The 113,216-nt window shown below is 63.7% G+C and carries 105 protein-coding genes, 2 tRNA genes and 1 pseudogene (1 of these 108 cut by a window edge); 58 read left to right on the top strand and 50 right to left on the bottom strand.

Features of this window, described 5'->3' with window-relative positions; translation table 11 throughout:
• From WOC76_RS14715 to carB, 3 genes are all read right to left on the bottom strand, one after another.
• Positions 1 to 465, bottom strand: partial view of a mitochondrial fission ELM1 family protein gene (locus WOC76_RS14715; RefSeq protein ID WP_341431470.1) — the start only. Its footprint begins 558 nt before the window's first position; the window shows 465 of its 1,023 coding nt (coding positions 1-465); its start codon is at positions 463 to 465; its stop codon lies off the left edge, out of view.
• Positions 462 to 938 carry a transcription elongation factor GreA gene (greA, locus tag WOC76_RS14710; protein WP_341105843.1) on the bottom strand — a complete coding sequence of 159 codons (477 nt, stop codon included), beginning with the start codon at positions 936 to 938 and terminating at the stop codon, positions 462 to 464. Before greA ends, WOC76_RS14715 begins: the two co-directional genes overlap by 4 nt.
• Before the next feature lie 193 nt (positions 939 to 1,131).
• Positions 1,132 to 4,467, bottom strand: coding sequence for a carbamoyl-phosphate synthase large subunit (gene carB, locus WOC76_RS14705; protein WP_341105845.1), 3,336 nt, complete (start codon positions 4,465 to 4,467; stop codon positions 1,132 to 1,134).
• A 506-nt stretch (positions 4,468 to 4,973) separates the two neighbouring features.
• Here carB and WOC76_RS14700 point away from each other — a divergent pair.
• On the top strand, positions 4,974 to 5,249 hold the full coding sequence (locus WOC76_RS14700; RefSeq protein ID WP_341105847.1) for a hypothetical protein: 276 nt from the start codon (positions 4,974 to 4,976) through the stop codon (positions 5,247 to 5,249).
• 59 nt (positions 5,250 to 5,308) lie between these two features.
• Here the strand turns inward: WOC76_RS14700 and WOC76_RS14695 are convergent, their stop codons facing one another.
• Positions 5,309 to 6,034: a response regulator transcription factor gene (locus WOC76_RS14695; protein WP_341105849.1), complete on the bottom strand. Its 726-nt coding sequence runs from the start codon at positions 6,032 to 6,034 to the stop codon at positions 5,309 to 5,311.
• 235 nt (positions 6,035 to 6,269) lie between these two features.
• On the opposite strand from WOC76_RS14695, the gene WOC76_RS14690 reads away from it, so the two are divergent.
• Both WOC76_RS14690 and WOC76_RS14685 read left to right on the top strand, forming a co-directional pair.
• Positions 6,270 to 6,557: a c-type cytochrome gene (locus WOC76_RS14690; protein ID WP_341105851.1), complete on the top strand. Its 288-nt coding sequence runs from the start codon at positions 6,270 to 6,272 to the stop codon at positions 6,555 to 6,557.
• A gap of 1 nt (position 6,558) precedes the next feature.
• The gene (locus WOC76_RS14685; RefSeq protein ID WP_341105853.1) at positions 6,559 to 6,933 is read left to right on the top strand and encodes a GtrA family protein; all 375 of its coding nucleotides are present in this window, start codon (positions 6,559 to 6,561) and stop codon (positions 6,931 to 6,933) included.
• A gap of 3 nt (positions 6,934 to 6,936) precedes the next feature.
• Here WOC76_RS14685 and hemF read toward each other — a convergent pair whose 3' ends face one another.
• The 3 genes from hemF to WOC76_RS14670 form a co-directional block, all read right to left on the bottom strand.
• The gene (hemF, locus tag WOC76_RS14680; RefSeq protein WP_341105855.1) at positions 6,937 to 7,848 is read right to left on the bottom strand and encodes an oxygen-dependent coproporphyrinogen oxidase; all 912 of its coding nucleotides are present in this window, start codon (positions 7,846 to 7,848) and stop codon (positions 6,937 to 6,939) included.
• A 67-nt stretch (positions 7,849 to 7,915) separates the two neighbouring features.
• A complete protein-coding gene (locus WOC76_RS14675) occupies positions 7,916 to 8,593 on the bottom strand; it encodes a hypothetical protein (RefSeq protein ID WP_341105856.1) in 678 nt (225 codons plus the stop codon).
• Positions 8,594 to 8,699: 106 nt separating this feature from the next.
• Positions 8,700 to 9,191, bottom strand: a complete 492-nt coding sequence (locus tag WOC76_RS14670) for a tRNA (cytidine(34)-2'-O)-methyltransferase (protein WP_341388833.1) — start codon at positions 9,189 to 9,191, stop codon at positions 8,700 to 8,702.
• 266 nt (positions 9,192 to 9,457) lie between these two features.
• Here WOC76_RS14670 and petA point away from each other — a divergent pair, with 266 nt between their 5' ends.
• From petA to WOC76_RS14655, 3 genes are all read left to right on the top strand, one after another.
• Positions 9,458 to 9,988 (top strand): ubiquinol-cytochrome c reductase iron-sulfur subunit, encoded by a 531-nt coding sequence (petA, locus tag WOC76_RS14665; protein WP_341105858.1) that lies wholly within the window; start codon positions 9,458 to 9,460, stop codon positions 9,986 to 9,988.
• Between the two features lie 63 nt (positions 9,989 to 10,051).
• Positions 10,052 to 11,290, top strand: a complete 1,239-nt coding sequence (locus tag WOC76_RS14660) for a cytochrome b (RefSeq protein ID WP_341105861.1) — start codon at positions 10,052 to 10,054, stop codon at positions 11,288 to 11,290.
• Between the two features lie 34 nt (positions 11,291 to 11,324).
• A complete protein-coding gene (locus tag WOC76_RS14655) occupies positions 11,325 to 12,173 on the top strand; it encodes a cytochrome c1 (protein ID WP_341105863.1) in 849 nt (282 codons plus the stop codon).
• 131 nt (positions 12,174 to 12,304) lie between these two features.
• Here the strand turns inward: WOC76_RS14655 and WOC76_RS14650 are convergent, their stop codons facing one another.
• The 6 genes from WOC76_RS14650 to cysQ all read right to left on the bottom strand — a co-directional run bounded on the left by WOC76_RS14650 (position 12,305) and on the right by cysQ (position 16,623).
• Positions 12,305 to 12,724 carry an EVE domain-containing protein gene (locus WOC76_RS14650; RefSeq protein ID WP_341105864.1) on the bottom strand — a complete coding sequence of 140 codons (420 nt, stop codon included), beginning with the start codon at positions 12,722 to 12,724 and terminating at the stop codon, positions 12,305 to 12,307.
• A complete protein-coding gene (locus tag WOC76_RS14645) occupies positions 12,725 to 13,006 on the bottom strand; it encodes a YciI family protein (RefSeq protein ID WP_341105866.1) in 282 nt (93 codons plus the stop codon).
• A gap of 73 nt (positions 13,007 to 13,079) precedes the next feature.
• Positions 13,080 to 14,099 (bottom strand): hypothetical protein, encoded by a 1,020-nt coding sequence (locus tag WOC76_RS14640; RefSeq protein WP_341105867.1) that lies wholly within the window; start codon positions 14,097 to 14,099, stop codon positions 13,080 to 13,082.
• A complete protein-coding gene (locus WOC76_RS24360) occupies positions 14,092 to 14,979 on the bottom strand; it encodes an ion channel (RefSeq protein ID WP_445730618.1) in 888 nt (295 codons plus the stop codon). The genes WOC76_RS14640 and WOC76_RS24360 overlap by 8 nt, the downstream gene beginning before the upstream one ends.
• 75 nt (positions 14,980 to 15,054) lie before the next feature.
• Positions 15,055 to 15,645, bottom strand: coding sequence for a DUF1134 domain-containing protein (locus tag WOC76_RS14625; RefSeq protein ID WP_341105869.1), 591 nt, complete (start codon positions 15,643 to 15,645; stop codon positions 15,055 to 15,057).
• A gap of 147 nt (positions 15,646 to 15,792) precedes the next feature.
• On the bottom strand, positions 15,793 to 16,623 hold the full coding sequence (cysQ, locus tag WOC76_RS14620) for a 3'(2'),5'-bisphosphate nucleotidase CysQ (protein ID WP_341105870.1): 831 nt from the start codon (positions 16,621 to 16,623) through the stop codon (positions 15,793 to 15,795).
• A gap of 187 nt (positions 16,624 to 16,810) precedes the next feature.
• Here cysQ and chpT point away from each other — a divergent pair, with 187 nt between their 5' ends.
• Positions 16,811 to 17,500 carry a histidine phosphotransferase ChpT gene (chpT, locus tag WOC76_RS14615; protein WP_341105871.1) on the top strand — a complete coding sequence of 230 codons (690 nt, stop codon included), beginning with the start codon at positions 16,811 to 16,813 and terminating at the stop codon, positions 17,498 to 17,500.
• A 179-nt stretch (positions 17,501 to 17,679) separates the two neighbouring features.
• Positions 17,680 to 18,045, top strand: coding sequence for a response regulator (locus WOC76_RS14610; protein WP_341105873.1), 366 nt, complete (start codon positions 17,680 to 17,682; stop codon positions 18,043 to 18,045).
• A 93-nt stretch (positions 18,046 to 18,138) separates the two neighbouring features.
• Here the strand turns inward: WOC76_RS14610 and ctrA are convergent, their stop codons facing one another.
• The 3 genes from ctrA to WOC76_RS14595 form a co-directional block, all read right to left on the bottom strand.
• Entirely contained in the window at positions 18,139 to 18,840 is a 702-nt protein-coding gene (ctrA, locus tag WOC76_RS14605; RefSeq protein WP_341105874.1) for a response regulator transcription factor CtrA, read from the bottom strand.
• Between the two features lie 355 nt (positions 18,841 to 19,195).
• Entirely contained in the window at positions 19,196 to 20,374 is a 1,179-nt protein-coding gene (locus tag WOC76_RS14600) for a hypothetical protein (RefSeq protein ID WP_341431469.1), read from the bottom strand.
• 91 nt (positions 20,375 to 20,465) lie between these two features.
• Positions 20,466 to 21,110, bottom strand: coding sequence for a TetR/AcrR family transcriptional regulator (locus WOC76_RS14595; RefSeq protein ID WP_341431468.1), 645 nt, complete (start codon positions 21,108 to 21,110; stop codon positions 20,466 to 20,468).
• Positions 21,111 to 21,425: 315 nt separating this feature from the next.
• Here WOC76_RS14595 and rpmH point away from each other — a divergent pair, with 315 nt between their 5' ends.
• The 9 genes from rpmH to dapE all read left to right on the top strand — a co-directional run bounded on the left by rpmH (position 21,426) and on the right by dapE (position 28,885).
• Positions 21,426 to 21,560, top strand: a complete 135-nt coding sequence (rpmH, locus tag WOC76_RS14590; RefSeq protein WP_165052887.1) for a 50S ribosomal protein L34 — start codon at positions 21,426 to 21,428, stop codon at positions 21,558 to 21,560.
• Between the two features lie 14 nt (positions 21,561 to 21,574).
• Entirely contained in the window at positions 21,575 to 22,042 is a 468-nt protein-coding gene (rnpA, locus tag WOC76_RS14585; protein ID WP_341105881.1) for a ribonuclease P protein component, read from the top strand.
• Positions 22,039 to 23,817, top strand: a complete 1,779-nt coding sequence (gene yidC, locus WOC76_RS14580) for a membrane protein insertase YidC (RefSeq protein WP_341431467.1) — start codon at positions 22,039 to 22,041, stop codon at positions 23,815 to 23,817. Before rnpA ends, yidC begins: the two co-directional genes overlap by 4 nt.
• Before the next feature lie 49 nt (positions 23,818 to 23,866).
• A complete protein-coding gene (gene yihA / locus WOC76_RS14575) occupies positions 23,867 to 24,523 on the top strand; it encodes a ribosome biogenesis GTP-binding protein YihA/YsxC (protein ID WP_341388821.1) in 657 nt (218 codons plus the stop codon).
• A gap of 69 nt (positions 24,524 to 24,592) precedes the next feature.
• Positions 24,593 to 25,462 (top strand): acetylglutamate kinase, encoded by an 870-nt coding sequence (gene argB, locus WOC76_RS14570; RefSeq protein WP_341431466.1) that lies wholly within the window; start codon positions 24,593 to 24,595, stop codon positions 25,460 to 25,462.
• 83 nt (positions 25,463 to 25,545) lie between these two features.
• The gene (locus WOC76_RS14565) at positions 25,546 to 26,277 is read left to right on the top strand and encodes a pyrimidine 5'-nucleotidase (protein WP_341108760.1); all 732 of its coding nucleotides are present in this window, start codon (positions 25,546 to 25,548) and stop codon (positions 26,275 to 26,277) included.
• An 86-nt stretch (positions 26,278 to 26,363) separates the two neighbouring features.
• Positions 26,364 to 27,221, top strand: a complete 858-nt coding sequence (dapD, locus tag WOC76_RS14560) for a 2,3,4,5-tetrahydropyridine-2,6-dicarboxylate N-succinyltransferase (protein WP_341108761.1) — start codon at positions 26,364 to 26,366, stop codon at positions 27,219 to 27,221.
• On the top strand, positions 27,221 to 27,700 hold the full coding sequence (locus WOC76_RS14555; protein WP_341105885.1) for a hypothetical protein: 480 nt from the start codon (positions 27,221 to 27,223) through the stop codon (positions 27,698 to 27,700). Before dapD ends, WOC76_RS14555 begins: the two co-directional genes overlap by 1 nt.
• Positions 27,701 to 27,718: 18 nt before the next feature.
• The gene (gene dapE, locus WOC76_RS14550) at positions 27,719 to 28,885 is read left to right on the top strand and encodes a succinyl-diaminopimelate desuccinylase (protein ID WP_341105887.1); all 1,167 of its coding nucleotides are present in this window, start codon (positions 27,719 to 27,721) and stop codon (positions 28,883 to 28,885) included.
• 12 nt (positions 28,886 to 28,897) lie between these two features.
• Here the strand turns inward: dapE and WOC76_RS14545 are convergent, their stop codons facing one another.
• The 4 genes from WOC76_RS14545 to WOC76_RS14530 all read right to left on the bottom strand — a co-directional run bounded on the left by WOC76_RS14545 (position 28,898) and on the right by WOC76_RS14530 (position 42,934).
• Complete coding sequence (locus tag WOC76_RS14545) at positions 28,898 to 29,299, bottom strand: hypothetical protein (RefSeq protein WP_341105888.1); 402 nt, start codon at positions 29,297 to 29,299, stop codon at positions 28,898 to 28,900.
• 256 nt (positions 29,300 to 29,555) lie between these two features.
• Entirely contained in the window at positions 29,556 to 31,772 is a 2,217-nt protein-coding gene (locus WOC76_RS14540; RefSeq protein WP_341105889.1) for a transglycosylase domain-containing protein, read from the bottom strand.
• A 10-nt stretch (positions 31,773 to 31,782) separates the two neighbouring features.
• Entirely contained in the window at positions 31,783 to 37,605 is a 5,823-nt protein-coding gene (locus WOC76_RS14535; RefSeq protein ID WP_341105890.1) for an alpha-2-macroglobulin family protein, read from the bottom strand.
• 40 nt (positions 37,606 to 37,645) lie between these two features.
• A complete protein-coding gene (locus WOC76_RS14530; RefSeq protein ID WP_341431465.1) occupies positions 37,646 to 42,934 on the bottom strand; it encodes a hypothetical protein in 5,289 nt (1,762 codons plus the stop codon).
• A gap of 104 nt (positions 42,935 to 43,038) precedes the next feature.
• Between WOC76_RS14530 and WOC76_RS14525 the strand changes: the two genes are divergently transcribed.
• From WOC76_RS14525 to WOC76_RS14465, 13 genes are all read left to right on the top strand, one after another.
• Positions 43,039 to 43,437: an SH3 domain-containing protein gene (locus WOC76_RS14525; RefSeq protein ID WP_341105893.1), complete on the top strand. Its 399-nt coding sequence runs from the start codon at positions 43,039 to 43,041 to the stop codon at positions 43,435 to 43,437.
• 331 nt (positions 43,438 to 43,768) lie between these two features.
• Positions 43,769 to 45,418, top strand: a complete 1,650-nt coding sequence (gene ccoN / locus WOC76_RS14520; protein WP_341388811.1) for a cytochrome-c oxidase, cbb3-type subunit I — start codon at positions 43,769 to 43,771, stop codon at positions 45,416 to 45,418.
• Between the two features lie 13 nt (positions 45,419 to 45,431).
• On the top strand, positions 45,432 to 46,187 hold the full coding sequence (ccoO, locus tag WOC76_RS14515; protein ID WP_341108762.1) for a cytochrome-c oxidase, cbb3-type subunit II: 756 nt from the start codon (positions 45,432 to 45,434) through the stop codon (positions 46,185 to 46,187).
• A 4-nt stretch (positions 46,188 to 46,191) separates the two neighbouring features.
• On the top strand, positions 46,192 to 46,377 hold the full coding sequence (locus WOC76_RS14510; protein ID WP_341105894.1) for a cbb3-type cytochrome c oxidase subunit 3: 186 nt from the start codon (positions 46,192 to 46,194) through the stop codon (positions 46,375 to 46,377).
• On the top strand, positions 46,370 to 47,260 hold the full coding sequence (gene ccoP / locus WOC76_RS14505; RefSeq protein WP_341105895.1) for a cytochrome-c oxidase, cbb3-type subunit III: 891 nt from the start codon (positions 46,370 to 46,372) through the stop codon (positions 47,258 to 47,260). Before WOC76_RS14510 ends, ccoP begins: the two co-directional genes overlap by 8 nt.
• 67 nt (positions 47,261 to 47,327) lie before the next feature.
• Positions 47,328 to 48,779 carry a cytochrome c oxidase accessory protein CcoG gene (gene ccoG / locus WOC76_RS14500; RefSeq protein ID WP_341105897.1) on the top strand — a complete coding sequence of 484 codons (1,452 nt, stop codon included), beginning with the start codon at positions 47,328 to 47,330 and terminating at the stop codon, positions 48,777 to 48,779.
• A 23-nt stretch (positions 48,780 to 48,802) separates the two neighbouring features.
• The gene (locus tag WOC76_RS14495) at positions 48,803 to 49,330 is read left to right on the top strand and encodes a FixH family protein (RefSeq protein ID WP_341105898.1); all 528 of its coding nucleotides are present in this window, start codon (positions 48,803 to 48,805) and stop codon (positions 49,328 to 49,330) included.
• A 21-nt stretch (positions 49,331 to 49,351) separates the two neighbouring features.
• Positions 49,352 to 51,619 (top strand): heavy metal translocating P-type ATPase, encoded by a 2,268-nt coding sequence (locus WOC76_RS14490; RefSeq protein ID WP_341105900.1) that lies wholly within the window; start codon positions 49,352 to 49,354, stop codon positions 51,617 to 51,619.
• Positions 51,616 to 51,774: a cbb3-type cytochrome oxidase assembly protein CcoS gene (gene ccoS / locus WOC76_RS14485; RefSeq protein WP_341105902.1), complete on the top strand. Its 159-nt coding sequence runs from the start codon at positions 51,616 to 51,618 to the stop codon at positions 51,772 to 51,774. The genes WOC76_RS14490 and ccoS overlap by 4 nt, the downstream gene beginning before the upstream one ends.
• Positions 51,771 to 52,856, top strand: a complete 1,086-nt coding sequence (locus WOC76_RS14480; RefSeq protein ID WP_341105903.1) for an MFS transporter — start codon at positions 51,771 to 51,773, stop codon at positions 52,854 to 52,856. Before ccoS ends, WOC76_RS14480 begins: the two co-directional genes overlap by 4 nt.
• Positions 52,857 to 52,892: 36 nt before the next feature.
• Positions 52,893 to 54,254, top strand: coding sequence for an MBL fold metallo-hydrolase (locus tag WOC76_RS14475; RefSeq protein WP_341105905.1), 1,362 nt, complete (start codon positions 52,893 to 52,895; stop codon positions 54,252 to 54,254).
• A gap of 260 nt (positions 54,255 to 54,514) precedes the next feature.
• Complete coding sequence (locus tag WOC76_RS14470) at positions 54,515 to 55,981, top strand: lipopolysaccharide biosynthesis protein (RefSeq protein ID WP_341105906.1); 1,467 nt, start codon at positions 54,515 to 54,517, stop codon at positions 55,979 to 55,981.
• Between the two features lie 153 nt (positions 55,982 to 56,134).
• Complete coding sequence (locus WOC76_RS14465; protein WP_341388804.1) at positions 56,135 to 57,142, top strand: FkbM family methyltransferase; 1,008 nt, start codon at positions 56,135 to 56,137, stop codon at positions 57,140 to 57,142.
• A 135-nt stretch (positions 57,143 to 57,277) separates the two neighbouring features.
• Here WOC76_RS14465 and WOC76_RS14460 read toward each other — a convergent pair whose 3' ends face one another.
• The gene (locus tag WOC76_RS14460) at positions 57,278 to 59,542 is read right to left on the bottom strand and encodes a lytic transglycosylase domain-containing protein (protein WP_341388802.1); all 2,265 of its coding nucleotides are present in this window, start codon (positions 59,540 to 59,542) and stop codon (positions 57,278 to 57,280) included.
• A 204-nt stretch (positions 59,543 to 59,746) separates the two neighbouring features.
• Here WOC76_RS14460 and dapA point away from each other — a divergent pair, with 204 nt between their 5' ends.
• Positions 59,747 to 60,640, top strand: coding sequence for a 4-hydroxy-tetrahydrodipicolinate synthase (gene dapA / locus WOC76_RS14455; protein WP_341105913.1), 894 nt, complete (start codon positions 59,747 to 59,749; stop codon positions 60,638 to 60,640).
• Positions 60,641 to 60,649: 9 nt separating this feature from the next.
• Positions 60,650 to 61,126, top strand: a complete 477-nt coding sequence (gene smpB, locus WOC76_RS14450; protein ID WP_341105915.1) for an SsrA-binding protein SmpB — start codon at positions 60,650 to 60,652, stop codon at positions 61,124 to 61,126.
• Between the two features lie 143 nt (positions 61,127 to 61,269).
• Here smpB and WOC76_RS14445 read toward each other — a convergent pair whose 3' ends face one another.
• Positions 61,270 to 61,881 (bottom strand): LabA-like NYN domain-containing protein, encoded by a 612-nt coding sequence (locus tag WOC76_RS14445; protein ID WP_341105917.1) that lies wholly within the window; start codon positions 61,879 to 61,881, stop codon positions 61,270 to 61,272.
• Between the two features lie 379 nt (positions 61,882 to 62,260).
• Here WOC76_RS14445 and rpoZ point away from each other — a divergent pair, with 379 nt between their 5' ends.
• The 8 genes from rpoZ (at position 62,261) to recO (ending at position 69,435) form a co-directional block, all read left to right on the top strand.
• Positions 62,261 to 62,647, top strand: coding sequence for a DNA-directed RNA polymerase subunit omega (gene rpoZ, locus WOC76_RS14440; protein ID WP_341105919.1), 387 nt, complete (start codon positions 62,261 to 62,263; stop codon positions 62,645 to 62,647).
• Between the two features lie 152 nt (positions 62,648 to 62,799).
• Positions 62,800 to 65,013, top strand: coding sequence for a RelA/SpoT family protein (locus WOC76_RS14435; protein WP_341105921.1), 2,214 nt, complete (start codon positions 62,800 to 62,802; stop codon positions 65,011 to 65,013).
• A gap of 44 nt (positions 65,014 to 65,057) precedes the next feature.
• Complete coding sequence (locus WOC76_RS14430; RefSeq protein ID WP_341431464.1) at positions 65,058 to 65,819, top strand: pyridoxine 5'-phosphate synthase; 762 nt, start codon at positions 65,058 to 65,060, stop codon at positions 65,817 to 65,819.
• A gap of 109 nt (positions 65,820 to 65,928) precedes the next feature.
• Positions 65,929 to 66,699 (top strand): signal peptidase I, encoded by a 771-nt coding sequence (gene lepB, locus WOC76_RS14425; protein ID WP_341108763.1) that lies wholly within the window; start codon positions 65,929 to 65,931, stop codon positions 66,697 to 66,699.
• 10 nt (positions 66,700 to 66,709) lie between these two features.
• Complete coding sequence (gene rnc, locus WOC76_RS14420; RefSeq protein WP_341105923.1) at positions 66,710 to 67,399, top strand: ribonuclease III; 690 nt, start codon at positions 66,710 to 66,712, stop codon at positions 67,397 to 67,399.
• Between the two features lie 84 nt (positions 67,400 to 67,483).
• Positions 67,484 to 68,389, top strand: coding sequence for a GTPase Era (era, locus tag WOC76_RS14415; RefSeq protein WP_341108764.1), 906 nt, complete (start codon positions 67,484 to 67,486; stop codon positions 68,387 to 68,389).
• Between the two features lie 29 nt (positions 68,390 to 68,418).
• Positions 68,419 to 68,625 (top strand): DUF1737 domain-containing protein, encoded by a 207-nt coding sequence (locus WOC76_RS14410; protein WP_341108765.1) that lies wholly within the window; start codon positions 68,419 to 68,421, stop codon positions 68,623 to 68,625.
• 96 nt (positions 68,626 to 68,721) lie between these two features.
• Positions 68,722 to 69,435 (top strand): DNA repair protein RecO, encoded by a 714-nt coding sequence (gene recO, locus WOC76_RS14405; protein WP_341105926.1) that lies wholly within the window; start codon positions 68,722 to 68,724, stop codon positions 69,433 to 69,435.
• 4 nt (positions 69,436 to 69,439) lie between these two features.
• Here the strand turns inward: recO and WOC76_RS14400 are convergent, their stop codons facing one another.
• On the bottom strand, positions 69,440 to 69,769 hold the full coding sequence (locus tag WOC76_RS14400) for a hypothetical protein (protein ID WP_341105928.1): 330 nt from the start codon (positions 69,767 to 69,769) through the stop codon (positions 69,440 to 69,442).
• A gap of 136 nt (positions 69,770 to 69,905) precedes the next feature.
• On the opposite strand from WOC76_RS14400, the gene parC reads away from it, so the two are divergent.
• A complete protein-coding gene (gene parC, locus WOC76_RS14395; RefSeq protein WP_341105929.1) occupies positions 69,906 to 72,167 on the top strand; it encodes a DNA topoisomerase IV subunit A in 2,262 nt (753 codons plus the stop codon).
• Positions 72,168 to 72,226: 59 nt separating this feature from the next.
• Here parC and WOC76_RS14390 read toward each other — a convergent pair whose 3' ends face one another.
• Genes WOC76_RS14390 through WOC76_RS14380 form a run of 3 tightly spaced genes read right to left on the bottom strand, consistent with a single transcriptional unit; the run spans position 72,227 to position 74,490 of the window.
• Complete coding sequence (locus WOC76_RS14390; protein ID WP_341108766.1) at positions 72,227 to 72,823, bottom strand: hypothetical protein; 597 nt, start codon at positions 72,821 to 72,823, stop codon at positions 72,227 to 72,229.
• A gap of 2 nt (positions 72,824 to 72,825) precedes the next feature.
• Positions 72,826 to 73,674, bottom strand: coding sequence for a serine O-acetyltransferase (cysE, locus tag WOC76_RS14385; protein WP_341388793.1), 849 nt, complete (start codon positions 73,672 to 73,674; stop codon positions 72,826 to 72,828).
• A 48-nt stretch (positions 73,675 to 73,722) separates the two neighbouring features.
• Positions 73,723 to 74,490 carry an alpha/beta fold hydrolase gene (locus WOC76_RS14380; RefSeq protein ID WP_341388791.1) on the bottom strand — a complete coding sequence of 256 codons (768 nt, stop codon included), beginning with the start codon at positions 74,488 to 74,490 and terminating at the stop codon, positions 73,723 to 73,725.
• A gap of 160 nt (positions 74,491 to 74,650) precedes the next feature.
• Here WOC76_RS14380 and WOC76_RS14375 point away from each other — a divergent pair.
• Positions 74,651 to 74,727, top strand: a tRNA-Arg gene (locus WOC76_RS14375).
• Positions 74,728 to 74,850: 123 nt separating this feature from the next.
• Positions 74,851 to 75,615 (top strand): polysaccharide biosynthesis/export family protein, encoded by a 765-nt coding sequence (locus WOC76_RS14370; protein ID WP_341105931.1) that lies wholly within the window; start codon positions 74,851 to 74,853, stop codon positions 75,613 to 75,615.
• A gap of 53 nt (positions 75,616 to 75,668) precedes the next feature.
• Here WOC76_RS14370 and WOC76_RS14365 read toward each other — a convergent pair whose 3' ends face one another.
• Positions 75,669 to 75,962: a DUF3011 domain-containing protein gene (locus WOC76_RS14365; RefSeq protein ID WP_341105933.1), complete on the bottom strand. Its 294-nt coding sequence runs from the start codon at positions 75,960 to 75,962 to the stop codon at positions 75,669 to 75,671.
• A 223-nt stretch (positions 75,963 to 76,185) separates the two neighbouring features.
• Here WOC76_RS14365 and WOC76_RS14360 point away from each other — a divergent pair, with 223 nt between their 5' ends.
• The 3 genes from WOC76_RS14360 to WOC76_RS14350 all read left to right on the top strand — a co-directional run bounded on the left by WOC76_RS14360 (position 76,186) and on the right by WOC76_RS14350 (position 80,688).
• Positions 76,186 to 78,597, top strand: a complete 2,412-nt coding sequence (locus WOC76_RS14360) for a DUF4838 domain-containing protein (protein ID WP_341431463.1) — start codon at positions 76,186 to 76,188, stop codon at positions 78,595 to 78,597.
• 402 nt (positions 78,598 to 78,999) lie between these two features.
• Entirely contained in the window at positions 79,000 to 79,398 is a 399-nt protein-coding gene (locus tag WOC76_RS14355; protein ID WP_341105938.1) for a hypothetical protein, read from the top strand.
• Positions 79,399 to 79,998: 600 nt separating this feature from the next.
• Positions 79,999 to 80,688, top strand: a complete 690-nt coding sequence (locus WOC76_RS14350) for a response regulator transcription factor (protein ID WP_341105940.1) — start codon at positions 79,999 to 80,001, stop codon at positions 80,686 to 80,688.
• A gap of 137 nt (positions 80,689 to 80,825) precedes the next feature.
• Here the strand turns inward: WOC76_RS14350 and WOC76_RS14345 are convergent, their stop codons facing one another.
• Together WOC76_RS14345 and WOC76_RS14340 are read right to left on the bottom strand one after the other, a co-directional pair.
• Positions 80,826 to 81,539 carry a LuxR C-terminal-related transcriptional regulator gene (locus WOC76_RS14345; RefSeq protein WP_341105941.1) on the bottom strand — a complete coding sequence of 238 codons (714 nt, stop codon included), beginning with the start codon at positions 81,537 to 81,539 and terminating at the stop codon, positions 80,826 to 80,828.
• Between the two features lie 510 nt (positions 81,540 to 82,049).
• Complete coding sequence (locus tag WOC76_RS14340; protein ID WP_341105943.1) at positions 82,050 to 82,370, bottom strand: NepR family anti-sigma factor; 321 nt, start codon at positions 82,368 to 82,370, stop codon at positions 82,050 to 82,052.
• Positions 82,371 to 82,542: 172 nt separating this feature from the next.
• Between WOC76_RS14340 and WOC76_RS24355 the strand changes: the two genes are divergently transcribed.
• Together WOC76_RS24355 and WOC76_RS24350 are read left to right on the top strand one after the other, a co-directional pair.
• Positions 82,543 to 82,905 (top strand): bestrophin-like domain, encoded by a 363-nt coding sequence (locus tag WOC76_RS24355; RefSeq protein WP_445928468.1) that lies wholly within the window; start codon positions 82,543 to 82,545, stop codon positions 82,903 to 82,905.
• Positions 82,844 to 83,299: pseudogene (locus WOC76_RS24350) on the top strand (bestrophin-like domain); the annotation flags it as partial. The gene WOC76_RS24355 and the pseudogene WOC76_RS24350, both read left to right, overlap by 62 nt.
• A 34-nt stretch (positions 83,300 to 83,333) precedes the next feature.
• Here the strand turns inward: WOC76_RS24350 and WOC76_RS14335 are convergent.
• The 4 genes from WOC76_RS14335 to WOC76_RS14320 form a co-directional block, all read right to left on the bottom strand.
• Positions 83,334 to 84,137 carry a cyclase family protein gene (locus WOC76_RS14335; protein WP_341431462.1) on the bottom strand — a complete coding sequence of 268 codons (804 nt, stop codon included), beginning with the start codon at positions 84,135 to 84,137 and terminating at the stop codon, positions 83,334 to 83,336.
• A 256-nt stretch (positions 84,138 to 84,393) separates the two neighbouring features.
• On the bottom strand, positions 84,394 to 84,717 hold the full coding sequence (locus WOC76_RS14330; protein WP_341105947.1) for a hypothetical protein: 324 nt from the start codon (positions 84,715 to 84,717) through the stop codon (positions 84,394 to 84,396).
• 116 nt (positions 84,718 to 84,833) lie between these two features.
• Entirely contained in the window at positions 84,834 to 85,808 is a 975-nt protein-coding gene (locus WOC76_RS14325; RefSeq protein WP_341105949.1) for an outer membrane protein, read from the bottom strand.
• Between the two features lie 333 nt (positions 85,809 to 86,141).
• On the bottom strand, positions 86,142 to 86,855 hold the full coding sequence (locus WOC76_RS14320; RefSeq protein WP_341105950.1) for a LuxR C-terminal-related transcriptional regulator: 714 nt from the start codon (positions 86,853 to 86,855) through the stop codon (positions 86,142 to 86,144).
• Positions 86,856 to 87,093: 238 nt separating this feature from the next.
• Here WOC76_RS14320 and WOC76_RS14315 point away from each other — a divergent pair, with 238 nt between their 5' ends.
• Entirely contained in the window at positions 87,094 to 87,468 is a 375-nt protein-coding gene (locus WOC76_RS14315; protein WP_341388779.1) for a hypothetical protein, read from the top strand.
• A 213-nt stretch (positions 87,469 to 87,681) separates the two neighbouring features.
• On the opposite strand, the gene WOC76_RS14310 is transcribed toward WOC76_RS14315, so the two are convergent.
• The 3 genes from WOC76_RS14310 to WOC76_RS14300 form a co-directional block, all read right to left on the bottom strand.
• Positions 87,682 to 87,936 (bottom strand): hypothetical protein, encoded by a 255-nt coding sequence (locus WOC76_RS14310; RefSeq protein ID WP_341105954.1) that lies wholly within the window; start codon positions 87,934 to 87,936, stop codon positions 87,682 to 87,684.
• A gap of 28 nt (positions 87,937 to 87,964) precedes the next feature.
• The gene (locus WOC76_RS14305) at positions 87,965 to 88,306 is read right to left on the bottom strand and encodes a hypothetical protein (RefSeq protein WP_341105956.1); all 342 of its coding nucleotides are present in this window, start codon (positions 88,304 to 88,306) and stop codon (positions 87,965 to 87,967) included.
• A gap of 127 nt (positions 88,307 to 88,433) precedes the next feature.
• Positions 88,434 to 88,736 (bottom strand): hypothetical protein, encoded by a 303-nt coding sequence (locus WOC76_RS14300; RefSeq protein WP_341105958.1) that lies wholly within the window; start codon positions 88,734 to 88,736, stop codon positions 88,434 to 88,436.
• Between the two features lie 394 nt (positions 88,737 to 89,130).
• Between WOC76_RS14300 and WOC76_RS14295 the strand changes: the two genes are divergently transcribed.
• Positions 89,131 to 92,610 (top strand): outer membrane beta-barrel protein, encoded by a 3,480-nt coding sequence (locus WOC76_RS14295; RefSeq protein WP_341105960.1) that lies wholly within the window; start codon positions 89,131 to 89,133, stop codon positions 92,608 to 92,610.
• A 135-nt stretch (positions 92,611 to 92,745) separates the two neighbouring features.
• Here the strand turns inward: WOC76_RS14295 and WOC76_RS14290 are convergent, their stop codons facing one another.
• A complete protein-coding gene (locus WOC76_RS14290; protein ID WP_341388774.1) occupies positions 92,746 to 93,498 on the bottom strand; it encodes a response regulator transcription factor in 753 nt (250 codons plus the stop codon).
• A 203-nt stretch (positions 93,499 to 93,701) separates the two neighbouring features.
• Between WOC76_RS14290 and lldD the strand changes: the two genes are divergently transcribed.
• Complete coding sequence (lldD, locus tag WOC76_RS14285; protein ID WP_341105964.1) at positions 93,702 to 94,847, top strand: FMN-dependent L-lactate dehydrogenase LldD; 1,146 nt, start codon at positions 93,702 to 93,704, stop codon at positions 94,845 to 94,847.
• Between the two features lie 26 nt (positions 94,848 to 94,873).
• Entirely contained in the window at positions 94,874 to 96,517 is a 1,644-nt protein-coding gene (locus WOC76_RS14280; RefSeq protein ID WP_341431461.1) for an adenylate/guanylate cyclase domain-containing protein, read from the top strand.
• Positions 96,518 to 96,532: 15 nt separating this feature from the next.
• On the opposite strand, the gene WOC76_RS14275 is transcribed toward WOC76_RS14280, so the two are convergent.
• The 3 genes from WOC76_RS14275 to WOC76_RS14265 form a co-directional block, all read right to left on the bottom strand.
• Positions 96,533 to 97,543: a ribonuclease Z gene (locus WOC76_RS14275; protein ID WP_341105966.1), complete on the bottom strand. Its 1,011-nt coding sequence runs from the start codon at positions 97,541 to 97,543 to the stop codon at positions 96,533 to 96,535.
• Between the two features lie 12 nt (positions 97,544 to 97,555).
• Positions 97,556 to 100,402, bottom strand: a complete 2,847-nt coding sequence (locus WOC76_RS14270) for an AMP-binding protein (RefSeq protein ID WP_341388767.1) — start codon at positions 100,400 to 100,402, stop codon at positions 97,556 to 97,558.
• 164 nt (positions 100,403 to 100,566) lie between these two features.
• Complete coding sequence (locus WOC76_RS14265; RefSeq protein WP_341105971.1) at positions 100,567 to 100,884, bottom strand: c-type cytochrome; 318 nt, start codon at positions 100,882 to 100,884, stop codon at positions 100,567 to 100,569.
• 171 nt (positions 100,885 to 101,055) lie between these two features.
• Here WOC76_RS14265 and WOC76_RS14260 point away from each other — a divergent pair, with 171 nt between their 5' ends.
• Together WOC76_RS14260 and WOC76_RS14255 are read left to right on the top strand one after the other, a co-directional pair.
• Positions 101,056 to 101,703 carry a cytochrome b/b6 domain-containing protein gene (locus WOC76_RS14260; RefSeq protein ID WP_341105973.1) on the top strand — a complete coding sequence of 216 codons (648 nt, stop codon included), beginning with the start codon at positions 101,056 to 101,058 and terminating at the stop codon, positions 101,701 to 101,703.
• On the top strand, positions 101,700 to 102,449 hold the full coding sequence (locus WOC76_RS14255; protein WP_341105975.1) for a molybdopterin-dependent oxidoreductase: 750 nt from the start codon (positions 101,700 to 101,702) through the stop codon (positions 102,447 to 102,449). Before WOC76_RS14260 ends, WOC76_RS14255 begins: the two co-directional genes overlap by 4 nt.
• Before the next feature lie 114 nt (positions 102,450 to 102,563).
• On the opposite strand, the gene WOC76_RS14250 is transcribed toward WOC76_RS14255, so the two are convergent.
• Positions 102,564 to 103,058 (bottom strand): PAS domain-containing protein, encoded by a 495-nt coding sequence (locus WOC76_RS14250; RefSeq protein ID WP_341388759.1) that lies wholly within the window; start codon positions 103,056 to 103,058, stop codon positions 102,564 to 102,566.
• Complete coding sequence (locus WOC76_RS14245; RefSeq protein ID WP_341105978.1) at positions 103,055 to 103,528, bottom strand: SRPBCC family protein; 474 nt, start codon at positions 103,526 to 103,528, stop codon at positions 103,055 to 103,057. The genes WOC76_RS14250 and WOC76_RS14245 overlap by 4 nt, the downstream gene beginning before the upstream one ends.
• Before the next feature lie 240 nt (positions 103,529 to 103,768).
• Between WOC76_RS14245 and WOC76_RS14240 the strand changes: the two genes are divergently transcribed.
• Complete coding sequence (locus WOC76_RS14240; RefSeq protein WP_341105980.1) at positions 103,769 to 104,572, top strand: sterol desaturase family protein; 804 nt, start codon at positions 103,769 to 103,771, stop codon at positions 104,570 to 104,572.
• Between the two features lie 310 nt (positions 104,573 to 104,882).
• Positions 104,883 to 105,398 carry an ABC transporter permease gene (locus WOC76_RS14235; RefSeq protein WP_341105984.1) on the top strand — a complete coding sequence of 172 codons (516 nt, stop codon included), beginning with the start codon at positions 104,883 to 104,885 and terminating at the stop codon, positions 105,396 to 105,398.
• 315 nt (positions 105,399 to 105,713) lie between these two features.
• Here WOC76_RS14235 and WOC76_RS14230 read toward each other — a convergent pair whose 3' ends face one another.
• Complete coding sequence (locus WOC76_RS14230) at positions 105,714 to 106,973, bottom strand: glycoside hydrolase (RefSeq protein ID WP_341388754.1); 1,260 nt, start codon at positions 106,971 to 106,973, stop codon at positions 105,714 to 105,716.
• A 53-nt stretch (positions 106,974 to 107,026) separates the two neighbouring features.
• Positions 107,027 to 108,304: a family 1 glycosylhydrolase gene (locus WOC76_RS14225; RefSeq protein WP_341105989.1), complete on the bottom strand. Its 1,278-nt coding sequence runs from the start codon at positions 108,302 to 108,304 to the stop codon at positions 107,027 to 107,029.
• Between the two features lie 305 nt (positions 108,305 to 108,609).
• On the opposite strand from WOC76_RS14225, the gene WOC76_RS14220 reads away from it, so the two are divergent.
• Positions 108,610 to 109,128, top strand: a complete 519-nt coding sequence (locus tag WOC76_RS14220) for a nucleoside deaminase (protein WP_341431460.1) — start codon at positions 108,610 to 108,612, stop codon at positions 109,126 to 109,128.
• 60 nt (positions 109,129 to 109,188) lie between these two features.
• On the opposite strand, the gene WOC76_RS14215 is transcribed toward WOC76_RS14220, so the two are convergent.
• The 5 genes from WOC76_RS14215 to WOC76_RS14195 form a co-directional block, all read right to left on the bottom strand.
• Positions 109,189 to 109,443, bottom strand: a complete 255-nt coding sequence (locus tag WOC76_RS14215; RefSeq protein ID WP_341105991.1) for a hypothetical protein — start codon at positions 109,441 to 109,443, stop codon at positions 109,189 to 109,191.
• Between the two features lie 97 nt (positions 109,444 to 109,540).
• On the bottom strand, positions 109,541 to 110,059 hold the full coding sequence (locus WOC76_RS14210; RefSeq protein WP_341105993.1) for a cupin domain-containing protein: 519 nt from the start codon (positions 110,057 to 110,059) through the stop codon (positions 109,541 to 109,543).
• Between the two features lie 404 nt (positions 110,060 to 110,463).
• Positions 110,464 to 110,539, bottom strand: a tRNA-Ala gene (locus WOC76_RS14205).
• Positions 110,540 to 110,665: 126 nt separating this feature from the next.
• Complete coding sequence (locus WOC76_RS14200) at positions 110,666 to 112,027, bottom strand: PleD family two-component system response regulator (protein ID WP_341388746.1); 1,362 nt, start codon at positions 112,025 to 112,027, stop codon at positions 110,666 to 110,668.
• 12 nt (positions 112,028 to 112,039) lie between these two features.
• Positions 112,040 to 112,414 (bottom strand): response regulator, encoded by a 375-nt coding sequence (locus WOC76_RS14195; RefSeq protein ID WP_341105994.1) that lies wholly within the window; start codon positions 112,412 to 112,414, stop codon positions 112,040 to 112,042.
• Positions 112,415 to 112,491: 77 nt separating this feature from the next.
• Between WOC76_RS14195 and WOC76_RS14190 the strand changes: the two genes are divergently transcribed.
• Complete coding sequence (locus WOC76_RS14190; protein WP_341105996.1) at positions 112,492 to 112,800, top strand: DUF3572 family protein; 309 nt, start codon at positions 112,492 to 112,494, stop codon at positions 112,798 to 112,800.
• Here WOC76_RS14190 and WOC76_RS14185 read toward each other — a convergent pair.
• Positions 112,797 to 113,216 carry a GlcG/HbpS family heme-binding protein gene (locus WOC76_RS14185; protein ID WP_341105998.1) on the bottom strand — a complete coding sequence of 140 codons (420 nt, stop codon included), beginning with the start codon at positions 113,214 to 113,216 and terminating at the stop codon, positions 112,797 to 112,799. The genes WOC76_RS14190 and WOC76_RS14185 overlap by 4 nt on opposite strands.

Raw genomic sequence — 113,216 nt, 5'->3', positions numbered from 1 at the left:
CGGCGGCGTGAGGGGAGAGATGACATTGTCGCCGGCCAGGCGATCATGACGCGGCGCGACGATGAGGTCGGCGGCCGCTTTCCCGAGCGCCGGGGCGTTGACATAGACCGTGAAGACGCGCCCGCCCGAGTCGCGCTTCAGACGGCGCAGCGCCGGCAGCGTGCGCCGTCCGGCGGCGAGCGCGATATCCGGGTAGGGCGGCGCAAAGGCGAAGGCGTCGCGCGGGTCGGGCGGGCCGAAAGGCGCGAGCCAGGAATAGGGGGCGCGCGGCGCGACGGCGCGAATGTCGGGGACGAGGCCCAGAGCCTCCGCGAGCCCGAGCGTCTGCGCCTCGTGCCCGGCGCGGCCGTCGGCGAGGACGCGGAGGGCGGCCCCGCTCTCTCCGAGCGCGGGGAGGGTCTCGATGAAGGCCTGCGCCGGCTCCCTCTCCCACGTCTGCGGAAGAGGGCTGGGCAGGGGGGTCACACGAAAGCGACCTTCAAGATCTCGTAGCTCTTGCCGCCGCCGGGGGTCTTCACCTCCACCGTATCGCCGACCTTCTTGCCGATGAGCGCGCGGGCGATGGGGCTCGTGATGGAGACACGGCCGCTTTTCACGTCGGCCTCGGTCTCGCCGACGATCTGATAGGCTTTTTCTTCCTCGGTATCCTCGTCGACGACGGTGACGGTTGCGCCGAATTTGATCGTGGAGCCCGTGAGCTTGGAGACGTCGATGACTTCGGCGCGGGAAAGCTTGTCCTCGAGGTCGGCGATGCGGCCCTCGTTGAGCGACTGGGACTCCTTGGCGGCGTGATATTCAGCGTTCTCCGAGAGATCGCCATGCGCGCGCGCTTCGGCGATCTGCTGGATGATGCGCGGCCGGTCTTCCTGCTGACGGCGGCGCAGTTCCTCTTCGAGCGCCGCATATCCCGCGGCTGTCATGGGCACCTTGTCCACCATTTCTCGCACTTCGCTCCGATCATTGGCGGGAAAGCGGCTCCCCGCGCGGGCATCGCGCCCGGCGCGGGACGCGCGCGCCCCCGAATCACACGACTGACATCTGTGCCGCAAAATCGGCGCCGGCAGCGAGCCGGCGACGCTTCAGGGCGCCCGAAAGCGCGCCTGGGGCTCCGTCTTCGTTTTCCTTGTTTTCTCAGTCTTTCGCCGGCTGGAAATAGTCCTGTAGCGCCCGCGCCTCGAGGTCTCCCGACACATAGGCCCTGACCCCCTGCGCCGCCGCGATCGCGCCGGCGAGAGTCGTATAATAGGGAACCTTATGCAGAAGGGCGGCGCGGCGCAAGGAACGCGAGTCGGCCAGCGCCTGTGCGCCTTCGGTCGTGTTGAACACGAGCTGAATCGCGCCGTTCTTGATGGCGTCGACGATATGCGGCCGGCCTTCCGAGACCTTGTTGATCTTCTGCGCGGCGATGCCCTCCTCCTGAAGGAAGCGGGCGGTGCCGCCGGTCGCGACCACGCTGAAGCCGATTTCCTTCAGCTCGCGGATGGCCGGGACGATGCGCGGCTTGTCCGCGTCCCGAACCGAGACGAAGACGACGCCCTCGCGCGGCGCCTTGGTGCCGCCGCCGAGCTGGCTCTTCACGAAGGCCGCGTCGAAGGCGACGTCGAGGCCGATGACTTCGCCGGTCGAGCGCATCTCCGGGCCGAGCACCGTGTCGACGCCGGGGAAACGCGCGAAGGGGAAGACGGCCTCCTTCACGCCGATATGGTTCAGCGGCCCCGAGGGCAGGGTGAAGCCGGAGAGCTTCTCGCCCGCCATGACGCGCGCGGCGATCTTGGCGAAGGGCGCGCCGACGACCTTGGCGACGAAGGGCACGGTGCGCGAGGCGCGGGGATTGACCTCGAGCACGTAGATCTCGCCGTCCTTCAGCGCGAACTGCACATTCATCAGGCCGATGACGCCGAGCGCCATGGCGAGGCTCTTGGTCTGCGCCTCGAGTTCGGCGACAACCTCCGGCGTGAGCGAGCGGGGTGGCAGCGAGCAGGCCGAGTCGCCCGAGTGAATGCCCGCCTCCTCGATATGCTCCATCACCCCCGCGATCGCCGCCTGTTCGCCGTCGGCGATGCAGTCCACGTCCACTTCGATGGCGTCGGTGAGATAACGGTCGAAGAGCAGCGGGTTCTTGCCGAGCACCATATTGATCTGCCCGGTCTTGTCATTGGGGTAGCGCGTCTTGATCTCGGACGGCACGAGGCTCGGCAATGTGCCGAGGAGATAATCATCGAGCGCGTTGGTGTCGCGAATGATGGCCATGGCGCGGCCGCCGAGCACATAGGACGGCCGCACGACGAGCGGCAGGCCCAGTTCGCCCGCGACGATGCGCGCCTGTTCGACCGAATAGGCGATGCCGTTCTTGGGCTGCTTGAGGCCGAGCTTGTCGAGGAGCCGCTTGAACCGGTCGCGATCTTCGGCGAGGTCGATCGAATCGACGGGCGTCCCGAGGATGGGGGCGCCCATGGCGGCGAGGCCGTGCGCCAGCTTCAGGGGCGTCTGGCCGCCATATTGGACGATCACGCCGGTAAGCGTTCCTCGAGACTTCTCGATGTCGAGGATTTCGCCCACGTCCTCATTGGTGAGCGGCTCGAAATAGAGGCGGTCCGAGGTGTCGTAGTCGGTCGAGACGGTCTCCGGATTGCAGTTGATCATGATCGTTTCGAAGCCGGCGTCGTCCAGCGCGAAACAGGCGTGACAGCAGCAATAGTCGAACTCGATGCCCTGTCCGATGCGGTTCGGCCCGCCGCCGAGAATGACGACTTTCCTGCGATCCGAGGGCTCCGCCTCATTCGCCGGCGCGCCTGCGAAAGGCGTCTCATAGGTCGAATACATATAAGCGGTGGGGGAGGCGAATTCCGCCGCGCAGGTGTCGATGCGCTTGTAGACCGGGCGCACGCCGAGCGCGTGGCGCGCGGCGCGCACGGCCGCTTCCTCCATGCCGGCGAGCGTCGCGAGGCGCGCGTCCGAGAAGCCGGCGAATTTCAGCCGGCGCAGATTTTCGGCGTCCGTGGGCAAGCCGAATTTCTTCACTTTCTCTTCAAGCGAAACGATCTCGGCGATGCGCGCGATGAACCATGGGTCGATCTTGCTCGCCTCGTGGATTTCGTGCTGGCTCATGCCGAGGCGCAGCGCCTGGCCGACGACGAGCAGGCGGTCCGGCGTCGGCGTACCGAGCGCGCCGCGCAGCACATTCATGTCGTCGCCCTTGCCGAGCCCCTCGATCTCGATGTCGTCGAGGCCGCAGAGGCCCGTCTCCAGCGAACGCAGCGCCTTTTGCAGAGATTCCGCGAAGTTGCGGCCGATGGCCATGGCTTCGCCGACCGACTTCATGGCGGTCGTCAGCACGGGCTCTGAGCCGGGGAACTTCTCGAAGGCGAAGCGCGGAATCTTGGTGACGACGTAGTCGATCGTCGGCTCGAAAGAGGCCGGCGTCGCGCCGCCGGTGATGTCATTGGCGATCTCGTCCAGCGTGTAGCCGACGGCGAGACGCGCGGCGACCTTGGCGATGGGAAAGCCCGTCGCCTTGGAGGCGAGCGCGGAGGAGCGCGACACGCGCGGATTCATCTCGATGACGATCATGCGGCCCGTGCGCGGATCGACCGCGAATTGCACGTTGGAGCCGCCGGTCTCGACGCCGATCTCACGCAGCACGGCGAGCGAGGCGTCGCGCATGATCTGATATTCTTTATCGGTCAACGTCAGAGCCGGCGCCACGGTGATGGAGTCGCCGGTGTGCACGCCCATCGGATCGATGTTCTCGATCGAGCAGACGATGATGCAATTGTCCGCCTTGTCGCGGACGACCTCCATCTCGTACTCTTTCCAGCCGAGCACGCTCTCTTCGATCAGCACTTCGCTCGTGGGCGAGGCGTCGATGCCGCGCTCGACGATCTCGATGAATTCCGCCTTGTTGTAGGCGATGCCGCCACCCGTGCCGCCGAGCGTGAACGACGGACGAATGATCGCCGGAAGGCCGATGTCGTCCAGGGCGTCGAGCGCTGCGGTGAGCGTCTTCACATGATGCGAGCGCGGCGTGTCGAGGCCGATCTTGGTCATCGCCTCGCGAAAGCGTTCGCGGTCTTCAGCCTTGTCGATCGCCTGGGCGGTGGCGCCGATCATCTCGACGTCGAATGTCTTCAAGACACCCATCTTTTCGAGCGAGAGCGCGCAATTGAGCGCCGTCTGGCCGCCCATGGTCGGGAGCAGGGCGAAGCCGCCGGGGACGGCGTAGCGTTCCTTCTCGATGATCTTGGCGACGAATTCGGGCGTGATCGGCTCGACGTAGGTGCGATGCGCCAGATCGGGGTCGGTCATGATCGTCGCCGGATTGGAGTTGACGAGCACGATCCGGTAGCCTTCCGCCTTCAGCGCCTTGCAGGCCTGTGTGCCGGAATAATCGAATTCGCAGGCCTGGCCGATGACGATGGGGCCCGCGCCGATGATCAGGATGGTCGATATGTCGGTTCTTTTCGGCATGTCGCTTCTGTGGTTCGGCGCGGCTTGCGCACGTTGCTTTCGCCCTCACGTCCAGGGACCCGCCCGGCAGGTCGCCTCGACGCATGGGGCGATCAAGGGAATTCGTCCTCTCGGCGTCCTCGCCTGCTGGCGCCGCCCCGGAAGGGGTCGCCGCGTGGCGAGAAAGCCGTCGCCCGTCTCCGCGCCCTTCCGGGGGAAGCGCGCGCATAAAAAAAGGCCGCGTCTCCGGCCCTCTGGACCGGTACGCGTCCCGTATATGCCCGTCTCGCGGGCGGCGAGCGGGCGCGCCCGGCTCGGAAGTCGACGTGTTGTTAGACGATTATCGGCCGGATGAGAAGGGGGCAAAGCCCGGACCGCGCTTCGCCTTTGGAAGGCGCTGCGCGCACATTGGGCGCGTTGCTCAATTCGGCCACATAAAAACGCTCATTTTGTGCAGTTTACGGATTTCCGTACTTCCCCATTTTGGGCGGAACAGCCAAGATTGATTCGTCAGATTTGATAAGGTCTTGTGGCTGCTGCTGGTGGAGAAGATGTCGATCTCTGGAGATTCATCGGTTGCCGAGGCCGTGGGCCGTCGGATTCTCGAGCGAAACGGTTCGGACCTCATCGAGTTCTTTTATCTCCTCGACGAGAAGAATACGCTCGCCTTGCTACGTGAATTCGTCGTCCTTCGCGATGACGACCAGGCAAAAATCATCGAGTTTTTCAGAAAGATGAACCAGCGCGGCGATCTGAAGCTTGCCGTCGGCCGCGATGGCTTGTCTATCCGGCCCGGGGGTTGAGGGGGGCTGGAGCGAGGCGGCTCCGGACCGGATTCCTGCCACCGGGACGGAGCCGCCCGTTACCCAATCAGGCCGTGGCGGATGGCCAAGACAATCGCTGAGGTGCGGTTCACGGCGTTGAGCTCCTGCTTGAGCTGCCGCATGTATTTGTCGACCGTGTGTCCTGACACATTGAGGATCAACGCGATTTCCTGATCGGTCTTACCCTCGGCCGCCCATTTCAGGGTCAGGATCAGGCGCTCGGAGAGGCGCGGCGCTGCAATCAGGCGGTCAATTTTCACGAACCTCACAAAAGCGTAATGCGCAAAGAAGGCGAGTGTTCTCGCGACTTCCGGGCTCGATGACAGCTCGGGTCCGAAGAACCCGAGACCAAAGACGCCCGCGTCAGTCTCCACCACGGGGAAGAGCAGCCCTTTCCCTCCCGAAATCCAGCCATCCCGGCAGCGCGCGCATTCGACGACCCAATGCGTCATTATGCCAGTCTCGGGCGCGCGCCCGAAGAGATGCGTGCGGTTCTCAGCGAGGATGGCGGACGGCGCCTTCGGCTCCGCCTCCGCGTCGGGCGGCGGGTGGGAGCGCCAGCAGCCGGTCTCCGCGCAGGGCCCGGATGGATGCGCGGACAATTCCCCGGGGATCGCGCCCGCGATGATCGAGACCGCCCCGAATTGCAGAGCCATCTCGAGCAGGCGGAGCCCCAGGGCGCGCACCGATGTCGCCTCGTCCAGCGACTTGACCGCCTTGTCGGCGGTGGCGATTCTGGTGAGGAGCCAATCTTCGGACGCCAAGCTCGACCCACCTAACTTTTTGGTGACGATCCGTGAAGAAACATCATGTTCTGATGAGCTTGAGTTATTCGACCAATATCCTCGTGCATCAAGTGAAATCGTCTTCGTGGAGTGTTTTTCGATGATTTTTGCGCTGGTTTCGCTTGCCACACGCGTTATTTTGCAACTAAATGTAACGATTCGAGGGTCGGCAAAGATTCAAAGCTCGTCCCCGGCGCGGAAAGCGCCGCCGACGGTGATTCGCGCCTGTGCTCTCTCTCTGGCCGCGCTCGCCGCGCCGGCGCTGGCGGAGGAGCTTCCGGGCGCCCTCGCGGAATGCGCCGCCTGTCACGGGATGGACGGGATCGGGCGGGATGTCGAAATCCCCAATCTCGCGGGCCAGCACGAGCGGTATCTCTACACACAGCTTCAGGCGTTCAAATCCGGCCGGCGCCCGCACAAGGAGATGCGCTACGAGAGCCGCCATCTCTCCGACGAAGAGATGCAGGGGCTGGCGCGCTATTACGCCCAGCTTCCGCGCTGACATGGCTGTCTTTCGCCAGCTTACGGCCTATGCGTCGGTCGGCGCGGCGGCGACGGCGCTGCACTACGCCCTTCTGATCGGCCTGGTGGAGGCGGGCGGCTGGCCCCCGGTGCCCGCGACGCTGTGCGGCTATGTCGCCGGGGGCGTGGTGGCTTACGTTCTCAACCGCCGCCACACTTTCGCAAGCGACCGCTCCCACGCCGAGGCGGGCTGGCGCTTCGCGCTGACGGCGTTCCTCGGCTTCTGCATCACTTTTGCGCTCATGAGCCTGTTCGTGGCGCGGCTCGGGGCGCCCTATCTGCCGGCGCAGGCCGTCACGACGCTCATCGCCATGTTCGTCACCTTCGCGATCAACAGGGCCTGGACCTTCGGATGAGGCTCAGGGCCATTTCACCGTCGGCGGCATGGAGGAGAGGATCGAGTCGACGTTGCCGCCAGTCTTGAGGCCGAAGATCGTGCCCCTGTCATAGAGCAGATTATACTCGACATAGCGTCCCCGCCGGACGAGCTGCTCCTCGCGTTGCGCCGCGCTCCAGGGGGTCGAGACATTGCGGCGCACGAGCTCGGGATAGATCGCGAGAAAGCTCTCGCCGACGTCGCGGGTGAAAGCGAAATCCTTGTCCCACGCGCTGTTTTGCGGATCGCCCGCGCTGTTGAAATAATCATAGAAAATGCCGCCGATCCCGCGCGGCTCCTTGCGGTGCGGCAGATAGAAATACTCGTCGCACCACGTCCTGAACCGCGCATAGTCGGCGACCGGATGGCGCGCGCAGGCGCCGCGCATGGCGGCGTGGAAGGCGACCGTGTCAGGGTCCTCCTGCGTGCGGCGGGCGTCGAGGACGGGGGTGAGATCGGCCCCGCCGCCGAACCAGGCTTTCGTCGTCACGACGAAGCGCGTGTTCATGTGCACCGCCGGCACATTCGGATTCCAGGGATGAGCGATGAGCGAGATGCCGGTGGCGAAGAAGCGGGGGTCTTCGGCGGCTCCGGGAATCTGTTTGGCGAATTCCGGCTGGAACGTGCCGAAGACGGTCGAGCAGTGGACGCCGGCCTTCTCGAAGACCCTGCCATGGATCATGCCCATGCGACCGCCGCCGCCCGGCGCGCCGTCGTGGTTGTTCCGCTCCCAGGGCGAGAGAACGAAGCGCCCCGGCGCCGTCGCCTCGGCGAAGGGGCCGGTCGCCTCCTCCTCCAGCTTCTCGAAGGCCGCGCAAATCCGGAGCTGCAACGCTTCGAACCATTCGCGCGCTGCGATCTTGCGGGCTTCGAGCTGGTTCTGCGCGGCGGTCATCGGCGTCTCCTTTTTTATCCCGCTTCTTCGCCGCCCTGAGCCGCGCTTGTCAATTGCTGCGCCGCGCTCAGCGCGAGGCGTAATGCGCCACCCTGGCGGGCTTGGGTTGCGCCTGGCCTTCCGGATGCAGGGCCGCAGCGCCGGAAAGGCCGGACGAGAGATATTGCAGGACGGCGGTCTTCACGTTCCAGCCGCGCGCTTCGAGCTTCGCGACATAGCAGCTCAGCGGCTTGCCGATGTCCCACCGGTCGCCCGCCAGTTTCCGGGCGCGCATCTCCTGAATGACGGACGCCTGCACCTCGGGGGCGGTTTCGAGCTTCACCAGGCCCATGTCCCGCAATTTGTGGTCGAGAGACAGATCTTCCAGCATCTGGGCGTCCGGATGTTCGAATTCGCAGAGATTGGGAAGCGCGCCGGCGTTCAGCAGCCGCTCGAAGAGTTCGGGCTTCATGCTGCGGATGTCCTTGAAAAGAGCGTCCTTCGCCGGTTCGTCGAGCGAGACGAGCAGGGGGATCGCGGGCGCGTCCTCCGGCGACCGGAAGACGACCTTGATGTTCAGCCCTTCGACCGACGACATGCGCCGGAAGCTCGAGACGGCGTCGACCACCGCTTCGCGGACCGAGGAAAATTCCGTGATGAAAGCCAGGACGAAAAGCCCGACGAGAGAAGTCACGAAAAGGCTTTTCAGCGAGGCCATCAGTCGGTTGAAGCAATAGAACGAGACGCGGACTGCCTGGAGAGTCATTTTCGCCTCCCGATGAAAGGTTAAGATCGCCTTAAAATCTCGGCGGTCGATCGCACCCTAGGAGGCCGAATGCGCGCGCGCTGTGCGCTGGCGCACGAGGCGGCCGCTAACAGGCGTTGGGCGCGTCCCGGCCGAGTTGGCGAAGCGCCTCGCCCATGACCATCGCCGCCGCGACCGCCACATTCAGCGAGCGCGCCGGCGGCGCCATGGGAATGCGCAGCGCAATGTCCGCGGCGGCGAACACCTCGTCCGGGACGCCTGCCGACTCGCGGCCGACGAGGAGAAGGTCGCCGGGCTGGTAGGCGATGGCGGTGTAGGGCGTGGCGGCGCGGGTCGAGAGCAGGAGCAGGCGTCGGCCCGCGCCCGCCGCCGCCTGCGCGGCGCGCCAGGACTGGAAGGCGTCGAAGGAGGCGTGCCGGCGAATCGTCACGAGATCGAGGTAATCCATGCCGGCGCGCCGAAAGGCGCTGTCCGTGACGGGGAAGCCCGCCGGCCCGATGATCGCCGCCTCGACGCCGAGGCAGGCGCAGGCGCGCAGCATCGTCCCGGCGTTTTGCGGAATGTCCGGCTGATAGAGCGCGAGCGTGAGCGGGATCATGGTTTATGAGACTTTGCGGCAAAACGCCGCGATTGTGCGACGCGGCGCGAAAGGCTGGGGCAATGGCAAAGATTTAAGCGCGGCGCAAGTGGACATGATGCCTGATTGGCGCCACATAAGCCGCGCGCGAGCGGGGTTCATTCCGTCTTTCGCCGGGCCGTGGCCTTGCGGGCTGGCGTGCGGCGCGTAAAAGTGAAACGATTGCTTCGAGTCGAGTTCGCGCTTGCAGCCGCTACCGACTCGCAGCGATTGGGAGAGGTCAAGGCGTGAACGACAGAATCTTTCAGAAAGCGCCGGCTGAGCCGAGCCGTCGGGACATTCTCTACATCGCCACGGGCGTGGCCGCGACCGTCGCCGCCGGCGGCATGGTCTGGCCGCTGATCTCGCAAATGAACCCGGACGCCTCCACACGGGCGCTCGCCTCGACGGAGGTCGATCTGTCGGCGATACCCGTGGGGCAGATCGTCACCGTCAAATGGCGCGGCAAGCCGGTCTTCATCCGTCACCGCACGCCGGAGGAGATCAAGGCCGCGGAAGACGTTCCGCTCGCCGAGCTGCCAGACCCCGAGCCCGACTCCAAACGCGTCCAGAAGCCGGAATGGCTCGTCATCATCGGCGTCTGCACGCATCTGGGCTGCATTCCCACTGGCAAGGCCGGCGAATTCGACGGCTGGTTCTGCCCCTGCCACGGCTCGACCTACGATGTCTCCGGCCGTATCCGCAGCGGCCCCGCGCCTTCCAATCTGGAAGTGCCGAAATATACTTTCCTGAACGACGCCAAGATCAAGATCGGATAGGCCCGGGCCTGCCCGCATATTCCCCGCGCCCTTAGCCGCGCCTGACGCATTCGAGAAAGTTCCATGAGCGGACATTCCCAATACACGCCCAAGAGCGGCTTTGCCCGTTGGCTGGAGCGCCGGCTCCCCATCATCAGCTTCATGTATGATTCCTTCGTCGCCTATCCGACGCCGAAGAATCTCAATTATCTCTGGACCTTCGGCGCCATTCTCTCCTTCATGCTGGTGGCGCAGATCGTCACCGGCGTGGTGCTCGCGATGCACTACACGCCGGAAACCACGCTCGCCTTCGACTCGGTCGAGAAGATCATGCGCGACGTGAACTGGGGCTGGGCGCTGCGCTACGCGCACGCCAATGGCGCCTCGATGTTCTTCCTCGCCGTCTATATCCACATCTTTCGCGGCATGTATTACGGCTCCTACAAGGAGCCGCGCGAGGTGCTCTGGATCCTGGGCGTCATCATCTTCATGGTGATGATGGCGACGGGCTTTCTGGGCTATGTCCTGCCCTGGGGCCAGATGTCCTTCTGGGCGGCGACGGTCATCACCAATCTGTTCTCGGCGATCCCCGTCGTCGGAACCGGCATCACGACCTGGCTGCTGGGCGGCTATTCGGTCGACAATCCGACGCTGAACCGCTTCTTCGCCCTGCATTATCTCCTGCCCTTCATCATCGTGGCGATCGTCGCCCTGCATGTCTGGGCGCTGCATGTGACGGGTCAGAACAATCCGACGGGCGTCGAGGTGAAGAACGTCAAGAAGGACACCGTTCCCTTCACGCCCTACGCGACGATGAAAGACGGTTTCGCGATCGCGGCCTTTCTGGTCCTCTACGCCTGGATGACCTTCTTTGTGCCCAACTACCTCGGCCATCCCGACAATTACATCGAGGCGAATCCGCTGGTGACGCCGCCGCATATCGTGCCGGAGTGGTATTTCCTGCCCTTCTACGCGATCCTGCGCGCGATCCCGAACAAGCTTCTGGGCGTCATTGCGCTGTTTCTGTCGATCCTCATCGCCGCGGCCTTGCCCTGGCTCGATCGCTCGCCGGTGAAATCGGGCGCCTATCGGCCGCTGTTCCGCAAGTTCTACTGGATATTCGTCGCCGTTTGCATCGGCCTCGGCTATCTCGGCGCGCAACCGGCGGAAGGCGTCTATCTCTGGCTCGCCCGCCTCTTCGCCCTCTACTACTTCCTCCATTACGTGATCATCCTGCCGCTCATCTCGAAATTCGAGAAGTCCGAGCCGCTTCCGGAATCCATCGACGCCGCCGTCGCCAGGGGCGAGGTCTCCCATGTCTGACGCCGGCAACATATTCGCCCAACAGGATTCTTCGATGACGCGCAGACCGTTCTTGTCTCTCCTTTCGGGAACCGCTCTGCTCGCGGCTGTCACCGGGTCGCCGGCCCTTGCGGAAGGGCATCACGAGAAGAAACCCGAGGTTCACGCCTGGAGCTTCGCCGGCTTCTTCGGACAATATGACAAGGCGCAGCTTCGGCGTGGCTTCAAGGTCTACAAGGAGGTCTGCTCGACCTGCCATTCCGTCAAGATGCTGGCCTTCCGCAATCTCGGCCAGCCGGGCGGACCCGAATTCACCGAGCAGGAGGTCGCCGATCTCGCCGCGACCTACAAGGTGAAGGACGGCCCCAATGACGCCGGCGAATATTACGACCGCCCGGCGAGGCCGAGCGACCGTTTCCCGCCGCCCTTCGCCAATGAGCAGGCCGCGCGCGCGGCCATGTCGGGTGCCTATCCTCCGGATATGTCGGTTCTCGCCAAGGCGCGCGGCTACGGCCGCGGCTTCCCGACCTTCCTACTCGATGCGGTCCCCGGCCTTTCCTACCAGGAGCACGGGGTGGATTACATCGCGTCGCTGCTCAAGGGCTATACCGACCCGCCGCACGATATGAAGATCCCGGACGGTCAGTATTACAACGCCTATATGGCGGGAAATCGCATCGGCATGCCGCCGCCTCTCTCGGACGGCGCCGTGACCTATGACGACGGGTCGCCGCAGACGGTCGATCAATACGCCAAAGACGTCACCGCCTTCATGATGTGGGTGGCGGAGCCGCATCTCGAGGCGCGCAAACATATCGGCCAGGGCGTTGTCGCCTTTCTGATCGTCTTTGCGCTGCTGCTTTATTTCACGAAGCGCAAGATCTGGTCGAACGTCGCGCACTGAAATCCGGGCGCCTTGCCCGCGCGCGTGGCGCGGGCGTCTCCCGCGCTGTTCGGCCGCTCCGCGCCGTAGCGGGAAGCCCTCGATTTCGATGCGGCCGGACCCCAACGGCGTCGACGCGCCCGATGTCGGCGCTAGGCTTTCTCTCCCGCGATCTTCATCACAACCGCCCACTCGGCGTCCGTCACCGGCTGCACCGAGAGCCGCGAATTGTTCACCAGGACCATGTCCGCGAGGCGAGGCTCGGCCTTGATCTCTGCGAGACTCACGGGCCTGGCGAGCGCCTTCGTCGCCATCACGTCGACCATGCCGAACTTGCCGGTCTGGTCGGTGGGGTCCGGGTAGTATTCCTTGATGATTTCAACGATTCCGACGATCGCGCGCTCTTCATTGGAGTGGTAGAAGAAGCCGCGTTCGCCTTTCCTCATCGCCATGAGATGTTTTTTGGCGAGATGGTTGCGCACCCCGTTCCAGAACGTGCCCTCGGCGCCGGCGGCGACCTGCTGGTCCCATGACCAGGTCGAGGGCTCACTCTTGAGAAGCCAATGGGCCATCTAGAGCGTCGCCCCGACGACGCGCTTCCAGGCGCGCAGCTCCACCCGTTCGAAAAGGCCCGCCTCCGCATAAGGATCCTGCGAGAGCAGGGCGCGGGCAGAAGCTTCGTCGGGGCACTCGAGGATCAGCATGGAGCCGACCGGCTTTTCGCCCTCCAGAAAGGGGCCGCCGAGCTTCACTTGCGCCGCATGCGTTTCGAGAAAGGCGAGATGGGCGGCGCGGGTCGAGAGGCGCAGATCGACGTGGTCACGCTTGTCGTAGCAAAGGGCGACGAAGAGCAAGGCTCAAAACCTCGTGGCGGGAGTGACGTTCGCGGCTCTTGTCCCAAAGCGCGGCCGGGCGGTCAAGCCGCCGTCACTCGACCCGTTCGGGCGCGGTCTCGGCGAGTTCGGCGACGCGCGTTCCGAATTCCGTGAGCGCGTCACGCAGCGCGGCCACGTCTCCCTGGGCCGCCGGCTCCCCCGCTGCGCCATTGCGGCGCTGATGCGCGCGTTCGGCGCGCAACGCCTCGACCGCGCCGTGCAGCATGGCGTTGTCGGCGCGGGCGGATTCGAGCCTGTCGGCGGCGTTCCGGGCCTCGCCGCGTGCGAGGCGCAGGGCGTTCTCGAGCGACTCGACCTCATTACGCCGGCGCTCCTGCTCGGCGGTGAGTTCGGCGCGGGTCTCCTCACGCTCCTTGGCGACGAGACGGTTCTCGCGCTCCGCTGTCTCGAGCTCCTCGGTCTTGTGGGCGAGATGCTTGGCGAGCCCCGGCACGCGCGCGGCCTCGGCGGCGACGCGCTCATGCTCCTGCTTCAATTCCTCCAACTCGCGCTGCAATCTAGCGGTTTGCTCATGCAGCGCCCCGATCCTCGCCTCATGCGCCACGACGCGGCTGGTCTGGACGTCCTTCTCGCGGCCGAGCTCTTCCTTGTCCGATTCGAGCAGGCGGAGGCGCTCGACGTCGCGGTCGGCGCGTTCGGTCATTTCGATGAGGGCGAGTTCGGTGGAGCGCAGAAGATCGGTGCGCTCGGCGAGCACCTTCCTGGCCTCGCTCAGGGCGATCGCCATGTCGCGATTGTCGGCCTCGGCCTTGCTCAGCTGCGACTCGGCCTGGGCGACGCGCGCCGCATGGCGGCCGATGGCGGCGAGGTCGAAGGCCTTGGAAGCCTTCACCGACTCCATCTCCTGCTCCATCCGGCGCTCGCGAACGGCGAATTCGGCCCGCAGAAGGTCTCGCTCCGCAATGACCTCCTCCATGGACATGGGCGCGAGCATTTGCAGCCGCCGCATCGACAGGCGCATGGCCCGCCGCCAGAAAGCGGGCAGAAAGAGGAGCGTGATCAGCCCGGCGACGAGAAAGCCGAGCGCGAAATACATTGCCTGTTCAATCAAGACGCCAACCTCGCGCCGCCGCGCGCCCCATCGCCGGCGGGACGCGCGCAAGAGTGCCACGATTGGCCCGTGAAAGCAAAGACCGGCCCCGGTTTATGCCAAAGGTTGGGCCGCTTCGCGGGTGTCGTGGAACCGGGAATAGTCGATCGAGACGAGTCCGGTCTCGCTGAGGTCCATGATATCGACGTAATCGCGGCCATAGAGCGCGTCGGCGATCGGATAGTCGCGTCGCGCCCGCAGCGTCTGGCTGGCGGTTTCGTCGTGTCCCTCGAAAATGAGGATGAGGCTCGCGTCGCTTTCCGCGAAATCCTGCGCCGTCCAGCCGTGAAGCGGGCTCGCCTCGTCGATGAAACCGGCGGTAGAAGACGCCTTCCTTCGAATATTCGGACCGCATGAGCCAGAGCCTGGCGCTGGTGTCCACGATGACGTTGTGACGCTCATTGGCGAAGCGGATCATCAGCGTCCTGGCGCCGTCGAACATGGCGACGACGGGAGCGCGCGCGAACAGCACCCGTGCGCGGGGCTGGGTGAAGCGGGTGAAGATCAGGCCGGTGGTGACGGCGAGGGCGCAGACGCCGATGAAGGCGCCAATGGCCGCAACGGCGTGGCCATAGGGCGTCCTGGGGTGCATGTCGCCATAGCCGACAGTGGCGAAAGTCTCCATGCTGAAGAAGAAATAGTCGAGGAAGGCGCCGGGCCGCGCATTGGCGACAGGATCGTCCCCCAGCATGTAGAGCGTGGCGAAACAGAGGTTGCAGAGGACGAAAACCAGCGCTGCGCCAATGAAGAAGGCGGGCCAGCGGGCCGTGACCGCATGGTGATGAAGATCGCCCCAGAAACTCTGGCGCAGCCCATGCGTGACGGCCTCGCGATCGCTCAAGCGCAGACGCCGCGGCGGCGCGCGCTTTGGCGACGCATCAGGGACGCGGCGCCCTTCCTTGCCGGCACAGGCGCCTCAGAACGGGTTCCAGGTCGATTCCGGTGTGAATTTCAGATAGCTCAGGGCGAGGCCGAGCCGGGCGCCAAGGCCCGCGCGCACCGGCATGACCACGACCTCTTCATTGTTGAGCGCGGTGAAGCCCAATCCGCCCACGAGATAGGCCGAGCCGTTGACGCCCGCATAGCGGCGGTAGATCGAGTCTGTGTCCGGAAGATTATAGACGAGCATCATCGTGCGATCGCCGTCGGCGCCGGCGTCGAGTCCGATGGAGGGTCCCTGCCAGAACACCGACTTTTGGCCGGCGTTTCGGGTGAACATCTTGCCTTCGCCGTAACGCAGGCCGCCGACGAAGGCGCCGCCGGCCTCCTGGCCGAGAATATAGGCGTTGGGGCGGCCCCATTTCCTGTTGGCCTGTTCCAGGCCGTCGGCGAGCCCGCGCGAAATGGACCCAAAGAAGCGGTGTCCATTCTCGACGATTTCGCCGCTCGAATAGGCTTCCGGTCTTTGCACGGCGCGCGCCGCGCCGGGAAGGGCGGCGGAGGCCGCGGCGGAGGCCGCGAGGCGGAAGAGATCGCGGCGGGACGAGGGACGATGCCAGGCGCTCATGATCGCTTTGAACTCCAATACGCAGACAATGACGGGCCTCGCGGACGGGCCTCGCGACGGTTCGCCGCAGAATGCGGCCGCCGCGCGGCGCCGTCGCGTCAGGGGTGCGGCGGGCTTTGCGCGCCCGGCGAGAGTCGCGCGCCGTCGTTAATAAAGGCTTGCCGCGGCGGGATCGCCCCAGGCGACAAAGGGGCCGTTGCGATAATTCGCCGCCGACTTGTCGTAGAGAAGCGGCACGCCCGACGCGGCGAGCGTCACGCCGCCGGCCGCGCGCAGAATGGCGTCCCCTGCGGCCGTGTCCCATTCCATGGTGGGGCCGAAGCGCGGGTAAACATCGGCGACGCCTTCCGCGATAGCGCAGAATTTGAGCGACGATCCGACCGAAAGACGCGCCGCCACCGGCAAGCGCGCGACGAAGGCGAGCGTCTCAGGGTCGAGGTGCGATTTGGAGACGAGTGCAGCCAAACCGCCGGCGGGCGCCTTGCGGGTGCGCAGCGACCGCCAATCCTGCGGCGCGGGCAGGCGACCACCCGGGGGCGCCTCGGCCACGAAGCCGTCCACACCGGCGAACCAGACGCGGCCCTGCGCCGGCGCCGCGATCGCCCCCACGATCGGCGCGCCATCGGCGATCAGCGCGACGTTGATCGTGAACTCCGGGCTGCGGGCGAGAAATTCGCGCGTGCCGTCGATCGGGTCGATGAGCAGAAAGACCCTGCCGTGCGCCGTCGTTTCGCCACGAGCGGCCTGCTCCTCTGCAACCACGGGCAGGCGGGGCATATCGCGCGCCAGGGCGGCGAGCAGATGATCCTCGACGCGCTGGTCGGCCTCGGTGACGGGCGAACTGTCGTTCTTGAGCCGCGACGCGATCCGAGGGCGCGCCAGCACGTCCATCGCGAGCGCGCCCGCTTGGGCGACGAGATCGCCGAAGCGGCGCGCGAGTTCCTGGCGCTCCGACGGCGCCGCGTAACAGTCGATCATGCGCGCCCTTTCAGGCTTCGTTTACGAACAAAGGGCGCGCAATTTGCAATCCGTGCGGCCGCGGCTACCCTTGCGCCAGACGAAATGCACTGATTCGTCGCATGCGTGCCTGTTCGCGTTCTACAGCAAAAGATTCGGACGGGCCTCTTCATCAGCAAGCGGCGCCTCGCGCCATCGGGATTGCCCAATGACCAACTTCTCGCTCGACGCTCTCGATCTCGCCGCCTTGCTGTCGTCGCGGGTCTGCCACGACGTGATTTCACCCGTCGGCGCGATCGTCAACGGGCTCGAGGTGCTGGAAGAGGAAAAGGACGCCGAGATGCGCGGCCATGCGCTGGCGCTCATCAAATCCTCGGCGAATGAAGCTTCGGCGCGCCTCCAGTTCTGCCGCCTCGCCTTCGGCGCGGCCGGCTCGAAGGGGGCCTCCATCGACACCGGCGACGCGGAGACCGTCACCCGCCAGCTTCTCGCCGATGAGCGCACGCAGCTCAATTGGAGCGTTCCGCGCGTCCTGATGTCCAAAAACAAGGTGAAGCTGCTTCTCAATCTCTGCCTGCTGGCCGACGGCGCGATCCCGCGCGGCGGCGTGATTTCCGTCTCCTGTCTGGGAAGCGACGACGCCACTTCCTTCAAGGTCGAGGCGCGCGGCGTCAATGCGCGGGTCGCGGCGCATATCCCGGCGCTGCTCGCCGGCGAGGCGGAAGACAGCGCCGTCGACGCCCGCGCCATCCAGCCCTATTACACAGGTCTCGTCGCCAAGGCGTGCGGTCTCGAACTCGCCGTCTCGACCGACTCGGAGCTGGTCAGCATCGAAGCCCGTCCGGCCATGGCGTCCGACGGAATGCCCAGCGCGGCGCCGCAAAGCGCGGTTGCCTAGGTCAAGACGCTTCCGCTTCTTTAACCGGACGCGCCCATACTGCGCCGCGTCGCCGCGAAACGCGGCGGACGGGGTCGCTTGGGCGCGTTTTTTTGGCCGTCGGCGTCAGCCCTGATTTCATTTTGCAGCGATTGCGGCGCGCCTCCGTGAGGGCCCGCGTCCCCAAAACGGGAGAGCAAATGAAAGAAGTTCTTGTGGTCGACGATTCATCCGTCATTCGCAAGGTCGCGCGCCGAATCCTCGAGGGGCTTCATATGCGCACGAGTGAAGCCGCAGACGCGAGGAGCGCGCTTGTCGCATGCGAGAAGCGCATGCCCGATGGCATCTTGCTCGATTGGAATATGCCGGAAATGGGCGGCGTCGAATTCCTGATCGCGCTGCGCCAGATGCCGGGCGGCGCCGCGCCAAAGGTCGTTTTCTGTACGTCGGAGAATGATGCGGGACATATTGCGCGCGCGATGCGCGCGGGCGCGGACGAATATATGCTGAAGCCGTTCGACCAGAACCTCTTGAAGGCGAAATTCGAGGAAATTGGCCTGGTCTGAGGCAGGGAGCGCCTTCGCGCCCCAAGTGTAAAAGCCAAAGGGGCCATGTTCGCACGATATGCGAACATGGCCCCTGCTTTTTTGTTCAGCCTATCAAGCGGTGATACGCTCGTCGGCTTCGTTGGGCTCACGCAGAACATAGCCGCGGCCCCACACCGTCTCGATGTAATTGCGGCCGTCGCTGGCGTTGGCGAGCTTCTTGCGGAGCTTGCAGATGAAAACGTCGATGATCTTGAGTTCCGGCTCGTCCATGCCGCCATAGAGGTGATTGAGGAACATCTCTTTGGTGAGCGTCGTGCCCTTGCGCAGCGAGAGCAGCTCGAGCATCTGATATTCCTTGCCGGTCAGATGCACGCGCACGCCGCTGACTTCGACGGTTTTCTGGTCGAGATTGACGATGAGGTCGCCTGTGGCGATGACCGACTGCGCATGACCCTTGGACCGGCGGACGATCGCATGGATGCGGGCGACGAGCTCGTCCTTGTGGAAGGGCTTGGTGAGATAGTCGTCGGCCCCGAATCCGAGGCCTTTCACCTTGTCTTCAATTCCTGCCAGACCGGAAAGAATGAGAATGGGCGTCTTTACCTTCGCGACGCGCAGCGAGCGCAGAACCTCGTAGCCCGACATGTCGGGCAGGTTCAGGTCCAGAAGGATGATGTCGTAGTCATAGAGCTTGCCGAGGTCGATGCCTTCTTCGCCGAGATCCGTCGTATAGACGTTGAAATTCTCGGATTTGAGCATGAGCTCGATGCTCTGAGCCGTCGCGCTGTCGTCTTCGATCAATAAAACGCGCATGTTGGGTCCCCACCGAGCTCCATTAATCAACGACACGGCGCCGCATCGGGCGCGCATCGGCCGCAGGCCAGCCCCCTGGCTTGCAGCTCGTCCCGTCTAGTTTCCGACGGTAAGCGGAATTGGTTAATAAACCTTCACTTGCGCCCGCTCTGGCGCCCAAAGTCTTAATCCGGGCGCAGGCGAGTAACGCGCGAGACGCAACTCAGGTTGGGCGGGCGACTGGGGCTCGCGGTATCGCGAATCAGCCGCCACGATCCATCTATACGCCCTCGCGACTCGCGGGCGCAAAGCCAAAAATTTTCAATTCGGGGAACTGCGGAGCCCCGGCGCGTAAGTCGCTGCCGGAGCATATTTTTTAATCTTCGTCGCCGCCCTGGCCGGGCAGAAGGACGATGCAGTTGGGATTGAAGCCTGCCTTTTTGAGAACGTCGACGGCGCCCGCGGGCTTCATCGCCGTCAGATCGACGACCGTCACGGAGCCGTCGTTCAGTCCGGGCAGATTGAGCAGGCTGTTCTGCACGAAGGCATAGCGGCCGTCGGGCGAGAAGACGAGGTGATGTGCGCCTTCGGCGGCCGGAACGCTTGCGATGAGCCTCGGCTTTGCCGTGTCCGCAATGTCGAAGACATTGAGCGCGCCGGGCTTGGCGGTGGTGACGTAAAGCCGGTCGCCCGCCGCGCTGAATTCCATCTCGAGCGGCATGGCTTGTCCGATGGTCGAGAAATCGAAGGCGCGGTCGAGGTCGAGCCTTTTCTCCGTCTCCCGCCAGACGCCGGTCCAGAGCGTCCCGCCGCCCATATTGGTGACATAGGCCGTCTGCGGCGTCCGCTTGGGAACGAAGGCCGTCTCGACCGGCGCCTCGCCGGAGGGCGAGGGCTTGTTCGAAACTTTTTGCGTCGCCAGAAGCTTTCCCGTCGAAGCCTCGACGAGAGTGATGGTCTCGCCCGCCCGCGTCATGTCCGCCGGATCGACCGTGCTGGTGACGACCAGAAGGTCGAGGTTGTCGTTGAGCGTCAGCCCGTGCGGGTTCTTGATGAAGGGCCGGGCCGGCTCGCCCGGCTTTGGCTCCGGGGCGGCGATGACGGCGAGCGTCCGATTGGTCGCCGCGTCGCCCATGATCACATTGCTCGAGCCCATGCAGCTCAAAAACCAGCGCCGCCCGTTCGCCGTGAAGACCATGTCTTCTCCCACCTTGCAGTCAGGAACAGCGACGATCTCGGGGTTTTCCGGGAGGCGGGCGACATCGAAGACCGCGATGGCGCCGCGCCCGAGCGAGGTGACATAAGCCTTTGTCTTGTCGTGGTTGAAATAGATGTGATGGGCGACAAAATCCGGCGGCAGCGGGGCGTCCTTCACGATCTGGTTGAAGCGGGGCGACGCGGGGTCGATGTCGATGATGGCGATTCCCTCTCGCCGGGGCGCGATCCCCGGCTTGCTCTCATAATTGAGCGCGGCGAGCAGTTCCGCTCGGGCGGGCGTACCCGGCGCGGCGGCCAGGCGCGCCAGGCCAAGGAGCAGGGCGGTGGTATTCTTCATGGTCTCCTCCTGTGATTATTAATAGACCGGTCGGCTAGTTTGACGGCGTGACAATGTCGGCCCATGTCCGATTGGTCGATCTCCTGAAGAATTAGGGCAGGGGGGCGCCGGCGCCTTCGGGACGGCGTGAAGGCGGCGGATCCAGGCGGCAGGCGCCGAGCAGGGTCGATTCGACGAAAGACTTGAGCGGTTCGGCGGAGCGTTCGATCTTCATGCGCAGCAGGGCGCCCTGCCAGCCGTCGAAGAGCAGGTCGGCCATGGCGCGGGCGTCGCGGTCGCGGCGCACGGCGCCCTCGGCCTGCGCTCGGGCAAGGCCCTGGGCCATGAGATCGCGATAGCGGTCGACAGCCTTCTTCAGGGCCGCGCGGGCGGCCGGACTCGAATCGCCGATTTCGCCCATGAGATTGCCGAGCAGGCATCCGCCCGAAAAATCGTTGGCCTCGAGTTCCTGCGCGAGGTCGCGAAAATAAGCGACAAGCGCCTGGAGGCCATTGAGGCTCGGATCCGCCAGCCTCTCGTTCAGCCGGCGGAGAAAAGGCGCCAGATAATGCTCGATCGCCTGTGCGCCGAACTCCTCCTTGCTGGCGAAGTAATAATAGAAGGAGCCCTTCGGCACATTCGCCGCTTTCAGGATGTCGGCGAGGCCGGTCCCGTGGTAGCCGCCGGCCAGCATCATCGCGACGCCCTTGTCGAGCAGGCGCTTTCTTGCGTCATCGGAGGCGTTGCAGATGGACATGCGGTAATTATTAGACCGGTCGGCTATAAAGTCAACGGAGCGCTCGTTGCGCCGTGAGGGCGGTTCGCGAGCCTGGCGCGGTCGTCCCCGGATTGTCCGCGACTGTCCGCAGATTGGCGGAAAAGGCCGGGCCGCGTCATTGACTTGCGCTGAGCGTTTCTCCTATATGCCACGCGCGGCGCCGCTCCGAGAGGGGCGGCGTCCATCTGTTTTGCCCGCCCGGCGCCTCGCGCGCGTTTTTGCGAGAGGTTTCGACGGGGGAAGGAAGACGGGCCGAGGCCGAAAGGCCTTAAGGATCGCCAGCGGAGAAGTTTCGTGAAAAGAACCTATCAACCCAGCAAAATCGTGCGCAAGCGCCGTCATGGCTTCCGCGCGCGCATGGCCACTGTCGGCGGCCGGGCCGTGATCGCGGCGCGTCGCGCGCGCGGCCGCAAGCGCCTCTCGGCCTGAGCCGGCTCGGCGGAATGACGAAAAAGGCGGACGGCCAGATGACGACGGACGCCCCCGCCAAACCGCTGACCCTGCACAAGAAGCTGGCGCGTCTGCGCCGGCGTAAAGATTTCGTGCGTGCGTCGAAGACCGGCGCGCGCTTTTCGGCGCGTCTCTTCACCCTCCAGATGGCGGGTCGCGACGCGACGGAGGAAGTGGTCGGATCAGCGGCGGAGGCTCGCTTCGGTTTCACAGTGACCAGAAAAGTCGCGGGAGCCGTCGGGAGAAATCGCATCCGCCGCCGTCTCAAGGAGGCGCTCCGCATCAGCGGGGGCCTTGGCGCGCGGCCCGACCGCGATTACGTGTTTGTCGCCCGGCGGGGAGCGCTCGACGCGCCCTTTGCTGACATCGTCACACAAATGGCCGAAGGTTTCGCGCGGCTCGACGAGCGCCACGCCGCGAATCAACGGCGGAAACAGAAAGACAGGCCTGCGGCGTCATGAACGAAAACACCAAGAACATGCTCATGGCCGCAGCGCTCTCGTTGGTCTTCATCGGGCTGTGGGATTATTTCTACGCCTTCCCCGAGTTCGAGCGGCAGAAGCAGGCGCAGACCCAGCAGATGAAGCTGGCCAAGGCGCCCAAGCTCGGCGCGCCCGAGCAGGCTGGCGCAGCCGCGCCGGCGAGCCCCCTTGCCCGAACGCGCGAGGAAGCTCTGGCGCTGAGCCCGCGCGTTACGATCGACACGCGCTCCATCGCCGGCTCGATCGCGCTGAAGGGCGCCCGCATCGACGACGTGTCTCTGAAGCAGTATCGGCAGACCGTCGATCCCACGAGTCCGATCATCACGCTGCTTTCGCCCGAATATGGGCCCAACGCCTATTTCGCCGAAATGGGCTTCGTGACGGGCGAGACGGAGAACGCTCCCGCTCTGCCGACGACCGAAACATTGTGGACGGCCGATTCCGACAAGCTCGCCCCCGGCAAGCCGGTGACGCTGACCTGGGACAATGGCCATGGCCTCGTCTTCAAGCGCGTCGTTGCGGTCGACGACGAATATCTCTTCACCGTCAAGGACAGCGTCGAGAACAAGTCCGGAAAGCCCGTCGCGCTCTACAACTATTCGCGCGTCAATCGCATCGGCCGCCCGCCGTCGTCCGGATACGCCATCCTGCACGAGGGCTTTACGGGCGTGATCGGCGACAAGGCCGAGGAACTCAACTACGACAAGATCGAGAAGGAGCCCGAGGCCACCAAGACCTTCAAGGGAGTCGGCGGCTGGGTCGGTCTGACCGACAAATATTGGGGCGCCGTGGTCGCTCCCGACCAGAATACGCCGGTCGAGGCCCGCTATGTTGCCATGGGCGGCGCGACCAAGACCTATCAGGCCGCAACCGTCACCGAGCCGAAGACGGTCGAGCCCGGCGCGACGGCCGAGACCACGACTTACGTCTTCGCCGGCGCCAAGGAAGTCGATACGCTCGACGCCTACAAGGCCAATCCGGGCCTGAAGCGCTTCGATCTGCTCATCGACTGGGGCTGGTTCTATTTCATCACGCGGCCGATGTTCCGCCTGATCGACTTCCTCTATCGCGTGCTCGGCAATTTCGGCCTCGCCATTCTGGCGGTGACGGTCATCGTGAAGCTCGCCTTCCTGCCGCTCGCCAACAAGAGCTACAAGTCGATCGCCAAGATGAAGGAGATTCAGCCCAAGATCAAAGAGCTGAAAGAGAAATACGGCGACGACAAGCACAAGTTCAACATGGAGCAGATGGAGCTCTACAAGCGGGAGAAGGTCAATCCCGCGAGCGGCTGCCTGCCTGTGCTGTTGCAGATCCCGGTGTTCTTCTCGCTCTACAAGGTGCTCGTGGTCACGATCGAGATGCGCCACGCGCCCTTCTTCGGCTGGATCAGGGATCTCTCCGCGCCCGATCCGACGAATATCTTCAACCTCTTCGGTCTGCTGCCCTTCGATCCGACCCATGTCGCGATCTTTGGACCCTATCTCGCCCTCGGCGTCTGGCCGCTGGTGATGGGCGTCACGATGTGGCTGCAGATGAAGATGAATCCGGAGCCGACGGACGAAATCCAGAAGACCATGTTCGCCTGGATGCCGGTGATGTTCACCTTCACCATGGGCGGCTTCGCCTCGGGCCTCATCATCTACTGGTCGTGGAACAATCTGCTCTCCATCATCCAGCAGGGCGTCATCATGAAGCGCGCCGGCGTGAAGTTCGAATTGTGGGACAATCTCCGCAAGACCTTCGGCATGGCCTAAGGTTCGAGCGGCCGGGACGACCTCCCGGCCGCAACTCTTTTGAAGCGACATGACCGAAGAGCCCGACTTTCTCGAAGACGGCCGCATCCTCTTCGCCGGCCCCTGCGAATTCATCTTCGCAAGCGTCAAGGCGAGCGATCTGCCCCCTCTCGGCCCGCCGGAGATCGCCTTTGCCGGCCGCTCCAACGTAGGCAAATCCTCGCTCCTCAACGCGCTGACCAACCGCAAGACGCTCGCGCGCGTCTCCCATACGCCGGGGCGCACGCAGCAGCTCAATTTCTTCGCGCTGGGCGGCTCGCCGGGGGCCGAGCGTTTGCGGCTCGTCGACATGCCCGGCTATGGCTATGCGGCGGTGGGCAAGGAGAAGGTCGCGAGCTGGGGCGTGCTGATGCGCGACTATCTGCGCGGCCGCGCGTCGCTCGCCCGCGTCTTCGTGCTCATCGACGGCCGGCGCGGGGTGAAGCCGGTAGACGCGGAAATGCTGGACCTTCTCGATCAGTCCGCCGTGTCCTACCAGGTGATCCTCACCAAGCACGACGAACTCAAGCCGGCCGCACGCGCGGAGGTCATGGCGGCGACGGCCGAAGCCCTCTCGAAACGCCCGGCCGCCTTTCCCGAGATCATCTTCACTTCCTCACACACGGGGGAGGGGATAGAAACGCTGCGGGGCGCCGTCGCGAAGCTTCTCGCCGAGCGGGGGGCTTGAACATGAAGGAACGAAGGGGCTAGGTCGCTTCGCCCCCTTTCGCGCATCGTCAACCGTCAGGACGCCTAAATGACCACCCCCCCCGCCGACAGCGCGCTCGAACAGGCCCGCATTCTGATGCAGGCGCTGCCCCATATGCAGCGTTACGACGACGCCATAGTGGTGGTGAAATATGGCGGCCACGCCATGGGCGACGATCAGGTGGCGCGCGACTTCTCACGCGACATGGTGCTGCTGGAGCAATCGGGCGTCAATCCGGTCGTGGTGCATGGCGGCGGGCCGCAGATCGGCGCGATGCTGAAGCGCCTCGGCGTCGAGTCGCGTTTCGCCGACGGCCTACGCATCACCGACGGCGAGACCATGGGCATCGTCGAGATGGTGCTCGCCGGCGCCATCAACAAGCAGATCGTCGGCTATATCAATGCCGAGGGCGGCCGCGCCATCGGCCTGACCGGCAAGGATGGCCGCATGGTGACGGCCAAAAAACTCGAACGCTCGGATGGCGTCGATCTCGGCTATGTGGGCGAACCCGACAAGGTCGATACGACGGTGCTCGACCAGGTGCTCGGCCGCGAGCTGATCCCGGTGCTGGCGCCGGTGGCGCAGGGGCCGGGCGGGGCGAGCTTCAACGTCAACGCCGACACTTTCGCCGGCGCCATCGCCGGCGCGCTCGGGGCCAAGCGCCTGCTGTTTCTGACCGATGTGCCGGGCGTGCTCGACAAGAACAAGAAGCTCATCCAGGAGCTGAAAGTCGCCGACATTCCGGGCCTCATCGCCGACGGCACCATCACCGGCGGCATGATTCCCAAGGTCGAGACCTGCATGTATGCGATCGAGCGCGGCGTCGAGGGCGTCGTCATCCTCGACGGCAAGCTCCCTCACGCGGTGCTCGTGGAGTTGCTGACGGACCACGGCGCCGGCACGCTCATCACACGGTGAGTGCCCCTCCCTGTCCCTCTCCCGCAAAGCGGGGGAGGGGGCGCCGATCGCTTCCAGCGTCGTGAGAAGAGGCGGCTTTCGTGATCAAACTCCCAATCGACAGACCTCACGGCGAAGGTGGGGACGGCTCCCTCAAGGATCGCTTCTCCCACATCGACACATGGGTGTTCGATCTCGACAATACGCTTTATCCGCAAACGGCCGACCTCTGGCCCAAGATCGACGCGCGCATCACCCTCTTCATGATGCGGCTTTTCGGGCTCGACGCCATTTCGCTGCGCGCGCTGCAAAAGCACTATTACCAACGCTACGGCACGACTCTGCGGGGGCTCATGATCGAGCACGCGGTCGACGCGGAGGTTTTTCTGCGGTTCGTGCATGACATCGACCGCTCCTCGCTGGCGCACAACCACTCGCTCGCCGAGGCGATCGCCGCGCTGCCGGGCCGCAAGCTCATTCTCACCAATGGCTCGCGCCACCATGCGATCGAAACGGCGAAGCAACTGGGGATCGACCATCTCTTCGAAGACGTCTTCGACATCATAGCCGCCGACTTCATCGCCAAGCCCGAGGAAGGCGCCTATGAGAGATTCTTTTCCCGGCTGAAGGTCGACCCGAAACGCGCCGTCCTTTTCGAGGATATTCCCCGAAATCTCGTCGTTCCCCATGCGCGCGGGATGACGACCGTGCTGGTCCTGCCGGAGGCTGGGGGGACGGTCGAACGGGAAGCCTGGGAAATCGCGACCGGCGACGAGCCGCATATTGATTTTGTAACGGATGATCTGGTGGGGTTCCTGGAGGAGCTGACGAAGTGAGCCTGCGGCCCGGACGCCGGCACGGTTGACTCCCCCCGCCGTATCCCTACAACCGGCGCAGCTTTTCGCTTCTCAATGGGACATTCATGCCGCACACGGGACTCGAGACCCTCATCACCGCCGCCTTCGAAGACCGGGCGAACATCAATGCCGAGACCCAGGGCGACATCCGCCGCGCCGTCGACAGCGCGCTGCGGCTGCTCGACTCGGGCAAGCTCAGGGTCGCCGAGAAGATCGAGGGCGCGGAGGGGCCGGAGTCCTGGAAGGTGAACCAGTGGCTGAAAAAGGCCGTGTTGCTGTCCTTCCGCCTGAATGACATGTCCGTCATTCCCGGCGGGCCGGGCGGCGCCACCTGGTGGGACAAGGTACCCTCGAAATTCATCGGATGGGGCGCTTCCGAACATGCCGCGGCGGGCTTCCGCTCGGTGCCGGGGGCCATCGTGCGCCACTCGGCCTTTGTGGCGCCGGGTGCGATTCTCATGCCCTCCTTCGTCAATCTCGGCGCCTATGTCGACGTCGGAACCATGGTCGACACCTGGGTGACGGTCGGCTCCTGCGCCCAGATCGGCAAGAATGTGCATCTCTCGGGCGGCGTCGGCATCGGCGGCGTGCTGGAGCCGTTGCAGGCCAATCCCACCATCATCGAGGACGACTGCTTCATCGGGGCCCGCTCGGAAGTCGTCGAGGGCGTCGTCATCGGCAAGGGTTCGGTCCTCTCCATGGGCGTCTTCATCGGCGCCTCGACCAAGATCGTCGACCGCGCCACCGGCAAGATCCATGTCGGCTATGTGCCGCCCTATTCCGTCGTGGTTTCGGGGAGCCTTCCCGGCAAGCCGCTCCCAGACGGGGCGCCGGGGCCGTCGCTCTATTGCGCGGTCATCGTGAAGACCGTCGACGCGCAGACGCGCTCCAAGACGGGCATCAACGAGCTGCTGAGGGACTGATGGCGATCGACGGCGAGCGCATCCGCTTTCTCTACCGCACCGAGCAGGGCCGCATCGACCGCGCGACCTGGCTCAGGGGCGCGGGTGCGCTCGCGGCGGTCATCGCGCCCTTCTTCCTCATCTGGCTCGCGCTCGCGCCCTATACGGACCACGACCTCGCAAAAGACCCGTTCTTCGTGCCCATGACGGCCGTGGCCTACGCCTTCGTGATCCTCTATTCCTTCGTGATCCTGCTCGTCGCCGTGAGCTATGTGAACCTCTCGGCCAAGCGGTTTCGCGATATGGGCCGCGCCGCGCCCGTCGCGCTCGCCGGCCTCGCGCCCTTCGTCGCTCTCGTCGCCGGGGCGACGCATTGGTTGCAGCCGCGCGTGGCGGAGGTGATGCCGCGCTTCTGGGTCTGGGGTGCCGACGCTGTGCTCGTCGCCGTGATCGTCTGGACGATTTACGAACTCGGGCTCAAGAACAACGCCAACTCCTGAGCAGAGGGCTTTCTGCACATGTCCGTGTCTCGCGCCGTTTCGCTTACTCGCGATCTCATCCGCCGTCCCTCGGTCACGCCTCAGGACGCGGGCGCGCTCGATGTGGTGGAGCAGGCGTTGAAAAGCGTCGGCTTCGAGACGCACCGGCTGTTGTTTACCGAGCCCGGCACGCCGGATGTGGATAATCTCTTCGCCACGATCGGCTCAGGGGCGCCGCATCTGGTTTTCGCGGGCCATACCGACGTCGTGCCGACGGGCGACCTCTCGCGCTGGAGCCACGATCCTTTCGCCGCCGACATTGTCGACGACAAGATCATCGGCCGCGGCGCAAGCGACATGAAAGGGGCGATCGGCGCCTTCCTGGCCGCGACGCTCGATTTCATCCAACGTCACGGGCCGCCGAAGGGCGCGCTGTCCTTCCTCATCACCGGCGACGAGGAAGGCCCGTCCATCAACGGCACCGTGAAGATGCTCGACTGGGCGCGGGCGCGCGGCGAAAAATTCGATCACGCCATCGTCGGCGAGCCGACGAATGTCTCGGCGCTGGGCGACACGATCAAGATCGGCCGCCGAGGCTCTCTCAACGGCAAGATCCGCGTCACCGGCAAACAAGGCCATGTCGCCTATCCGCATCGCGCCGACAATCCCGTGCCGGCGATCGCGCGGATCGTCGCGGCGTTGTCGACGCATGAGTTTGATCGCGGAACGGCGCATTTCGATCGGACCAATCTGGAAGTGTCCTCGATCGACGTCGGCAATCCGGCCGTGAATGTCATTCCGGCCGAGGCGCGCGCGCAGTTCAATGTGCGTTTCAACGACGCCTGGACGCTCGAGACCCTGCGGGAACGCATCGACGGCATCGTGAAACAGGCGGCGGGCGCCGCGAGCGTCGAGATCGAGTTTCTGCCGAGCAACGCCGTCTCCTTCATCACCCAACCGGGCGAATTCACCGGACTCGTCTCCCGTGCGGTTCGGGACGTGACCGGGCTGGAGCCGGAACTGTCGACGAGCGGCGGCACGTCCGACGCCCGATTCATCACGCGCGAATGTCCGGTGGTGGAGTTTGGCCTTACGAATGAGACCATCCACGCCATCGACGAAAACGCCCGCGTTTCGGATATCGACGCGCTGGCGGCGGTCTATCTGAAGATACTCGAATCTTATTTCGCGCCGCGGCTCGGCTGACGGGAGCGTCTCCTAATTGAAGCGCCGGAGAACGGCTTGCCTTTCGGGGCGACGGCGGATAAGCGAGGGTTCGAGTTCGTGCGGGGCGTCGAAGAAGGCGCGAACTTCCTGCGGCACATAGGCAAGCTTCTCATTCAGCAGAGAAACCGCCAGGGCGACGCTCTCCTCGATGTTGAGGCCGCCGAGTTCGACCCATCCTGCGCCGAGGCAGGTTGATAGATGGTCGAGTTCGTCGCGCTCGATCATCGGATTGCTCGAGTCCAGCGGCAGCTCTTCGGACGCGACGCCCAGAGCCCGGGCGAGGGCCTCCAATGGCGACTCGCCCTCGCGCCAGCCTCCAACGTAATAAGCCAGAACAGCGCGCTTGGAGCTGCGCCATTCGCGGTCGATCCGAGTCCAGTCGTGTCTAACCACGCTCCACTCCACCCGCCTTCAACGCTTCAAGCCCATGCGAAACTTTTCCCGTCAGTCGGGCGGCAAGGACTCGTTACTGGTGATTTCAAGGAACTCCTGCGCGAGTTCCGAAAAGACCGTTTAGCGGGCGGGCGTCGCCGCGGATAGGCGCCTTTTTGGCCATATGCCTATCATCTGATAGGCGTAAGTTGATCCCCTAAGAGAATACCGAGGGGCCGCCTCTTGCGGTTGCAGCCTCTGCGCGAATTATCCATCCTTATTCTATCGTCACGCGTATCGGCCTCGAAGCGACAGGCGCCAGCGCCAGTCTTGCTTGAATGCGATGCGCGCCCGGCGTCATGGGCCAGAAGACCGTTTCATCCGCCTGCGCGAGCGCGATGGGCGCGCCGTCGACGATCCAGACGATTTGGGAGGCGGGCGCGCCATTGGCGAGTTTCAGCGCCAGCCTGTTGAGCGCCGCCGGCTGCTCCGGATTGCGCCACACATGCATATTGTGTTCGGGCGTGGCGATGACGAGCGCCTCCGCCTCCGCGGTCGGCTGCTGCTCGAAAGGCGTCGGCGCCGGCGCGGAGGGAGCGGCGGCGATCTCGTCGGGCTTCACCCATTCGCGCAAGGCCAGCGGGCACGCCGCTCCGGCGTCGGCGCGGCAGAGATCGACGGCGATGCGCCCCGGCGGCGGTGGGAAGCCTTCGGGCGCGATTTCGCCGGGCTTTGCGCCATGCAGGCGCGTCATCACCGCATGGGCGAGGCGTGCGGCGGAACCGGCGCCCGTGAGACCGTGCATGCCATTGGCGTCGGCGCGTCCGATCCAGACGCCGACGATGTATTTGTGCGAGAAAGCCAGCGTCCAGGCGTCGCGGTAGCTCTGCGAGCTGCCGGTCTTCACCGCGACGGCGAAGGGATATTCCAACGGCCCGTAACGCGGGAACGAAGGCAGACGCGCCTGTGGGTCGGAGAGAAAGGACGTGACGAGCCGCGCCGTGTCGATCGACATCACGCGACGCGGCGCCGGCTTCCGCTCATCGGCGGCGAAGGAAAGTTCGCGCATCACGCCATCGTCCGCGAGCGCCGCATAGGCGCGCATCAGATCTTCGAGCCGCGTCGGCAGGGCGCCGATCGCCATGGAGACGCCGAAGCTCTCGGCCGGCGCATCGAGATTGTGCAGGCCGAGTTCGTGCAGAAAATCGAAGTTGGCGAGGAGCCCCGTCCGGCGCAGGAGATTCGTCGCCGGCACATTGCGCGAATTGGCGAGCGCCTGGCGCGGCGTCATCGGGCCGAGATAGAGCCCGTCCGCATTGGCGACGCCGGACGCGCCCTCCGGAATATCCTGAAGAAGATCGGTAGGAGCGAGCGCGCCGCGCTCCAAGGCGAGCGCATAAACGAACGGCTTGAGCGTCGAGCCCGGCGAGCGCATCACGCGCGTGAAGTCGAAGGCGCCGGCGCGGGGGTCGAGATAATCGGCGGAGCCGACGTCCGCGACGACGGCGTTGGAGCCGCGATCGGCGACCATCACCGCAACCTGCCGCGCGCCCGCGTTGCGAAAGATCGAGAGATAGCGCCGCGCGAGTTGCGTGGTTTCGCTTTCGACCGCGAGGTCGATCGTCGCGCGAATGCGGGGATCGTAGGGAGACGCCGGCCGCACGCGGCCCTCGCGCGCCAGACGTTCGTAACGCAACGCGAGATGCAGCGACTCGGGACGCCGCCTCGGCTCATAGGGCAGCATGGCTGAAAGCTCGCGGCGCGCCAGCGCGGCTTGCGTGGCGTCGAGAGCCCCATCCTTTTCGAGGAGGTCGATCGCGTGACCCGCGCGCGCCACGGCGAGCCGCAGACCGCTTTCGCGCGTGATGTTCATGCGCCCCGGAGATTGCGGAATGGCCGCGAGCAGCGCCGCCTGCGCCCAGGAGAGATCGTCGACCGGCTTGTCGAAATAGAAGCGAGCCGCATGGGCGACGCCATGGCTGCCGAGACCATAGGGCGCGAGGCGCAGATAATGGGCAAGCGTGGCGTCGCGTCCGTTCCGGGCGACCAGGGCGAGGCCGGTCGCCGCTTCCCGCAGTTTGTTGAACAGCGTGCGCGGCCGAGGGGCCTGCATGTGGGCGACCTGCATCGCGATGGTGGAGGCGCCTTCCATGCGTTTGCGACGCGCGAGATTGTTCCACAGCGCCCGCAGCACCGCGCGCGGATCGACGCCCGGATGCGCATGAAAGCGCCGGTCTTCGAGAATGAGCGTCGCGCGCGCCATGCGCTGCGGAATCTGTTCGAGCGGCCAATAGCCATAGTCGATCCGCTTCGCCCCGTTCGCGTCGCGCGTCACATGACCGATCTGCGTCAGAAAGACGCCGTTGCGGTCATGGACGATCGGCGTTGCTGGCGGCGCGTCGAGCGAGGCGCGCCCCGCCGCGTCTTTCGCCAGAAGAGCTGCGCCGCAAAGCGTCGCAAGGGCGGCGCAGGCGAAAAGGGCGCGGCGTCTCATGACGTCCCTCTCATGGGGCCTTGGCGATCTCGACGCGGGCGCCCGCGCTCGCGCCGAGAAGGCCCTTCTTGTACATCGTCTCGACTGTCGCCGGCGGTTGCGTATAGGCGCCCGCCGTTTGCGCCTTGAGGCGGAAGGCGAAGCGGTAATTGCCCTTGGGCAGCGAGTCGTAGGCGAAGAGCACGCGGTCGTCGCCATAGGAGACCCATGTGGGCGCCAGCGTCGGCGCGCTCGACGGCTGCGCTTCGGCGGGCGCCGTGGCGATATTGGGATTCAAGGGCTCGTATCCCGCCGCGAGCGGCACGCTGATCGCCACATAGGTTCGATCTTCCGGATTCACGACTTCCGCCGTCTCCTCGATCACGTCGCCCTGCGTGACGTGTATCGCGCCGCTGGCGGCGTCGAGCTTCTCCGGCGTCGCGCCGCTTTTCACGCGCCAGCTCTGCCGCGTGACGACGAAGCCGGCGCTTATGGCTTCGGCGCTCGCGCCGGGCTCCGCCGGCATGTAGCGCGTCTCGACGAGCGCCACGAGCGGCGTGTTGGACGTGTTGGAGAGCGTCAGCGGCGCGTCGGTCTCGACGACGTGACGCGCCACCGGATTATTGGCGTCGATCGTCGCCGTTATCGGCGCGCCGCCTTGCACGAAGGCGACGCCGATCGGCGTCAGGGGGCGCCGCCATCCTTCGGCCAGCGCCTCGATCGCGCTGGCGTTGGCGTTCGTCGTGCCCCAGCCGTCGCCGTCGCCGAGCCGCAGCAGCGCGTCACGCAACACGGGCGCGCGCGGGTCGGCGGGCGCGGCGCGCGCGGCCGCGCGCAGCATTTCGGCGAGGTTGCGCGTCTCAGAGGGCAGGATCAGCTCGGAGGCGCTTTCGCCCGCCTGTCCCGCATAGACCTGCTTGCCGTTGCGGTTCGCGAATTTCACGCGGCCCCACATCGTCTCCATGAGCGAAGCGAGAATGCGCTGGTCGATGTCCGGCAGCCGCGCCGCCGCCGCCGCCAGTTCGGCGACGCTCTCATTGGGGAGAAAGTCCGCGCGCCGCGAGAATTCGGCGACGTAGGACTCGTCGAGCTTGCCGCCTTCCGCGAGCGCGGCGAGCGCCGCCGCGCGCTCGCGCATCTCTTCGCCGCCGAGGAGGCGCGGGTAATCCGAGCGCAGCGACAGGCGCAGGATATTGGCGAGGCGGTCGCGCAATGTCGCGTCGATCGGTTCGCCGGCGCGCTCGGCCTGCGCGAGAAAGGCGTAGGCCCAGGCGGTGAGCAGGACATTGCCCCGCGCGCGCGGCCAGAAGGCGACGAGGCCGTCGCCGTCAATCGATTGCTCGATCTGCTGCGCGGTGCTGCGCACGCTCGACGAAACGCGATCCTGAAGCCCGGCGGCGGAGAGGATGGGCGAGAAGCCTTTCAGCGCAAGGGCGGCGCGCGAGAGCGCGAGCCGCTGCTCCGTGCAGCCATAGGGGTAATCGACGAGCATGGTGAGCCCCGCGACGAGCTTCACGATCGCGGGATCGGCCGCCACGACGACATCGCGCGAGAAGGTCTTCGCGCGCATCGGCGCGCCGACGGCGGCAAGCGTCTTCGTCTCGCCGGGGGCGATCTCGACGATCTCGTAACGCGTCACAGGCGCGCGGTCGGGCTTGACGGGAAGATCGATCTCCACCGCGTCGCGGGCGTGATCGGCGTCGCGCTCGATGCGGAAACCGAGTTTCGCACTCTCCTCCAGCGCGGTCGGCGCCTCGGCGCGCAGATCGACGCGCACGGGGCGGTTCTGCGCCCAGTCGATTTTGCGGGCGGCCTCGCCCGCGAGTTTCAGTGCAGGCGCCGCAATCGACGCCTTGCCGGCGCCGCCCGGCCCCTCGACGATGCGCGCGACGAGGCCGATGTCGAAGGCATCGCCGGGGCGGATGAAGCGCGGCAAGGCGGGCTGCGCCACCAGTTCCTGACGGATGAGCATTTCCCCGCCCGCGGCGCCGAAGCGATCCGGCCCGCTCACCGCCTTGGCGCGCAGCTTGAAGACCGTGAGCGTGTCGGGCAACGTGAATTTGATCTTGGCGACGCCATCGGCGCCGACTTTCACGCTCGGCAGATAGATCGGCACGGGCGTGAAATTCTTGCGCACGGAGATGTTGTTTTCCGCGCCCCATTCCTGAAGCTCGCCGTCGCCGCCGGCGATCTCTTCGAGCGGGATGACGCCGAAGGCCATGTTGCGCGTGTCGCGCGCCGCCATTTTCGTCTCGCGCGCCACGATGAAATCGGGCAGCGGATCGAGCGGACGCTCTTTCGCGAGCGACAGCACCGCCTGATCGACGAGCCAGAATGTCGCGTCCCCCGCAAGCGGCTTGCCCATGTCGTCCGCGAGACGCAGCGTGACTTCCACCTCCTGGCCGGGGCGCGCCTTGGCGGGATGCTCCAGTTTCACGTTGACGATGTTCTTGACGGGCGTCACCTCGATCCATTTCGTCGCGGCGATGGTGACGGGCTTGCCCTGATCGAAATTGGCCGAAGGCTGCGGGGCGCTGTTTTCCAACCGCCCGCGCATGATGAGGAAGTGAACGGCGAGCTTCGGAAGCTGCTCCTTCTTAACGGTCAGCGGAAAGCGGCCGAAACCGTTGGCGATGTCGACGAAGCTGTAGTCATAGACGCCGTTCGGCTGCTCGACGATCGCAAGGGCGCGGGCCTTCTGGAAGGGCGACTGAATGACGAGCGTCGCCGTCTCGCCCGGCGCATATTTCTCCTTGTCCGTCGTGATGGTCGCGGAAGCCGCGGGCGGGCGGGCGAAAGTGACGGGCGTATCGCCGCCGACGAAAAAGTCGACGCTCACCTGCTGGCGGCGCTTGAGACGGTCATAGGCTTCGAGCTGCACGAGATAGACGCCGGCGCTTTTGGCTTCGAGGGCGATCTTCTGCGCCTCTCTGGCGCTCGTGATCTTCTGCTCGAAGATGGTCTCGTCCTGCGTCTGCGTGACATATTTCGCGGCGCCCTGCGCGAAGTCGCTCGCCTGAAGCGTAGAAATCCAGTTCCGCTTGATGAGGCGCAGCGTCATGTCGAGGCCGGCGATGGTCTCGCCCTTGCCGTCCACGGCGATGATTTCGGGCGTGACGGCGCCGGGCCGCTCGACATAGCGCGGCGTCTTCACGCCGAGCACGAAGGGGGGCAGAGCGATGACATTCTGCACATTGCGCACTTCGATCCCGTCGTCGCCGGTCACGGTCGCCTCGATGGAATAGCGGCGCGGCTGGGCGGTCGGCTCCACCGTGGCGTCGAAGGTCATGCGCGCGGCGCCGCCGGCGTCGGTGCGCTGGTCGCGCTCGAGAACGGCCGTCGATTTGAACTTGCCGTCGCCGGAGAAGCGCGCGTCGGTCGAGAAGAGGAAGCCCTCGCGGTTCGGCGGCGTGAAGACATGGGGAAACTGCGCCGCGCGCCATTTCACCGGACGATCCGCCGCGAGCCCGCCTGCAAAGTAGCGGGCGAGCAGATCGACGTCGAAGGTCCCGTCGAGCGCGACCGTCTGCGGCGCATTGAGCACGACCTCGAAGGTCGGCAGGCGATAGGCTTCCTTCTTGAAGGTGAATTGCCCGCAGGACGTATCCTGCGCGGCTTCAGCGCCTTCGCCCTCGGACGGTTCGGCGCCGTCGGTCTTTTCGGCTTTCTTCGCCTTCGGCGCGTCGGGCTCGAATTTCACCGAGTAGTCGCCGGTCGCGGGCGTCTGTGCGTCGAATTTGTGATAGAAGCCGCCCGCCGCGTCGAGCTTCACGGGGATGCGCCATTCCTGATTGTTCGGCCCTGTGACGACGAGCGCGCCGCCGGTTTTCGTGAGACTGAGCGCGCCGCCCCTGTAGCTTCTCACAAAGCCCTTGATATGGGCTGGCTCCTCAGGCCGGTAGATCGGCCGCTCGGAGAAGACGTGGCAAAGCGTGCGCGCCTTTTCTTCGCGCGGCGTATCGCTCTCGGAAACCCAGGAGAGCCACGGGGCCTCCGGCTTCGACCAGAGCTCCCGCGCATATTCGGACGGCGCGCTGTCCGGGTCGATGACGAGCGTATCGAGGCCCTTGCTGACGACGACGCGGCGCAATTCGCCGTCGCCGCGCTTGATTGGCGACCACGAAAAGAAGCCGCTTTCATCCGTCGTTCCGGTCGCGAGCGTGACGAATTTGTCGTCCTTCACGCCCTCGACGCGGATCTGCGCGCCGCCAACAGGCTGCGCCGTCGCAAGCGAGGTCAAGGCGAAGCGCACGCGCGTCGGCTCTTCGATGGCGGAAAGAGAGAGATCCGTAACCTGCACGCGCAGCCATTTGCGCTTCTCCTGATCGACCGGGCGCAGGCCGACGAGATAGGTTCCCGGCTGGTCGCGCCCACTCACGCGCGCGAAGTCCTCTTTCAGATCCACGCCGAATTTCGCGTCGGCGCCATTGCGTTTGATCGGCAGATCGACGAGGCGCGAGACGGCCGGCGACCCCAGCAATTTGATGCGCGCCTTGATCGCTTCGGCCTCGATATTGCCGCTCTCGCTCCAGCGGGCGGGTTCATTGCCCGGCAAGGGCGGCGCCTCGCCGTCGCTGGTTTCGACGCCCTGCTGCGGGAAGGGCCAGAAATCGCGCGCGAGCGGGTCGATGGCGTGGATGCGAATGTCGGCGCGGTCGTAGCCGCGTCCGCGCAGCGGGAGAAGCTGCGCGCCGTAACGCTCGACGAGGCCGTAGCCCGCGTCCCATTGCAAGGCGGGAATGTCGCGCGTGAAGGCGAAACGCTGCGAGAATGTCTCGGCGAGCGGACGGCCGCGATCGTCCTTGATCGAACCGGGCGCGATACGGACTTCATAGACCGTGTCGGAGAGGAATTTGCCGGCGATCCTGAGACGATCGCCGTCATTTTCGACAGCCATGTCGTCGACGGGCGGCGTGATGCGCAAGGCTTCGCGCGCCCGCAGAATGTCGAGCGTCTCGGGTCGCGCGTTGAAGGCGAGGGAGAGGCGGCGCTTATTCGTCGCGGCATAGGTCGACGCCGCGTCGCCGCCTTCTTCCGCGCCGCTCTCGGGCGCCGGGGAGAACCCATTGGCCGCGCAGCGCAGCACGCCGCCCTGATGCGTATCGTCCCAACCGCGTCCGCAACTCGCCTCCGTCACGGCGAAGGGCAGGGCGGTGCGGATGCGCAATTCATAGGTCTCGTCGTCGAGGCCCGGTTCGTCGGAAAGCTTCAGGCGTAAAATGACGACGCGCCCGTCGGCGATGCTGTCGCGCAGGCGCAGAACGTAAGTTTGTTCGTCGCCCCGCGCGCCGCGTTCGAGCGGGCGAATGTCGTAAGCCGAAGGGCTGAGAATCTGTCCGCCCTGCGACGAGACGCCGGGCGCCGGGCGCAGTTCGACCGTGACGAGACGTGCAAGCGCCGCCGCGTCGACAGGTTGCGCGAAAGTCAGCGCGATCTGCGTGAGGTCTTGCGCCGGGTCGGCGTCGGCCGCCGGATTGGTGGAGGAGGGCGTCGGCAGCAGCGTCACGAGCCGACGCTCGTCCGTTGCGCTTTTGACGCTCACGCGCTCGAGGGGCTTCCACGGTTCGGCCGGGCGGAATTGCAAGGCGCGCGGGCCGATCCAGCGCCAGTCGCCTGCCGGCTGCGGCGTGATCGTCGCATATTTCGCCGGCGCGTCTTCGGGGCCGCCCGCTTTCGGTCCGACGTCGCCGGGAAAGAAAATAGTGATCGGATCATAGGCCCGCAGGAAGCGATCCGGCGCGATGCGCGCGCCATCGGCGCGCTGGACGCGATCAAAGACCGGCGGCGCTTCGGCGCGCGAGGGCGGGGCGAATGAAAGGGCCGCGAAGAGGCACAGCAGCAGAGTCTTTTTCATCGCAGAAGCTTTCATCAAAAAAGGTCCGTCGGGGCAGACGTCATTTGCTCTTCTTCAGTCCGGCTTTTTCGAGAAGCTCGGCTACGACCTCCTCGGGCGGCGCGGCGGGCGGCGGCGAAAGCCCCACGATGGCCGCGCGGATGGTCGTCGCGCTCGTATCGGCCGGCGCGCGCGCTTCGAGGAAGTAACGGCCGGGCGCAAGTTTCACGACCTGACCGACGCCCTCGCCGAGCGTCTTGCCGCTGGCGTCCATCAGACGCGCGCTCACGCGGTCGGGCTCGGCGCGTATGCCGACGCCAATCTCGCCTGCGCGCTTCGTCTCGAAGGAGAAGAGCGCGCTGGCGCCGGGGGCGACGGCGATGGGATCGTTCACGCCCTCATGCGCCTCGATGACCGGTTGCGCTGTCATGTCGAGCGCGCCGCCGAGCGGGCCGTCATGCGGCGCGTAGAGATCGAGCGTCGCCTCGCCCGCCGCCATATAGTGGCGAAATTCGACGCCCGCCGGGAAGGCGAAGGTCTCGCGCCGGCCGTTCTGCGTGAAGGACAGAAGCGCCGGCGCGCCGCTCGATGCGCTGAGCATGACGGGCGTCCTCTGCCTGATGGAAAAGCGCGCGCTCGCGCCGTCGAGCGTCACGCGTTTGGGAAGCTCCAGCGCGCGCGCCGCGGCCTGCGGCCAGGGCGCGACGCCGCCGCGCTCGATCCAGGCGGCGACGAGGCCGGGCTTGTAATCGAGGACGACCTCGCCCGCGCCGTCGAGCGCAAGGTCGCGGCCGCGCCACACGCGCCCGCTGCGCGAGACGACGGCGGCGTCCGCGCCGATCACCACGAGGCGGTCGTTCGGCTGCGCGTCCAGGGGAAGCGAGAGCTGGCCGGCGGCGCCGAAGAAGCGTTTGAGAGCGGTCTTCGCATCGAGCCTCATGGCGGGATCGGGCGTGCGGGCGATCCGCGCGGGCAGGGGCGCCGCCGTCATGTTGACGAGAAGCACGCGGGCGCCCGCGCCGTGGATGACCCGCGAGACCGCCGCATCGTCGCCGAAGACGCCGGTCTTTCCGACAAAGGCCGCGAGGCCGCCGGCAAGATCGAGCGCGAGCGGCGCGTCGGAGGACGCCATGTCGACCGGCTGCGCGCTCATCGGCGGCACGAGCCCGGCGTAGCTGGCGCCGCCGTCGATCGGCGCGCGCGTCTCGACATCGATGGCCGAGAGCGCGGCGCGCATGGGGGCGGGGCCGCTGGCGTTCCACAATTGCGGCGCGGCCTCGCCGGAAAGCGCCAGCGCGACGCCCTCCGCAACGCCCTTGCCGGCGCCCGCGTCGATCGCCGGCTGCGCGAAGGTCGAGCGTGCGCGCCACAGCCGGGTCTTGCCGCGCGGGGCGGCGAGCGGGGGCAGAAAGGCGCGCTCGCCCTCGCCGAGATCGAGCGCGACCTCCTGACCGAGCCAGTCGAAGGCGGCGACATGCGCTTGCGCCTTGCAGTCGCGCGCCAGCAGCCAGAGCGTCGGGGCCTGAGGCGCCAGCACGCCGGAACGCGCCGGGCGCAGCAGCCGACCCGGAGCCGAGCCCGCCAGGACGCCGGGCGTCGCGGCGACATCGAGGAGCGCCGCGTTGGGCGCGTCGATCCGGGCGACGCAGACCTCGGGCGTGAGATCGCCAAGCGGGTCGAGGGCGACGTCCCCCGCGCCGCGCGCGCGCCGCGCCACCGTGCGCGCCGCCACTGTGACAGGCTCGCGCGCGCCGCCGAGCGGCCAAACGGTGACGCGCCAGGCGCTTTTGTCGCCCGCGGCCGGCCAGGCGGCGACGGGCGCAAGCCCACGCTCGACGCCGATGACGCGCCAGACGCCCTCGCCGTCGCGCCGTTCGATGGAGAGCGCGACCTCGCTCGCCGAACGCGCGGCGACAAGCGCGAGCGCGTCGCCGGAGATCGTCGGCAGCAGCAGGCGTTGCGCCTTGGCGCCGTCGAGAACCGTCTCGCCGGTCATGGCGAGCGCCGGGCCGTCCTGCTCGTCGAGAACCGAGAGACGGATCTCGACGCCGCTCTCGGTTTCAGTCTCTTGCGCGTCTTGGGCTTCTTGGCCCTCTTGAGCCTCTTGCCCTGTTTGAGCCTCTTGTCCTGTTTGAGCTTCCTGGGCGCCTTCGGGCGCCGCTTCGGTCTCGCCGGCCGCCGCTTCGTCCGTCTCTTCCTCGCCGTCCTGCGCGGCGTCTTCGCGTTCGGCGTTTTGCGCAGCGGGCTCGCGCGTCGCGGCGAGCGCCTCCAGCTCCAGCCGATAGGCGCCGGCGGGCAGGCGGCGGGCGAGGGCGACGTTCCAGTCGTTGGCGCGCGGCTCCAGCCGCTCGACCACCTCGCCCGAGGCGGTCTTCAGCGCGCCGATGGTCTCCTTGTCGCCGAAGCTCGAAAGATCGACGACGCTCTCCTGCGCGAGGGCGAAATCGAGACGCGCGGGCAGATCGACGCGCCGGGGCGCGCCCGGCTGCAATTGCGGCGAGGACAACGCGATCTCGTAATCCAGCCGGTCGTCATGGGCGAGGCTGCGCGCCTCGACGCGGTAGTCGCCGGCGGCAAGCCTTCCCTTGAAGGGGCGGTCGGTCACGACCTTGGCCACGCTCTCGCCGTCGCCCTTGAGAATGTCGCCGATCATGCCTTCGCCGATCGAGAGCGTCACATCCGAGTCGCCGGCGAGCGAAAAGCGCCAGACATCCGGGAGGCGCGGCGCGTCCTTTCCCTGCGGCTCGCGCCATAGCAGCTTCTGCGCCGTCTCGAAGGGCAGGGGATGCGGGCCGTGGCCTTCGAGCGCGGCGGGCGCAACGATGGGGGCGAGACGCGCGATCATGCGCGCCTCGACATCCTCGGGGCTCACGACCAGCCGATAGGCGCCAGGCTCGAGATGCAGGGTCTTGCGCCGGAAGGAGCCGGGCGGGGTCAGCGGCCAGCCGTCGGCGTCCTCGAGCCGCGCCCGCCAGTCCCGCCCGAGGCTCGCGAGCGTCAGGCGATAATCCCCGGCGCGGGAAATCTCCATGGGAACGACGGCGCCCTTGCCGGGCGCGAGCGTCGCGCGCGCTTCGCCGGCGTCGGCGATCCTGGCGGTCTGGGCGAGCGTCGCGGGCGCGACGGAGAGGCCGAGATGGCCGGCGGACTCTTTCGCCGTGACGGCGGCGCGATAGGCGCCGGCGCGCAGATAGGCGGTCACGAGGCCGTTGCTTCCCGGCCCGTTCGCCTCGCCCTCGCCGAGCTTCGGCGAGACGGCCGCGCCGACGCGCAGCGCCGTCTTGAGGCGGCCGAGCGTTTCGATGCGGTAAAGGCCGCCCTGCGCCACGTCGAAGGGCAGGCTTTTCGTCTCGTCGCGGGCGAGGTCGAAGAAAGCCGGCCGCCCCGCCGAGGCGCGCGGTCCCTTCGCGGGCCCCGCCGCCGTCTCGGAGGCCGAGGGCGCTGGCGGCTGATAGATCAGGCCGAGCGCGCGCGCCGTCTCGGGGGCGGCGATCTTGACCGTGACGAGGCGCTGGTCGTTCTCGACCTTCTCTTCCGCGACGCTGAGCGGGACGTCGGCGCCTCTGGCGTCGCGGGCGATGGCCTTGCCGTCCTTGGGCAGGCGCAACGGCAGCGAAATCTCCTGGCCCGCCGGCTGATGCAGGGCGAGCGGCCCCTGATCCAGCGCCGCCGGCAAAGCGACGACGCGCGGGCCCGTGAGAAGCCCCGGAGCCGTATTGGCGAGGATGAGATAGGAGCCGCCGCCTTCGAGGGTCTGCTGGCCGAAGGACAGGGAGGCGCGCGAGGGCAGGGCGGCCGGCGCGGAGACCGCGAGGCCGGGCGGGCCGATCGTGAGATCGACGACGCCGCCGCTGTCGCCAGAGGGCTCGAGCGTGAGAAGATAAAAGCCCGCGACGAGGTCGTAGCGATTGCCCTCCCGGCCGGCGCGCGGCGGCGCCAGCGAGCCCAGCGCCGGCTCGATCGAGGCGCGCAGCTTTACGCCTTTGGCGTCGATCGCGACCGGCCCGCCCTTCGTCGCCTCGAAGAGGAGAGACGTGGGTCCAGAGAGATTGAACTTGCCGCGCCAGGCCTTGCCGGCGCCGATGCGCGGCATGTCGGACGCGATCACGCGGGTGCGGCCGTCCGTCTCGATGCGGGCGAGGAGCGCGGTGGCGGGCGCTTCGTCTCCGCCTTCGCCCGCCACATCGACCGAGACGAGATGCGGCCCGGCGGCCTCGAAGGTCTCGCGGTTCGACTGGCGCAGCGCGCGCAGCGCATAAGTCTGGCCTTCATGGCCCGTGACGTCGAGGCGCGCAGGCGCGTCGCCGGCGAGGCGAAGCGTTGCGACGGGCGCACGGCTCGTCTTGCCGATCGCGGCCGTGTCCCGCGCCGCGCCCCTCCGCGCGTCGAGCCGCGCCGGCGCCTGCTCGGGAAGCTCCAGGCGGAAACTGTCGTAACTCGCGGGCGCCTCGTAGCGCGCCGCGCCGAAGGGCCCGATCACGCCTTCGGCCACGCCCGCGGCCAGAACGGCAGGCTCCGCAATATGTAACAGAAACGGCTCGCCGCTCGCGCCATCGGACCAGACGAGCTTCTCCCCGCCATAGGCGGTGACGACGTAACGACCGGGCGGGACCCTCCCTTCGAGCCGAAGCCTGTTCACGGATCGGCCGGGTTTGGTCTCGACGGTCGTGCGCTCGAAAGCGAGATCGACGAGCGCGCCGTCGGCGTCCCAGAGCCGCAGATCCTGGAGCGCGCGGCCGACGGCCTCCAGAAAGACGGGCGCTTCGTTCTTGATGTCCAGCGCGTAGGAGCGCTGCTGAAGATCGCCGAGTTCCGCGCGCGCGATCCCGTTTTGCGTGAGCGCGGGCCGCGCCGTCTCCGCCTCCGCGAAGGGCTCGACGCTGACGCTGGCCTTGCCGGTCGCGCCCTTCACCGCGCCAATGCGCAGCTTGTAAACGCCCTTGTCGAGCAGCGCGTCGATCCGCCCGTCGCGGAGCCCCGCCGCCCCGGCGGAGTCGAGCGGGCCGGCGATCATGTCCACGAGTTCGATGCGCGCGCCCGTCGGGCTTTTGACGCGGATCGAGTAGCGCCCCGGCGCGGGAATGGTCAGCAGCGCGGCGCCGTCGCGGTCGAGCGCCAGTTCCCTCGGCGAGATCGCAACGGCGACGCTCGGCCGCGAGTCTGCTGGCGGATGCTTCGCAAAGGACTGTGCTGGAAAAAGCAGCCACGCCGCGCCCGCGGCCAGGAGAGAGAAAGCAAGTCGCCGCATGAAGACACCATGACGAGGGCCAGCGCGCCAGCCGGACGTCGAGAATAGGACCGGCCCCTTGAAAGAGTCGAGGGCGCCGGACAGCCTGTTCCTCACCGCCATGGGCGTCTCCTTTCCAACGGTTTCAGACGCGAGCGTTTTCTTCTAGAGTGCGCGCCGCTTTTCAAAGTTGCGCTGGCGCACGTTCGGCGCGTGGGGGAATTCACATGCGGCGGTCCTTCCTGTTCGTGCCTGCTTTTTTTGCGCTGGTCTCATTTTCGGCCGCCGCCCTCGCCGATGTTTTGACGCTGCAGGCGCCTGTGGAGTTGCGGACGCGGCCGAGCGTCAAATGCCCGGTCACGGTCATTGCGCCGGCCGATACGGAGGTGACGGTGCTGGGCGAGGGGCGCGACTGGATACCCCTTGCGCTGAACGGACAGCGTTTCTTCGCGTCGCGCGCCGCGATGGTGAACGCCTCGCCCGCCGCCGCGCCGGGCCCCGACCCGACCTGCGATTACGGCTATCCCTATTCCGGCAGCGGTCTGTTCTTCGCGCGCCCGCTCGCGCAACTCCGCCACGGAGCTTTCGGATTCCTGCTCGGGACGCATCGATTCTATCCCTGCTGACAAGGGCCGCCGCACACGCCGGCCCCTGCGACATATGGGCGCGAAACAGCTTTTGCACTTGCGCCAACTTGTTGCAAAATTTTGCGACGACGCGCGTAAAGGCCGGTTTCGTCTAGGGTGATCCGCGTTCGGTTTATTTGATCTGTGACAATTGCGCGCACAGGCCGCCGCGCGCCCGATTTATTGATTCATGTCAAATGACTGTTACTGTTGCGCTGTACTATGGAGAGCGTCGATCAAAGCCGCGCTCGAGCGACTTTGTCCGTTTTTTCCGGCGCCAGCGAGACTCTTCGCTCTGCAAGAAAATGGAAACCTCCAGAGGACAGTGATCATGGAGCGTCCCCCTCTCATCGCGAAACAAATGACCTTCGGCGAGAGATCGCTGAGCGCGATCTTCGTCGCCCTTGCCATCGCGACGGGCTACATCGCGTCCAGGGCCTACACGCCGGCCTACGCCTTCCACGCGGCGCTCTTCTCGCTCGGATCGATCGGCGCCGTCGTCGCGATTCTGCTGCGTTATCGTGCGCGCGGGCCGCAGCTCGCGGCCGCCGTCATCGACGGGCGGCCGAATTACAATTACGGACCCATCAAATTCGCGTCGATCGCCTCGCTCTTCTGGGGCGTCGCGGGGTTCCTCGTCGGGCTGTATCTGGCGCTGGAGCTCGCGTTTCCGGCCTTCAATCTGGATCTGCCCTGGATCAACTTCGGGCGCCTGCGGCCGTTGCACACCTCGGCCGTGATTTTCGCCTTCGGCGGCAACGCGCTGCTCTCCACGTCCTTTTACGTGATGCAGCGAACGAGCCGGGCCCGCATCGCCGGCGATCTCGCGCCCTGGTTCGTGGTGCTCGGCTATAATTTCTTCATCATCATCGCCGGCACGGGCTATCTGCTCGGCGTCACGCGCGGGCATGAATACGCCGAGCCGGAATGGTATGCGATCCTCTGGCTCGTCGTCGTCTGGGTGACCTATCTGCTGGTTTATCTCGTCACCCTCGCGCGCCGCCAGGAGCCGCATATCTATGTGGCGAACTGGTTCTATCTCTCCTTCATCGTCACGATCGCCGTTCTGGTTCTCGGCAACAACGCCGAAATCCCGATCTCGATCTTCTCGCCGCACTCGGTCATCGTCTGGGCCGGCGTGCAGGATGCGCTGATCCAGTGGTGGTATGGCCACAACGCCGTCGGATTCTTCCTCACGACCGGCTTTCTGGGCATCATGTATTACTTCATCCCGAAGCGCACCGGGCGGCCGATCTATTCCTATCGACTGTCGATCGTGCACTTCTGGTCGCTGATCTTCCTCTACATCTGGGCCGGACCGCACCATCTGCTCTATACGGCGCTGCCCGACTGGGCGCAGACGCTCGGCATGGTGTTCTCGGTCATTCTGTGGATGCCCTCCTGGGGCGGCATGATCAACGGCCTGATGACGCTTTCCGGCGCCTGGGACAAGCTGCGCACCGATCCCGTGCTGCGCATGCTGGTCGTGTCGGTCGCCTTCTACGGCATGTCGACCTTCGAGGGGCCGCTCTTGTCGGTCAAGGCCGTGAACGCCCTGTCCCACTACACCGACTGGGGCATCGGCCATGTGCATTCGGGCGGTCTCGGCTGGGTGGCCTTCGTGTCCTTCGGCGCGCTCTACTGCCTCATTCCCTGGGTCTTCAACCGGCAGCTCTACTCGCTGAAGCTCGTCAACTGGCACTTCTGGATCTCGACGATCGGCATCGTCTTCTACATCACCTCGATGTGGGTCGCGGGCATCATGCAGGGCCTGATGTGGCGTGCCTACACGCCGCAGGGCTTCCTCGAATATTCCTTCGTGGAAACCACCGAGGCGCTGCATCCGGAGTATGTCATCCGCGCCATCGGCGGTGGGCTCTTCGTGATCGGCGCGCTGATCATGGTCTACAACATCTACAGGACGCTCGCGTCGCCCGCCGTCGAAAGCGCGCTCGCCCCGTCCCCCCTGCCTGCCGAGTGAGGAGCACGAAACCATGTCGCAATCCTCCCAACACGCGCCCGCCGGCGGCGGGCTCCAGAAGCTCTTCGAAACCAACTCCATCCTGCTCGTCGTCGGTATTCTGCTGCTCGTGGCGATCGGCGGAATCGTCGAGATCGTGCCGCTCTTCTATCTGAAGAACACGATCGAGAAGGTGGAGGGCGTTCGCCCCTATGCGCCGCTCGAACTCGCGGGCTACAATATCTACGTCCGCGAGGGCTGCTACACCTGTCATTCGCAGATGATCCGTCCTCTGCGCGACGAGGTGGAGCGTTACGGCCATTATTCGCTCGCCGCCGAGAGCATGTACGACCACCCCTTCCAGTGGGGCTCGAAGCGCAATGGCCCGGATCTCGCGCGCGTCGGCGGAAAATACTCCAACGACTGGCAGCGCGATCATCTGCGCAGCCCGCGGGCGGTGGTGCCGTCCTCGATCATGCCGGGTTATCCCTTCCTGGCGACGGCGCCGCTCAAGGCCGAGCATATCGCCGAGCAGATGCGGATGCTGCGCACTGTCGGCGTGCCCTACAGCGACGCGCAGATCGAGATGGCGCAGGCCGATCTCCTGGCGCAGAACGGCGGAGACTCCGCCGAGGCGGCGGAGATGCAGAAGCGCTATCCGAACGCCGTGCTCAACGACTCGTCCGACAAGGCCGGCGTGACGGAGGAGGACGCGCTCATCGCCTATCTCCAGCATCTCGGCGTCTCCGTGGATTTCAAACTTTACGACGACAAGGCCAATATCAGGTGACCGCATGAACGCCGCCACGGCCGAGGCCGTATCGACCTACGAAAACATGCGCGCCCTTGCGGCCTCATGGGGTCTGATCTTCTTCGGCTTCATCTTCATCAGCGTCGTCGCTTACGTCTTCTGGCCCTCGCGCCGGAAGCAGTTCGAGCGCAACGCACAAATTCCCCTTCGGGAGGACGACGATGTCTGAGGACACGTTTGGAAAAGACAAGGTCAGAATAGACGAGGTCAGCGGCACGCCGACCACAGGGCACGAGTGGGACGGCATCGAGGAGCTGAACACGCCGCTGCCGCGCTGGTGGGTCTGGACTTTCTGGATCACGGTGCTCTGGGGCGTCGGATATACGATCGTTTATCCCGCCTGGCCGACTTTCTCCGGCGGCACGCAGGGCGTCACGGCCTGGCATGCGCGCGATGAGGTGGCGAACCAACTCGCCGATCTGCAAACGCTGCGCGGGCCCGTGCTCGACAAGATCAAGGACGCGCCGCTCGACAAGATCGAGTCCGATCCGGAGCTTCTCGCCGCGGCGCGCACGGTCGGCAAGGTCGCCTTCGCGACCAATTGCGCCTCTTGCCACGGCGCGGGCGGGCAGGGCGCGAAGGGCTACGCCAATCTCAACGACGACGACTGGATCTGGGGCGGCAAGCTCGCCGACATCAAGCAGACGATCGAGCACGGCGTGCGCTGGGACGCCGACAAGGAGACGCATGTCTCGGCCATGCCGGCCTTCGGCCGTGACGGCCTGCTCACGCCGGAGCAGATTTCCGTCGTCGCCGACCATGTGCGCACCTATGCGGAAACGCCCGACTCCGACGCGCCGACGGCGGAGGGCGAGAAGCTCTACGCCGAGAATTGCGCGGCCTGTCACGGCGTCGACGGCAAGGGCAATCCGCAGCTCGGCGCGCCGGCCCTCTATGATCAGGTGTGGCTCTATGGCTCGGACAAGCCCTCGGTCGTCGCGCGGATCGTCAATGGCGGCGGCGCGGTGATGCCGGCCTGGAAGGGCAGGCTCGACGACACCACGATCAAGGCGCTCGCCGTTTATGTGCATTCGCTCGGCGGCGGTCAGTAAAGCAGCGGCTCAGGCGTTCTCCCTCTCCCGCGCAGGCGGGGGAGGGGCAGTTCGAAGAGGAACGACAATGTCCAGCGCGGACGCTCATCAGACGCTTTTGGACGAGCCTCTCGTCGAAGCGGCGCATCGCATCTACCCCAAGAAGGTCGATGGACATTTTCGCCGCATCAAATGGGGCATTCAGTTCGCGACGCTGGCGATTTATTACTTCCTGCCCTTCGTGCGCTGGCATCGCGGACCGGACGCGCCGAGCCAGGCCGTGCTCGTCGATTTCCCGCATCGGCGCTTCTATTTCTTCTTCATCGAAATCTGGCCGCAGGAAGTCTATTACGTCACGGGCCTGCTGATCCTCGCGGCCCTGGCGCTCTTCCTCATGAACGCCGTCGCGGGGCGCATCTGGTGCGGCTATATGTGTCCGCAGACGGTGTGGACCGATTTCTACATGTCGACCGAGCGCTGGATCGAGGGCGACGCCCGCGACCGCATGAAGCTCGACAACGGTCCCCTGACCTTCGAGAAAATCCGCAAGAAGATTTCCAAGCATTTCGTCTGGCTGCTGATCGCCTGGTGGACGGGCGGCGCCTGGGTGCTCTATTTCGCCGACGCGCCGACGCTCGTCTATGATCTCGCGACCTTCCAGCCCGGCGCGGGCGAGGCCTATCTCTGGATCGGCATCCTCACTTTCACGACCTATATTTTCGCCGGCTGGATGCGTGAGAAGCTTTGCCTGCACGCTTGCCCGTGGCCGCGCATTCAGGCCGCGCTTACCGACGAATATGCGCTGAACGTGACCTACCGCTACGATCGCGGCGAGCCGCGCATGTCGCTGAAACAGGCGAGCGTGGCGCGCGCGGAGCACAAGCCCTCCGGCGATTGCGTCGATTGCGGCCAGTGCGTCGCCGTCTGTCCGACGGGCGTCGATATTCGAAAGGGCGCGCAGCTCGGCTGCATCCAGTGCGGCCTCTGCATCGACGCCTGCGACAGCGTCATGGAGAAGATTCATCGCCCGACGCGGCTCATCGGCTACGACACGGAGATGAACATCAAGCGGCGCGAATGCGGCGAGCAGCCGATCTACAAGCCGCTGCGCGTGCGCACCATTCTCTACGCCGTGCTCATCATCGCCATCGGCGGCTTCATGTCGGCGACGCTCGCCACGCGCGGCGACATGCATGTCAGCGTGCTGCACGATCGCAATCCGCTCGCCGTGCGGCTCAAGGACGGCGGCGTGCGAAACGGCTATACTGTTCGCTTCTCGAACAAGAAGCCCGAGACGCGGCGCTTCACCCTCGCGGTCTCGGGCGTCGCGGGCGCGCAGACCGAAGTCGTGGGCGTCGCCCCGGACGCCAAGGGCAAGGTTGCGATCGAGGTCGGGCCGGATCAAACCCGCGAAGCGCGCGTTCTCGTCTCGACCCACGGCCCGGCCGCCGGCAAAGGGCAGACCCCCGTCGTCTTCACCGTGACGGACGCCGGCACTGGCGCCGTCCTGGAGACGAAGGACGTCTTCATCTCGCCGTGAGGTTTTCGACGATGAGCATGATCATGAGCAGAAAATCGCGCGACCCCGAGGGCTTCTCCGATTATGTCGCGGGCGGCAAGCCGCTGACGGGGCTCAGAGTGCTGGCGATGATCGTCGGCTTCTTCCTCTTCGTCTTCGCCGTCGACGGCATGATGATCTACAAAGCGGTGAAGACCTTCTCGGGCGAAGTCATCGCGCATCCCTATGAGCGGGGCCTCGCCTATAATCAGGAAATAGCGCAGGCGCGCGAACAGGCGGCGCTCGACTGGAAGGTCGATGTGCGTCTGTCGCGCCTCTCGCCGGGCGAGAGCGAAATCCGCGTGAGCGCCCGCGACGGAGGCGGCGCGGACGTGTCCGGCGTGGAGATGACCGCGCTCTTCGCCGCGCCCGCCAGCCTGTCGAAGGATGTGAGCGTGAAGCTCGCGCCCGTCGCACCCGGACGTTACGTCGGGAGGGCTGCGCTGCCCAGGGGTCAGCGCGATCTCGTCTTGACGGCCGCGCGCGGGGGGCAGGACATCTTTCGCTCGAAAAACCGGATCGACATAGAGTAAGGCGCCGCAAAGGGGGCTCGCATGACAGCCGCTTTCGATTACGAGGCTCTCGTCTCGCAGAGCGACGACGGTGCGCGACGGTTCGAGGCGGCGATCGACGGCATGACCTGCGCAGCCTGCATCGGCGAGATCGAGCAGGGGCTTTCCGATCTCCCCGGCCTCGAGCGGGCGCGCGTGAATTACACCAATCGCCGCCTGCTCCTCGAATGGCGCGACGGCTCTTTCGATCTTTCCGCCGCCTTCGAACGTCTGCGGCGCATGGGTTATACTCTGCATCCCTTCGAACTCGCCGAGAGCGAGCGCGCCGAGATCGAAACTTCACGCTGGCTGTTGCGCTGCCTCGCCATCGCCGGTTTCGCCGCGATGAACATCATGTTGCTGTCCGTCGGAATATGGGTGGGCGAGGGCGGCGGCGACATCGATCCGGCGACGCGCGATCTTTTCCATGGGGTCTCCGCGCTGATCGCCCTGCCGGCGGCGGCTTTTGCGGGGCAGCCGTTTTTCAAAAGCGCCTTCGCCGCGCTGCGCGCGGGGCGGCTCAATATGGACGTGCCGATTTCGCTCGGCGTGCTGCTCGCGCTCGCCATGTCGGTCCATGAAACCATCACACACGCCGAGCACGCCTATTTCGACAGCGCGATCATGCTGCTGACGTTCCTGCTGCTCGGCCGCTTCCTCGATCACGCCATGCGCCGCAAGACCCGCGCCGTCGCGGCCAATCTCGCCGCCTTGCGCGCGCCGCTCGCCTGCCGTCTCGGCCCCGACGGCGCCGAGACGCTCACCCCGCTCGCGAAGATCGAGCCCGGCGACCTCGTGCTGGCGCGCCCCGGCGAGCGGCTCCCGGTCGATGGCGTTATCGAGCGCGGCGCCTCAGAGCTCGATGAAAGCCTCATCACCGGCGAGACGAAGCGCCACGCCGTGGGGCCGGGCGATCAGGTTTACGCCGGCAGCATGAATTACCACGGCGCGCTCGTCATTCGCGTCGCGGCGGCGAGCGGCGCGACGCTGCTCGACGACATCGAGCGGCTGCTCGAAAAGGCGACCAGCGCCCGCTCGCGCTATGTGCGCCTCGCCGATCGCGTGTCGCGGCTTTACGCGCCCATGGTGCATGTGGCGGCGTTGTCGACCGCGCTGTTCTGGCTCTGGCGCGGCGCGAGCCTGCACGATGCGCTGGTGACGGCGATCTGCGTGCTCATCATCACCTGTCCCTGCGCGCTGGCGCTTGCCGTGCCGGCGGTGCAGGTGGTGGCGAGCGGGGCGCTGTTTCGCTCGGGCGTCTTGCTCAACAGCGCCGATGCGATCGAACGGCTCGCCGAAGCCGATACGGTCGTCTTCGACAAGACCGGCACGCTGACGACGCCGGAGCCGCGCCTCGTCAACGCCGCCCAATTCGACGCGGGCCTCGTCGATCTCGCCGCGCGGCTGGCGCGCGCGAGCAGCCATCCGCTGGCGCGCGCGGTCGCAGAGGAGCGTCCGGGCGCCGTGGCGCTGGAGGCGCGCGAGGCGCATGGGCAGGGCGTCTGCGCCATGGTCGACGGCGTCGAAGCGCGGCTCGGCGCGCCGCGCTTTTGCGGTCTGGAGGAAGAGGCGGCGCGGCTCGGGGCGCTCGACGCCGACGTGTCCATCGTCGCGTTCCGGCACGGCGCGGCGGCGGCGCTGTTCCAGATCCGGCAGACGTTGCGCAGCGACGCGGCCGAGACGATCTCCGCCTTGAAGGCGCGCGGCGTCGCCGTGGAAATCCTTTCGGGCGACCGCGTCGAAGCGGTGGAGAAGATTGCGCGCGCGCTCGATGTCGCGACCTTTGCCGGGGCGCTGAAGCCCGCCGACAAGGTCGCGCGGCTCGAGGCGTTGCGGGCGCAGGGGCGCAAGGCCATGATGGTCGGCGACGGGCTGAACGACGCGCCGGCCCTCGCCGCCGCTTATGTTTCCGTGTCGCCCATCGACGCCACGCAGATCACCCAGGCGGCCGCCGACGCCGTTTTTCTGGGCGAGCGTCTCGCGCCCGTTCTCGCAATGCTCGATCTCGCCCGCAGGGCGCGCGGCCTGATGCGGCAGAATCTGGCGCTGTCGGTGGGCTATAACGTCTTCGCCGTTCCGCTGGCGATGGCGGGGATGTTGACGCCGCTGATTGCGGCGGCGGCGATGTCGGGCTCGTCGATCCTCGTGACGCTGAATGCGCTGCGCGCCGGACGCGGCGCAACGCTCGCGAACTCGGACCAGACCGCGCCGGAGGCCAGCGGGGCCGTGGACAGCCTGTCGCCTCGCTCCGTCATGGGGCCGGCCGAATGACGGTGCTGCTGTTTCTCATTCCGCTCGCATTGGCGTTGGGCCTCGTGGCCCTCATCGCCTTCATGTGGTCGCTGCGAAGCGGGCAGTTCGACGATCTCGACGGTGCGGCGCATCGCGTGCTGATGGACGACGACGTGGACGAGGAGAAAGAATGAGCGTCGAGGAAGAGGCGACGATGCGCGTCGGTGCGCTCCACTGCGCCTGTCCGGCCGCGATGCAGCGCGCGAATGTGACCGACAATCGCGGGACGCTCGCGCTCGGCTTCGCGCTCGCGGTGCTGGCGCAGGCGCTGGTTCTCACCGTCCTGCCGGAGCAAAGCCGGCTGATGGCGCCGAGCGTCGAACGCATCGGCTGGCCCTTCGCGCTGCTGCTCGTCGGCGCGGCGGTCGCGAGCTTTCCGGCGGCGCTGCTCGTCGATTCCTTCGGGCGGCGCGCGGCCTTCGGGCTCGGCGCCAGTCTCGGCGCAGCGGGCGGCGCGCTCTCGGCCTTCGCCGTCGCCAAGGGCAATTTCTTCGGCCTGTGTCTCGGCGCTTTCTGGCTCGGTCTGGCGCAGGGCTTCGCCCTGTTTTACCGCCATATCGCCGCGCAGGGGTCGGCGCGGGGCGGGCTCGTCGTGCTGGCCGGCGGCGGCGGCGCGGCGCTCGCGGCGCCGCTCTTCCTTTCCGTCGCGCCGGGCCCCGGCGCGACGCTGCTCATGGCGGCCGGCCTCCATGTGCTGGCGCTCGGCCTGTCGGTGCGCATGCCTCACGCCGTCGCGACGACGGTCCCGGTCCCGGTTCCAGCCCCGGCGTCGTCGCGGGTGACGCGGGGCTTCGCGCTGGCGACCCTCGTCGGCGCGGCGGCCTGGTTCATCATGTCGGCAGGCATGTTGCACGGGCCGCTCACCCTCGCCGTCTGCGCGGCGGGACCCGCCTTCATCGGCGGCGCAATGGGCTGGCATCTGTTCTCGATGTATGGCCCGGCCGCGCTCGCCGCGTCGCTCCCCGGCCTCTTTCCGCCTGTCCCGGCGCTCGCCGTCGGTCTCGCCGTCATGCTTCTCGGGGCGAGCGCGGTTTTTCTCGGTCTCTCGATTGCGAGCGTGACGGTCGGCTTGATCGCCATCGGCCTCGGCTGGGGCGCGGTCAACGTCGCGGCGCTGCGGCTCCTGCATGAAGATGCGCGCCCGTCGCGCCTGGCGCTCGCGCTGCACGATGTTATTCTGCTCGGCGCGGCGGCGGCGGGCGCGCTGGTTTTCTGATATCGCCGCTTTTATGTTTCCGGCGAGACTTCAATCGTGCAAATCCACTTTCTCGGCGCGGCGGGAACCGTTACCGGCTCCAGATATCTTCTGGAGAGCAAGGACACGCGCATTCTCGTCGATTGTGGCCTGTTCCAGGGCCTGAAAAATCTTCGCCTGCGCAACTGGGCGCCTTTTCCGGTCAAGCCGAAAGGCATCTCGGCTGTGCTGCTCACTCATGCGCATCTCGACCATTCGGGCTATCTGCCGGCCTTGGTTCGCGACGGCTTCGACGGTCCCGTCTATTGTTCCAAGGCCACGCGCGAACTGTGCAAGATCCTGCTCGCCGACAGCGCGCGGCTTCAGGAGCAGGACGCGGAATACGCCAACCGGCGCGGCTTCTCGAAACATCATCCCGCCCTGCCGCTCTATGACTCGCAGGACGCACGGCGCGCGATACGGGCCTTCTCCTCGCTCTCCTTCGGCGACAGTCACGAACTCCGGGAAGGGCCGGTCATCCGGCTGCATCGCGCCGGGCACATCCTTGGCGCCGCCTCGCTCGAGGTGAACTGGAAAGGCCGGCGGATCGTTTTCTCCGGCGATCTCGGCCGATATGACGATCCGCTCAACGTCGATCCCGAGCCGATCGACGGCGCGCATTATATCGTGGTCGAATCGACCTATGGCGACCGGTTGCACGACCCGCGCGATCCCAAGGACGCGATCGCGCGCGTGATCGAAAGGACGATCCAGCGCGGCGGCACGGTCATCATTCCGGCCTTCGCTGTCGGACGCGCGCAACTGCTGCTTTATTATCTCGAGCAGCTGAAAGCCTCGGGCCGCCTCGCCGATGTCCCCGTTTATCTCAACAGCCCCATGGCGGCCGAGGCGAGCGAGTTGTTCCTGCGCCATCGCGACGACCAGAAGCTTTCCGACGACGAGCGCCGGCGCGCCTGCGCGGTGGCGAAATATGTTGACACTGTGGAGGGGTCGAAGGCGCTCAACGAGGACGAGACGCCCAAGGTGATCATCTCGGCGAGCGGCATGGCGACCGGCGGCCGGGTGCTGCATCATTTGAAGAAATTTGCGCCCGATCCCCGCAATACGATTCTGTTCTCGGGGTTTCAGGCGGCGGGAACGCGCGGCGCGGCGCTGGTCTCTGGCGCGCAGACGATCAAGATCCATGGCGAATATGTGCAGGTGCGCGCCGAGGTCGAAAATCTCACCATGCTCTCGGCGCACGCCGACGCCGACGGAATCATGCGCTGGCTGCGCAATTTCAAGCAGACGCCCCGCATGACTTTCGTGACGCACGGCGAACCGACCGCCGCCGACACGCTACGGCGGCGGATACAGGACGAACTCGGCTGGCCGACAAAAGCGCCTGATCTTGCTGGGGTTGCCGAGACGCTTGCCTGATCCGGCGAAAGCCGGTTGAAGCAGTCGATGCAAGGCCGGCCCGCGCAGGCTGATGTAGATGGCCAAAAATCCACCATCGTGAAAAATTAAACGAAGAAACCGTTGTATGGAAAGCCGCACGCGTCCCTGCGCGGGGCCAGCCAAATCATTTCACGAGTGGGTCGGATGTCTAAACCTCTAAGAAATAAAAGACTCAACGTCGCCCTGGCATTGGCGACAAGTTCGGCGACGCCCGTCTTCTCGGGATTCTGGTGGCCCTGATGTCGAAGAACAAGGCGACGGTTGCGACCTTTTGGAGCGGCGCGGATCTTATCCTGCGCCAGCTCGTGCAGTTTATTGTTTCGGTCACGCTTGCTCGATTGCTTGCGCCGAGCGATTTCGGCGTCATCGCGCTTCTTGGGCTTTTTTCCGGAATTGCTTTGGTATTTGTCGATGGCGGCATGAGTCTCGCGCTCATCAGCCGCAGAGGCGGGGCGCCGGACGAGGAGACTTCTGTCTTCTGGTTCAACATAGTGATGGGCGTCATATGTGCGGGTCTTCTGACGTTCATATCCCCGCTCGTCGCACGCTTCTACGACCAGCCGGTGTTGCAGCCGCTCATGAGCGTCGTATCGGCTCAGGTCATCATCGGATCGCTCGGTTCCGTTCATTCGGCGCTCTTGACGCGCAGCCTGCGCTTTCGCTCCCTCCTCATCGTCGGCGCGACGTCTTCCGCAATCTCCGGGGCTGTTGGCGTTGGTCTCGCCCTATCTGGGTTCGGCGTTTGGGCCCTGGCCTGGCAGGGGTTGTCCATGTCCCTGACCAGCACGACGTTACTCTGGCTGGTTGGGGGCTGGCGTCCCAAACTGACGTTCAATGTCGAGCACGTGCTGTCCCTGCTGGGGTTCAGTGGCAATCTCGTTATAAATGCCTTGCTCGATGTCGCCTACAATCAGGGTTTCTCCCTGATTATCGGCAAGCTTCACAGTATCGATCAGCTTGGTTTTTACAACCGAGCCTCGGGCGTTCAGGCGCTCCCGAGCACATCGCTTTCTGCGATCATCTCTCGGGTCGCTCTTCCGATCTTTTCCGCGCGCGCACATGATCTCGAAGCGATACGCCGAGGCGTTGGCATCGCCCTGCGCGGCGCCATGGCGATCAATGTGCCCATCATGATCGGACTTGGAGTTTTGTCCGATATTGTCATATCCGTATTGTTTGGCGAGAAGTGGCTGCCCGCTGCGCCTATCCTTTCAATCTTGTGCATTTCAGGATTGCTCTGGCCTATTCATGTCATAAATTTGCAAGTATTGCTTGCGCGTGGCGATTCTAATACTTTTCTGCGAATGACCGTGAAGAAGCATATCGTTGGCATTGTCGCTATTGTGGTCGGAAGTTTTTTCGGGATCGCCGGTCTCGCGTGGAGTCAAATCGTATTTGGCGCCATCGCGGCGGTCATTAATACCGCTCCTTCCGGTCGCGCATTAGGGTACGGGCTCACCGCCCAGACCCGCGACATTTCTGGAATCATGGTTGCAGGCATGCTCATGGGCTTTGTGCTCATGAACGCGCGGAGCTTAATTATCTTGTCGCCCATTGCAGAGCTTTTTGTAATGGTCTCGCTGGGTGGCGCTGTTTATTTCGGGATCGCCCTCGTTTTTCGCATGACGTTTCTCATGGAGGCGTGGGAGATTTTGACCAATGTTGTCAAGTCGCGCGCCGCTCGGGTTGCTCTAACGATGGACTGAGATTAAAATCATTCGAGATATAAAAACAGCGAGAATTAAGAAATGGCAGCAAGGAATGCGCTTCAGCGGGTCCTTCATGGCGTCAGGGGTTTAAGGCACGAGGTCGCCTTATCGCTTTTGGAAAAAAATCGACGCCCCGGATTCAGTGGGGAGATGATCGACTTCATTCTAAAAAGCAGAAAAGAGCGTGTTCGCCCACTGGTTGATGATTGGCGTTTCCCCAACATGGTTCTTTCAGTGTATCAGCCTGATACCGCCTCCCGAATTCTTTCTTTCATACAGGATAATTCAGACGCCATAGATCATGTCGCCTCTCTGTACAAGGATGAGGAGTCGCGACATCTCTTCAAGGCATTGTTTGCATATCGCGCTCTTGGACCTCTCCATATGTCCTTGCCTCGTCACTTTGATTTGTCTGACGCCTTTCTCAAGGCCAAAGAAATGGAGATGGAGGCGTCCTCTGAGCAATTTCCTCCTTTCGAGGTTTCTGTATATAAAGTGCCATTCGACAGCGTTGATCTTAACATTGAATGTTGGCTAGGGAACATCGTGTATTCGTTTATTGCCGAACAATACTATTTCCATAGGAATGACGTGCAGATTGGTCCGCGTGCTGGCGACATTGTCGTCGATGCTGGAGCGTGTTTTGGAGACACGGCGCTTGGATTCGCTGCATCGGTTGGCCCAACAGGTTCCGTGCACGCTTTTGAACCTATACCCAAGCAAGCCTCGGTATTCGAACGGAACACCCAACGTAATCCGACGGTGAAAGGGAGAATCCACCTCCACCGGTATGCTCTGAGTGACACTCCGGGCCAGAAGCTCCAATTTTCTGACTCCGGTGCAGGGGCGCGCGCTTCGGAGAAGGGCGCTGTCGAGGTCGAGACGACTTCCATCGACACGCTCGTGGATTGCGGCGTTCTTCCACGCGTAGATTTTATCAAAATGGATATCGAGGGCGCAGAAGTGGATGCGCTAAAGGGAGCCGCAAAGACGATCAAACAGTTTAAGCCGCGTTTGGCGATCTCAGTTTATCATCGCGAATCTGATTTTATAGAAATACCTCAGCTGATTAGCTCGTTTTGCAGCGAATATGACTTATTCCTCGATCACCACACCGTCCATCAGGAAGAGACGGTACTGTATGCGTTAGCTCCCTGATTGCGATTCTAAAAAAGCTGAAGGTGTATCAGCGTCTGAACCGTGAATTTTTCCAGTCCTGTATAAAGCACACAGGCGCTGATCAATCTGGCTTTGCCACCGCCGGCCGCAGGTCTCGATCCGACCGCGAAACCCTCACGTCCCGAAGCGCGCGAGCTGCACCTGCGGCGCGGGGGTGCCGGTGTCGCCGAATTTGGCGCGATAGACCACAAAGTTCTCCATCACGCGCTGCACGTAATTGCGTGTTTCGGTGATGGGGATGCGCTCCACCCAGTCGATCGGATCGACATTGGGCTTGCGCGGATCGCCATAGGCGTCGATCCATTGCTTTACGCGCCCGCCGCCGGCGTTATAGGCCGCGAAGGTCAGGAGATAGGCGCCCCTGTATTCGCCGAGCAGCGTGCCGAGATGCGCCGCGCCGAGCCTGGCGTTGAAGGCGGGCTCCTTGATCATGCGCGCGGGATCGAAGGGGAGGCCGTGCTGATAGGCGGTGTGGCGCGCCGTCGAGGCGATCATTTGCATCAGCCCCATCGCGCCGGCGGAAGAAACCGCCTTCGGATCGAAGGCGCTCTCCTGCCGCGCGATCGCATAGACGACCGAGCGCGAGGCGGAGTTGGGAAGCGCGTCGAAGTTCGGCACGCCATAGGAGGGGAAGGCCACGTCGTCGAGCGGCACGCCGCGATAGGAGGCGCTCTTGCCGAAGACGAGCGACAGCTTGGCGTCGCGCTGGCTGGCGATGGCTTCGCCCAGCGCCGCGATCTGCCGGGTGTCCGGCATGTTTTTCGTCGAGTCGAGCGCGAGCGGCGCGGCGACGTCCCTGTCGCCGGTCGCGAGCAACAGCTCCACGACGCGCACGGCCTCGTGGCGCTCGTGATCCCGCGCGGCCGCCGGGGCGGGGCGCAGCGGCTGGTCTTCCGCTCCGAGCTTGGCGCTCGCGAGCTGACCGTAGAAGGTCGTCGAATGGGCGGCGGCCTGCCGATAGAAGTCGCGCGCCTTCGCGTCGTCGTCGGTCGTGTGATAGGCCTCGGCGGCCCGGCCGCGCCAATAGAGCGCTCGCGACTTTTGCAGCGGCGTCTCCGCGACCTGATCGAGCGCCGCGAAATGGCGCGCCGCGCGCGACGGATCGTCCAGGAAGCGCAGCGCGATCCAGCCCGCCATGAATTCCGCTTCGACCTTGTTGCTGGTCGATTCCGCGCAATGCTGCGATGCAATCAGATAGGCGGTGTCGGCGTCGCCCATGTCGAGCAATTTGCGGGAGGTCTGGCGCCGCTCCGCCCACCAGGCGTCGCCGTCGATCACCTTCGCGGGGTCGGTCGGCGCCTTGCGGAAGAGCGCGCCGGCGTCGGTGAACTTCTTGGCGGTGTTGAGGCTGCGAATGCGCGAGAAGAGCAGGCCGGGGTCGTTTTGCAGCGACGGCGGCACGGCGGCGAAGAGCTTCTCGCCGCCGGCGCCGTTGTTCGCCGCGGCGCGCGCGCGGGCGAGCAGCGCGACATCCTTGCCGACGAGTTCGGCGGCGCGCAGGCCGAGCACATTCTTGCCCGCGTAAAGCAGGCGGTCGGCGCGATATTTATGATCCTCGACCGTGAGCAGCGCGCCGAGCTCCTTGTAGAACTGGGTCTCGAAACTCTGACCGAGATCCTCTTCGCGCCACGCCTCTTTCGCGAGTTGCGCGGCCGTCTCGAAATCTCCCTCGCGCGCGAGGGCGCGGGCGAGGGCGAACTTGCCATAGGCCGTCTGCGGCTTTGTTTCGGCGAACCAGCCCCTGACGATGCGGTCGGGCTGGTGCTCCGCGACGAGCGCCTCTTCCGCGCGGCGGCGCAGCCAGTCGGCCGCCGGCCAATCCGGATGGGCGGCGATGAAGGCCGTGATGCGCTTGAAGCCCGCCTCGTGAGAATGCAGCTTCAGGCCCACCCAGCGCGCGGCCGTGTCCGCGAGATTGGTCTGGAGATTGGCCGCAGCCTCCTCGCCGCTGGCGAAGTCCCCGGCGCGGAAGGCGGCGAGGGCCGGGTAGAAATTCTCGAAATCAGCCCCCAGCAGCTTCGCCGGATCGACGGCGCCCGGCGCGCTGGCGCGGGGCCAGCCCTCCGGCGGCGCGTAACGGGCGAGCGGCGAAAGGGTCGCCTCGTCCTGTCCAAAGAGCGTGGCCTGGGGCGGATGCGCGGCCTCGGTATGAGGCGGCTCGCCCGTGACAAATCCGCGCACCGCTTCCTCGAGGTTGCCGACGCGGGCGCGCCAGGCGCCGACGCTGAACGGAACATAGGGAACGACGTTCGAATATTCGGGCCGCGCTTGGCGATCGCTCAGATCATCGAGGCCGGTGAAGGCGGGCGTGATCAGGGCGATCGCGGCGGTAGTGGCGAGGAGCTTGAGGCGCATCGAAACCCGTGGAGGCAAAGTCATCGCGTTTCGCTTCCGTCTTCAGAGGCTGGACCCTAATGGTTTACGAATTCTCAACCATGAGCGTCGCCGTGTCGCCGGCGCCTGCGCACGCCCAACTGGCTTCAGGTGGGGCTTTTCTCACAAGCGCCCAGCCGCTATGAAAGACGCGAGTATCATTCGGACGCGAATACGGCGGCTGTGAGGCGCGAGGAAGTTGCTGAATCTATGAGCAAAAAGCCGATTTTTCATGGGTCGATCACGGCTCTCGTCACGCCTTTCGCCAATGGAGAGGTCGATTATGAGGCGCTTCACGCGCTCGTCGGCTGGCAGATCGAGCAGGGAACGCACGGCCTCGTTCCCGTCGGAACGACGGGCGAGAGCCCGACGCTGAGCCATGAGGAACATGGCCGGGTCGTTACGGAAACCATTCGCGCGGCCAAGGGGCGCGTGCCGGTCATCGCCGGCGCGGGCTCGAACAATACGCGCGAGGCGATCGCCCTTGCCGGCCATGCGGAGCGCGCCGGCGCCGACGGGCTCCTGATCGTCACGCCTTATTACAACAAGCCCAATCAGGAAGGGCTTTACCTGCATTTCAAGGCGATCAACGACGCCGTGTCGATTCCGATCGTCATCTACAACATTCCGCCGCGCTCGGTGATCGACATGAGCGTCGATACGATGAAGCGGCTTTCCGAACTCAAGAACATCGTGGGCGTGAAGGACGCGACCGGCAATATCGGCCGCATTTCGCTCCAGCGCGAGGCGATGGGACCGGATTTCATCCAGCTTTCGGGCGACGATCTCACCGCGCTCGCCTGCATGGCCGCCGGCGCCCATGGCTGCATCTCCGTCGTCTCCAACATCGCGCCGCGCCTCTGCGCCGACTTGCAAAACGCCTGCCTTGCAGGAGATTACGCCAAGGCGCTGGAGATCCAGGACCGTCTCGTGCCGCTCCATGTCGCGACCTTCCTCGAGGCGGGCGTGACCGGCGCGAAATATGGCCTGTCGCTGCTCGGCAAGGCGCGCGAGGAGGTGCGGCTGCCGCTGGTGCCCTCCACCCAGGCGACCAAGGACCGCATTCGCGCCGCCATGATCCGCGCCGGCGTTCTGCCGGCTTAAGGACGGGTCGTGGCCGCAAAGCAGGAGCCAAATCACAAGGTCGTCGCGGACAACCGCAGGGCGCGCTTCAATTACGAGATTGGCGAAACCTTCGAGGCGGGCCTCGCCCTGACCGGAACGGAGGTGAAGTCGCTGCGCACCGGCAAGGCGACCATCGCCGAGAGCTACGCCCATGTCGACCGGCATGGCGAGGCTTGGCTCGTGAACGCCAATATTCCGGAGTATCTCTCCGGCAACCGCTTCAACCACGAGCCCAAGCGGCCGCGCAAACTGCTCCTGAAGTCGCGGGAGATCGCCAAGCTCGCACAGGCGGTTGAGCGTGAGGGCATGACCATCGTGCCGCTGAAGCTCTATTTCAACGACAAGGGCCGCGCGAAGCTGCAGATCGCCCTCGGGCGGGGCAAGAAGATCCACGACAAGCGCGAGGTCGAGAAGAAGCGCGACTGGAGCCGCGAAAAAGGCCGCCTCATGCGGGAAAAAGGTTAGCGATCCAGCCGCGTTCCCTCATGGCGGGGCTGTCCCCGCCATCCACGCTGGCAAGGTCGCGGCGCTCGGTCATGATCGCCCGCACCAAAAAAGAAAGCCCGGCGCGGGGCCGGGCTCGTGTCTCGGAAAGTCGGTGAAGCGCGTCAGCCTTCGTCGTCCTCGTGGCCCGCAGTGACGGGCGCGGGCATGGGGCGACGCTCCTGATAACGCTGCATGCGCTCGGCGCGCTCGCCCGGATCACGGCCGATCTTGCCGACGAGGTGGATGAGGTCGATGAACTCGTCCGCCTGGCGGCGCAGCTCGTCGGCGATCATCGGCGGCTGAGTGGTGATCGTCGAGATGACGGAGACGCGCACGCCCTTGCGCTGCACGGCCTCGACGAGCGAGCGGAAATCGCCGTCGCCCGAGAACAGAACCATATGGTCGATGTGCTCGGCCATCTCCATCGCGTCGACCGCGAGTTCGATGTCCATATTCCCCTTGACCTTGCGGCGGCCGAGCGAGTCGACGAATTCCTTCGTGGGCTTCGTCACGACAGCGTAGCCGTTGTAGTCCAGCCAGTCGATCAGCGGGCGAATGGAAGAATATTCCTGATCCTCGATCAGTGCCGTGTAATAGAATGCGCGTATCAGGCGGCCCTTGGCTTGGAACTCACGCAGCAGGCGCTTATAGTCGATGTCGAAGCCAAGCGACTTGGCGGTGGCGTAGAGGTTGGCGCCGTCAATAAATAACGCAATACGTTCGATATCAGCCATTTTATTCTCGCATTCGGTTCTGTAACGGTCGCCTTTCCAAGGCTCCAGGTCGGCCGGGCTTTCCGCGCATTCAACCCTGTTGAAGCGGCCTTGATTGTCGACAAACCGCCGTCGCACTCATTTCGGTAGGGCGCCTTTGTCGAAATTTGGACGCCGCAGCGTCACGGCTGGTAATTTGCGCCGTTGTGACGCAACGTCAAGAGGAACTACGGCGTCAGGCGCGCAATACTTTGTAAAATTTCCAAGAATCGGGTGTTTTGGCGCTCAATGTGGGCGCCCTTAACCCGCTATGGGCGTGAGAGAAGCTCAGGCTGCGATTGATCTGTCAACCGTATTGGTGTAACTGCCCACTTTCCCCACAGACAGGAGCTGCGGACAGATGGCGCGCGTCACCGTCGAAGATTGCATCGACAAGATCGAGAACCGATTCGATCTGGTTCTCCTGGCGGCGCATCGTGCGCGGTTGATTTCTTCCGGCCAGCCGATTCTCGTCGATCGGGATCGGGACAAGAACCCGGTGGTCGCCCTCCGCGAGATTGCCGAGACGGCTCTGTCGCCCGGCGATCTTTCGGAAGACTTCATCCATTCCTTGCAGCGGCACGTCGAGGTCGACGAGCCGGAGGCCGAGGCCGCGCCGGCGCTGACTCCCGCCGCGGGCGGCGACATCGAGGGCGAGGCGCAGTTCGACCGCATGACCGAGGAAGACCTTCTGCGCGGGCTGGAAGGCCTGGTGCCGCCGGCCGAGGTCGAGGAAGACGGCGAGTAAAGGCTCCCTGCGTCGCTGTCTTCTCTTGGAGACAGCGGCAAAGCTGCGCTACAATTCGGGTTCCTTTCCAGCGGCTGACGCCGCCCGCCGCGCGTCCCCCGGCGCCGGACAACGGGCGGCAGGCCGCGCTGCCTTGTCGTGGCGTCTAGCGCATGATGCGTCAATATGAGCTTGTCGAACGGGTTCGCAAATACAACCCGAATGTCGACGAGGATTTGCTGAACCGCGCTTATGTATATGCGATGAAGGCGCATGGTCAGCAGACGCGCGCCTCCGGCGATCCCTATTTTTCCCATCCTCTCGAAGTCGCGGCCATACTGACGGACCTCAAGCTCGACGATGCGACCATCGTCGCGGCCGTGCTGCACGATACGATCGAGGATACGGAGACGACGCGCGAGGAGATCGATCGCCTCTTCGGCGAGCAGATCGGCAGGCTGGTGGACGGCCTCACCAAGATCGAGAAGCTCGACCTCGTCTCCAAACAGGCCCGGCAGGGCGAGAACTTCCGCAAGCTGCTCCTCGCCGTCGCCGAGGACGTGCGTGTGCTGCTCGTCAAGCTTGCCGACAGGCTGCACAACATGCGCACGTTGCACTTCGTGCCGCCAGAAAAGCGCGCCCGCATCTCGCAGGAGACGCTGGATATTTACGCGCCGCTCGCCGGGCGCATGGGCATGCAGCGCCTGCGCGAGGAACTGGAGGGGCTCGCCTTCCGTCATCTGATGCCGGAGGCGCACCAGACGATCGAGCAGCGGCTGCACGACCTGCGCGCCAAGAACGGCCGGATCATCAAGAAGATCGAAGATGATCTGAAGCGCGAGTTCTCGGACCGCGGCATCGAGGCGGCGGTGACGGGACGCCAGAAGACGGCCTATTCCGTCTGGCGCAAGATGGAGCGCAAATCCATCTCCTTCGAGCAGCTCTCCGATATTTTCGGTTTTCGCATCCTCGTCGGCACGGTCGAGGACTGCTACCGCGCGCTCGGCGTGGTGCACGCCAAATGGCCGAATGTGCCCGGCCGCTTCAAGGACTATATCTCGACCCCGAAGCAGAACGACTACCGCTCCATTCACACGACGGTGATCGGCCCCGGCCATCAGCGCGTCGAGCTTCAGATCCGCACGGCGGAGATGCACGAAATCGCCCGCTTCGGCATCGCCGCCCATGCGCTCTACAAGGATGCGACGGGCGACGAGGGGCGCGAGGAGCTTGCCAAGGAAAGCCGCGCCTTCCGCTGGTTGCAGGAGACGCTCGACCTCCTCGCCCATGGCGACAGCCCCGAGGAGTTCCTCGAACACACGCGGCTGGAGCTTTTCCAGGATCAGGTGTTCTGCTTCACGCCCAAGGGCGGGCTCATCGCCCTGCCGCGCGGCGCGACTCCGATCGATTTCGCCTATGCCGTGCACACCAAGCTCGGCGACTCGGCGGTGGGCGCCAAGATCAACGGCCGCGTCGCGCCGGTGCTGTCGCATTTGCAGAATGGCGACGAGGTGGAGATCATCCGCGCCGAGGGCCATGTGCCGCCGACCGCCTGGGAGGCCGCCGTCGCGACCGGCAAGGCGCGCGCCGCCATCCGCCGCGCGACGCGCGAGGCCGTGCGCCAGCAATATGCAGGACTCGGCCGCCAGATCGTCGAGCGCGCCTTCGAGCGGGCCGTCCGCGTTTACTCTGACGACAGGCTGAAGGCGGCGCTGAAGCGGCTCGCGCGGCCGTCGATCGACGACGTTCTGGCGGCGGTGGGGCGCGGCGAAATCTATTCGGGCGACGTCGTGAAGGCGGTCTATCCGGATTTCACCGAAGAGCGCAAAACCCCGCAGGCGCCGATGGCGCCGGGCGAGCCCGGCTGGTTCGGCGTCAAGGCCAACGCCAATGTCGTTTTCAAGGCGCCGGGCGCCTCTGGCGACGGGGACGCCGGGGCCATTCCCATCCGTGGACTGCGCGGCGACGCGCCGGTGCGCTTCGCGCCGGAGGGCGGCGCCGTGCCGGGCGATCGCATCGTCGGCATTTTCACGCCGGGCGAGGGGATCACCATCTACCCCATCCAGTCGCCCTCGCTCACCGCCTTCGACGACCAGCCCGAACGCTGGCTCGACGTGCGCTGGGACATCGACCCGGAAAACCGCGCTTTGTTCCCGGCGCGGATCGTCGCCACCGCCATCAACGAGCCCGGCACGCTCGGCGCGCTGGCGACGCTGATCGGCGAGACGGGCGCCAATATCGACAACATCGGCTTCAAGGCGCAGTCCCCCGATTTCCGGGAAATGACCTTCGATCTCGAGGTCGCGGACCTCAAGCATCTCACCAGCGTTCTGACCAAGCTGCGCGCCAGCCCCTTGATCAGCAAGGTGGAGCGAGTGATCGGGTAGGGCGCGCGGATGACAAGCGGATCGGCTCCGCGCTAAGAGAGTGCATGACATCATTGCCTCTTCGCCTCGGCGTCAACGTCGATCACGTCGCCACCATCCGCAATGCGCGCGGCGGCCCCAGGCCCGATCCGGTGCGCGCGGCGCTCCTCGCCATCGACGCCGGCGCGGACGGGATCACCGCGCATCTGCGGGAGGATCGGCGGCACATCACCGACGCCGACATGGCGCGGCTGAAGGCCTCGATCGGCAAGCCGCTGAATTTTGAAATGGCGGCGACCGGGCAGATGCTCGACATCGCCCTCGCCACCGCCCCACACGCCGTCTGCCTCGTGCCGGAGAAGCGCACCGAGCGCACGACGGAAGGCGGGCTCGACGTCATCGGCGGGCATGATTATCTCGCGCCCTATGTCGACCAGCTGACGCGCGGCGGGATCAGAGTCTCGCTCTTCATCGAGCCGTCGCCGGAGTCGATCGACGCCGCCGTCTCGATCAAGGCCCCGGTCGTCGAGCTGCATACCGGCGCCTGGTGCCATGCGGTGGAGGTGGGGGATGAGGCGCTCGCCGAACGCGAATTCGCGCGCGTGCGGGAAGCCGCCGCCTATGCCGGCGCGCGCGGGCTCGAAGTCCACGCCGGCCATGGCATGGATTATGACACCGCCCGCAGGGTCGCGGCGCTGCCGCAGATCGTCGAGCTGAATATCGGCCATTTCCTCATCGGCGAGTCGGTCTTCGTCGGCCTGGCCGAATCGATCCGCAATATGCGGAAAGCTATGGACGCGGGGCGGGCGGCGGCTCTCGCCCCCTAAGCGCCCTCGGCTGGTTCTCATTGAGGCGACGCCGTGCTAAGCGGATCGTCGGGTGGGATTTCGCACGCCCCCAAGGTCAAGGAGCAGTGGCTTGAGCAGGAACGTCCCGGTGGCGCAGAAGCAGGAAGAGGGCGGAGTTCTCGAGACCATCAAGGTCATCATCCAGGCGCTGGCCATTGCCCTGGTCATCCGCACGCTGCTGTTTCAGCCCTTCAACATCCCCTCGGGGTCGATGATTCCGACGCTGCTGATCGGCGACTATGTGTTCGTCTCGAAATACGCCTATGGCTATTCGAATTATTCCATGCCCTTCGGCCCCAATGTCTTTCCGGGCCGCGTGCTGGCCTCGACCCCCAAGCGGGGCGACGTGGTCGTGTTCAAGCTGCCGCGCGACAATGAGACGGACTATATCAAGCGCGTCATTGGCCTGCCCGGCGACCGCATCCAGATGATCGAGGGGCGCCTCTATCTCAACGGCGTCGTCGTGCCGCGCGAGCCGATCGAAAAGGCGGAGACGGAGAACCGGGAAGGCCGCGAGGTTCCGGTCGCGACCTACAAGGAAACGCTGCCGGGCGACGGCCAGCATCCGGGCGTGGAGCACACGATCATCGAGATCGAAGGCGACCATGGCGTGAACGACAATACCGAACTCTTCGTCGTGCCCCCGGATCATTACTTCATGATGGGCGACAACCGCGACAACTCGACGGACTCCCGCATCGCGCCGGAGATCGGCGGCGTCGGCTATGTGCCCTTCGTCAATCTGGTCGGCCGCGCGGAAATCATTTTCTTCTCGGTGAAGAAGGATGAGTCGGCTCTGGCGTTCTGGCGCTGGCCCTGGTCCGTGCGTTGGGGCCGCCTGTTCAAGTCGGCGCATTGAGCGGCGCGCCATGGCGCGGGGCAAGCCTGACCTGGCCGCGCTCGAGGCGCGCATCGGGCACGAGTTTTCCGACCGGGACCTGCTGTGCTGGGCGCTGACTCATGTCAGCGCCGCGGCGCGCCGGCCTGATTCCTATGAACGGCTGGAATTTCTGGGCGACCGCGTGCTCGGCCTCGCCGTCGCCCATATGATCTACGAGAGCTTTCCCGACGACAGCGAGGGCGAACTCTCGCGGCGTCTCGCGGCGCTCGTGCGCAAGGAAACCTGCGCCGAGGTCGCCGAGCTCTGGGGCGTCGGCCCCTACATGCGCCTCGGCGAGGGCGAGGCCCAGACCGGCGGGCGCAAGAAGCGCGCGATCTTGGGAGACGTGTGCGAGGCGATCATCGGCGCCGTTTTCCTCGACGGCGGGACAGAGGCGGCGGAGCGCGTGGTGCGCGCCGCTTTCAGCCCTAAAATGCTGGAGGCGGGCCGCAATCTGCGCGACGCCAAGACCGCGCTGCAGGAATGGGCGCAGGCGCGGCGTCTCGCCCCGCCTCGCTATCGCCTGGTTTCGCGCAGCGGGCCGGATCATGCGCCGTCTTTCGAACTCGCGGTCGAGATCGACGGATTCGAGGCGGCGATGGGGGCGGGCTCGTCGAAACGCATCGCCGAGCAGGCGGCCGCAGCGGCCTTCATGGCGCGCGAGGGCGTGGAGGGGTAGGCTGCCGCCCCGGCCCTCTTCCCGCAGTGGGACGAGGGAGAGAGAGTATCAAAACGGAAAAAGCCAGTGAGCGACGCTGACGACATGCAACAGGAAACGCGCTGCGGCTTTGCGGCGCTCGTCGGCGCGCCCAACGCCGGCAAGTCGACGCTGCTCAATCAGCTCGTTGGCGCCAAGGTCTCCATTGTTTCGCGCAAGGCGCAGACGACGCGCGCCCTCGTGCGCGGCATCGCCATCGACGGGCCGGCGCAGATCGTGCTCGTCGACACGCCCGGCATCTTCAAGCCGAAGCGCAGGCTCGATCGCGCCATGGTCGCGAGCGCGCTCTCCGGCGCGGCGGACGCCGATGTGGTGGCGCTGCTCGTCGACGCGCGCAAAGGTCTCGACGAAGAGGTCGAGGCGATCCTCGCGCAGCTCGCCGAGGCGAAGGCGCCGAAAATCCTGGTGCTGAACAAGGTCGACATCGTCGCGCGCGAAAAGCTGCTGGCGCTGACTGCAAAGCTCAACGAGCGGGAAAAATTCGAGGAAACCTTCATGGTCTCCGCGCTCACGGGCGACGGGGTCGAGGCGCTGCGCCATGCGCTGGCGAAGCGGATGAAGCCCTCTCCCTGGCTCTATCCGGAGGATCAGCTTTCCGACGCGCCGCTGCGCCTGCTCGCCGCCGAAATCACCCGCGAGCAGATCTACGAACGCCTCCACGACGAATTGCCTTATCAGTCCACGGTCGAGACCGATTCCTGGACGAATCAGAAAGACGGCTCCGCGCGCATCGAGCAGACGATCTATGTCGCGCGCGAAGGGCAGAAGCGGATCGTGATCGGCGAGGGCGGGCGCACCATCAAGGCGATCGGACAGGCGGCGCGCCGCGAGATCGCCGAGGCCGCGGAGCAGCCCGTGCATCTCTTCCTTTTCGTGAAGGTGAGGGAAAACTGGGCGGAGGACCCCGAGCGGTATCGGGAGATGCGGCTGGAATTTCCCAAGGGCCAATAGGACCGATCATGGCGAAGAAGCAGAAGACGCTGACCGTTTATCGCTATCTCACGGGGCCAGACGACTCGAGCTTTTGCCACCGCGTCACTGAGGCGCTGAGCAAGGGCTGGAGCCTCCATGGCGGACCGACGCTGACCTTCGACCCGACGCAGAACCGCGTGATCTGTGGCCAGGCGGTGGTCAAGGAAGTGGAGGGGGCGGAATATCATCCGGACATGAAGCTGTCGGAGCAGTAACGGCGTCTGCGGCGGCGCCACACCTGGCCCCACCCCGCAAGGGGGAGGGGACTTGGATTGTTCGTGCTGCAAGGGGTTGAATTAAGACAGAGCCTCATGGAATGGCAGGATGAGGGCCTCGTCATCGGAGCCAGGAAACACGGCGAGACCTCCGTGATCCTGGAGTTGATGACCCGCGCGCATGGTCGCCATCTCGGCGTCGTGCGCGGTGGCCGGTCCAAGACCCTGCGCCCGGTCTTGCAGCCCGGCAATCTCGTGGCCGCCAGTTGGCGCGCGCGGCTCGAGGATCATCTCGGCGCCTTTTCCGTGGAGCCCGTCTCGTGGCGGGCGGCGCGCTATCTCGATCGCGCCGCGGCGCTGCATGGCGTCGCCCTGCTTTCCGCGCTTCTGCGACTGCTCCCCGAGCGCGATCCGCAGCCGGAGCTTTTCCACACGGCCAACGCCATTGCAGCGCGTCTCGACGCAGCGGACGCCGCGGGGCCCTTGCTGGCGCGATTCGAACTCGCCTTGCTGGCTGCGCTGGGCTATGGCCTCGACCTGAGCTGCTGCGCCCTCACCGGGACGCGCGACGATCTCGCCTTCGTGTCGCCGAAATCCGGCCGTGCGGTCGCGCGTTGCGCCGGCGCGCCCTGGAGCGCGCGGCTCCTGCCTTTTCCGGAATTTTTACGGGAAGCGTCCGACGAGGCGTCGCAAACGGAAATTGCGGACGCCTTCCGTCTGACTGGCTATTTTCTGACGCGAGACGTTCTTGCGCCGCGCGGCGTTTCCATGCCCGCGGCGCGAGCGCTTTACCTCGAAGCTCTCGGATAGTGGCTCAGCGCAGTTCGTCGCAGATGATCCGCGGCTCGCGATTCGTTACGCCATATCCTTCGTCCGTATCGACGAGGATCTCCCGGCACATCGCCTGCATGGCGGTTTCGTCACGGGATTGCGCCTGATGGGGAGCGTGCGAGGGGACGAAATTATTGTTCGCAACCTTCTTGCTCTCCAGCGCCAGAGCGGGGCTCGCAACGAGCGCCGCACCAATAACCGCAAGAATTCTGAGGGTTGATGGCATGTCCAAAAACCGTACCAATGTCAGAGAAAAGCGCTTGAGCAGAAACGGCGCCGTGATGTTGTCTTTGTAAGTAGCGTCGTGAATCATCGCAAGCTCTAATCGTAGCAATTCGACTTAAAAATTATTGTTTACATTGTAACATCGGGATCGGCGGGGCCGCGCTTGCGCCGCGCGCCCGGAGCCCATAGGAAAACTCGAAGCGAAGGAAACAGGAACGCATTGAATGGCGCAAAAAGGCGGTTCGGCGGGGAAGAGCAAGGATGGCGGCGGCGAGAGCGTCGTGACGCCCGTCGATTTGCGCGAGGCGCTCGAAGAACGTTATCTCCGCTATGCGCTCTCGACGATCACCGACCGCGCGCTCCCCGATGCGCGCGACGGCCTGAAGCCCGTTCATCGGCGCATTCTCTATGGAATGCACGTGTTGCGGCTGGACCCCGGCGCCCCGTTCAAGAAATGCGCCAAGATCGTCGGCGACGTGATGGGTTCCTACCATCCACATGGCGACCAGGCGATCTATGACGCGCTCGTGCGGCTCGCTCAGGATTTCTCCTCGCGCTATCCGCTCGTGGACGGGCAAGGGAACTTCGGCAATATCGACGGCGATTCGGCCGCCGCCTATCGCTACACGGAAGCGCGCATGACCGCCGTGGCGCGCGCGCTGCTCGACGGCATCGACGAGGATGCGATCGACTTCAAGCCGAATTATTCCGGCGAGGAGAAGGAGCCGATCGTTCTTCCCGCCGCCTTGCCCAATCTCCTGGCGAATGGCGCGCAGGGTATCGCGGTCGGCATGGCGACGTCGGTCCCGCCGCACAATCTCGCCGAGCTGTGCGACGCCGCGCTCTATCTCATCTCGCACCGTGGCGCGACCAGCGAGCAGCTTCTCACCTTCGTTCAGGGACCGGACTTTCCAACGGGCGGCGTGATCGTCGACAGGCGCGAGGACATCGTCGAGGCCTATCGTACGGGCCGTGGCTCATTCCGCGTGCGCGCCCGCTGGACAAAGGAGGAGGGCCAGCGCGGCGGCTGGGTCGCCGTTGTCACCGAAATTCCCTACGGCGTTCAGAAGTCGCGGCTCATCGAGAAGCTCGCCGAGCTCATCGCCGAGCGGAAATTGCCGCTGGTCGCCGATGTGCGCGACGAATCCGCCGAAGACGTGCGCATTGTCTTCGAGCCGCGCACACGCAACATCGACCCGGCGCTGATGATGGAGACACTTTTCAAGCTCTCCGAACTCGAGGCCCGCTTCAGCCTCAACATGAATGTGCTGGTCGACGGCGTGACGCCGCGCGTCGTCTCGCTCGACGAGGCGCTGCGTCAATGGCTCGATCACCGCCGGGCGGTCTTGCAACGCCGCTCCCGCCACCGGCTCGCCGCGATCCTGCGCCGCATCGAGCAATTGGAAGGCATGATCATCGTCTTCCTCAATCTCGACGAGGTGATTCGCATCATCCGCGAGGAGGACGACGCCAAGGGCGAGCTGAAGAAAGCGTTCAAGCTCACCGACCTTCAGGTCGATTATATTCTCGACACGCGGCTGCGGTCCTTGCGCAGGCTCGAAGAGATGGAGCTGCGTCGCGAACTCGACGATTTGACGAAGGAGCGCGCCGATCTCGAGGAGCTGCTCGCCGATGAAGGCAGGCAGTGGAAGGCGATCGCCAGCCAGGTGCGCGACTTGAAGAAGCTCTACGGCCCGACGACTGCGATCGGCAAGCGCCGCACGACCTTCGAGGACGCTCCCGCGACCGTCGATCTCGACCTCGCCGAGGCGATGATCGAGCGGGAGCCGATCACGGTTGTGGTTTCGAAGAAGGGGTGGATTCGCGCGCTCAAGGGCCATGTGCAGGATCTGTCATCGCTGCAATTCAAGAGCGACGACGAACTCGATACGTCCTTCTTTGCGCAGACGACGACGAAGATTCTCGCCCTGGCGTCCAATGGCAAGGCCTATACGCTCGACGCATCTAAGCTTCCCGGCGGCCGCGGCCATGGCGAGCCGGTCCGTCTCTTCGCCGATATCGACGAAGGCGCGGACCTCGTGCGCGTCATGCCGCACAGCGGAGGATCGCTCCTGCTCGTCGCCGACGACGGGCGCGGTTTCGTCGTGACGCAGGACGATTTGCTCTCATCGACGAAGAAAGGCCGCGCCGCTCTCTCCGTCGATCCGCCTGCGAAGCTGAAAGTCGTCGCCGAGGCCGAGGGCGATCACGTTGCGGTCATCGGCGAGAACAGGAAACTTCTGGTCTTCCCGCTCGAGGAGGCGCCGCGCATGGCGCGCGGAAAGGGCGTCCGGATGCAGCGCTACAAGGATGGCGGCGTGTCGGATGCGAAGGTTTTCGCCCTTGCGGACGGCCTCACTTGGACCGATTCCGCAGGCCGCGTCTTCACTGTCGCGGCGGCGGAACTGTCCGAATGGATGGGGCACCGCGCCGAAGCGGGGCGGCTGCCGCCGCGAGGGTTCCCGAAGAACAATCGATTCGGGTGAGGTCGCAGGGCCCCACCCGAGCCCTCTCCCGCATCAGCGGGGTAGGGAAAGGGAGGAGGTCAAGACGGTTTCGAGAAGTTCGGAATTTTGAACCCGAGCTTCCCCTGCCGCCAGAGCGTGAAAGCCGCCGCGCCGGCCACGACGGCGAAAGCGCCGAAGCCGATGTAGAGGTAGAATTCCTCATCTGTCATGAGGCCCACGGAGAAGGGGTGGCGGCCCTCGAAGCTCCTGGCGCCGTCGTCGCTCGTGAGCTTCACGTAAAGCACGTAATTGCCGGGCTGCCGGAATTCCTGATCGAAATTGACCATGCCATTGCGAAATTTCTGCAAGGGCAGGCGGCCCACGGCGTCGGCCTCGGGATCGGCGGCGCCATTTTGGTCCTTCGCGCGCAGAACGCGGATGTCCCACGTCATGTCGCGCAGCTCATTGTCGGCGGCGTCGAGCACGATCACCGAAGGACCGATGTCGGGAAGGGCGTCGCATTCGCGGTCGATGCTCTTCTTGGGCTGCATCGCCACGAATTTCATCGACTTGGCGCCCACTGTAATGGGGCATTCGGGATCGTAATAGTGCCAGCCCGCGGCCCGCGCGTCGCGCGGGGAGACGCCCGCGGCCAAAAGGAGGGCAAAAGCCGCGCCGATCAGTCGTTTCTTCACCTTCAAAGCCCCGTCCTCGTATCCGACGCCGCATCCAATACCGCGAGCATCTGGTCCATGGCCAGAGCCGGTTCCGCGCATTTTGAAACTCCAACGACCCGCGCCGGAACCCCGGCCACGGTCTTGTTGGCGGGCACCGAATCGAGCACCACCGAGCCTGCCGCAATCATCGCGCAGCGCCCGATCTCGATATTGCCCAGAACCTTGGCTCCAGCGCCGATGAGGACGCCGCGCCGGATCTTCGGATGCCGGTCGCCGCGCGACTTGCCCGTGCCGCCGAGCGTCACGCCATGGAGCATGGAAACGTCGTCCTCGATGACGCTGGTCGCGCCGATGACGACGCCCGTGGCGTGATCGATGAAAACGCCCTTGCCGATTCGCGCGGCGGGGTGGATGTCGGTCTGGAAAATCTGCGAGGACAGGCTCTGGAGGGTCAAGGCGAAGTCGCTGCGTCCGTTCATCCACAGCCAATGCGCCAGCCGGTAGGTCTGCAGGGCGTGGAAGCCCTTGAAATAGAGCGCCGGCTCCAGAAGTCGCGTGCAGGCGGGGTCGCGCTCGACAACGGCCAGAAGATCGGCGCGGAACGCCTCGACAATGGACGGGTCCCGGGAAAGGCAGGCGTCGAAGGCTTGTTTGATGGCGGCATAAGGCGCTTCGGGCCGGTCGAGGCGCTGGGCGACCCGGTGCACGACGACCCCCGCTGTCGAATCCTGCGCGAGAATCGCCGGATAGATGAAGCCGCCAAGCTCCGGCTCGCGCCGCAGCACATCCTCGGCCTCGAGCCGGAGCCGTCCGAGCAAGGGGTCGAATTCGATCACGGACGCGGTCTGTTCCCGCGGGTCGGCGGCCATCATGCTTCTCCTGCGGCGGCTATATAGCGTTTCTGCCACGTTCGCGCATCAGGGCCGTTCTGCGAGGAATTCGAGCGCCGCCTGCTTATAGATGCGGTCCCCGACGGCCCTGTTGTGGTCGCGGCCGGGGATATCGACGATCCGCGCATTGCGAAACAGGGGCTCGAGCGGGGAGGGATCGCCGGCGACGTCGTCCCGCGTGCCGACGCAGATCAGCACAGGACACTCGATTCCGGCGAGGAGGGCGGGGTCGATGGCCTTGCGCGCGCCCCGCACGCAAGCCGCGAGCGCCCTGAGATCGCTACGCGTCGACTCGGCGAAGCCACGGAAAATCTTGAGCATCGAATTGTCGACATCCTCGATTCGCTCGGCCTCCATCGCCTCCGCGAGACCGCCGGGAAGTCCAGCCTCCTGCACGAGATATTGGCCTATTCCGCCGAGAATCAGCGAGCGCACCCGTTCCGGCCGGGCGAGAGTCAGCACGGTTCCGATTCGGCCTCCCAGCGAGTAGCCCATGACGTCGGCTCGGGCGATCGAAAGGTGGTCCAGAAGATTGGCGGCGTCCTGCGCCATCAGATCGAGCGCATACTGCGCCGGGTCGTAGAGCTTTTGTGAGCGACCGTGACCACGATTGTCGAACGCGATCACGCGGCGACCGTCTTCCGTCAGCGTCTTGACCCATTGGGTAAAGAGCCAGTTGACGGCATGAGTCGAGGCGAAACCGTGAATGAGAACAATCGGCTCCCGCCGGTCTTCGCTAAGGGGCTCGAAATCCGAATAGGCAATCTCGACGCCGTTCGAGACGAAAGTTTCCATCGCAAATCCTGTCTGGCAGCATTTTACTTAAAGGCTCGCGAAGGCCGCGCAAGGCGCGAGCGGCCAAAAATAACGGCCTTGCCATTCGCCTCGCTTGTCGCTAAACGGTGGCCATCCGCAGCGCAGCGGCCCCAAGCGGGCCCCTTCAGCGCAGCGGCGGGCGCCCGTAGCTCAGCTGGATAGAGCACCAGACTACGAATCTGGGGGTCAGAGGTTCGAATCCTTTCGGGCGCGCCATTGAAATCAAAAAAACCAAACGAATCAAAAGCCGTTGCCAAGGCCAGGGCGCGGCGACGCAGAGGCTCCTCTCAAGCTGTCGCTTTCAAATTTCCGGTATGAGGAGTATTGCCTGATGGTTCGTTGGTTCAGATCGGTGGTTTGAAAATGCCGCTTTTCGCGCAGCTTGCCAAAGCCGTGGGGGCCATCGTGCTTTCAGGCGTTTTCATATCGGGTTTGGGAGGCTGCAACGGGGTGCCAGGCGACGGAGCGACCATGGCCGCGCCCGAGCAGCCGGAGGCCGCCGCCGCGAGAGTGGAAAACAAATACGCCGCCTCGACAAGAGCTGGCCCGAGTTATCTGATCGGGCCCATGGATGTCCTCGAAATCAATGTTTTCAAGGCTCCGGACCTTTCGAAATCCGTCCCCGTCTCTGAAGATGGCGTCATCAACCTGCCATTGCTTGGGGGAGTGCCGGCAGCTGGCAAGAGCACAGCCGAACTGGAACGCGACATCCAGAGGCGCCTCGACGCGGGATATATGCGTTCTCCGCAGGTGAACGTAATCGTGAAGGAATTCAACAGCCAACGTGTGACAGTCGAAGGCGCGGTGGCGAATCCCGGGGTCTTTCCGTTGCGTGGGCGGGACACACTCGAACAGGCGATCGCCAAGGCGGGGGGCGTGGACCGCGATGCCGCATCCGACAGTGTGACGGTCTTCAGGCTCGTGGATGGCTCCCGGAGAAAGATCTCCTACGATCTCGGGGCAATCCGCGGTGGCCAGGCTGAGGATCCGGAGGTCGCTCCTGGAGACCTGATCGTGGTGGGGGAAAATGCCGCCAAGGTGGGTCTGTCGCTTTTTGTGAAGGGAGCGCCGATCGCAGGTTATGGCGTTCGCGCAGTAAAGTAGGCGAACCGGCTCGAAGAATTTCGGTCCCAGTCCCGAGCCGGCGCGCCGGCCTGTCATCGACCCGGCTTCGCCAGCAAGCTCCGCCACCAAGGGCGGGCATGGGGGTCCTTGTAGGTAAAAACCGCCCGGCACCCCATGTCGACCCAAACCCCCTCGCTGTCGACGCCCCAGGTATCGCCCTTTTGGCAGGCGCCTTCACGGTCTAGCTTGAGTTTCACCTTCATTTTGTTGGCGTCCGGCAGAGCGCAGCGGTTGAGTTCGCCACTGATCGAGTTGCACGAAATCTCGCCTGCGTTCGCCGCAGACGTTATTGCCGCCGCGAGCATCGCGGCCTTGATGTTTCTCATTCTCCTCCCCCGGATCGCGCCGTGCTCAGTCTCAGCTAAGACTCCGATCAATCGCCGCTGACGCAGTCTCTCAGATAATCAGACGCCTCAAAATCTACACTTTAGGAGGCCTTCCTATTTTTCACGTTTAGACAGACGGATGCAACGGAGCCGGAGAGACGCCCGCAGCGGAGGCGTCCGTATTTCACCTTTGCCAGATCGTTCGCTTTCAGGAGAATTTCCCATGCCGATTGGGCGGATCATTGCGCTTCTATTCATCACCGCTCTTGCGATCACAGGCGGTCCGACGCATGAGGCGCTTGGGGCGACGGCTGGATTGCGCGGCTCTCAGCCGCTGAATATCGTCGATGGCGGGAAGAGCGCCACCGCGATCATCGCCTCGCCAAAAGCCGGGCGCTTCGAATCCCAGGCCGTTAACGATTTGCAGAAATACATCGCGCTGATGACGGGCGTCGCCTTGCCGATCGTCAATACGCCCGAGTCGATCGAGAAGGCTCTTGCGAGCGCACGTCCATTACTGATCGTTGGACAGGCAGCCGTGGAAAACAACGCATCTTTCAAGGCGAAGCTCGCGGCCGTCGTCAAATCCGATCCTCATATCAGGGCGGATGGGATCGGAATGCTAAGGGATGGCAATAAAATATTTCTCGCCGGCGCCAATGATGAAAGCCATTACTTCGCTGTCGCCGAGCTCCTGCGCGCCTGGGGGGTCCGGTGGTTCATGCCCGGACAGTTTGGGGAATGCGTGCCGCAGGAAACAAGGCTCGTAGTCGACAATCTGAAAGTCTTCTACGCGCCTCCCTTCGAGTTGCGTTCCTTCTGGGTGTCGTGGTTGGGAGAATCCAGCGGAGTAACGGACTTCCAGCTTCGCAATATGATGGTGGACAACAACGCAAACGTGCCGCCTGCGGGCCACGCTCTCGGCCAGTACACAGCAGGACTTGGAAAGAGCGTCTTCGAGATTCCCCTGACTGATTCCAATACAGCCGACCATGTCGCAAAGGCGACCGAGAAGCTGTACGCGGCTGGCAAAGACTTCTCCCTCAGCATGGAGGACGGGCTGTATACCGCTACGGCCGCGAGCGACGCCGAACTCAACAAGCTGCAATGGGACAAGTATTCTCTTCGGCCTTCCGTCAGCGACGCCATGCTCGCGCTTCTCAATGGCGTCGCCCGGCGCCTCCGTGAGAGCCATCCCGAAAGCCGATCAAAGATCGGATTTCTCGCTTATTCGAATATGTTCCTGCCTCCAGTACGCACTATCATGCTGGAGCCGGCGCTATATGGAATGCTGGCGCCGATCGACATCGATCCGATCCATTCCGTACAAGACCCACGCTCTCCTCCAAAGCAGGAATATCTCGGCATACTTAAAAAATGGGCCGATATAACGCATGGTCGTCTGACAATTTATGATTATGACCAATCGATGCTCGTCTGGCGGGATCTTCCAAACCCAAGCCATCAGGCGTTTGAGGAGGATGTAAAGGCGTATCGCGACGCGGGCGTGCTCGGAATAGCAACGGAAAGCCGGATGGCTCTCGCGACCACGTTCACCAATCTTTACTTGCGTGCGCGGCTGATGTGGAATCCGGACGCCGACGTTCACGAATTGCTTGAAGATTTCTACGCGCGATTTTTCGGGCCGGCGCGGGAGCCGATGCGGGCTTACTGGTCCGAGATTTTCGACGCCTGGGAAAAAACCATCGTCACCGAACACGAGTATTTTGTTGCTCCCGCGATCTACACGCCGGAGCTTGTAGAGCGCCTTGGCCCCTTTCTTCAAGAAGCGGAGAAAGCGGTCCAGAAACAGCCCCTCTCCAAAAACGGAGAGCTTTATGTAGAGCGGCTGCGTTTCGTTCGTCTTGGATACGAGACAATGAGGAAATATGCGGAGATGGTGAAAGCCGCCGCGAGCGATTTAGACTTCCAGAAGGCCGTTGCTGCAGGTCAGGAGGGGCTTCGGGCGCGGGATGCGCTCACGGAAATGAACAAGGCGTTCACTGCCTCCCGGCTCGAATCGGGAACTGCATTTTGGAGCGGTGAGGTCCAGCATTATCAGGAATTGCTTTCCTGGACGAATGGCGAAAAAGGGCGCCTTCTTGCGCCGTTACCTTTGGAGTGGAGCTTCCACCGGGACCCAGATCGAACAGGCAAGGACCGCGGGTTTCTGAGCGACCCTGTCGATCTGTCATATTGGCGCGCGCATCGTCAGGACTATGACCTGGAAAAGTTGAAAGATTACCCTCCGACCGAGTGGGAGATGATCCGAACCGACCTTTATGTGCAGGCGCAAGGGATACGGCATCCTGACCAACAGAGCTTCACGGGCGACATCTGGTACCGTACTCAGATTCGTCTTTCTGCACGGCAGGCCGTCGCCAATCCGCATATCCTTTTTCCCGGCCTGTTCAACGCATGTGAGCTTTTCATCAATGGCGCAGAGGTTGCGAAACGTCAGCAGGTCGAGCCATGGTGGGTGAACGATTACCGCTTCGAGTGGGACGTGCCGCTCATTAACGAACTGAACGCAGGCGACAATACGATCGCGCTACGTTGCCACAATACGCATCACATGGGCGGCATGTTTCGCCGGCCGTTTCTTTACACGCCCGTGAATAGCGGCGGAGGTTGATGGCGCCGCTGCTCGCCTGCTCTGGAGAGAGGGGCTTGCGACTGCGGCTGTAGTTTATCTCTACAGCCTGTGCTATCCCTTGCGTAGGAAACCTCAAGACTGGCGGGCTCATGCGGATTTTGGTTGTTTGTCTGATTTTCACGAGCTGCGTGGCGGGCGCTCTTGCGCAGGAGATAAACCCGAATGTTCTGGCTCCTGCGGCGCGCCAGGCCTTGCCCAGGGGAGAGGTGGTCAGTGAGCCTCCACAGCGCGCGGTTCCGCATGGCGTGATGCGGGGCGCACCCCGATCGGGGAAACTGCGACGTGTGAGGCCCGCTCCCCCCAGGCCTCCCATCGCAGATGGCGAGGGACCCTTTTGGCCTTGGGATTAACAAGCGAAGTTACGTTTAATCTGGCGCAGTCATGCTGTTTTATGTCGGAGCCTTCATCACGGTTCTTTTCGGCGTAGACATTGCCGCGCAACTGCTCGGCAATGGACCTCAGGCATATATCGGTGGTCCAATTGGCGCCTTGCTATTCTTTCTGATGTATAAACTCATTCAATCTCAAGCAGCACATGGCGACATCCTGGATCTCGGACACGCCGGTCTATTGGATCAGGGGCATTCGACGCCGCCCCCGCTTCCTCCGGAAATTTCGAACAAAAGGCTGGATGACAGACCTTCTAATAAGTGGGAGCAGCTTGCTCCTTCGCCGCATCGTCAGCCGAGTGAAAAAAGGCGTCGTCGTCGTCAAAGTCGGAGAGAACCGACGACGATTGTCGAACGATTGAAGGGCATTTTGCGGAACATGAGCGGGTAGGGCACGACGAGCGGACGCCGGTGGACCGGCCCTGCTGGGGCTTTGGAGGAGCTGTTTCGTCAGTTGGCGAGCACGGCTGGGCCCGCCGACGAACGGCTACGCTGATGCTTGAGCGCGGCGAGAGACGGCAGCAGAGGCTGAGGCTCTGGTTTCTATGGAGCTGTCGTGCTATTGCGGACGCCTTGCAGTCAGGATGTGGGGCAGCCGATGCGGATAGGAGTTTTCTGCTTAGCTTGTGGCGCGTTGTATGCCGGTGTCGCTTCCGCGCAACAAGTGATAAACCCGGTTGTGCTTGCGCCTGCCGCTCGGTTCGTGCTTCCCAGGGGAGAGATCAAGGTCACATCTCAGCAAGGCGGTTTCCAAAACGCCAAACAGAGGCGTTCCAGCGTCGCACCAAAGAGGCTCTCCGAGGACGAGAGATCTCCGTTCGACTGGCCCTGGGGAATCGACCTCTAACTGGGAGCGTCGCGGTGAGAGTTCGAGTGCGTTGCTCAGGACGCGCGAGGGAACCAAGATTCTGCGACATTCTGACAAAGTGAATGGCGTGATCGTCTCGTTTAGTTTCAGGTCAATCATTTCAGGCGATTCCGAGAGGATTCCGTGGCCAGACAAATTCGAGGTGATTACTTCGGCGAAACCCTTCCCGCCGATTCGACCGTCGAGGTCCTCCTTCCGACCATCGTCATAATCGAAACGAGGGCCTTCATTCGCGATTGTTTGGCCTTGTGCCTGCGTGAAAAGCTGGGGCATCCCGTGCTGACGTTTCCAGATATCGATAACTGGGAGCAGGCCCGACAGACAGTTCCGGTCGGCGCCATATTGCTTGGCAATATTGATGCGAAAGAATCATTCGTATTGTCCGACCTGTTCACCGATGACCTCGAGGTCCCGGTCATCGTCTTTTCAAACAAGACGAGCCCGAACAATGTCGCCAATATTCTTCGCAGCGGAGCGAAAGGCTATATTCCGAGCGATACGCCGCTAGAAATTGTGGCGCGAGCGATCAAGCTTGTCCTTGTGGGTGGCGTTTTCATACCAGCCGATGCAGCCTTGGAGATGTGGGAGAGTAATTCGCCGGAATTGGCGCGAGCTCAGCGCGGGCCGAATTTCACCGCACGTGAGAATGAGGTGGTAAAAGCGCTGTTAAAAGGAATGTCCAATAAGGTTATAGCCCATGAGCTCGGCTTGAGCGCGAGCAGCGTGAAGGTGCATGTCAGCAATGTAATGAGGAAGCTCAACGTGCACACCCGCACCGAGGCAGTCCTGAAGCTCGCCGAAATCATGTCGTAACTGGGAGCTATCTCATAAGATGTAAACGAGTTTCATTGGCATAGTTTAGCTTCAAGAGCTTTGTTTCGTTTGCGTGGGCTGCCAACTAACCATCTGAAAAAAGGGCCGTCTCCGACTTAGCGAAAGCTGTGCCCTTTTTACTGTCGCTCAGGCCGGGCGATGATGTCAGCAATTTTGACCACCGCTTCAGTGCGATTGCGAACCTGCAGCTTGCGCATGACGTTACGGATATGCACCTTCACGCTGCTTGCGCTCATGCCAAGTTCATGTGCGATTACTTTGTTGGATTTTCCCTTCAACAAGGCTTTCACCACTTCGTTTTCGCGGGCGGTGAAATCCAGTTTCGCGTCTTTTCGGGTCGGATCGGCGCGAGCGCTTTGCCACATTTCCTTGGCGGCCTGTGCTGGGAGGAAGACGCCGCCAGACAAAACCAACCTTATGGCTTGAGCCGCCACCTCTAGAGGGGTGTTGCTTGGGATATATCCTTTCGCCCCATTGCGAATGACGTGGCTCATCTGGTCCAGGTTGAAATTGTCTGAGAGGATGACGAGCGGAACGGGTTTTTGCTCCGCGTCGTGCGAAATATCAGACCCCGTGATCTCGATTTCTCTGTCTATTCCACTGAGAATCACGATGCAGGCGGAAGAGCCCGCGGGGTCCTGTGTCCAACTCTGCACGGTCGGATAAGCGAGAACTGGCAGAGCCAGTTTCTTCTGCAGGCTAAGCGCGATGCATTCCCGGATGAGGGATCTCGCCTCTACGATGACGACGGAGGGGGTAGTCGCCGTCATCGTCAGTTCAAGGCTGCCTACCTCGTTCAGGCGAATCTGTTCCTGAGCCTCTGCGATCATCTAATCCCCCTTTGGGCCTACGCCTCTGTAGTGTAATTTTCACGTGTTCAAACAGTAGGCGTTGGACTGAAAAGCTATCTTCAAGTTCCTATGATGGGCCTGTGAAATGTCTCTATTGTAACGGTCTTACGTTACCTTCTATTTTGGTGTCCTGCCAAGAAAGCATCGCGTCTTGAACAATGTTCTGGTCCGCATGTTGCGACCTTGCAACATATTAAATCCTTGTGGTTCGTGGGGATTTGGATAATTCAGCGCAAACGCTGCAGGCAGCCACGGGGGGGGGCTGGATCACTCGGCCCAGAGGGGCTTCTCGATCAGGCTAAGCTTCTGCCGGACGGGCCTTTCGTGGCGCGCACTTTTGGTCTCATGCATCAGCCCTAAGGCGGAGCGATGAGGTGGCTGTTTGCAGCTTCGTGAGCCTAAACGACGAATATCCTCTCTCGCTTCGTCGTGCGTGCGAGCGCCGCGAACGGGGTTGCGACACGGTCAAGACATTGTTGCTGCGATGCCTTAGCGGCCCGGACGAGCGTCCAATGCTTCAACAAGCGCAACAAGACGCTCGGGAATCGGCTGGCTCAGCAAGAACTCATAGTAATTGGAAAGCTCGCGCCCAAGCTGGTCGAGCGGTGCTTCCTTTCGGCGCGATGCGATGAGATTCGACGCCTGATCGCCGCGCAGGGGCGCTTTCGCCCCAGCGGCTTTGCCTGCCCGCCGAAGCAACGCAGAACCAGCCAGGCTATCATAGGATTTGATGGATCCCGGCCCCTTCGTGACTTGGGGAGCGACGAGATCATTCGGGCCACGCGGTTTGCCAAATTCCAGGAGATTCATCGGGCGCCTCGAGTCTCTTGCGCAGGGCTAATAATTGGAATCCCGAGCGAACGCTCATGCGATTGTTTAGGTAATCGTGAATACGTTAATTATCCGTGAAAGATTTTAGGGCCTTCGTCTTTTGGGCCCGGTCTCTGGTCCCTGAGCGATTCTTATACCCTCGCGAAACCATATGGAGAGGCGCGTTGCTATCCTTATGTTCCCTCCCGCTCTGGCTCGGGGCGTTTGTTACCATTTTAGCGCCGACAGCCCTTGCAATGATGGGCCCCTTCCTCGTTCGCAGCGCTTCACGCTCTCCGTCCTGTCGAAGAACAGCGATATTGCCGGCTTCAAATTTGCGACCATCGGAGTGATTTACGCGGTGATCCTTGCCTTTGCGATTGTGTCAGTCTGGGAGAAATTCAACGAGGCGGAATTGCGTGTGTTAGAGGAATCAGGAGCGGCACACTCGTTTTCGTCTTGCGAGTGGGGGAGAGGCAGACGCCGTCGCGACACGCGCCGCGTTACAGCAATATCTCTCCAGCGTCGTAGATGACGAATGGCTGCGGATGGCGCGAGGCGGAGAAAGCTCGGATGCGACCAGGGCTCTGGAAGCTCTCTATGTCGCTTGCGTTCGATTCGTGGCCGACAAGCGGCCGGCGATCGACGTGGAACCCATGAAGGAGCTCGGAGCCATCACAGAGGCCCGGCGCGGTCGTCTTCATCTTGCAACGGGTGCCGTTCCGCCCGCGCTTTGGATCATGCTGCTCTGTGGAGCGCTCGTGACAATAGGCTTCACTTACTTCTTCGGCATGGAAAATCTCCGCGCTCAGTCTGTGATGATGGGGCTATCTCCTTCATCATTTTACTCGGACTATTCGAGATCCTGTCCTACGATCATCCATTTAGCGGAGACGTTTCCGTCGATCGGCATCCGATACACGTATTGATCGAGAATTTTCGAGAGAAGTGAAGGAAGAGACTCTAGCGAGGCGCAAAGGCGATGACCCGCGCCGGCGCGCCAGAACCTTGTGCGATCTTCATTGGCATGGCCATGACGACCGCGCCTGTCGCCGGCAGCTGGTCGAGATTTGCGAGATTCTCGAGCCCGGGGACATTGGCAGCGCTGACAATGCGGTGAACCATGAAATCCTGTGAGGGACCGATATCGATGCTCGCTGTATCGAGTCCAATCATCGAAACATGACGGTCGCTGACGAGGAGCGTCGCGGCCTCGGGTCCGAAGGCGGGAAAATGGAGGTTCGTGGCCACTCCGGGTGTGTCATCGCCGAGATAGGCCTTGCGGTGCGGCCAGCGTGCGCTCCAGCCTGTTCGGAGCAGGACGATCGCTCCGTCCGGGATGCGACCGTTGTTTTTTTCCCACTCCTGCACATCGGCAGGGCTCAGCGCATAGTCTCTGTTCTTCGACGCCTTTTCCGAAATGTCGATTACAACGGCGGGACGTATGAGCCTGTCGAGCGGAATCTCGGCATTCGTCCAATGATTCTCAGCGAAATGCATCGGCGCGTCTATATGTGTGCCGCCATGCTCGGGTGAGCAGAATGTGTTCGAATAGTAGAAAAAGCCGCCTTTGGTCAGACCCTTGTGCTCTTGCTTGAGCTGGAAGCCAGTGGGTTCCGTCGGCCAGTAAACAGTATTGGCGTCGTAGGGGTGGCTGAGGTCGATAACCTTCGAGGCGGCGAGATCGATGGTCTGCGCCCGTGCGCCGCCGTAGCCCACGCTAGCCGCCATCGCCGCTAGAATCGCTCCCGTAATCCTGCGCCTCATTGCCCCTCCCCATCCATCGGCGGATTGTGCCGAGAGGCTAGCTTGCCCTGTCGAAGCGGCTTTGCCAACCAGGATGAGGCGCGGAAAGTTATGGGAAGCTGATGGGAAGGAAGCATCTCGACCGTTGGAGATCAGACGCTTACTCGCCATGACTGTCTGCAGGATCGTGTCGAGCAACCTCGTGCGGGACAAAGGAGCGTTCATCGTGCAGAAATTTAATCAACCGCATCGTTATCACGCCCCTGACCCACATGGATCATGGTTGCGAGAACGAAAGCGGCGCCAGCGGCTTAACCGGTGAGGTCATGATGTGCTGGCCCAGATTTACAATATCTACCTTCCCCGCCTGATAGACCGTCGCATCATTGCTCAGCTTGTCACTCGGTTTGCCCAGAGCGAGTTGTTGAACAACATAGATGTTAACCGGACCATTCTGCTGAGTGGTTAGCGTATTATTCTGCCCCGTCTGCACGCCGGTGGTAACCGACACGAAGGGGGTGCTGTAGTTGTAGATCAAGTCAAGCGCATGAGACGGAGCGCTTCCGGCGCAGACGAGAATGGGAACCAGCCAGTATCTCATTTCTACAACTCCACACGTTTGGCACAGAGAAGACGCATAACGCTGTAATTCGTTGAGGATCGTGGCCTTTGGCCACGATCTCAAAACATACGCCCAGCTGGGCGTATCGCTACAATTCAGTATTTGGCGACGATCGGCGCAGGGGCGCCCCAGTTGAAGTGATAATTCACTCCGGCCCGGACGACATTGCCATTGAGACGGGCTCGCACCTGACCGCCGAAGATGGCGGGGTCCGGAAGGAGCGAAGCAGGGTTGACGGAGCTCATCGTGAAGTCGTCCGAAACGGAGCCAAGGTCATAATACAGATACTCGACCTTGGCTGACCAGTTCGGCAAGAACATCCACTCAAGCCCGCCGCCGGCCGTCCAGCCGGTCGCAACCGTCGAGATGTTTACGCCGCCCACGCCAGGCCCTGTGAAGAGGTTAGCCGGGCTGAGGGGAGTGGGGCCAGTCGATGACACGGCCGTGAGTGTGTTCAGCGTCACCCCGCCATAGGCGAAGCCGCCAGTGCCGTAGACGAGCAGCGTGGGAATAACGGCCCAGCCAATGCGGCCACGCACGGTTCCGAGGTAATTGAGGCTCCCGCGCACGCTGGTGAGGCCGGAGAAGGAATCGCCAACAAGGGGGCCAAGCAGGCCAGGAACGGCGACGTTGGTGACGACGCTCCGGGAGGCGCTGCTCGCAGCCACACCCTGGAAGTCGGCTTCCATGCCAACAACGAAGTTATTGTAAAACTGCCAGTTGTAGCCAATCTGACCGCCGCCGATGAAGCCGCCGTTGTTACCGGAGTTGAAGCCTCCGGCGGACGCGGCCGTGCTGAAAGCGGCGAGGTAGTTGCCCTGATCAAAAATGAAAGCGGAAGGCAGCGCCCAGAACGGACCGGCGCCAAGAGGGGAAACAGCAATGGTCTGATTGTTGCTGTTGGCCCACGTGCCGCCGGCGTTAAGGCCGACGTAAAAGCCGGTCCATGTCGGGGGCGGCGGCGGGGGCGGCGGAAGAACCGGCGGGGCCTTTCGGGAGGGCAGGTCGGCGGCAAGCGCAGATGCGGCTGTCAGCGCGAAAACCGTGGCGGAGAGAAGCGTCTTTCTCATTGTTCGAAAACCCATCCTTACTTATCCGCAGATGTACAATGACTTCTGATTAATCGTTACAGATTGATGCTATAAAAGCAAACCTGATTCACCTCTTTCGTAAACATTCCATCCAGTCGTGTTTTCCAGGCCACAGTAGGCCGGCTTACGGTGTAGCTCTAGTTATATTGTGAAGGTTAAGCTTGGTCTCGGGAGGGGGCGCTACGCCTGCATGGCAGTGATGTCGCAGCGCCGGTGAAGGGCTGGTCGGGAGGCGCTTTGAAAGAGGATTATTCAGAGCGCTATTTCCAAGAGCCGGACGATGCAAACATCGGACTCAGGGCATGCCGTCAGTTATTTCGAGAGAGAGATGGTAATAATTTCAGATAACTTGGTGACCGCCTCAGTGCGGTTGCGCGCATGAAGCTTACGCAAGACGCTGCGAATGTGATATTTTACGCTGCTTTCGGCCAAGCCGATATCATAGGCGATCACCTTATTGGATTTGCCTTTTAGCAGTGCTGCCACGATTTGGTTTTCCCGAGTAGTGAAATCCTTCGGTGCGACACTCTGCGCGCTGACATCGGCATCGTCTGTTTCACCCAAATCCAGGATATGCGCCGGGACGAAGCAGCCTCCAGCGAGCACCAGCCCGATTGCTTCGGAAGCGACTTCCAGCGCCATCCCGGTGGGGATGAACCCCTTGGCGCCGTGACGCAGCGCATCGACAACGCTTTGCATGCTGGGGTTGTCGCAGAGGATAATGACGGGGAGACATGCGTGTCGGCTGGAAGAAAGCTCTCGGAGGGCGTCGTAGCATCTTGCGGCGTTCTCGCCTTCCATCCAGAGGAGAACCAACGCGCAGGCTGAAAAACGTTCCTGGGCCGCACTCCAGCTCGTGATATCCGGATAGGTCGCGATCGGCAGCGCGAGTTTTTCCTGGAGGCTCAGAGCCAGACACTCCCGGATGAGCGTCCGGGGATCGATGATGGCGATCATGTGAGATTGAGACGAAGGCGCGAGATCCTTTTCCCCATTTTCCCCGGTTCTTGTCAGCGCCTTTGTCATGCTATTCCCCGCGTGTGCGTGGAGAATAGGTGGAGGAGTTTCAAATAAGGATTTCCCAGGAACTTAAAAATTTATCCTTTCCCACGGGAAATCTGTATTTTGAAGGGTGGCGGCGGGTCAGTGGATTTGTTTTGCTAGCCAAGGAACTAAACTAGGGTCGATAGCGTTTTATACGTAAGCGTCGCTTTCCGCGGGAAGGCCGCATCTGGCCTAACTTCTCTCAGAAGGAAAGCTGGTCATGACCAGCAGTGTTCAAATTCGGTGGCGCGTGGTTATCCTGTTGTCATGCGGTTTGTCGTTCAGCTATGACATTGCGTGCGGTCAGGTTTTATCCCCGTTACTTCGTACGCCTGCACAGGCCACAATCAAGCAGGCATCTTCGCCCTTGGAGCCGCCGGCAGTTTCTCCGCAGTATCAGGCCGCGTTTCCGGCGAACGTACTTCTGCAGACGGATGGATTTACAACAATTGCTTCTGGACAAACAATAAATCCGACCGTGCTCGCTCCCTCGGCCCGGAAGGGATTGCCGCGCGGGTTCATGCTGGTGTCGCCCGCTAGAAATGTGTTAGCTGCGCCGCGCAATCAGAAAAAATATCAGACAATCCTGCATTGAGACGGGGCAGGCGTCCGACAAATTCCACACTGCCGCAGCCCGCGTTTCATGTTCATGAAACACGAGGCTGAGCACTTTCGATCGGGCTGGCGCGAATTAACGGGTATGGCTGCGCTCTACGCAGCAGCCTGGGAGGTAGATTTCGAAGAAAAGTCGGCAGGAGCACAATGAGGGCAGGAAACTTCTGAAGTTCTACGGCGCTCGGCGTTTTTGCTACTTCTCAGTTTCCTGGGAGCGCGTGCGTTGAATGATTACCGCGCTGCTATTTCTCCCCTGCTGCTTGACGACCACACGTCCAGGGCCCGACTCGATTTGGGTTTCGGTTTTGCCATCCCCCGGGCTCGTCTGGATGACCGTAACGGAGCTGCGCGAGTTGTTGGACTCGCTGACGACGTTGATCTCATTCGCGAAGGTGTGCTGCTTCATGCTGATCAGGATCACTATTAGCAGTGTGGCGCGGAGCTTCACGTCAGCGGGCCCATTTTTTGACGCCCGATCAAGGATGACCGAAAGACGGGAAGGGGGGCAGAGACTCGATGTGTTGGCCAAGGCCCGTGTAGCTTTGGGGGCCATATTGACCGACCGTCGCATCATTGCTCAGCGAGCTGCCTGCTTTGCCGATCGCCACCTGCTGGACGCCAACAAAGTTGACGACACTGTGCTGCTGTGAGTCAAGGGTATTATGCTGGCCGAGCTGCACTCCGGCGGTGGCGCTCACCAGCGGATTGTTGATTTTGACGCCGATGAGGCCAGGAGACGTGCCAAGGCCAAGCAAACCATCTGCGTGCGCCTGGGCTGCGCTGGCGCACAAAAGAACCGGAATAATCCAATATTTCATTTTCCCGCTCCGCTTATTCCGTCGACCTTCGCGGCGCGACGGGCAGGGACGCAATTCCCTCCGACGAGGGATCGTGGCCGATAACGGCCACGATCCATTCACTCCGAGCTATTCAGCCCGTCTATGCTCAGTGCGAGCCGAAGCTCAGCGGAACCTGGGCCTGGATCACGGTCGCCTTGTTGATGGCTTCGCCGCCCTTGCTGGTGTTGCCGATCGACTGGCTGATGTCGGCCTTCTGCGACAGGTCGGAAGACTTGCCGGCATTGACCGGAACCTGAGCCTGGACGACGAACGCCTTGTTCAGCGCGAAGCCGCCCTTCGAGGTGTCGCCGATGGACTGGTTCAGCTTCAGCGCCTGGCTGAGGTCGATGGCGAAGGCAAAGTTGGCGGACAGGGCAAGAATGGCGGGAACGATAATGAGCTTCTTCATGGAACTCTCCTGATTTTTGAGAAGCTTTCGAAGCTTCACCCAAACACATACGCGCCATGTGCGTAAGTGAATAGGCGCCCTTTCGGCTAAGACGGGACATAATTCCGCCCCAAAAGGTCTAAGCGGAGGCGCCCAAACGGGTAAGGTTCGATCCTGTAACTTAGCAATAAAGCTACTGTAATTCGGCTCGAAAAACGCACAAGCTTGGCAGTAAAGGTGTTGCAGAAAAATCGCATCGCACAGCCAATTCATAGTCATTTGCAAAGGAAGCTGGCTTTAGTCAGTATCTTCCGGTTACCGTCTTGTTTAGATCATGAATTGAATCGGGCGCAGTTCCTTGGCTACGCAAAAAAATCGTTTGGATAACCGGTGCTTGCGCCGCGGAGGCTGTGTCTTGGCCGCCGTCGTCGCCGGCACGACTCAGTTCGCGGCCAGGGCGGAGGCGCAGGCTTTCAACCCGACCGTCCTTGCTCCTGCGGCAAAGCTCCCGCCAGCGCGCGAGGTGAGAACAACCGTCGCGCGCGACCGTCGGGCGCTTCAGGCGCCGGCCGGGGCCGAGAATAAATTCGTGACCGTCCGAAGCGTCTCGATCAACGGCGCCTTTCCCGAACTCGCTGAGAAAAACGCTGCATTCGCGCAGAAATTAGAGGGCAAGCGGCTCAGCGTCGCCGAGATATACCAGGCCGCGTTCGAGCTTCAGGCTGCCTATACGAAAGCGTTTCCTCTCTCCACGCTTTCGGCTCCCAGGCCCGAATTCGACGGTGGAGTCGTTCATCTCGTCGTGACTGACGGCGTCATCGAGGATATCGAGATCAACGGCGCTTCGGAGAGCACCGCACAGCTCGTGCGTGCGCGCCTCGAGCCGCTTGTTGGTCATCGTCATTTGACGGGCGCCGAATACGAGCGGCGGACCATATTGGTCGGCATGATCGCGGGCGTGAGCGGCGTGGCGACCGCGAAACCCGGTGCGAATGACGAAGGCTACGTTCTCGCCATTGCCGTCAGCGAAAACCGAGTCACCGGGGCTTCGGTTGTCACAAATCGTCTGCCAAAGGATTTCGGGCCGTGGGAATTCGCGCAGGCGCTCGCGGTCAATAATGCTTTAGGTATGGGCGAGCAGTTTTCGGGCGCCGTTTCATCGAGCCCTGATGTGGATCGTTATTTCGACGGGACTGCCAAGAGTCAGGCCTATAGTTTCGATGTCGCGGTTCCGGTCGGCATCGATGGTCTTGCGGTCGGCGGCGGTTATCTCGCCGCGCGTTCTCGCGCCACGCCGCTGTTTTCGCCGCTCCCTGCAGATCTGCTGAATGCGGGCGAACGATCGACCGGCATGTTCGATCGGGCCAATGTGAAGCTCGGTTATCCGATTATTCTGCGCACCGACTTGACTCTCCGCACGCAGATATCGTTGGAGCACATCAACAATCGCAACCGTTACGAGCCCCTGCCGCTTGGTCTGGCCTTCACAAGCCTCGGCCTTCTGCCCGTCAACGACGTCAGCCGCGATCGTTATACCGTCACGAGACTGGGCGCCGAGGGCAGCTATCGGCTTCCCTGGCTGGAAAACGCAACGGCCAGCGGCCTCATCCTGTACGGTCTGGGGCTCGGCGGTCGCGTGGGCAGTCTGGACTACGCATTCGGTCCGCCGCTTTCACGCTTGTACGCCAGTCCTGTATTCAATCGACTCAATCTGAAGGGTCGATTGGATATTGGCTTACCCGAACAGTTCTTCTTCTCTGCGATCGGCCGCATGCAGACGAGCTTTGGCAAGCCGCTGATGCTTCCCGAGAACTTCATTATGGACGGCGCGGAGGCCGTGTCGGGGTTTGCATCCGGCACGCTCAACGTGGATCGCGGCGTGACGGCGCGCGCCGAGCTGACCCGCCCTGTGACTCTCCAATTCCTGGGATTCAATCACATTGTCGCCCCCTACATCTTCGGCGCCTGGGGTAGCGGCGTCGTCGAGAATCGCCCGCCGGGACTGTTCCGCAACCTTTGGGCTGAGACCTTCGGCGGCGGCATCAGAACGGACACGAATTTCACGGACACCCCTTATGGCGAGTCTCTGGCCATCGAATTTGGACGAGACTTTTCGAATATTCCGTTCCGTGAGACTGGCTATCGCACCAATGTGAGCTACGCCATGCGGTTCGCGGGCAATCCGCTGAACCCGGACGCGACTCCGACCTCCAGAACCGGCGTATTCAAGAGCGGCCCGCCAGACGATGCGCCAGCGCCTGCTTTCTGGCAGGGTTTCTATGCCGGCCTGAACGCGGGTTACACTTGGGATCCCCGTCCGGCGATTGCGACGTCCGCCTGGCCCGCCTCCACAGCGATCGACGATGTGCTGATGGTCACCGGGGCAACTCCCTTCCCCGCTTACTGGGAAGCGTCTGCGCGTGGCGTAAATGGTCAATCGCTCTCCGCTGGCGGCGGTTTCTTCGGTGGCGGGCAACTGGGGTACAATCTCCAGCTCAACAGATTCGTGCTGGGCCTCGAGACGGACATGCAGGGGGCCAATACGCGCACCAGGCATGTGCTCCAAAGCTACAATCCGGCTGGCATTCTCGGCAGTTATTTCGTCGATTACGCTGGGACGTCGATCTACCACACGAAGTCGGTCGATTGGCTCGGCACGACGAGGGGGCGCGCAGGTTATCTCGTCACGCCGACGTTCCTTGCCTATGCGACTGGCGGCGTGGCCTACGGCGGCGCACGAGCCAGCAGCGTCGCATTGCAGGGTTGGGGCGGGCCGATTCTGGGGTCGATTCTCCAGGCTCCGGGCGGGTCGGGGCAATATTCTGGCACGAGAGCCGGATGGACGCTCGGTGCAGGCCTCGAATGGATGTTCGCCCCGAACGCCAGCTTGAAAGCCGAGTATTTGCACTATGACCTCGGCAGCACGAACTACGGAATTTCGCCTCTGGCGACGGTCGTTCAGCCCGACAATCTCAGCAACGTCCTCGGCGTAAACGCCTACACACAGTTCAGGGGCGACATCGGCCGGATGGGTCTGAACTACCATTTCGGCGCGAAGCCTGCGGAGGCGGCGTCGACGCCGCCCGCGACCTTCACCTCTGGCTTTTACGCAGGCTTGAATGTGGGCTACGGATGGGACGCGTCTCCTGCCGTTTCCTCCAGCGCGGCGCCGATGGCAAACACGCTCGACCAGGCTTTTGCGTCCAACCTTGGTTCGATTGCGGCGCTGACGGCGACAGGCAGCGTCAAGGCGAATGCGAATGGGGCCTTGGGCGGCGGCCAGGCTGGCTACAACTACGTCCTGGATCGTTATGTCGCGGGCGTCGAGCTCGACATGCAGGGCGCCAGCCAGCAGGGTCAGGGAGGCTTCACCGCTGCGGCTCCCTTCACAAGTGGGGGGACGTCTCTTGGAGCGACCGGGACGTCGGTTGCAATCGAAAAGACGCTCGATTGGTTCGGCACGGCGCGCGCTCGCGCGGGGTATCTCGTGACGCCATCGATCCTCGCCTTTGCGAGTGGCGGCTTCGCATATGGTGGAATGACGCTACAGAATCGGATCGCCCATACCACGGACGTGCTTCCCTTCTTTGGCGCCCTCTATCAATCCACTAGCTCTGTGGGCCACGCCTCTACGGCGAGGATAGGCTGGACGCTCGGCGGCGGCTTTGAATGGAAATTCGCGCCCGAGATGAGTCTGAAGGCCGAATATCTCTACTATGATCTCGGACGGGCCGGCGCGACGGGATCTATCGTAGACTCCACGAGCACGGGGGCCGGCGCCTTCCTGAACATTGCGGGCGTGACCTCGAGCACCCGGTTCAACGGTCAGATCGCCCGCGTGGGATTCAACTATCACTTCGATCCCACCGCGGCGCTACAGCTGATTGTCAAGTAGTCCGAGACCATTCGCCCACCGAGGGAGGATGGCGCGCAAATTTCTGGCTCCCGGGCGGGCGCGCTGGCCGCGCCCGGCTCGGATATGTGGTAGCGCGCCGCCAGCCAGCACTGAGTCTGGGCTGGGCGCCTCCCTTCACCTCAGGGCGCCAAGCGCGAGAACGGCGGCCTGGTTTTCTGACTGGCCGGCATGTTTTTGAATGAGGGCGGCAAGCGCAATCACCGCCTCGGTCCGATTGTGCACGCCCAATCTTCGCATAATGTTTCTGATGTGTACCTTTACGCTGCTCTCGCTGAGATTGAGCTGATGAGCGATCAGCTTGTTAGACTCACCCTTTTGCAGCCGTCTCACCACGTCGTATTCACGCGGCGTGAATTCCAGTTTCGAATTTTTCAACGCCATGCACTCGGCTTTGTCGTCCTCGTCCATGACTATGCTTGCTGGAATGAAAACGCCGCCCGCCATTACGAGCCTTATTGCGCGGCTGGCAATCTCAAAGGGGGTGTCGCTGGGAATGTAGCCTCGCACCCCGCGTTTCAAGCTTCTGGCGATCTGTTCCTTTTCATCATTGTCTGAAAAAACGATAACGGGAATCTCGCGCTGCCTTCGGCACAGATTTTGAAAAATCCCCGATTGCTCGCCGCCATCGTATCCGGTTCCGCTAAGGATGACTGCTGAAGCTGATGAACCCGCCGGGTCCATATCCCAACTGGTCAAGTCCGGGTATGTGAGAACCGCCACTCGAAGTTTATTCCGGAGGCAGAGAGCAAGGCATTCTCCTATCAATGCCCTATTTTCGATGACCGCGATGCATGGCGAAAATGATGTATCTGTGGGTGAATTTTGGAATGAATCGTTTGAAAAAAACTCTTGCGCTTCATCCGTCATCTTGACCTCCTACGCAAGCACTAACTCAACGAAGTAAACTGTAGCTCTATGATCAGCATTTCAAGTAAGCTTCGATAATTGGGTGAAGATCAAAAAAATTCAAGGACCGCGGCTTGCAAAGCTTTAGCAAACGCGGCGTAATGGACCGCCCGCAGGCGTGGGTCGAGCCTTGCCGGCGACGCCCAAATCTCGAGGTTGCACGCGTGATCATCTCCTCCGCTTCGGATTATCGCGAGGCCGCCCGCAGGAAGCTTCCGCCGTTCCTGTTTCATTACATTGACGGCGGGGCTGGTTCAGAGACGACGCTGCGGGCGAATGTCGCTGACCTCGCCGCGATATCGCTCCGGCAGCGCGCTTTGAAGGGGGCGGCTGACACAAGCCTGGCGACCGAATGGTTTGGCCGACCGTCGGCGCTGCCGCTCATCCTGGCGCCGGTCGGACTCGCGGGGATGTTCGCGCGCCGGGGCGAAGTGCAGTTGGCGCGCGCGGCGGCGGCGGTCGGCATTCCCTCGACGCTATCGACTGTCTCGGTGTGTTCGATCGAAGAGGTGGCGGCTCAAAGCCCGCAACCGCTCTGGTTTCAGCTTTACGTGTTGAAAGACCGCGGCTTCATGCGCGACGTTCTGGAACGCGCCCGCGCGGCTGGCGTGACGACGCTGATTTTCACCGTTGATTTGCCCGTTCCGGGACCGCGCTATCGGGACGCGCATTCGGGGATGTCGGGTCCCTATGCGTCCGTGCGGCGGTTATGGCAGGCGCTGACCAGGCCCGGCTGGGCCTTCGGCGTCGGTCTGACGGGGCGTCCGCATGAACTCGGCAATATATCGGCCTATTTGGGACGCCACGTTGGACTCGAGAATTACATCGGCTGGCTGAACCAAAACATGGATCCCTCGATAGGCTGGTCCGACCTCGAGTGGATACGCGATTTCTGGAAGGGTCCGCTGATCATCAAAGGGATCCTCGACCCTGATGATGCGCGCGACGCTTTGCGCTTCGGCGCCGATGGGATCGTCGTATCGAACCACGGCGGTCGCCAGCTCGATGGCGCGCTCTCGACGGCCAGCGCTTTGCCGGGGATTGCGCGGGCTGTGGGCGAGCGACTCGTGGTCTTCGCCGATTCCGGTGTCCGCTCGGGTCTCGACGTGATCAGGATGCTCGCGCTCGGCGCGAAGGGCGTGCTCCTGGGGCGCGCCGCGGTTTACGCGCTTGCCGCTCGCGGACAGGTCGGAGTCGAGAACATGCTCGCGATTTTCGAAAATGAAATGCGCGTCTCCATGACGCTTACTGGCGTCGCCTCCATTCGCGAGATCGACGAAAGACTCCTCGCCAATCATGCGCGCGCTTAGACGCAGTAACAAGGGCAGCCCCGCACATGCGGTTACGACATTTCTTCATCCTCTTCTTCACTCTGGCGATCGCGCTCGCAGGCGCGAATCTCTACATCGGCGTCCTCCTCGAGGAGGTGCAGAATGAATTGGAGGCCGAGCAGGCGCGTTATTTTCAGACATACAAGCTTGCGGAGGAGCTTCGTGCTTCATCGGAATATCTTACGCGCTTTGCCCGCAAGTTCGTCGTGACGAAGGATGCGAGCAGGCTGCAGTATTATCAGGACATTCTCGATATTCGGGACGGCAAGGTCGCAGCGCCGCCAGACTACAGTAGTGTCTACTGGGACCTTGTCACCGGCAATCTCATTCCCGAACCGAAGCTGTCGGCGCGCGGCGCACAATCTCTCGAAGACCGGCTGTTGCAGACGGGCATAACAGCCCGAGAATTCAATTTGCTCAAGGAAGCGAAAATCCGCTCGGACAAGTTGGCGGGACTCGAGCTGCGCGCGATGCACGCGGCCCGAGGCGAGTTTCAGGATGACGAAGGAAATTACACGAGGAGGGGCGCGCCGGATCAGGCGACGGCGATCCGTATCCTGAACGATGAGAACTACAGCAAGGCGAAAGCGGGGATCATGAAGCCGGTCGCCGATTTCATGGGGGCAGTGGATAGCCGGCACAAAACGACGCTTTCCGCGCTAAACGCGCGGTCAGACGAGCTGGTGCGCGCCAATACGATCGTCGCGGTTCTTTTCGTTGTTTCGATCGTCGTGGCGATCGCCGTCCTGGTGTTTCATTTCATGCGGCGTGGCGCAAAATTGATGGCCGCGGTCGAAATGATCGGCGGCGGCGCGCTCACGCAGAAGGCAGGCGTTTCAGGTTCCGACGAGATCGGAATGTTGGGTGACGCCATCGACATGATGACGGAGCGGCTGCATATGGCTTTCGGGCGTCTGGAGGAGAAAGTCAGAAAAGTGGAGGAAACCTCCTCGGAGCTGCAACAGGAGCGCGACCGCTCGGATAAGCTCTTGCGGAACATATTGCCGGCGGTGATTGCGGAGCGACTGCAAAATGGCGAAAAAATGATTGCCGACACCTATCCAGAGGTCACCGTGCTCTTCGCCGATATCGTCGGCTTCACCTCGGTCGCTGCGAAACTCGGCCCTTACGAGACGGTGCGCATGCTCAATGATATTTTTGGCCGCTTCGACGAACTCGTGGAAAGCTACCACCTCGAAAAAATAAAGACGATCGGGGACTGCTATATGGTCGTTGGCGGCGTGCCGGACCGAACGCCGCTGCATTGTCAGCGCATCGCGCAATTTGCACTGGACGCGATCAAGACGATCGACGCCTATTCGAAAAACTTCCCTATGCCGCTCCAAATCAGGATTGGCGTGCACACGGGAACAGTCGTCGCCGGAGTCGTAGGAAAAAGAAAGTTTTCTTACGATCTCTGGGGGGAGGTCGTGAATATGGCGAGCCGATATCAATCCACTGGGCGACCGAACAAGATTCATGTGTCGGACGCGGTTCATTTGCGTCTTGCGGACGACTTCGCATTCGAGGACGCGGGCGTGGTCGAACTGAAAGGCCATGGCGCGGAGCACTGCTGGTTTCTGACTGGTGAAAAGGCCGCCTCGGCAGAAGTCATTGAGCTGCGCCAGAGAAGGGCGGGGTCTGAATAACCGTCACGGCTATGCTCAGCGTCCGAGAAAGGCGGCCTGCGCCTCCTCGGCAAGACGCTCACCCTCGCCGCGATAGCGGGGAGAATAATGGAAGGTGACGAGTCTTTTGGCGCGCGCGAGTCTGCCGATGACGCCGGCTTGACGCGCCGTCAGGTGGCGCCGCTGCGCGGCCACCGCCGCGTCGACGTCGGAAAACGTGGCCTCTATGAAGAGCGTATCGGCGTCGCCGGCGAGCGCAAGGATCCTGTCGACATTCGCGACTGTGAACGAGCAGTCGACGACATAGGCGATCTTGCGGCCGCTCGACATATGCATGATTTCGTTTCTGAGCTGTCCGAGCGGTAGGGTTACTGGCGCAGCCGGATCGGGAGCGCGCCAAGAAACTTTGATGGGAAAATCATCCGAAGCGCCAGTCAGGATCGCTTCCTTGAAGTTGCGCAGCCAAGGTCCGACCGCCAGTCCCTCAGACTCGACCTTATTGCGCCAGACGTTGATCTGCGCCCGTTCTTTGAGCGCGAAGGCGAGAACCGGAACGCCATGATCGAGCGTTGTCGCATGAACCTGAATTCCGGCCTCTTTCAGCAGGACGCCATCCGCTTGGGCGTCTAGCTTCAAAGGCGCGCGAGAGAAGCGCTCGTGGCCAGAAAACAGGGCCGCGATCATGCGGCCAGCCGAATCCATCTCCGTGACGCGGAAGCTCACATTGCCTTCGTATCCTTCGAGGAGATTCCAGGTATACGCCCGGAGCTTGTGTTCGACGGCGTCGATCATGCCCGGCGGCCCATAGACATTGATGATTTTCTCGCGGCCGAGCGTGCGGCGCAAAAACTGGTCAAAGCCCGCGAAATGATCCATGTGGCGATGGCTGACGAAGATATCGCTGATGCGCAGAATCTTGCGTGGAGGAATTACAGCGATGTCGCCGGCATCGAACAGTAGCGCGCGCTTCTCGAAAGCGAGATCGACGTAAAGAGCGGGGTCTTCGAAGCGATCGTTGACCAGCGTGGGATCGAAATGGCGGGGCATCGCGACGGCTTTTCAGACTTTCGGTTTCACCAGCTGATCGATGTCTGGTTCGCCACAATGTTCGAGCACAAAGGCCCGCGCTTCGTCACGCAGTTTGACGACGCTTGCAAAATCGCAGCCGCAAGACCGCAGCGGCGCTCCGATCTCGAGGCCGAGGGCGGCCCATCGGGGAAACCATTGGCCGCCGCGCAGCATCGAGCGGGTCCCGCGCAGCGCGCCGGGGACGATCTCGAGGCCCGCGTCGGCGGCGGTCTTGAATGCGCCGAGGTAAAAGCCCGTAAGGCCGGCCCGGCGCGTGAAGGTGCCTTCGGGAAAGAACACGAGATTGCGCCCCTCCTGAGCGGCTGCGCGCAGCGCATCGACATCTGCGACGCTCGCCGCAACGTCGAAGCGTTCGACGAATTGCACGCCGAGGCGGCGCAGGAAGGGCCCCGCGAAAATCTGTCCGGCCAGCTCCTTCTTGGCCACATAGACAGGTTCGCCCGGCAGAAAGGCCGTCAGCATGATGACATCTGCGTAGCTTGCATGATTGAAAACGAGCGCGGCGTTTCTTTGGGGAATATGTTCGAGACCCCTCGCTTCCACTGGGACGCGCAAGGCGGCGAGGGTGGAGCCCGCGATCTTTCTGATGAAGGCCCAGCGGCGCTGCAATCCCGGCAGCGTCATTACGCCGAGCCAGGCGGCGGCGTAGCCGAGGCCAACGACGCTCCACCACCAGACCGCATAGGCGACGCTTCTCACAGAAGCGAGAACGCGGCGCCACTGCGGGCCAAGGCCGGCAAACGCCAGCCGCGCGAGCTGCCGCCAGACCGCATGGCCCCTGGCCCCGAGATTTCCCTGCTCGTATAGCGCCTTGGCGGCGCCGCGCCGGATTTTTCCGCTCGAGGTCTTGGGCGCCGAACGTGGCGGGGCGAGCACAATGTCGTCCGCCAAAGCGCCGCTCACTTCGCTGATGATCTGCTGCGCCCGCGCCACGAGCTTCTCCCGCGCCTCTGGATCGGTCTCGGCGGTTTCCGCCACCACCACCACGCGCTCGGTCGCGGAGCGCGGGTCGAGCGCGCCGAAGACGGCGACGCAGCCTTTGCGAATGCCCGGAATGAGGCCGACGGCCTCCTCGATTTCCTGCGGATAGAGATGGCGGCCGGCGCGGATGATGATGTCCTTGATCCGTCCGGTGATGAATATGTCGCCATTCGCCATATAGGCGCGGTCGCCGCTGTCGAGCCAGCCGTTCCGGACGAGTTCGCGGGTCTTGGCCTCGTTGCGAAAATAGCCGGCTGTCGCCGACGGGCCGCGAAACTCCAGCCGCCCTTCGCGCCGTTCGGCGAGCTCGCGCCCGTTGGCGTCGACGATGCGGATCTCGTGGCGGGGCAGGGGCTGCCCGCTTGCGACGAATTCCATGGCTTTCGGATCATTTGCGCGCGCGGGCTTCGCCAGGCCCTCGCGGGTCAGGGCGTCGCGGTCGACCCGATCGATGACGGGCGGCCGGCCGGGCGGCGGAAAGGCGAGGCCGACGGCGTTTTCGGCAAGGCCATAGACCGGCGTCATCGCCTCCGGCCTGAAACCGTAGCGGCTGAATTTCTCGATGAAGCGCCGCAGCGTGTAAACGCTCACCGGCTCGGCGCCATTTGCGACCATGCGAAGCGCGCTGAGATCGAGACCTTGCAGGCTTGCCGCGTCAGTCTTGTTGACGCAGAGCTCGAAGCCGAAATTCGGCGACGCGCTCAATGTCGCCCGATAGCGGTGCAGGGCCCAGAGCCAGTTGGCCGGGCGCGTGAGGAAGCTGACCGGAGACATGACATAGAGAGGCGCCGCGAAATAGAGACTCCCCAGCCAGGCGCCGATGAGGCCCATGTCGTGATAGAGCGGCAGCCAGCTCACGAAGACGTCTGATGAGCTGGCGTTTATCGCTTCTCCCATGGCGCGTATGTTGGCGAGGAGATTTGCGTGGCTGAGCACGACGCCCTTTGGGTCGCCCGTGCTTCCGGAGGTGTATTGGATCAGCGCCGTCTGTCCTGCGTCGCGCATCTTCGGCGGCGCGAGATCGCCGTCGGACTCCAGAGTCGCGGCGCTTTCCACAGATTCGAGGCTTTCGACCTGCGCCCGCAGCAGCGCGGCAAGCGCGAGCCCCTCTGGCAGGGTGATCAGCATCCGCGCGCCGGCGTTTTGCAATATCCCGGCCTGCCGGCGCAGGTGATCCTCGATCTGGGCGAGGCGCAGCGGCGGATAGATCGGCACGGGCGCCGCGCCCGCATAGAGAACGCCGAAAAAGACGGCGAAAAAGTCGAGCCCCGTTGGCAGCATGATCGCCACCCTGTCGCCTGGGGCGATGTCGCGCGCAATGAGGCCCGAGGCGATACGGCGGGCTCGCCGCGCCAGACCGCCATAGGTGAAGGCTCCGATTTCGGTTCGGTCGTCTTCCAGCGCCGTCAGATGGAGGCGGTCCGGGTGGCGCGCCACATGCCACTCCAGCGCCTCGTTGAGGGTTTGCGCCTGCATGGGGGCCTGCGCCGGCGGAAGCGGCTCCGCCGCCGGGGCTCGTATCTGTGCGCCGGCGTCTCCAGGGAGCGCGTGCTCGATCGCGGCCAGAAGATCGCCGACGGTTTCCGCCTGGCTGACGCGATCCATGGCCAATCGCAGGTGAAACGTTCTTTCGATGCGGGCCGTCAGTTCGGTCCGCGCAAGGCTGTCGACGCCGAGATCCTGCTCGAGCCGGCTGGACATGGAGATATCGGGTTTCAGGCCCTGCCTCGGCCGCAATTCACACACCAGCGCCTGTATCAGCGCGACGAGGGCGCCTGCGTTCGAGGCGCCCGCCTGCGGAGTCTCGGGCTCGCGATTCCTGGCCTTATCGTCCATTTGACGGCTCGCAGTCCGGGCCTGTCCCGAGGCGGGCAGGCCGGCGCCGCCAAAATAGCTGCGCCCTTTCTATGTAATTCAGCACGAAGGTGCAGACAGTCCGCACGGGATGCGGCGCCGCACCGCGTCGCAAGAGCTCCCGGCGCGGCCGCCGCCTGGCCGGGTCAGCGTTTCGCGCGGGAATAATAGCGGGCAAGGGCGCGCATTTCCTGGTCGGAAAGTTTCTGGCCCATGATCAGCATGGTTTCATGCGGGCGCCTTCCCGTCTGAAAGGCCTGAAGCTGCTGGAGCAGATAGCGCTCGCTCCTGCCCGCGATCGAGGGCGTCTGATCCGGCACGGCGGAGACGCCGTTCACGCCGTGGCACGTGTCGCATTCCATGCGCAGGCCGGCGAGGCTCTCGCTTTCGGCCGCGAGGGCGGGGGAGAGGGCGAAGAAGAGCGGGGCGGCGAGGCGGGCGAGACGTTTCACTATGAATGTCATGTCCAATGTCGTCGGTCTCAGGAAAGGCTTCGACCTTTGTAAAAGGAGTGCAACGCAGCATCAACGTTAACCGGCGCGCCTGCGTTTTCTGGCGGAATTCACGGCCATTTTGGCCGAAGGATTGCGCTTGCGGGCTCTTGGGTCTGGTAACAAGAGCGCGAGGGGGGCGCGATGCAGAAGAAGGCGGTTTCGAAAGAGCGGGGGAAAATCATCCATCCGCTCTTCGTGCGCGTGACGCATTGGATCAACGCCTTCGCCGTTTTCGCGCTGCTGATGAGCGGCCTGAGGATCTACAACGCCGCCCCCCTCTACGATCTGCGCTTCCCGCCGGAACTGACGCTCGGCGGCTGGCTCGCCGGCGCGCTTGCCTGGCATTTCGCCATGATGTGGGTTCTGCTGCTGAACGGGCTCGCCTATCTCGGCTATGGGATCTTTTCCGGGCACTTCGTGCGCAAGCTTCTGAGCTTCGGCGCGATGGCCGCCTATCGCAACGTCAGGCTGGAGATGAAGCATCTGCTCCTGCACGGAACCGGCGAATACAACATTGTGCAGCGCATCCTTTACGTCGTGGCCGTGGCTGATCTCGTGGCCCTATTTTTTACTGGACTGACGTTGTGGAAACCGGTCCAGTTTCAGGGACTGACGAATTTTCTTGGCGGCTACGATCAGGCTCGCCATATTCATTTCATGGGCATGTCGGTGCTGGCCGCCTTCATCGTCGTCCATGTGGGGGTCGCCCTCGCGGTGAAGGGAACGATCAAGTCCATGGTGACGGGAAGGCTCGCTGCGCAGCAGGTGGAGAGGCGGGAGCGTCGATGAAGAGCAGGAAATCGTCTCGCGGTCCTTCGCTCGCCGGTTTCAAGCCCCGGCTCGAGCGCATCGAGCGCCGGCTCTTTCTGAAGCAGGGGCTGTCTCTCGGCGCGCTATCGCTGCTGTCGGGCTGCACATTGAAGGACGAGGACGCGATCGACCGGCTGCTGTGGGGCATGTCGCATTGGAACGATCGCGTGCAGGCGGCCCTGTTCGATCCCAACAAGCTCGCGCCGACCTACTCGGAGTCGGAGGTCGTGACGCCGTTCCCCTTCAACGCCTATTACGAGGCGGCGCTGGCTCCGATCATCGACGGCGAGACCTACAAATTGGGGCTTTCCGGGCTGATCGAGGACAAGCGCGGCTGGACGCTCACGGAACTTGCCGCCCTGCCGCAAGAGACGCAGATCACCCGTCTCGTCTGCGTCGAGGGATGGAGCGCGGTCGGCAAATGGCGGGGCGCACCGCTCAAGACATTCCTGGAGCGCATCGGCGCGGATCTCACCGCAAAATATGTCGGGTTCCAATGCGCCGACAAATATTGGACGAGCATCGACATGCCGACGGCCTTGCATCCGCAGACGCTGCTCGTGCTCGACTTTCCTGAGACGAAATACGGATATCCGGTAAGAATTCGAATGCCGACCAAGCTCGGATTCAAGAATCCGAAATTCGTAACCGAGATTTTCGTGACGAACGACTATCCGGGCGGCTACTGGGAAAAGCAGGGCTACAATTGGTTCAGCGGCTCCTGACGATTTCGCGGAATCGCACTGTTCGACGCGTATAGAGACTTCGCCTGTTATGGAACGCGTAAAAGTCCCTCCCCGCGAGGGGAGAGACGATCGAGGCGGTCGACGCCGGCCGGTCTAAACGTCGGACAGGGTCAGCTTCTCGTTCAGATGCTTGATTTCTTCCTGCGCTTTGACCTGGTCGGTGATGTCATACTGAACGCCCAGGAAATAGACCACATTACCACGATCGTCGAAGAGCGGTTTCACCACGAGCCGATTGAAGAAGAGCTCGCCGTTCCTCCGATAGTTTCTGAGCGTGACTTCCACGGGCTCGCCCTTCTTGATCGCGGCGCGCAGGCGATCGAGCTCCGGCTGGCTACGATCGGCCCCTTGCAGGAAGCGGCAATTGCGGCCGATGATTTCTTCCTGCGGATAGCCGCAGATATCTTCGAACGCCTTGTTCGCATAAACGATGGGCGAATCTTCGAGGTCGGGATCGCTCAGCGTGACGCCGTTCACGCAGGAGTCCAATATCTGTGTCAGCACATGCGGGATGACGCCATTATCTTTTTGCACGACGAACATGATGTTTCCCTCGTTTACTGTTCCGGCCGCCGCTGCGGCGTTCACGCGGGCGCCCCGCTCTCGAGGAGGCGCTTGATGTTTTCGACGGTCTGATCCGCGCCTTCCTGTAGCGCGGTCCGAATGAGTTTCTGGAAGGGACGCATCACGAGGTCGAGTTCCTTGAGCTCGAAAGTGAACACGATGCGGGTCGATCCCTCGCTCTCCGCGTGAAACGCATAAGAAGAGCGAAAGGGCTCCGACAGACCTTCGATTTCGAATACGCTCGCCGGCGCGAACGCCGCGACTTGAAAAGTGGATTCGCTGTCGATGCCTCTGTCCCGCGTCACCTGCCGGCCCAAACTTCCCTCACGCACGGGCGGCGGCGAAAGCTCCTGCAACTCTACGACCTGGGGGCACCAGCGTGGATAATTGTTGAAGAAGCCTTCCCCGATGAAGGCGTACGCTTTCGCAACAGGACATGCGACGACATCCTCCGATCGACCGGCGACCGGCTTTGTTCCCCCGATGCCGAGCATGAAACCCCTCCTGACGATCTTGATCGGCGCGACCTATGCCTTCATATATACGATCAATAAAACGGTCGTAACCGGTCATTCCCGGCCAATTTCCGAACGAATTCGCAGGGCTTAAACCTTGGAAGGCGCGCCGGGATGAGGTGAAAGGCGTTTTTTTCGTAACGACGGCGTGTGGCGTAGTCGCCCGGGCCGGGGCGCAGCATCCCGGCGGGCGTCGCCGCGCCTTCTGGGGAGCGGCTCATGAATACGTCGGGCATCGAGGGCTATCTTTTTGGCGTGGCGGGGTTGCTGTTTGCGGCGCTCCTCGTGTTGGAGAAAAAATTTCCCTACAAGCAGGTTCCCCGAGAGGAGTTGAAAAAATCCTTCGCGACAAATACCGGGGCGTTTCTACTCAATAATCTGATCATGAGCGTTTTCTCGATCTCGAGCCTGCTGCTCGTCGCGTCGAACTACGCTCACTACGGGCTTCTGGGGCAGATGCAGGACGGCCCGCTGAAGTGGGTTCTGAGCTTCATTCTTTTCGATTTCGCCGTTTATGTCTGGCATTATCTCGGCCACAGATACGAGTTCCTGTGGCGTTTCCACAAAATCCATCACAGCGACAAGAGCTACCACGTCACCACCGGCCTGCGGTTCCATGTGCTGGACCAGTTTCTGGAAGTGTTGGTGAAATGCATTTGCGTCGTGCTGTTCGGCGTCCCCGCGAGCATCGTCGTGGTCTGCGAGATCGTACGGATGTTCTTCGTGCTCTTCCACCATGGAAATTTCACTTTCCCCGGCGAGCAGCTGCTGTCATATGTCATCATCACGCCGCGGCTGCACCGCGCCCATCATTCGACGCTGCGGGTCGAGCATGACAGCAATTATGGCATCGTGCTCTCCGTGTGGGACATGATCTTCGGCACCAGAAAAGACCTCGTGCCCGTCAATATCGGTTTGGAGCTGATCGAGGCGGAGAACATCGTCCAGCTTTTCAGCTTGGCCTTTCTCACCGAGCGGCGCTTGGCGCGTCTTCTGCACCTGGTGCCGCGTCGGCGCAGCTGAGGCTCGGAACCGCGAGGATTTGGCCGCGGGGCGAGGGGGGTGCCCTCGGGACTCGTCTCCGGAAATGCTGATTCGATGGGCGGCGGGACGCATGCGGAGCCTATCTCCGCTCTTCCGCCTGCGGCGAATTATCCACAGCCCGTGTACAACTACATGATGTCGTTGAGACTATGCGCCGGCACGCGAGCGTGGGCGTGGCGTTAACTTCCCTTCTGGGTTGAGATTTTTCGACTTTTCTTGCCAAATGCTTAAAGTTTCGCAGTCGCGTAAGTCGGTGAAATCGTTTTTTGGCAGGATCCCGGGGGGTGTCGTGGGTACTTTGGACCTCGACCAAGTCGTCAGCAGATATATCCAACAGGACGAGTCGGCTCTCCAGTTGCGAGGGGCGAAGCGCCGACCAGGCCACAGCGAGGACTCAACGACCTCGGTGCTGGGGCTCGTTTCCGAGGCTGCGGCTTCGATCAGGCAACGAGAGCAACAGGCGACAAACGCTGTGGCGCGCGCCCATAATGCGGCGAAGGCGGTGAAGCAGCAGTTGCAGAGCGCCGAAGCCCGGGCCGAGCGCGCGGAGGCAGTTCTGCGGGAAGCGGAAAACGAGCTCACGGAACTGACCGCGAAAGTGGCGCAGGCCCATAAGGACATCGAGCTCCTGCATTCGTATCTCGCGGCGAAGGAGGCCGAAATCACGTCGACCGAGAATCGCGCCGTGAGCGCGGAGCGACGTGGGACGGACGCCGAGGCGACCATCCAGAGAATCGTCGAGGCGATACGACGTGAGTTTCCTGCCAAGAGCGGTCATGCCCCCGAGCGGAGCCGGGGTTCCTGATTGTGTGGCGGCCCGTGCGTGTGGAATGGCGGACTTTGGGCGGCGGCTCTATCGAGAGGGCGGTAGAACTATTGTGTAGTTAGTTCCCCCTCCCACCTGCCCGGGTCCCTCAGGACTCGGGCTCATTTTTTTCCGAGCCCGCGCTGTGGCGAAAAATGGGTGCGGGTTGGCGGGAAAAGGCGGTTTTGGATCGCCGAACCCGACTAGCTTGAGGTTACGTCGTCTTGCCGACGACACAAGACGACGAACTTGGAGCCCGGCCAAATGGCCGGGTTTCTTTTTGCGTCCGCCCGAGGCGCTGGCGCCCGCGATTTTCTAGCGAAGCCGAGAAGCTTTGCGCAGCGCGCTGCGGGGAATGGTCGCGATCCGGCTCTCCTGATGCGGCCTTTCGCCGGGGCGGACCGGCGACGCGTCCTTCATCGGTGACGTCATCCGGCGGTGGAGCGCCTCGACTTTTTCGGCCGAACGCAGCGCGTCGAGCATCGGCGTGCAGACGAGACGACCCGCGGTAGGATCCCGGTGACAGAGAGGGTCCCACAGGCCCATCGGAGTCCACACGTCCCGGTCGTGCCATTCCGGCATGCCGAGGATCGGATAGAGGCAGACGCCCCGCAGCGGTTCGCCGTCGCTGAGCAAGGTCTCCGCCATCGCGGCCACCTCGCGCAGCCACGGCCCGCGGTTGTGGCCGATGTGGCTTGTTTCCGTGATCATCACCTCGCGGCCGTAGCGTTTGCAGACCGCGCGCACGAGCTCCGCGAGCGGCGCGCGGCGCGTATCATCGTCGGCGAGCGGCGGGATGACGCCCTTCGAGTCAGGGGGGCCGTCCAGCTCCCATTGATTGGTCCAGTAGTAATTGATCCCGACCACGTCGAGATGCTTGGGGCTGCCGCCGAGTTCCGGAAGCAGGCGGCCGCAGAGCATATCCCACGACTGAAAGACCAGCCGCTCGTTGAAGTCCCGTGCTTGCTCCTCGAGGTCAGGCCTGTCGCGAGGCGCGGCGACGCGGCACAGGGGATCGACGTTGACGATGCGGGCCTCGGGGCAGGCGGCGCGGATGGCGTCGACGCCGGCGATCGCCGCGCGCGCGAGCGCCACCTTCAGCTCCCAGCCGCGCCCGGTCGCATGGGGCGCGAAAAGCCCCTTCTCCCCTGCGGCGTAAGCCATGAAGGACGGTTCGTTCACAGGCGTGAAGAGATAGGGCCCCTCCGAGCGGGACATGACGAAGCGCGCGACGGAATAGCAGTAATCCGCGAAGCGGCGCGGAAAGAGGTTCGACCACAGGTCCACATCCGTCGGAAAGCCGTAGTGGAAGAGATCCCAGATCACATCGACGCGGTGGCGTTTCGCGGCCTCTATGAACGGCTTCACCGTTGAAAAATCATGCCTCCCAGCCGTGTCGACGAGCGGCCATCGTATGGTTTCGCGCGCGGCGTGGAGACCGAGCCGCGCAATATCCCGATAGTCCTGTTCGAGCGTCCTGTCGTGGCCCGTCGCCGCGACCTGGTCGAACCACTCTCCATGGCGGTTGTACCCGGTCGACCCCTCGAAGCCCGCGAAAAAGAAACTGCGAAACATGCTTGCTCCTTTCGCATTCTGCAGGAAGCAAAAGCCGGAGGTCGGAAGCCTCTCTAACCGGCGCGCATCGGGCCGCGGGCGGCGCTTGCAGCCAGCGCGCCGACGGGCGCCGCGCCCCCACGCACGAGGTTGCGATAGGCGCCGACCAGCGGCGTCTCGATGCGCGCCAGCTCGCCGTCAGGATCGGGATCGAGATCCCACAAACCCATCTGCAGAAGATGATCGTGCAGCCGCCGTTGGCCCTGGCGGTAGGCCCAGGTCACGAGCGCGAACATCGGCCACCACGTATAGCCAACCATGGGAACGCCGTCGGCGCGCAACCGTCTCACGGCGGCGACCGACTGGCGCAGCCAATCCAGCCGCCGCGCGGGCGCGCCCTTGTCGGCCGTCTCCGAAATCATCAGCGGCGCGCCGTAGCGTTCGAAATACATGCGCCCGACCTTGTCGACGAGCGCGCCCGAGGCGTGCGGCATTCGGATTCGCAGGCGTCCAGATGCGTCGCGCAGAAGGCGCTTGCTCGTAAAGATCGGATAGAGATTGACGCCGATGATCGGCAGATCGAGCGGCTGATGCAGGAAGCTTTGGAGAACTTCCTCCTCGGCGCCCTCGCTGACGAGCCAGCTCCAAAGCGCATGGCGCCGGTCGACCCGGCCGCTGATCAGATCCAGCGCGAGAAAGACGATGTCCTGCCGCCGCCGCGTCTCCGCCGCAAGAGCCGGATCGTCCGTATCGAAGACATCGGTGGCGTCGACATGAAAGGGAACGATGTCGGGATCGACCTGCTTCAACGCGCGCACTGTTTCGACGATGCCCTGGCAGATCGCGAGCATGAGCGCGACGAAGCCGCGCCAGCTCCTTTCGTAGGGCGGCCACCAGCCGAGACGCCCGCAATACCATGCGGTGATTCGCGGTTCGTTGAGCGGCGTGAACCATTTCACCCGCCCGCGAAAACGCTCGGCAATGCGCGCCGCATATTCGGCGACGTAATAGGGATAGTCCGGATTGAGAAAGGCGCGTTCGATCCACGGCGGCAGGCCGTAATGCACGAGATCGACGATCGGGTCGATCTTCAGGGCGAGCATTCGCTCCAGAGCGGCGTCGACAAAGCCCCACGCCCAGACGTTGGGCGCAGGCTGGATCCGGTGCCAGGGAACGCCATAGCGCGCACAGGGAACGCCCAATTGCGCCATGAGCGCCAGATCCGCGCGCCAGCGTTCGTAGTGTCCCGTCAGCTCATATTCGTCGAGCGTGCGCCCGGTTCGCGGATGCGGCGCGGTGATGAACGTATCCTCGACGCCGACTGCCCACAAAAAGGAGTCAGGCGCGGCCAATCGTCCGATTTCCGGGGCTGGCGGGAGCGCGTTCAAGCGTGGTCGTCCAAGGTCCCGCCAGCTCTGGCGCCATGCCGTCGCGGCGCTGGCCGGGTCTGGAGACGTCTCGCGTGGGACCGCATGGGGCCTCCGTTCGATTTGGTCGGGTCGAACCTCGAACGGGAATAACCAAATGGTTGCGACCGGGTTCCCGCGGCGCCGTCGAGTGGCGAACCGGCTGCGAAAAGCCCGCGCGTCTGGGCGTCTTGATGGCGCGGTCCCGAAAGGCATCTCTAAAAGGGGCAGGGAGTTCGTCCGGTGTTTTGATGATCGATCGGCTGTTTTCTTCTGCGACGACGGGGCCGGGGCCGTCCCCGGCCGATCTCGCGCATATGGCGGAGGCGGTCAGGCTGATGCGTCAGACGGGGGTGATCGACAAGACCGGCGGACCCTTCGGCGCCGTCATCGTCAGGCGCGCCGAAGTGCTCGCAGCCTGTGGGAACAGCGTTCTCGGAGACAACGATCCCACCGCGCATGCTGAAATCAATGCAATCAGGATGGCATGCAAGAAAGTAGGCTCGCCGCATCTGGACGGGGCGGCCATGTTCACGAGCTGCGAATGCTGCCCCATGTGCTACGCCGCGGCGCGATGGGCGCATATCGGGAAAATCTATTTTGCCGCCTCCTGGGCGGATTACGCCGATCTTTTCGACGATTCGTCCATTGGCCGGGACATGCTGAAACCGCTGACCCAGCGCTCTATCCGCGTGGCGCAGCTGATGCGGGCCGAAGCGGTGGAGGTATGGCGCGAATATCGCGCGCTCTCCGAAAGGGATCCCTATTAGGCGCAACCGGCGCGGCCCCGTTGGAGGACCGTCGCTCGGTTGCTGGTTATCTCGGGATCCCTACTTGGGTTTGTACCAGGGGACGAAAAAGCCGAAAATGCCCGAGAGAACCGCAAAGACGATGACCGTCGCGACGATGATCGGGATTTCCGTCGTTCCCCAAAGGGCGAGAATCAATCCCAGAACAGCGCCGGCGGCCCCGCATATGAGGACGCTCGGCGTCAACGCCATGTCGAACTCGACCATGCCGCCGTATTTGTCTGCGTCTTTCCCTGACGTCCGGGAATCGTTCTTGCGTGAATCGTCGTGGGTCATGTCCCACCCCCTGTTCGCGCCGCAGCGTTTCTACCTAGGGCGGCTGGCCGGCGCCGCCAGGCAGGGCGGGGCTGCCTGGGCCGCCGGCTCCTGCGCATCAGTCCTGTCGCTGGGCGGACCCGCGGTTCGCCGAGGGCGCGACATTGAGGCGAGGATCGTCTCTCGGATCGACGTAATCGATCCCCCAAGGCCCGGTCGAGCTGATCTGGAGGACGGTCTCTTCATCAGCGAAGACGTAATGCGCGACCTCGGGCGGCATGGCCATGAAACCCCCGACTCCGATGGGCTTGGCGGCGCGCCTGTCCGCTTTCGGCCCCATTCCCAGACTGAACTTGCCAGTGAGGATCGTGACGACCTCAACCGTTGGATGGGTGTGGGGCGGGATGTAGTAATCTTTCGGGATTCTGACCCGAAGCGCGAATATGCCCTCTTTCGCCGGGTCGCCGTAGAGAACCGCCGCCTGCGCTCCTGCCGGGAGCGAGGCGGGCGCCGGCCCCCATTTCACATCCTGCGGCAGGATAATCGTTTCGGCTGGCTCGGGCTGCGCCACAGAGGCAAAAGCGGCGGCGGCGGCGATGGCCACGCCGGCGGCGGCCGTCAGAATCTTGCGTTTCATGAGCTTCTCCTCGGGTCGAAGCACAAGGAACGCGCTATCCCTTCAAGGGTTCGAGCCTCGTTGTCGCCTGCTCAATGACTGGCTGCCCGTTCTGCCGAGCACAGCCCCCCTCGCCCTCATGGTCGGCCGCCTTAGGTCAATGGACGGTGTTACCCCGCTTGTCTCGTGAGTCCGCCATGTCTGACCAAGCAATAGCCCTTGCCGTAACCCTGATGGCCTTCCTGATTCTGATCTTTGCGGTGTTCAGGATCACGACGATCTGATCCATCGCGCTGCGTGAGGCTGAGCCGTCGATGAACCGGCGGTCGCAACGCTGCGTGAACAAGCCTCTATGGCCATCGCAGCGCGTTCGTACGGTTCGCGCGTCGAGTTCTGTCGTTGTTGATTATTAGCTTGGAACTGTTTGGTGGAGCCAGACGGAATCGAACCGACGACCTCTTCAATGCCATTGAAGCGCTCTCCCAACTGAGCTATGGCCCCATCCTTTTTTACGGGCCTCTTGGGGGAGGCTTCGGCCGACGCGCGGCGTCGACGGGCGCTGTATAGTTCAGGCGGGCGCGGCCTGCAAGCCCGCTGTCGAATTTTATGCGCCAATCTTCGCCGGCGTCAGGCGGCGGCCGCCGTTACGCGGTTTCTGCCTGCGGATTTCGAGGCGTAAAGCGCCTTGTCCGAGCGATGGAGAAGGGCGTCGGCGTCGGCCTCCGCGCCGCGTTCGGCGATGCCGATGGACGTTGTCACCGGAATCGTGCGGCTGCCCTTTGAGTCGGTCGGGAACCGTTCGTTTTCGACGGCGGCGCGCACCCGCTCGGCCACGCGCGCGGCGATGGGGAGCGGCGTATCGGGCATCACCACCACGAATTCCTCGCCACCGAGCCGGCAGACGAGGTCCGCGCCACGCAAGACGCGCTTGATTCGCCGGGCGAAGACCTTGAGCACTTCGTCGCCGGCGTCGTGGCCGTAGGTGTCGTTCACCGCCTTGAAATGATCGATGTCCAGAATCATCAGCGACAGCGGCTGGCCCTTGCGCGCGGCCTTGTCGAGCGCCTGGGTGAGATGGGTCTCCAGAAAGCGCCTGTTGTTGAGGCCAGTCAGCGGATCGACGACCGCAAGCTCTATCGCGGCCTGGACGTTGTCCCGCAGCGAATCGGCATATCGCTTGCGACGCAGCTGCGTGCGGACGCGGGCGACCAGCTCATTGCGGTCGATGGGGCGCAAGATGTAGTCGTTTACGCCGAGGTCGAGCCCGCGGAGAATGCGCGGCCGGTCTTCCTCATCGGCAAGCAGCAGAATCGGGACCGAACGGGTGCGCTCGAGCGAGCGTAGCTGGCTGCACAGGCGCAGGGCGTCGAAATCGGCCAGATTGAGGCTGATGACAATGAGTTCGTAGCTGTTCTCGGCGGCGCGAAACAATGCCTCCTGAGGGTCCGCTTCGGTTTCGAGGTCATGGTAGCCGCGCAGAGACGTGACGATGCGGTCGACGGTGCTGGGCCTGTCCTCCACGAGGAGAATGCGGCCGCGCGCCCCGTCGTTGGGCTCGCGGGAGGTGAGGCCGAGATCGACGGAGGTGCTGGCGCGGGCGCGCAGTTCATCGAGCATGATCTTGAGGCGCGTCAGGGAGCGCACGCGGGCAATCAGCGCCAGCTCGTCCACCGGCTTGGTGAGAAAATCGTCGGCGCCGCATTCCAGGCCGCGGACGCGGTCGGCGGGCTGGTCGAGCGCCGTCACCATCACCACCGGAAGATGCATAGTGGCGGGGTCCGCCTTCAGTCGGCCGCAGACCTCGAAACCGTCCATGCCGGGCATCATCACATCGAGCAGCACAATGTCGCAGCCGCCGCTGCGGCACAACTCGAGGGCCTGCGGACCGTTCGTCGCGGAGACCACGTCGAAATATTCCGCCGACAGGCGGGCTTCGAGCAATTTGACGTTGGGGAGGAGATCGTCGACGACGAGGACGCGAGCGGTCACGGCGGGCGCCTCCTAAGGCTTTTCCGCGAGGAACGAATTGACGGTTTCCAGAAACTTCGCCACCGAGATCGGCTTGGAGAGATAGGCTTCGCAGCCGCCCTGGCGAATTTTCTCCTCGTCTCCCTTCATGGCGAAGGCGGTGACGGCGATGATGGGAATGGCGCGCAACTCCTCGTCGTCCTTGAGCCAGCGCGTCACTTCCAGCCCGCTGACCTCGGGCAGCTGAATGTCCATCAGGATCAAATCGGGGCGATGATCGCGCGCGAGCGCGATCGCCTCCACGCCGCTCTTCGTGCGCAGCGTGGCGTATCCGTTCGCCTCCAACAGATCGTTGAAGAGCTTCATATTGAGTTCGTTATCCTCTACGATGAGGACGGTTTTCTTCATGGACCCACTCTCGATGCCACGCTTAGGGCGGGGACCTTCGCGCGCCGTCAGAGATTTAAATTAGCACGGAAATCTTAATGAAAGCCGGCAGGATCGAGTCGAATCACAATGGGATTGGCGTCGATGGTCCGGCGGCGTCCGAGCTGGCGCTGCTGGCCCTCGCCTATCTCGCGCAGGACGAGGATCGCGTCGCGCGTTTTCTGGCCCTGACCGGGCTCGATGCGGGCGACGTGCGCGCGCTCGTCGCCGACCGCGGCTTCCAGCTGGCGGTGCTCGATCATCTTGCCGGCGACGAAACTATGCTGATGGATTTCGCCGCCGGAATATCGACGCCGCCCGACGCCGTGGGGCGCGCCCGCCGCGCGCTTGGCGGCGGAGACCTTTAGGCTTTCTCACCCCCTCCATTGAGGGCGTCTGCGCCGGCCCTGGCCACAATCCCGTCTTCGAAAGACTGCACGCCGGATACGCCGATCGCGCCGACGACCTGGCCTTCGTGCAGCAGCGGCAGCCCACCTTCGACCGGGGTGATATGCGGCAGGCTGAGCAGCGCCACGCGGCCGCCGGCGACCGTTTCCTCCAGCGCCTTGGTGGGGCGCCGAAACAGCGCGGCGGCGCGCGCCTTGTGCTGGGCGATGTCGCAGGAGGCGGGCTGCACTCCGTCGAGGCGCTCCAGATAGACGAGGAGGCCCGCGTCATCGACGATGGCGATCACGACGCTCCAGTCGTTGCGCCGCGCTTCCTCCGCCGCGGCGGCGGCGGCGCGCTTGGCGTCGGCGAGCGACAGGGCGAATTTCGTTTTCAT

It is taken from the genome of Methylocystis sp. IM3 (assembly GCF_038070105.1).
Taxonomy (GTDB): domain Bacteria; phylum Pseudomonadota; class Alphaproteobacteria; order Rhizobiales; family Beijerinckiaceae; genus Methylocystis.
This window is presented reverse-complemented; position numbering and strand designations above follow the sequence as displayed.

Excerpts from the sequence above, each read along its gene's own strand:
- WOC76_RS14625 (WP_341105869.1), bottom strand. The coding sequence starts at position 15,645 with ATGAGCGCCTGGCATCGTCCCTCGTCCCGCCGCGATCTCTTCCGCCTC.
- WOC76_RS14490 (WP_341105900.1), top strand. The coding sequence starts at position 49,352 with ATGACAGCCGCTTTCGATTACGAGGCTCTCGTCTCGCAGAGCGACGAC.
- WOC76_RS14255 (WP_341105975.1), top strand. The coding sequence starts at position 101,700 with ATGAAGAGCAGGAAATCGTCTCGCGGTCCTTCGCTCGCCGGTTTCAAG.
- WOC76_RS14315 (WP_341388779.1), top strand. The coding sequence starts at position 87,094 with ATGACCAGCAGTGTTCAAATTCGGTGGCGCGTGGTTATCCTGTTGTCA.
- WOC76_RS14525 (WP_341105893.1), top strand. The coding sequence starts at position 43,039 with ATGCGGCGGTCCTTCCTGTTCGTGCCTGCTTTTTTTGCGCTGGTCTCA.
- WOC76_RS14190 (WP_341105996.1), top strand. The coding sequence starts at position 112,492 with ATGAAAGCCGGCAGGATCGAGTCGAATCACAATGGGATTGGCGTCGAT.
- WOC76_RS14685 (WP_341105853.1), top strand. The coding sequence starts at position 6,559 with ATGGCTGTCTTTCGCCAGCTTACGGCCTATGCGTCGGTCGGCGCGGCG.
- WOC76_RS14330 (WP_341105947.1), bottom strand. The coding sequence starts at position 84,717 with ATGAGATACTGGCTGGTTCCCATTCTCGTCTGCGCCGGAAGCGCTCCG.
- rpoZ (WP_341105919.1), top strand. The coding sequence starts at position 62,261 with ATGGCGCGCGTCACCGTCGAAGATTGCATCGACAAGATCGAGAACCGA.
- WOC76_RS14380 (WP_341388791.1), bottom strand. The coding sequence starts at position 74,490 with ATGGAAACTTTCGTCTCGAACGGCGTCGAGATTGCCTATTCGGATTTC.
- yihA (WP_341388821.1), top strand. The coding sequence starts at position 23,867 with ATGACCGAAGAGCCCGACTTTCTCGAAGACGGCCGCATCCTCTTCGCC.
- rnc (WP_341105923.1), top strand. The coding sequence starts at position 66,710 with ATGGCGCGGGGCAAGCCTGACCTGGCCGCGCTCGAGGCGCGCATCGGG.
- ctrA (WP_341105874.1), bottom strand. The coding sequence starts at position 18,840 with ATGCGCGTTTTATTGATCGAAGACGACAGCGCGACGGCTCAGAGCATC.
- WOC76_RS14555 (WP_341105885.1), top strand. The coding sequence starts at position 27,221 with ATGGCGATCGACGGCGAGCGCATCCGCTTTCTCTACCGCACCGAGCAG.
- WOC76_RS14530 (WP_341431465.1), bottom strand. The coding sequence starts at position 42,934 with ATGGCGGTGAGGAACAGGCTGTCCGGCGCCCTCGACTCTTTCAAGGGG.
- rnpA (WP_341105881.1), top strand. The coding sequence starts at position 21,575 with ATGACGAAAAAGGCGGACGGCCAGATGACGACGGACGCCCCCGCCAAA.
- ccoS (WP_341105902.1), top strand. The coding sequence starts at position 51,616 with ATGACGGTGCTGCTGTTTCTCATTCCGCTCGCATTGGCGTTGGGCCTC.
- argB (WP_341431466.1), top strand. The coding sequence starts at position 24,593 with ATGACCACCCCCCCCGCCGACAGCGCGCTCGAACAGGCCCGCATTCTG.
- WOC76_RS14495 (WP_341105898.1), top strand. The coding sequence starts at position 48,803 with ATGAGCAGAAAATCGCGCGACCCCGAGGGCTTCTCCGATTATGTCGCG.
- WOC76_RS14305 (WP_341105956.1), bottom strand. The coding sequence starts at position 88,306 with ATGAAATATTGGATTATTCCGGTTCTTTTGTGCGCCAGCGCAGCCCAG.
- WOC76_RS14540 (WP_341105889.1), bottom strand. The coding sequence starts at position 31,772 with ATGAGACGCCGCGCCCTTTTCGCCTGCGCCGCCCTTGCGACGCTTTGC.
- WOC76_RS14535 (WP_341105890.1), bottom strand. The coding sequence starts at position 37,605 with ATGAAAAAGACTCTGCTGCTGTGCCTCTTCGCGGCCCTTTCATTCGCC.
- WOC76_RS14610 (WP_341105873.1), top strand. The coding sequence starts at position 17,680 with ATGAAAGAAGTTCTTGTGGTCGACGATTCATCCGTCATTCGCAAGGTC.
- WOC76_RS14265 (WP_341105971.1), bottom strand. The coding sequence starts at position 100,884 with ATGACATTCATAGTGAAACGTCTCGCCCGCCTCGCCGCCCCGCTCTTC.
- WOC76_RS14300 (WP_341105958.1), bottom strand. The coding sequence starts at position 88,736 with ATGAAGAAGCTCATTATCGTTCCCGCCATTCTTGCCCTGTCCGCCAAC.
- WOC76_RS14400 (WP_341105928.1), bottom strand. The coding sequence starts at position 69,769 with ATGATTCACGACGCTACTTACAAAGACAACATCACGGCGCCGTTTCTG.
- WOC76_RS14660 (WP_341105861.1), top strand. The coding sequence starts at position 10,052 with ATGAGCGGACATTCCCAATACACGCCCAAGAGCGGCTTTGCCCGTTGG.
- WOC76_RS14670 (WP_341388833.1), bottom strand. The coding sequence starts at position 9,191 with ATGATCCCGCTCACGCTCGCGCTCTATCAGCCGGACATTCCGCAAAAC.
- WOC76_RS14245 (WP_341105978.1), bottom strand. The coding sequence starts at position 103,528 with ATGCTCGGCATCGGGGGAACAAAGCCGGTCGCCGGTCGATCGGAGGAT.
- ccoN (WP_341388811.1), top strand. The coding sequence starts at position 43,769 with ATGGAGCGTCCCCCTCTCATCGCGAAACAAATGACCTTCGGCGAGAGA.
- WOC76_RS14340 (WP_341105943.1), bottom strand. The coding sequence starts at position 82,370 with ATGAATCTCCTGGAATTTGGCAAACCGCGTGGCCCGAATGATCTCGTC.
- WOC76_RS14215 (WP_341105991.1), bottom strand. The coding sequence starts at position 109,443 with ATGACCCACGACGATTCACGCAAGAACGATTCCCGGACGTCAGGGAAA.
- chpT (WP_341105871.1), top strand. The coding sequence starts at position 16,811 with ATGACCAACTTCTCGCTCGACGCTCTCGATCTCGCCGCCTTGCTGTCG.
- WOC76_RS14290 (WP_341388774.1), bottom strand. The coding sequence starts at position 93,498 with ATGACGGATGAAGCGCAAGAGTTTTTTTCAAACGATTCATTCCAAAAT.
- WOC76_RS14195 (WP_341105994.1), bottom strand. The coding sequence starts at position 112,414 with ATGAAGAAAACCGTCCTCATCGTAGAGGATAACGAACTCAATATGAAG.
- ccoO (WP_341108762.1), top strand. The coding sequence starts at position 45,432 with ATGTCGCAATCCTCCCAACACGCGCCCGCCGGCGGCGGGCTCCAGAAG.
- WOC76_RS24355 (WP_445928468.1), top strand. The coding sequence starts at position 82,543 with ATGGAGAGGCGCGTTGCTATCCTTATGTTCCCTCCCGCTCTGGCTCGG.
- WOC76_RS14360 (WP_341431463.1), top strand. The coding sequence starts at position 76,186 with ATGCCGATTGGGCGGATCATTGCGCTTCTATTCATCACCGCTCTTGCG.
- WOC76_RS14270 (WP_341388767.1), bottom strand. The coding sequence starts at position 100,402 with ATGGACGATAAGGCCAGGAATCGCGAGCCCGAGACTCCGCAGGCGGGC.
- WOC76_RS14355 (WP_341105938.1), top strand. The coding sequence starts at position 79,000 with ATGCTGTTTTATGTCGGAGCCTTCATCACGGTTCTTTTCGGCGTAGAC.
- WOC76_RS14275 (WP_341105966.1), bottom strand. The coding sequence starts at position 97,543 with ATGCCCCGCCATTTCGATCCCACGCTGGTCAACGATCGCTTCGAAGAC.
- yidC (WP_341431467.1), top strand. The coding sequence starts at position 22,039 with ATGAACGAAAACACCAAGAACATGCTCATGGCCGCAGCGCTCTCGTTG.
- WOC76_RS14435 (WP_341105921.1), top strand. The coding sequence starts at position 62,800 with ATGATGCGTCAATATGAGCTTGTCGAACGGGTTCGCAAATACAACCCG.
- WOC76_RS14430 (WP_341431464.1), top strand. The coding sequence starts at position 65,058 with ATGACATCATTGCCTCTTCGCCTCGGCGTCAACGTCGATCACGTCGCC.
- dapA (WP_341105913.1), top strand. The coding sequence starts at position 59,747 with ATGAGCAAAAAGCCGATTTTTCATGGGTCGATCACGGCTCTCGTCACG.
- WOC76_RS14600 (WP_341431469.1), bottom strand. The coding sequence starts at position 20,374 with ATGAAGAATACCACCGCCCTGCTCCTTGGCCTGGCGCGCCTGGCCGCC.
- dapD (WP_341108761.1), top strand. The coding sequence starts at position 26,364 with ATGCCGCACACGGGACTCGAGACCCTCATCACCGCCGCCTTCGAAGAC.
- recO (WP_341105926.1), top strand. The coding sequence starts at position 68,722 with ATGGAATGGCAGGATGAGGGCCTCGTCATCGGAGCCAGGAAACACGGC.
- WOC76_RS14335 (WP_341431462.1), bottom strand. The coding sequence starts at position 84,137 with ATGAGGCGCAGGATTACGGGAGCGATTCTAGCGGCGATGGCGGCTAGC.
- WOC76_RS14365 (WP_341105933.1), bottom strand. The coding sequence starts at position 75,962 with ATGAGAAACATCAAGGCCGCGATGCTCGCGGCGGCAATAACGTCTGCG.
- WOC76_RS14460 (WP_341388802.1), bottom strand. The coding sequence starts at position 59,542 with ATGACTTTGCCTCCACGGGTTTCGATGCGCCTCAAGCTCCTCGCCACT.
- cysQ (WP_341105870.1), bottom strand. The coding sequence starts at position 16,623 with ATGATCGACTGTTACGCGGCGCCGTCGGAGCGCCAGGAACTCGCGCGC.
- WOC76_RS14325 (WP_341105949.1), bottom strand. The coding sequence starts at position 85,808 with ATGAGAAAGACGCTTCTCTCCGCCACGGTTTTCGCGCTGACAGCCGCA.
- ccoG (WP_341105897.1), top strand. The coding sequence starts at position 47,328 with ATGTCCAGCGCGGACGCTCATCAGACGCTTTTGGACGAGCCTCTCGTC.
- ccoP (WP_341105895.1), top strand. The coding sequence starts at position 46,370 with ATGTCTGAGGACACGTTTGGAAAAGACAAGGTCAGAATAGACGAGGTC.
- WOC76_RS14595 (WP_341431468.1), bottom strand. The coding sequence starts at position 21,110 with ATGTCCATCTGCAACGCCTCCGATGACGCAAGAAAGCGCCTGCTCGAC.
- WOC76_RS14445 (WP_341105917.1), bottom strand. The coding sequence starts at position 61,881 with ATGGCTGATATCGAACGTATTGCGTTATTTATTGACGGCGCCAACCTC.
- greA (WP_341105843.1), bottom strand. The coding sequence starts at position 938 with ATGGTGGACAAGGTGCCCATGACAGCCGCGGGATATGCGGCGCTCGAA.
- WOC76_RS14260 (WP_341105973.1), top strand. The coding sequence starts at position 101,056 with ATGCAGAAGAAGGCGGTTTCGAAAGAGCGGGGGAAAATCATCCATCCG.
- parC (WP_341105929.1), top strand. The coding sequence starts at position 69,906 with ATGGCGCAAAAAGGCGGTTCGGCGGGGAAGAGCAAGGATGGCGGCGGC.
- WOC76_RS14230 (WP_341388754.1), bottom strand. The coding sequence starts at position 106,973 with ATGTTTCGCAGTTTCTTTTTCGCGGGCTTCGAGGGGTCGACCGGGTAC.
- carB (WP_341105845.1), bottom strand. The coding sequence starts at position 4,467 with ATGCCGAAAAGAACCGACATATCGACCATCCTGATCATCGGCGCGGGC.
- WOC76_RS14465 (WP_341388804.1), top strand. The coding sequence starts at position 56,135 with ATGATCGACTTCATTCTAAAAAGCAGAAAAGAGCGTGTTCGCCCACTG.
- WOC76_RS14320 (WP_341105950.1), bottom strand. The coding sequence starts at position 86,855 with ATGACAAAGGCGCTGACAAGAACCGGGGAAAATGGGGAAAAGGATCTC.
- WOC76_RS14185 (WP_341105998.1), bottom strand. The coding sequence starts at position 113,216 with ATGAAAACGAAATTCGCCCTGTCGCTCGCCGACGCCAAGCGCGCCGCC.
- WOC76_RS14510 (WP_341105894.1), top strand. The coding sequence starts at position 46,192 with ATGAACGCCGCCACGGCCGAGGCCGTATCGACCTACGAAAACATGCGC.
- WOC76_RS14220 (WP_341431460.1), top strand. The coding sequence starts at position 108,610 with ATGATCGATCGGCTGTTTTCTTCTGCGACGACGGGGCCGGGGCCGTCC.
- WOC76_RS14675 (WP_341105856.1), bottom strand. The coding sequence starts at position 8,593 with ATGACTCTCCAGGCAGTCCGCGTCTCGTTCTATTGCTTCAACCGACTG.
- WOC76_RS14345 (WP_341105941.1), bottom strand. The coding sequence starts at position 81,539 with ATGATCGCAGAGGCTCAGGAACAGATTCGCCTGAACGAGGTAGGCAGC.
- hemF (WP_341105855.1), bottom strand. The coding sequence starts at position 7,848 with ATGACCGCCGCGCAGAACCAGCTCGAAGCCCGCAAGATCGCAGCGCGC.
- era (WP_341108764.1), top strand. The coding sequence starts at position 67,484 with ATGCAACAGGAAACGCGCTGCGGCTTTGCGGCGCTCGTCGGCGCGCCC.
- WOC76_RS14655 (WP_341105863.1), top strand. The coding sequence starts at position 11,325 with ATGACGCGCAGACCGTTCTTGTCTCTCCTTTCGGGAACCGCTCTGCTC.
- WOC76_RS14470 (WP_341105906.1), top strand. The coding sequence starts at position 54,515 with ATGTCGAAGAACAAGGCGACGGTTGCGACCTTTTGGAGCGGCGCGGAT.
- cysE (WP_341388793.1), bottom strand. The coding sequence starts at position 73,674 with ATGGCCGCCGACCCGCGGGAACAGACCGCGTCCGTGATCGAATTCGAC.
- WOC76_RS14280 (WP_341431461.1), top strand. The coding sequence starts at position 94,874 with ATGCGGTTACGACATTTCTTCATCCTCTTCTTCACTCTGGCGATCGCG.
- WOC76_RS14480 (WP_341105903.1), top strand. The coding sequence starts at position 51,771 with ATGAGCGTCGAGGAAGAGGCGACGATGCGCGTCGGTGCGCTCCACTGC.
- WOC76_RS14240 (WP_341105980.1), top strand. The coding sequence starts at position 103,769 with ATGAATACGTCGGGCATCGAGGGCTATCTTTTTGGCGTGGCGGGGTTG.
- dapE (WP_341105887.1), top strand. The coding sequence starts at position 27,719 with ATGTCCGTGTCTCGCGCCGTTTCGCTTACTCGCGATCTCATCCGCCGT.
- WOC76_RS14650 (WP_341105864.1), bottom strand. The coding sequence starts at position 12,724 with ATGGCCCATTGGCTTCTCAAGAGTGAGCCCTCGACCTGGTCATGGGAC.
- WOC76_RS14210 (WP_341105993.1), bottom strand. The coding sequence starts at position 110,059 with ATGAAACGCAAGATTCTGACGGCCGCCGCCGGCGTGGCCATCGCCGCC.